Below are 115,343 nucleotides of genomic sequence, written 5' to 3' on the forward strand. Positions count from 1 at the left end.
TTGGCTGTTGATTTTCGAGTAACTGTAAAATTATAGTGACACTTTTTGCATTTGTACCTTTGCACTCCTTTAATTTTACCATTTTTTACTTTTTCGCTACTTTTACACCTTGGACACTTCATGACTTTTTTGCTACAAAATTATGAAATCTATATTTAGTTAGCAAGTCCTAATTTTTTATTGTTTTCACAGGCAGATTCGTTTAAGTCAATGCCAATACCTTTCCATCCCATTTTAAGAAAAACACTTGAAACATAACCTTTTCCACTACCAATTTCTAAGAATTTTTTTTCAGAAAGAGATTTTGAATAGAATTCTAATCTTTCTCTTAAATATAAATTTTGCAATATATTTCCAGGAGGTAGATTTACATAACTCATTTTTCTAAGTTTAATAATTCCTTTATTACAAATTTTGGTCTACTTTTTACTTGCTCAAACATTTTTCCAATGTAAAGACCAATAATACCTAATGAGAACAAAACTGCTCCAAGTGTAAATAATAAAAGCATAAATAAACTTGGCCAACCTTTGGCATAGCCGTGAATAAAATAACTGATTAGCAAATAAATAATTCCAATGATAGAAAAAAATGAAATGATGAATCCAATATAGATATTAAACCGCAACAATTTATCGGATTGAAAAACAATGGCTACTAATGCGTGTTCGAATAATCTTTTAAAGTTATATGAACTTTTACCTGCTTTTCTTTCGTAGTGTTCTATTTCTATAAATGATTGTTTAAATCCTAACCACCTTAGTACTAAAAGATAATGAAATTGATAATCTCCAAATTGCAGAAAGGCATCTGCTACTTTTCTATTAATAATACTAAAAGATCCAACTTGTTGGCTAGTAAGTAATCGCTTATCGTCTATGAGGTAATTGTAAATAAATGAAAAAATTTTGGTCATTACATTTTTCCACCAGGCATGTGCCCTTTTTTGTTTAAGAGTAAAAACAATATCATTCCCTTCCTGCAATTTTTTTACCAGGTCAGGGATATATTTAGGGTCCTCTTGAAGGTCGCAATCCATTACAATTATTGCATCTCCTCTTGAGTGTTTTATTCCGCACAAGATAGCAGGATGTTGTCCAAAATTTCTGCTTAAACTAATGCCTATTATTTTGGGATTTTCTTTGCATAATTTTTGGATAATGTCCCAACTATTATCAGGAGAGTCATCATTTACATAAATAATTTCATAATCATTAGTGATTTTACTTAATTCATCAATTAACTTTTGAGTAAGGAGCTGAATAGTTTCTTGAGATTTATATACTGGTATAACTACACTGATTTTCATAAATTATTTAGTAGTATATTTAAGAAATTGCTTACTATTTTTTCCTTCATTTAATAGTAAATCAATAATACTTACTTTATGTTCAAAAGGTGGATGTAATTGTGCATATTCTTTGTAGCCGCTGTAATCTAACCAATGCACTTTGATATTATGTTTTTCAAAAAGAGTAATATCCAAATAAGATTGAGCGGCTGGTCCTGAATAATAATCTGTAGCATTGGCAAGTTGGCATATTTCAATTAATCGTAAATTTCTATCTTCGCTTTGATATGGATATTCATATGAAAATTTCATTGGTGTATGAATATCAAGGTATTTACAAATTTCGGACAAAAATAAATAATTTATTTCAGACAAGTATACAAAATTTTTTGCTTTTTGATAAATGTTTTCTAAAAACGGAAATACTTCTTTAAAGTGTTGTGCTTTGGCATAATTTAATTTTATTGCTTTAAGATGATCGTCTGCCCAGTTTTTATCACTAATCTTGGTTTCTTTAATTTTTTGAAAATATTTTCCTTTTACTTCTACAGGAATTGTAAGCCACTGCAAGCCCTGATAAGTTTTAATTAAATTTCTGTTACGCCAATCTCTGCGAGTATATTGAACATCATCATATAATATAAATTCATCAACTAATGCAATACTGTCAAAATAACCTTTCCATGGAATATAATTCGACTGCGTGATAATTACTTTTTTTCTTGTTGGGCTCATATTAAATTTGAGGTAAAGCTTACTTTAAATATAATGGCACAGAGAGTTCAAATGTAAAACCACTGCATAAATTAGCTCCTGATATAAATAGTTTATAAAGATACATCCGTAAATTTATGTCAAAAATGTAACAAAAAGAAGAATATTATGTGGCTTACCTTTATTACTAACTGCATAGGGTTCATAACGGCAGTGGTTCTCATTGTGGTATCTGGTTTTGTGCTTCTTAAACTATTCAAAATCAAAACTGGGCTTGCTCTTCTTTCCTATCCCTCTATCTTGATTTACCTACTCACCGGTATCCTTGCGTGGGTCACTGCAACCAGCATCTTTCTTACACGTGGCAAAACCATTTTTCTTTTTGTTATACCTGTCATAGCTCTCTATCTCTTCTTATTTCGGAAAAGTAAACATACAGAAGAGCAACCTATTTTCAACTCAATCTCTCCAAGTCCAGCTTTACAGCTTTTGAAGCTTGCCCTTCTGCTCCTTGGTATCTATACTTTTTTTTTCGTAATCTCGTATGACTTTCAAAATAATGCTTGGCAAATAGTGCATGGCGATTACCTATATTATGCCAAGGTAGCATGGCATATAGGGAAGCATGGTGTAGAATCGGCGGTCTTTCTCCCACCAGAAGTAACAACTAACCCCCCTCTGTTTCCCTATCACTACATAGAGCTTTGGTTAACTTATATTTTCTATACTCTCGGTATAGCATCCACCACCTATGTAAGCCTCTTATTGATAGTATATCCTTTGTTTTTGTTTAGCATAGTTATCGCCATTGCTTCCTTGTTAATGTTCAATAGGGGGCGTTTCCCCTTGATTCAAGCCTTATTACTCTCTTCGCTTACAGGCATATACATCCCTATATATAAACATGTTCATATTTTTCGATACATTGACACCTTTTTCATAAACCCATGGTCTTATTTCAAAATATCTATTCCATTCTTGTTTTTAGCCTCCTACCTCGTCATCAGCTTCATTCCAAGATTTAAAACATATAAATACCTCCCTCTTTTACTGCTTCCATTGGGTTATACCACTATTTTTCCGGCTTGGTGCATAGCTTCAGCAGGATTACTACTCTATTTATGGCTTAGGAAAAAACACACCAAGTTCTGGGCATTCCTATTTTGCTTTGTCGTCTGCACAGCAAGTATTCTACTGTTTTATACATTCACAGCCACAGAAGTCATGCAAGCTACTCAAAGTGGTATTGGTCGATTGCTTACCTTATCTGGTCTACGCTTATCATTCAACATCACAATCGGAAGCTTTTTACAATTAGGATTACTGTATGCCCCTTGGCTTGTTTGTATCTTCTTTCTGTGGAAAGAAAGTAGAAAAGTGTATAGTGTGCAATATCTCTTATGGCAAGAGCCAATTACTTACTTTATTGCATCAATAATAAGTGGTGTTTTGGCATGGGGAATTTTGCAGACTCAGGTCGATACGGTTCAATTTATAACAAACTTCGGTGTACCAGCAAGTGCACTACTCATCATACTGTTACTTACCAAATTGTTGCCCAATACAAAAAATCACATAGTAAAAGGCGGTATACTTCTCTTAGTTTTATTCTCCTTTGTAATCCCCCCTATTCGACACTTTACATACTCATTCAACTACCCACATCATGCCGTAGCAAAGCTAAAAGATTTTAGTAAAATCACTGCATGGTACCTACCCATAAAAGGAAGTGACTCTTTTTTTTCCCTTAACGGGCTTTCTTGCATTTCTTGTAACCATCCTATCCTATACTATCCAGAGTTTTACAGCATCCAAATATATCCTGTTGATATTGAATCAATCCCCTCTAACGACCCTCACTACGAAGACAAAAAACGCCTACTTAAAAACAGAGCATTTGAGTACTACATTCGCTCGCTTAAGAGCAAAGGCAAGTACACCTCCATAGAAGATGCCCAACGCTCCCTTATCCGTGAATTTGGCATTGAGCTGATAATCACGCGCTCAGATATTTACTTACCTCCGCACCTGCAAGCACTTGTTAAAGATTCCTTAGAAGAAAAAGGATTCAAATACATGATTTTAAAGAAAAGCGAGAACTAATTCCCTACCTTTCCCTTTTCTTCAACTGCTCTTTCAAGGCAAAGAGCTCGTCGCGCAAAGCTGCTGCCTGTATGAAGTTCAAGTCTTTGGCAGCAGCTTCCATGGCTGCCTGTACCTCTTTGATACGCGCTTTCAGTGCTGCAACATCCATGGCGTCGTAGGCTTGTGTCGGCTCGGCTACCTGCTTGCTTTCACTCTGCATTACTTTATAGCCTTTACTTTCCTTGCCTTGCCCCACCAAGCGGCTGCGCTCCAAAATGGCTTCTTTGGACTTGAGCACTGTCTTCGGCACAATACCATGCCTACGATTGTAGACTTCCTGCTTGGCTCGCCGACGGTTGGTTTCATCAATGGCTTTTTGCATTGACTTTGTGATATGGTCAGCATACATCAGCACTCGCCCGTTGGCATTGCGGGCAGCCCGTCCGATGGTCTGAATCAGCGAACGCTCATCACGCAAGAAGCCTTCCTTATCGGCATCCATGATAGCCACTAAGGATACCTCTGGCAAATCCAAGCCTTCACGCAGCAGGTTTACCCCTACCAGTACATCGAACTGACCCAGACGCAAATCGCGCAGTACTTCTACACGCTCGAGCGCATCCAACTCCGAGTGGATATAACGTGCCCGTATGCCTATTTTGTCCAGATAACGACTCAACTCTTCTGCCATACGCTTGGTGAGCGTCGTTATCATCACTCGCTCACCTTTGGCGGTGGTTGCAGCAATTTCGTCCAGTAAATCGTCAATTTGGTTCAAGGTGGGGCGCACTTCTATGAGGGGGTCTAACAAGCCCGTAGGGCGTACCACCTGCTCCACCACAGCCCCCCCTGACATCTCCAACTCATAGCTTGCGGGCGTCGCACTCATAAATATGACTTGATGAATCAGAGACTCGAACTCTTCGAAACGCAGCGGGCGGTTGTCCAAGGCTGCCGGCAAACGAAAGCCATGCTCTACCAATGACAGTTTGCGCGCACGGTCTCCGTTATACATGCCCCGTATTTGCGGGATGGTTACATGGCTCTCGTCTATCACCATAAGATAATCATCTGGGAAATAATCGAGCAAACAGAAAGGTCGCTGCCCCGGTTGCCGGCGGTCAAAGTAGCGTGAATAATTCTCTATACCAGAGCAATAGCCCAATTCGGCAATCATTTCAAGGTCAAAGAGAGTGCGTTCTTTCAAGCGGCGCGCCTCTTCGCTTTTACCTTCTTTTTCAAAAAAAGCCACCTGCTTTTCCAAGTCCTCTTCTATTTCGCGCATGGCTATGTCCAACACTCCCTTACCGGTAATAAACAGGTTGGCTGGAAAGATACGGATATAATCTTCATTGCTGATTTTTTTTCCCGAATCAGGTTCTATACGACTAATTTCATCAATTTCATCATCAAAGAAACTGATGCGATATGCCCAATCGGCATAGGCAGGAAACACATCTACTGTGTCGCCTTTTACGCGGAAGCTGCCATGCACAAAATCACCTTCGGTGCGGTGATACATGATATCGACCAGCGAGAAGAGAAAATCTCGCATGTTGCACTGCTGCCCGCGTTTCAGATGAATGGTGCTGCGCGCAAACTCATCGGGATTGCCCATGCCGTAAATGCACGATACCGACGCCACGACTATCACGTCGTTGCGCCCCGACAGTAAAGCCGAAGTAGCACGCAACCGCAGTTTTTCTATTTCTTCGTTGATAGCTAATTCTTTTTCTATGTAGGTATCGGTGGTGGCTATGTATGCCTCTGGCTGGTAATAGTCATAGTAGGAAATGAAATACTCTACGGCATTATTTGGGAAAAACTGCTTGAACTCGCCGTAAAGCTGCGCTGCCAATGTTTTATTGTGACTGATAATCAAAGTGGGCTTATTGAGTTGGGCAATCACATTGGCAATGGTAAATGTTTTGCCCGAGCCAGTTACACCCAGCAGCGTTTGTGCCTTTTCGCCCCGACGGATGCCTTCCACCAGCTGACGGATAGCTTGTGGCTGGTCGCCTGTAGGCTGAAAAGGAGCTTTTAGTTCAAATTGACTCATAATGAAGTGAGGTTCAGTTGCTTGTGTTGATTTACCGCTTTTAACAACAAAATAAAGGGGCTTTAAATTCCTCCCTCCGGCGAGGCACGGTTCTTTTCAAGAGACCGAAGAAAGGTGGAGAATGAAAACAGGCGTCTGCCTTTTGCAAGACAGACGCCCGCTGAGGAGCCGGTCAAGCCAGCATTAAGCATCGATATTAGCATATTTGGCATTGCGCTCTATAAATTCGCGCCGAGGCGCCACGTCATCCCCCATTAAGATAGAGAAGAGGTGGTCGGCTTCGGCAGCCGATTCAATGGTTACCTGTTTTAATTTGCGTGTTTCTGGGTTCATGGTCGTTTCCCAAAGCTGCTCGGGATTCATCTCACCCAACCCCTTGTAGCGCTGTACGCTCACCGACTCATCGTTGCCCCCGCCCAGCTCTTGCAGTGCCTGCTTACGCTCTTCTTCTGTCCAGCAATAGATTGTCTGTTTTCCTTTTTTCACCAAATACAAAGGCGGCTGCGCTATATACACATATCCTTTTTCAATCAACTCGCGCATATAACGGAAAAAGAGCGTCAGGATGAGAGTGCGTATGTGGCTACCATCCACGTCGGCGTCAGTCATGATAATGATTTTATGATAACGCAGCTTGCTCAGGTCTAAAGCCTTAGCGTCTTCTTCTCCCTCTTCGTTGCGCACGCCCCAGCTTACGCCCAAGGCACGCAAGATATGCTGTATTTCTTCGTTGGCATAAATTTTATATTCCTGCGCCTTCTCTACATTGAGAATCTTACCTTTCAGCGGCAGGATGGCTTGAAAGTTACGGTCGCGTGCCTGCTTGGCAGAGCCCCCTGCCGAGTCGCCCTCTACCAGATAGATTTCACACAAAGCAGGGTCTTTTTCTGAGCAGTCAGCCAGTTTGCCGGGCAACGAGTTACTTCCCAAAACGCTTTTGCGCTGCACCTGCTCACGTGCTTTGCGCGCTGCATGACGGGCTTCGGCAGCCAGTATCACTTTATCGATGATGGCACGTGCCACTTTAGGGTTTTCTTCCAAGTAGTAGCCCAGCGCTTCGCTCACGCAGGTATCTACTGCCCCTCGCACTTCGGAATTGCCCAGTTTGGTTTTGGTTTGCCCTTCGAACAAAGGTTCGGCTACTTTCACCGAAATCACGGCGGTAAGTCCTTCTCGGAAGTCATCCCCGCTGATTTCTACTTTTACCTTTTCAAGCAATCCTTCTTTTTCGGCATATGCCTTCAGGGTGCGGGTCAGGGCGCTGCGGAAACCTGCCACGTGGGTCCCCCCCTCTATGGTGTTGATGTTATTCACATAAGAAGCCACATTCTCTTGGTAGGACTTGTTATAGACAAAGGCTACCTCCACGGGCACAGCGTTTTTTTCACCCTCTATGTAAATCACTTCCGGGATGATGGCTTCGCGGTCAACGTCCAAATATTCTACAAACTCAATCAAGCCACCTTCGGAAAAGAATTCCTCCCTCATGGGCTGCCCGTCTTCTTCTTTCTGCCGCAAATCTGTCAGCGTCAGACGTATGCCCTTATTCAGGAAAGAAAGCTCACGCAGACGCCCGGCTATGGTGTCATAGTTGTAAACAAGCTCTTTGAATATCTGCGGGTCCGGTTTGAAGTGTACCGTAGTGCCTGTACGGTTGGTGGTGCCTATCACTTCTACCGGATGAAGCGGTATGCCTCTTTCATAAGACTGCTTAAATATCTTGCCTTCGCGATACACGGTTACTTCCAGCCACTCCGACAGGGCATTCACGCAAGACACCCCCACCCCATGCAAACCGCCGGACACTTTGTAAGAGCCTTTATCGAACTTACCGCCGGCATGCAGCACGGTCATCACTATTTCCAGGGCAGAACGCCCTTCTTTGGGGTGTATATCCGTAGGGATACCCCGCCCGTTGTCCGACACTTCCACCGAATTGTCTTCATGCACAATCACATCGACCTGCGTACAGTAACCTGCTAACGCCTCATCGATGGAGTTGTCAACCACCTCCCAAACAAGATGGTGCAAGCCTCTAACGCCCACATCGCCAATATACATACCGGGGCGCTTGCGCACGGCTTCCAAACCTTCCAGTACTTGAATGCTCGCTGCTGAATAATCCGATAAAACGCTTTTTTGTTGCTGTTCTTGGTTCATACTTTTTTTGTCTAAAACCATTAAAATCCATTATCCTCTCTTCGCTACGAAAAGACAGTTTATTTATGTAAAGATACGAAAAAAATGGGGATTTTGAAAGATTTTTCAATGATTAAATGACTGATGCAAGGAAAAAAGATGCTGCCTATTTTTTTGTATTTTTTCGTGAAGTAATCGCATCTTTTCGCCAGAAGCAGTAAGCTCTCCGGTCTTTGCCAACCAGCAGTCACATAGCCTGTAGGCAATGCCAGTAAGACGCGCCAGCTGCACCCAGCTCACATAAGGCTGAATACTTCCCATCTCTATTTGATGCAGTAGGTCATCTACCAGCTCACCTATCTCATCGCCCAATACATACAAATGCTCTTCCCAAGAAACTGCCTGCACGCAAATGTTCAGCAGATTCAAAGTGCGACTTACCACAGCATAGTCATGGCGCCCAAAGTGATAAATTTGGTCAAAAGCTTGGTTTACAATTTGGTCAAAAGTAACACTGCGGACATACAGGGGCTCGGAACGATAACGGTTGATTTGTCTGGTAGGCATGCGATACTCGGTAAGTGACAGCACCAACTGCCCCAAATAATCCAAGCAATTGATAGCAGTGGTAGGGTCATTCACTGCTGGCGATATTGCCCGCACGGCGATATCGACTATCTGACGGATACCGAAATGGATGTCTTGACGAAAACTACGAAACTGCCCAACCGAATAGCAGCTTTGCAAAAAACGAACGGTCTTTCTGCTCATGTGTTGCCGCTCCATTTCGCTGAGCTCTTCGCTCAAACGAAAACGGAAGATGGGAGCACCAGCAGTTAAGAAGGCGCCTACACTCCTGCTTTGCTCTATGAATACAATTTGCGGATGGCGACGCAGCCACTTCCTTATACGCTCATAATCAACCTCTTGTATATAACCAAAGCGGATGCTTTTCACATATTCATCGGCAGTGGATATTTCCGGCGAATCTACTCTTTCCATCTGCTCCCACTCCTTGGCTTCTTCTGCAACCACATCCAAGGTATGAAGAGCTATTTTGCGAATGATGTGTGCGGCATTGATATTTTGGGCGATGGTCAAAATAAAATGAGGCAACAGCACTGCAAGCAATATAATAGCCCCGTAAACGGCTACATTAGCCCATACCGTAGCTTCATAACTCAAAGGGATATGGGATGGCGAGGGTGCTAACACCCAAAATTTGATAACCAAACAAAAGATTATCCAGCTCAAGAAGCTTCCCAAGGTAATTTGCGTATATAAATCTTGCGAAAGCAAATGACGGATGACTCGAGGTGAAAACTGCGTAGAAGTAAGCTGCAAAGCCACAATAGTAATAGAATAAGTAGTAACTACGATACCCGCCAACAAACCAATGAGCAGGTTCATGATGTCGTGGAATGTCTGAACAGTGGCATAAATCAGGAAAGTACCATGCAGCATGTAAACAGCCACTGCTGCCACGCCTGCCAGCAGAAAAATCATAAGGAAAGAGGGTCCTTTCAGTAAAAGAAGTGCCTCCCTTCTCAACTCTCTGTATTTCAAAGACATAAAGCAGGTATTTTATTATCTAATAGCCTATGCAGCAAAACAGGGCAGAGTACAATTTAGTCAAAAAAACTTGCACTGGAAAGAAAAGCCCCTGTTATTGTAGTGAAATAGAGCCATCTCTTTATCAGAGAAGGCTCCGTTTTCCTTTGCTAAAAACGACTGTTAAAAAAATCATGCCATAAGGCTTCATAAGCAAGCGCCCGACGACGCAGACGCTCGTGCTCGGCAGTGGGCTCAGCGGCTTGCCATTTACCTGTAGGCTGCCGATGTAAATACACTGTTTTTTGTTGCCGTATGTCGACAACCGCTTTATCACGGTCAAAAGCAGTGGTGCCAGCGTTCAAGGCAAAGAAATGGCGAGTACGTGTAGTATCGAAAAGGTTCTCACCTAAACTCCAATAATCAGCATCTGCCAGTGCCAGCGGAAAAATGGTAGCAAAAATATCTTTGTGTGAAGCAGGTACCCGCACATCTACTGCATGTTTGGGGCGGTAATCTTCCGGTATATAAAAGATGATGGGCACACTTCGCTTCGCCATCAGGCGGCTGTCATCATAAGGGATAACCATCAAGTTATTGTGGTCACCGGTAATCACCACAATCGTACGCTTGCCAGCTTCGCTTTCTTTAAGTCGCTTCAGAAACAGCCCCAACTGATGAGCCGCATACTGATAGTTGTAAAAGCTGCGCTGCGCCATGTCTGGCTCGGTGAGCATCACGCGGCGAATAGAATCGGGGATGCTGACCGGCAAAGGGTCGTAGGTAGAAGGCAAACGGAAGGGGGTGTGGTTGGTTGTAGTCAACAAAAAGAAAAACTTGGGTTTTTCTGGTGCTTCCTGCAATTTTTCAAGTGTGTAATCAAACAGGAATTCATCATATACCCCCCAATCATTTTCTTCGGCTTGCGGATAGCGCTTGCGCAACAAAGAACGCCCTACCTGAAAATCGAAATATTGGTATGGCAGGAATTCCTCCAAGTTTTGCCAAGCCAGCTTGCCACTGGTCAAAAAGCCTGTTAAGTACCCTTTCTGTTTGAAAGGATACGCTACCGAGCTTTCGAAAGAAGTGCGCCGGTGGCGCGACTGCGTAATGGGATGCAAGGGACTATTGAGCAGCAGCTCCTCCACAGTGGGTATGGTACCGTTTTGTGCCGAAGTGGTATTCAGAAATACATACATTTCGGGCAACAAGTCGGCGAGGCACCCCAAAGTATTGCACTGTTGGCTATGCATACGCAGATAATCGGTGCCCATGCTCTCCATGATAACAAACACCACATTGGGCGGATGGGCAGCCAAGAAATCGTTGGGTGGGGTTTTCTTGTGCAGGTCTTCGTGCCCCAACGCTTCCAGCGCTTCTTTTTTGTTTGCAAAGCCATACAATCTCCACACCGACGGTTTAGGTTCAAACAAGTCGTTGCGCTCCTTAAATGCTTCTTTGAAAGTAAAAAAAGCATTAGGTGTCAAGTAATTTACAAAAGTGTTGTCAGAAATAGAAGCATCATCGATGAGCAAGGGAAACTCGGTAAAAGAGCCTCGCAAAGCCACAAAATACAAAGCGTGCCACAGCAACAGGCATAAAACCATAATACCTTTTGAAAGCTGCCATGGAAGCAGTGCCGGACGCCCAAACCAAACGCGAAGCAGTTGGCGCAGCCCCAAAGTAAGCAGCAGCCATATGCCTAAAAATAAGCCTGGTGAGTGGTCAGACCATATCGAACGCAATATATTGACCGTGTCGTCTTCAAAAAAAGCAAAAACAAACACATTCAAATGACTCTGAAAGTAGGTATAATACTCTTGGTCAATGAGTAAAACCAACATCGCCACTGAAAGAATAAAAGTAGCATAGTAATACTGAAAGCGACGGATAGGAAGCTCCCATGCCTCCCCTTTCACCCAATAAAACCAAGAACTCAGCAAAATGGGCAAGAACATGTAAGCAATCACCAGTAAATCATAGCGAGCACCCACCACAAAAGCCCAAACGATGTCTTTTTCATATCCCTGCAGGTTTTGTCCAAAACGCCACAGCAACGCCAAACGAGCAAGAGCAAACAAAAACAAAGCTAAAGCAAGCAATTTCAGCAAGCGCTTTTGGCTTCCCCAAAAAAGCCATGCTGCCTTGTGTTTTTGTTTCACAGCATCCATTAACACTCTTGTTTTCATATGTTTACAATTTCTTAACACCAACAACCAAAGAAAAAGGGCAAGCTCATTTGGTATGAGTGCCCTCACTGGATTACAAGATACTTGTTTGCAACTTAATAGCGATGGTTCTCAATGTGTACCTCGATGGGCACCACCCGGTCTTCGTGCCCAACAAAGAAGCGAGTTTCTATGCTGCTGCGCAGGCGCATATACTCCCGAAACTTTTCCGAGTAACCAAAGCGCTCTTCAATAGCTTCTTCAAAGACGCCGCGAATACCCAAAATCAATTCGCATATTTCGCGCACGGCATTGTCTTTACCTTCGTGCCCGGTGATGTACTCGCAATAATTGTGCTTTCTGACGTAGTCATTGAAGAGAATCGCTGCAGTACAACGCACCAAAAAGCGCAAGCCTACACGCTTTGCCAAGGTGATATCTGCAATGTCGTCGAAGGTCATGGCTACTTCGTGGTCCTGAATGCCGTACTCTTTCTCGAGGTGTTCGAGTGCCAAGGCTTTGTGGTGAAACTTGTAATACACCACATCGAAATGCTCTCGCTTTGCCAGATGGAAAGCCGAGTGATTTTCTTGCCCGGTGATGATGCCCACTTTGGGTATCTTACCAGTTTGCAGGTAATAGCCGAAACGGAGCATATTCAAGCCCATCGAATCGACTTCGGCATAGAGGCTTGTTGCTCCCTTTCCCTTTTCGCCGGCATTGAACACACCATCCCAGTCGAAGAGGAAAATACGGGTGCTGTCGAGCCGCTCCCGCAGTTCTTGCGGCGGAACGCAAAACTCTCCACCAATACTACGGAAGCGGTCGGTGATTAGGCTTGTCAACATGTTTATACAAAGATATTTAGTTGCAACAGGTCTTGCACATCCAGCATGCCGACGAGCTTACCTTGGTCGGTAACCACCAAGTTATCCACGGACTTTTGACGCAACAACTCCACGGCTTCATGCAAGAGTGCTCCGGCTTCTATGGTCAGCGGTTTGCGCCACTCAAACTCATTCATCCTTTTTTGCAGGATGTCTTTACCATTTTCACGCAAGCGGCGGCGCAGGTCACCATCGGTAAAGATGCCCACAATTTCTCCCTTGTCATTCACCACGGTTACAGCACCAAAGCCCGACTCCGTCATTTGAATGGTAGCATCGAGCACGCTTTGATCTAAACGCACAACTGGGTTATAGGGCTTTATTACATCTTTCACACACATGGTCATGAGCTTGGTATGCTCAAAGAACTGCTGCGTGCCCAGCGTAGTGAAGTTGTTTTCAGTGAGCATCTTCATCACCTTCCAAGGCACCGTACAGGTGTGTACGCCTATATTGATGGCGTTGCGCACATGCTCAGGATGACGCACCGAAGAGAACATAATCTTTGACGGATAGCCATAGTAGTTTACAGCTTTCACGCACTGCTCTACCAACGCCAGCGCATCATGCCCTTGGTCTTGCAGGCGCCCCACCAGAGGACACACATAGGTAGCCCCCGCAGCCATTGCCATATAAGCTTGCTGCAAGGTATATACCAAATGTACGTTCACTTTGTATCCTTGGTCGGTCAGGCGTTTGCATGCCTTCACCCCTTCCAAAGAAACTGGTATTTTGAAAACGGTTTTTTCCTTGTCTAAGCCCAAACCAATAAGACGCTCGGCTTCTTTCACGATTTCGTCGGCGGTCTCGCCCAATGCCTCTATTTGTAAGATGGGCACCATCTTCGACAGTTTGATGATGGTGGCGTCGATGTCGCGAATCCCTTCGCGGTGCATAAAGGTAGGCGTGGTGGTAAGACCAGTCAGGAAACCCAACTTGAAGGCTTCCTCAATTTCCTGCATATTGGCAGAATCAAGATACAATTCCATAGGCTTTTATTACTTTGTTTCTGTTTGTTCTGAAAAGACAGGTCTGTATTTTACTTCCAAGTTGTGAATTTCAATCAAGGGTTTCAAAAACTCTTCGAGGTCAAAAACGCACATTTGGCTTGCCGCATCACAGAGGGCTTCTGCGGGATTGGGGTGCGTTTCAATGAAAACGCCATCTACTCCGGCAGCCACTCCGGCGCGGGCAATGGTAGGTAAAAACTCACGGGCGCCTCCGCGCGGGTCAGCACTCGGGATGCCATACTTGCGGATGGAGTGGGTGATGTCAAACACTACGGGGTAGCCTGTTTGGTTGAGATGGTAGAAACTACGGGGGTCTACTATCAAGTCGTTGTAGCCGAAGGTATATCCGCGCTCGGTCAATATAATTTGGTCATTGCCGGCATCTACCGCTTTTTGCACCGGCTTTATCATATTTTCGGGTGCAAGGAACTGCCCGTGCTTGATGTTGATGACTTTGCCCGTCTTAGCAACGGTTACCATCAAGTCGGTTTGCATGCACAGATATGCCGGTATTTGAATGACATCCAACACTTCGGCTGCAGCCGCCACTTGCGAAGGGTAGTGCACATCGGAGAGCACCGGAAACCCAAAAGTATCTTTTATCTTCTGCAGGATGCGCAAGCCCTCTTCTAAACCGGGACCGGTATAATACTTCAGAGAACTGCGGTTGTCTTTTTGAAAAGAAGACTTATAGATGACCGGAATACCGAGCCGCTCGGAAATCTCTTTCAGCTTCTGGGCAGTCTGCATCATGATACTCTCATCCTCAATCACACAAGGACCTGAGATAAGGAACAATTGCTCGCTGCCACAAGCAATATCACCTACTTGAACAATTCGTTTTTTCATTGTTTACAGAGCAGTTAAATTCGGTGCAATTTAGAAATTTTTCATCAATCAGACACTTCCTGTACTTGTTCTACCTTTTTTTTACTGATAGAATACGGAATTCGATACGGCGGTTTTGTGCTCGGTTCTCATCAGAGGTATTGGGCACTGCCGGTTGAGTTTCTCCATAGCCTTTATAGCGCAAGCGCTGCGGCTCTATGCCTTCGGCTACCAGATAGTCGTACACTGCCTTTGCCCGCTGCAACGACAGTTGCATGTTGCTCTTTTCGTCGCCTATGTCGTCGGTATGCCCGGCAATTTCTCCTATCACCTCAGGATTTTGCTGCATAAACTCCACCACTTTACGCAATTCAGCTTTCGACTCTTCGCGCAGGGTATATTTCCCATAGTCAAAAAAGACATTCGACATCACGAATTTGGCACCTTCCGTAATAGGTTCTAACATAATATCCAGCGTTAAGGGGCGCAGGGTATCGTTGATTTCCTTGAGCCGGAAGGGTATGCTTTTCATCAAATAGCCCGGCTTGTTTGCTTCCAACGCATAATCGGCGCCCTCGCTGAGCACAATGAGGTACTCGCCTGTGAGGGTATCGGACCACACTTTCGCCACCAAACTGTCTTCCTGCACATTATACAGCTCAATTTTTACCTTCAGAGGCTGCAAGGTTTGTGCATCGCGCACCACGCCTTTTACATAAGCCGTTTGCTCTTGGGGAACAAGCTGCGGGGGCATATCGAAATACATAAGTACGGCTGAGAGCTGCTGGCGTCCTTCCCATTTTTCCTGTGCATAGTAGCCCTTCTTGCCGTCGGCAGTTACAAATAGCGACACCTGCGACTGATGGTCATTGAGCGGGTAGCCCAAGTTGACCGGTTCACTCCATCGCCCACGGTACCAGTCGCTATAATAGAGGTCGAAGTCGCCCATACCGATATGCCCGTTAGAAGCAAAAAACAGACGTTTGCCGTTGGCATACAGGAAAGGCGACACCTCGTCGGCATAAGTATTTATGGGTGCCCCCAAATTCACTGCCGGCAACCAACGACCGTCTTCATCGCGGGTAGTCATATAAATATCGCGCTCGCCCATACCACCGGGGCGGTCTGACACAAAGAAGAGCGTACGCCCATCGGGCGATAAGGTAGGCTGCGACTCCCACGAAGAACTGTTGACATTGGCACCCAAGTTGACAGGGGTAGTCCATTCATTGCCATAACGGTAGGAAACAAAAAGGTCGCAGCTGCCATAGCCTCGCCGCGACTGACAGGAAGTAAAAACTAAGACGGTGCCATCGGCAGAGATGGCACAGGTGCCTTCGCTTGCCGCCGTATTGATAACCGGCGACAAAAGCTGTGGCTCGCCCCAAGTGCCATCTTCTTGGCGGTAGCTTATGAATATGTCTTCGTCGCGTCCTTTCTCTTTTCTGCGTGCTGTGAAGATGAGCATTTCCTCATCGGCAGTAAGCACGGGGAAATATTGTAGATAATCTTCGCGATTGACCTTACCGGGCAGTGGCTTGGGCGCAAAGGGCAATGGTTTCTGCATGGCTTCCATAGCAAACTCTGCCGAAGCCACCACTCGCTCTGCATCCTTAGTAAAGTTGTTACGTTCGGGGTGAAAGCTCAAAAAACGCAAAGCATACTCTTTGGCTTCGGCGTAGCGCCCTTGCTTCAAATATTCGATAGCCAGAGTATAGTAAGCGCCCACCACCTTGAGGCTTTTGGGGGCTGCTTTCACGGCTGCCTCATAGTGTTCCAGCGCTTTGGACAAATAACCAAACAGTTGGAAGTTATGAGCCAGAGACATATGAGCCTCCACAAAAGCGGAGTCTTTTTTCACGGCTTGCAGCAGCAAGTTCATGCCCGTTTCGTAGTCGCGCTGACGAAAGCTCGCACTTGCCTGCTCATAGAGTCTTATGGCTTTCTTGTTCTTAGTTGAGTATTGTTGGGCATAGCCCAAGAAGGGGACAGTCAACAACAGCAAGCTTACAATCAAAATCAATCGACGCATAGACTTTCTTTATGGGATGTTCATGTATTTATGAGTCTGTAACGAAATACGCCAACGGGGGTTGGCTTTTACATACTCTATGATAGAAGGAAGAAGGCGTTGGGCACGGCTCCACTCGGGCTGTAGAAACAAAAGACAGTTGTCCGGCACTTTCAAGGCATATTCTTCTGCCCAAGCAAAATCGCTCTTATGATACACCACTACTTTCAGTTCATCTGCCTGCTGGCAAACACTTTCGTGGGGGCGTTTAAACTTTTTCGGGGAGAGGCAAATCCAATCCCATATACCGGAAAGTGGATAGGCGCCCGATGTTTCGAGGTGCAGGCGGAAGCCTGCTTCTCTCCAATAGTTGCACCATTCATCCAAAGCATACATCAAAGGCTCGCCGCCGGTGGTTACCAGCAAGCGCGCCGGATGGCGCCGGGCTTCTTCGATGAGCGCTGTCACGGGTAAGTGGGGATAGCCCTCAGTATGCCACGACTCCTTGACATCACACCAGACACAGCCCACATCACAGCCGGCAAGACGTACAAAATAGGCAGCATGCCCTTGATAAGCGCCTTCGCCCTGCAGCGTATAGAAATGCTCCATCACTGGCAACAGTGGCACCTCCGCCTGTTTCCAATGATGTTTTTGGTTTTCTTGCCTATCTATCATAGGTCCGTCCTCAAAGGTCCAAGCTCGCAAAGATACGCAGGTTTACCTCTAATACTTTTAAAACGACACTTTTTCTTTAATACTCAGCAGGTAGAGCTGTTGCCCTTCGGCTTCAAAAGCGGCTCTTGCTTGCTGCTTGTCAATACGAATGGGCTCGAAGGTATCGTAATGCATGCCTATGGAGTATTTGGCTTTCAGCCAGCGAGCAGCAATGGCAGCGTCGGCAGCATCCATGGTGTAGTGCCCACCTATGGGCAGGAAAGCTACATCTATATCATAACGTTCTCCGAAATACTGCATATCGAAAAACAGCCCAGTATCACCGGCAAAGTAAAGGGTGCCTTCCGGCGTTTGCAGTATGAAGCCTGCTGCTACACCACCATAGGAGCCATCGGGCATGCTGCTACTGTGGGCTGCAGGCACTAAGGTAAGTTTACCGAAGTCGAACTGTGCACTGCCTCCTATATTCATGGAAGTTACCCGCTTCACACCTTTTTGAGCAAACCAGCGGCTCACTTCAAAAACACCTACCAGCTCTGCCTCGCAATACTGATACACGCTCATCACCTCTGCCACGTGGTCTTGATGCCCATGCGATACCAACATGTAATCGCAACGCAAATCTTGCATGCTCACTTTGTCGGCAGCCAGCGGGTTGCCCCACACAAAAGGGTCAAAAAGGATTTTGCAGTTGTTTACTTCTACCAAAACACAAGAGTGCCCTAAATATTGTATAGTCATGGCTTTTTAAAAAAGTTTAATGACAATTCTTTCTGCAATTGTTTGGCTTGCAGAGCCACCTGCTCTGCTTCTTCACCAAGATAATAGAATTCCTGATAATAGAGAATGTCAAGCAAAGTATTAGGACTTTCTTCCACGTGTATGTACATGGCTTTTTCTAGGAAACTATTGAGCTGAAAATAACGCACAGCAGCAATATGATAGAGTTTTTTCAAGGGGTCGTAGGCAACTACCCAAAAATTTTCATCTTTATCAACCCCCAGATAGAAGAAAGCAAAATCGCGCACAAAGTTAAGCGACTGAAACAAAACAGATTCACCGCTCAACGGTATTTGCAGGTAGCCTAAATAAGCCAATGGGTAAGAGAAAGCGTCGTAGAATACGGCATGACGCTCCAACTGCTCACGCAACAGGTGGTGCTTTGAACGAATTGCTGCTGCCAGTGTGTGCTCTCGCATCGAAGGGTCAAAGGGCACCCAATGGCGATTCCAGTCGTAAACTTCGGCTTGCCCTAAACGCAGCTTGTAATCAAACAACGGATGGGCATCCAAAATATAGCCCGGATAATAGTATTGTATTTGATGTTGCCGTGCCCACTCTATTTCCAACAGCATAGTATATATTCCCAAGCTGTAGCGGCTATATGCCGGGTCGAAGAACCCTAAGATGCTTGCTATGGCACGCATGCCTACATCGAAGTAACTGACCGCCACAACGCGCCGTCCATCATAGACGGTTACCTCCATGGTGTTGAAAGGACTGTACTCATGGAAACTACCTGCCATAAAAGCATCTAAAGTAGGCACCACCATGCCCTTGAAGCGCTTGATGTGCTCTTTATACATGCAGCGACGGCGCTTAGTAATACGCGCTGGGCGCACTTCGTGCCGAAAAAGGCGATGATTACGCCGCATCAGCTTGCGTAGCCGTTTGGGGTATTCATAGTCGCGCAGGTTGTAACGTATGTTGATGGTTTCGAGCAGCTCGCCTTCTACACACAGCACATTAGAGCGTAGCATCATGCGGCTACTACGGAACCATCCCTCCTCCAAGTAGTTGTCCAACCACAGACTATCGGCAAACTCGGGAACTTCTATGTCGAAAAATATATTTTGAATCATATTTCATTTTCAATGAATTGCACACTGTTTTAATTACAAACGACAAGACAAAGTTAAAAATTTCATACCCATTGCTTGCACAGAAAATAAGCTTGTACTAAATTTGCATCAGCAAATGGGGAATTAGCTCAGCTGGCTAGAGCGCTACGCTGGCAGCGTAGAGGTCACCGGTTCGAGTCCGGTATTCTCCACCAAGGGCACCTAAAAAGGTGCCTTTTATTTTTTATTATCCTTGTAATGCCTGCCCTGCTTGAGCCCCCTTTCAGTCTTGGGAGCAAGGCTGTTCCAGCTGCATAATGCTTTTTTCTTTCGCGGGCTGCTCTATTTCTTTCGGTAGGGCTTGTCGAGCGCTGTGCTTGCCGTGATGGCTTTGCGCAGGCAGGTACAAAAAGCATTTTCACTGGCATTTGAATGAAGCTTCGATGCGCACACTGTCCCATGCAGTTGCTTGAAACGCCCCCTGTGCCAAAGTGCCCTTATGTTTTCCCTTATGTCTTTTAGCTACCCCATCGCTGTAGCATCGCTTGCAGGAATGCCCAACGCGCTTGCCAGCCGACGGGCGCTTGTGGGTTTGTCTTGAGTTCTATTGCCAAGCAAAGCATCTGCCACTGCAATAGCTTGGGCAACACCTCGCCAGCCTCTTCGCTGCTGCGGAGCTGCTGTTCAAGTGTTGCCTTCATTTCCAGCAGGCTGTCGAGTGGTGGCAAAGAGGTGCGCCATGCCTCAGCATCTTGTTGCATGCGCAAAGCAGTGGCTTGCCGTAGATTTTCTTCTTCTTTTTCTTCACAGACTTGAAACTCTTCACCTAAGGTTTGCGCTAAAAGCTGCTCTACTTCATGCCCATGCCATTGCGCCTGACGTATGAAGTCTGTAATGCGCTTATCGACACGTATGCAAGTCGGGGGTATGTCGCTTTTGAGACGCAAGCCCTCAAGCGAACGACAACGGCTCAGCGCCACATATACCTGCCCATGAGCAAAAGCACGGTGCAGCTCGGCATACACCTTTTCAAAGGTCATGCCTTGACTTTTGTGCACGGTGATAGCCCACGCCAAGCGCAGAGGATATTGCACGAAACGTCCTACTACTTCGGTCTCCACACTTACGGGCATGCCCTTAGTTCGTTGTGTTTTGTAACGTATATTTTCCCACTCTTCACGCTCTACAACGATTTCTTTGCTTTTTTCCGGCACTTCCACTAGTATTTCATCTTCATCGATGGCACGCACAATACCCACTTCACCATTGTAGTAATCTTTGCTCCAGTTGTTTTTGGTAAACATCACTTGCGCCCCTTCTTTAAGCGATAATTCCTTTTCAACCGGATACATAGAAGGCGGAAAATCCCCTTCTACAATAGCTTCAAAGGTATGCTGCTTGCCTTTCAGGCTGTGCAGGTTGTTGCGATTGATAGCGTCGGCTTGGCGGTTGTGGGTGCAAAGCATCACATAGCCGCTGTTCGGCTCTGGGTGGAAGTGCGGGTCTATACGCGAACGCAGCAGGGCTTTATCATCGGGCGTGAGTGCATTTTCACGCAGGCGGTTCAGCAAATCCAAAAAGCGCTGGTCTTCCTGCCTATAGACCTTCTGCAGTTCTATGCAAATGGGGCGGTAGTTTTCACGAAAAACACGCGCTTGGAAAAAGTAGAAATTGGGCTCATAATAAGACTCTAACAGTTTGCTTTCTTCTTCACGCACCACTGGTGGTAACTGATAGAGGTCGCCAATCCACAAAACAGGCAACCCTCCGAAAGGCATCAGGGGCATTGCGCGCGCGGCACGCAAAATGCGGTCCATCACATCGACCAAGTCGCAACGCAGCATAGACACTTCGTCGATAACGAGCAGTTCGAGGCTTCGCAACAACTGCACAAATTCTTCTTGCATGCGAAAGGTCTCTTCTACTTTGGAAAAAGAAAGGCGTGGGTCGTCGGGCAAAAAAAGCTCTTTGTAGTCTATTCTGAAAAACGAATGGATGGTTTGTCCACCTGCCCGCACGGCAGCAATGCCCGTAGGTGCCAGCACCACCATTTTTTTGGACAAGTGCTCACGCAGGTAATGCAAAAAAGTGGTTTTGCCAGTGCCTGCTTTGCCGGTCAAAAACAAGGACTGCGTGGTGTGTTTTAGTAGGTCGAAAGCCAAACGAAACTCCTTGTTCTTGTCAATAGCTGGTAATGGTACCGATGCCATAAGCTCTTAGGGTTTGCTTTGCGCCACACTGTCCACAATCAGATAGTCGTCGGAATCAAGGTGTACGGGAAACTTTTGCCGGAAGTCATCGAGTGCAGCCTTTGTGAGGGTTACACGAAGGATGCTTTCTTCTTCGCCGGCTTGTGCCAGCACTTGCCCCTTGAAATCATACACTGCCGAATGTCCGGGATAAAAAACTCCGTTGGGGTCTATGCCGCTGCGATTCACCCCTGCCACATAAGCGGCATTCTCTATGGCTCTTGCTGCCAGCAAGGTATTCCAAGCGCCAATGCGCGGTTGGGGCCAGTTGGCAACATATATGGCAAGGTCATACATAGCATTCCGATTGTAAGACCACACCGGGAAACGTAAATCATAGCAGATGAAAGGTGCAATGCGCCAGCCTTTCAGGTTGAATATAGGCAGGAAGCTGCCCGGCGTATATACCTCGTGCTCGCCTGCCATACGAAACAAGTGACGTTTGTCGTAATGCAGTACTTCCCCATCGGGCGTAGCCCACAACAAGCGGTTATAGTACCGTTTTTGTTCTTTGACGATGATGCTTCCGGCAATGACGGCACCAGTATGGGCAGCCATCAAGCGCATCCAGCGGCAGGTATGGAAATTCATAGGCTCGGCATAGGTAGGCGCTTCCATGGTGAATCCTGTGGTAAACATCTCGGGAAGCAACACCACATCGGCGCCTTCGACTTGCCGCAGTTGCTCTTCTATATGCGCCCGGTTGGCATCGGGGCTGTGCCAGTGCAAGTTCAACTGCAGCAAAGTTAGGTGCAGGGTATCAGACATAGTTTTTTTGCTTTCGGAAAAAAGAAAGGTAAGCAATTCCGGAAAAAGAAGAAAGCCAAGAAGCAAATAAATGCCCCTTTGCAGGGTGTTTATTCTGTGTATTTTTCTTTTTCGACGCAAGGTCGCACGAGCGACCGCCCCGGCGTTTAACGCCATTTACTCTAAGCTGGCGCCGAATCAGCCGGGCGGCTTTCTACCTTCAACACTTCTTTGATGTAGCGAATGCTGGCTTTCAAACTCTGCAGATTGTCATCTATGATGGTAACATGCCCCATCTTACGTCCGGGCTTGGTTTCAGCCTTACCATAGAGATGAACATACACCCCTTTGCGAGCAAGCGCACGTTTAAGCCCTCGATAATAGACAGCCCCCTGGTGCCCTGCTTCGCCCAGCAAGTTTACCATAGCCGCCGGACAACGGCTGTCGGGACACCCCAAGGGCATGCCCGTGATGGCACGCAAATGCTGCTCGTATTGCGACGTATAGTTGGCTTCAATGGTATGATGCCCGCTGTTGTGAGGGCGTGGTGCTACTTCATTGACCCAAAGACTACCGTCACGGTTCAAGAACATCTCTACAGCCAAGATGCCCACCATCTGGAATGCCTCTATAAGACGGCAGGCAATGGCTTGGGCTTCGGCAGCTTGGGCATTAGTGATTTGTGCTGGCGACAGCAAATAATCCACCAAGTTAAGTTGCGGGTCGAAGACCATCTCTACTGGCGGAAATGCCCGCACTTCACCCGCTTCATTGCGTGCCACAATCACCGATATTTCTTTTTCGATATCGGCAGCTTTTTCAAGCAAAGAGGGGGCTTCAAAAGCATGTACGAAGTCTTTGGCAGTACGCATGAGCAGGACGCCGCGCCCGTCATACCCTCCTTTGCCCACCTTCATAAATGCCGGCAGAAAGCCCTCGTGCTTGTAGAGCTCTTGGGGGTAGTCAATCAACACAAAGGGGGCAGTAGGTATTTGGTGCTCTTCAAAGAATTGCTTTTGGCGCCGCTTGTCCTGAATGGTTTCAATCACTTCGGGCTGTGGATACACTTTTACGCCTTCGGCTTGCAGGCGTTTAAGCGCCGCTACATTTACGTTTTCTATTTCGATGGTGAGCACCTCCACCTGCTTACCGAAAGCATAGACGGCAGCTTCGTCCTGCAGGTTGCCCGTTTTGAAATATGGCGTAGCTGCCGCACAGGGTGCCTGCGGGTCGGGGTCAAGTACATGCAGTTCCACCGGGTAGTTGAAGGCTGCCTGCAGCAGCATGCGTCCGAGTTGTCCGCCACCTAAGATACCTATTTTCATGATTGCAGTGCCTAAATTTCTTATGGTTAAAAAAAGAGAGTGCTACTCAAAGCTAAATGGTGTGTCGAAATCATGTCGATACCTACGGCTGTCATTATCTTACGAAATGTAAGTGTATTTTGTCATTTGAATCCAAGGCAAGTTGTTATGACAAACCGAGCTTAAGCGTGGTGAGAAATATAAACTTCATTGTGCCAAGCGTTAAGAAACAAAATAGGTCTCTTTTGCGCGGGGAATAAGAAGAAAGGCGCGAATGAATAAAGCTTCCTCTGCTTTTCAGTTTGCCCTTCTAAAAAAAGAAAGCGCCTTAGGGCGCTTTCTACATGCTAATATACTAAGCCTTCGTCTTGACAAAATAACGCTTAAGCCACGTTTCGGCTGCGGGCACACACCCCCACGCTGCCTTGACCGCTGCCTCGTGGCGATATACCGGGCTTTCGGCAGTGAGGCGCCCTGCGGCAATGGCTTCTTTGAGAGCAGACAGAGGCAATGACTCGATGCTGCCAGCGTTGCGAAAATAGACCTGCCCACGCTCGAGGAAAGCCAAGCCATGGCGCTGCGCCAATTGGCGTATAAAACCTACCTGTGCATCGATAGAACAACCCGAAGGAGGCTCATGATTGGGGTCAACGGCAACAAGCAAGAAATAATCATCCACCACGACGGCTGCCGCGCGCAGCGGCTTGCCATGGGCACGCCATCCCTGCAAGAATGCTTCCACCTCCTCGAGGATGGTTTGCTGCTCTTGCCCACTAAGGCGACGCCCCGCTGGATATACCCAAAGGTGGGCATCGTCAGGCATATGTTGCCATGAAGTCGTCATACGGTCGTTTTCTCTTCTTCTTGCGCTTGTTTCAATGCCTTGGTGCTTTCTACGGCAATAGCCGTCTTTTCAAAGACCACCTTAGTGCCTTTGCCATCGATATCGAGGGTTACGGTAGCATCGCCCACTTCTGCTATTTTACCATGGATGCCGCCTATGGTAACTACCTTCATGCCTTTCTTTAAGCTTGCCAAAAAGTTCTTTTGTTCTTTGGCACGCTTTTGCTGCGGGCGAATCATGAAAAAATAGAAAACGAGGAAAATAACCCCGAAGAAAATAAGATTAAACATCACACCACCACCTTGCGAGGGGGCAGCTTTTTGCTGAAGTAATACGAAAAGAATGCTTTGTAACATGGTTTTATTGCTTTTTTTTGAAAATTACTTTTTACGAGGTCCTTGAACATCGATGACTGTGTTTCCGGTACCCTCTACAAAAGTTTTGATGGTTACTTGCGATATTTCGGGCTTGGTGTTGGCAGTAATGGTTACTTGCTTGGTTTGCTGCCCTACTTTGCCCTTACTGTTGAACTGTACTACAATTTCGCCATTACCTCCGGGGGGTATGGGTTCTTTGGTCCAAGTGGGCACGGTACAGCCACAAGGCGCCGTAGCGTTTTGTATGACCAATGGCGCATTGCCTGTGTTTTTGAATTTAAATACGTGCTCCACCACATCACCTTCTTTGATAGTGCCGAAATCATATTCTGTTTCTTCGAAGGTGATGACAGGCAAGGCTTCTTGGCTGTCGCCTGTATCGTTTGCAGCCGATGTTTCCTGCTTCGTGTCTTGTTGCGCAGCTTCCTTTTCTCCGGAAGAAGCTTCGTTGCAAGCCCACAAGCCTGCAAGCAAGCACAACAATAAGCTTAGTTTTTTCATAGTACTGTTTTGATTTGTTGTTTTACTTCTCAATTAACTCCATTTGCTTTATAACGTTCCGAGCAAACTCCATAGTACTTGCTTTGCCGCCCAAGTCAGCAGTGCACAGTTCTTTCTTTGCCAGAGTGCGGTCAATGGCAGCGCTTAGAGTCTTTGCCAATGACTCTTCGCCTATGTGTTCAAGCATCATGACCGACGAACGCAGAATGGCAGTGGGGTTGGCAATACCCTTGCCCGCAATATCGGGGGCAGTGCCATGTACGGCTTCAAAAATAGCGATATCGTCGCCTATGTTGGCACCCGCTACGACACCCAAACCGCCAACCAATCCGGCGCACAGGTCAGAGAGTATGTCGCCAAAGAGGTTAGAAGTAACTATGACATCGAACTGCTCGGGGCGCAGCACCAGCTGCATCGCCATATTGTCTATGATTTTATCGTTCCACTCAATGCCCGGGTACTCTTTGCTGATGGTCTCGGCTGCTTGAAGCATCAAGGCGCCCGATTGCTTCAATATGTTTGCTTTATGCACTACGGTTACCAATTTGCGCCCGCGCTGCTTGGCATACTCGAAAGCAGCACGCACGATGCGCATACATCCTTTTTTGGTGATGCGGCTCACCGAATCAGCTATTTCAAGGCGCTCATCGTAATAGTTCAGACCTGCATACAGCCCTTCGGTGTTTTCTCGAAAGATGACCAAGTCCACATTGTCGAACTTGCTGTTCAAGCCGGGGGTGCTTTTGCAAGGGCGCACATTGGCGTACAGGTCAAACATCTGACGCAAGGTTACGTTGATGCTGCGAAAGCCTTTGCCTACGGGCGTGGTGATGGGTCCTTTCAGTGCCACTTTGTTGCGCTGAATAGATGCGAGCAAAGCTGAGGGTATCAATTCGCTAGTTTCTTTGAGGGCAGTTTCACCGGCAGGATACTCTTCCCACTTGACAGGTGCACCCATTTCATTAAAAACAAACTTCACCGCTTCAATGATTTCAGGACCGATGCCGTCGCCGGGTATTAAAGTGATGGTTTTCATAGGACAGGTTTTTAATACAGAAGGGACAGGGGAAAAAAGCTGAATACTACTTAGTTTTTTGAATCTGCTCTATGAGAGCTTCTACTTCGCCCAAGAGGCGTTCGGCTTTTTCTTTAGTTTCACTCACTAACTGTTCATTCTTTATTTTGGCTTGACTGACTACTCTTTCTCCACTCTTGAGACGATGAATCAGCTGCTCCAAGCTTTCCTTGGCTTTACGCAGCTTATAAGAAAGCATGCGACGTACTTCCTTGCCTTCGGCGGGGGCATAGAGCAAAGCAATGGTAGCGCCGGCTACGGCTCCAAGAACCAGCCCCAGCAAGAAATGGTCATTGGATTTGTGTTTTTGTTCAGAGTACATAGGATTATGCTGTGTTTTGGGTTCGTTACTGATTATCGATAAGTCCGCGCCCACTCTTGCGTATCTGTCCTTCGGCTTGCAAGGTGGCAGCGATGCTATCGAGCAGACCGTTTACGAATTTACGACTTTTCGGCGAACTATAGTGTTTTGCCAGCTCCACAAATTCATTGATGGTTACTTTTACGGGTATTTGCGGGCAATATTTCATTTCTACGATAGCCATTTGCAAGAGGGTTTTATCGACCAGCAGTAGGCGGTTCAGCTCCCAGCCTTTCAAATGGCGGTCAATGATACGTAGGTTCTCTTCTTCTTCCTCGATGGTTTTGTTGTAGAGGGTCAGGATAAAGTTCTCGTCTTCTTCCCAATTGAGCGACAAATCCAAAAGGCGGAATTCATCCGGACGGTCGGGGACTACCGATTTGAGGGTTTTCAATACCATGCTACGCAGTGCCGAGCGGTTTTCGACCCATTTCAGATCGCGCTCTTCAAAGAAAGTGTACATGAAAGGTTCTTCCTCTACGACTTGCCCTTCTTCTTCCCACACATGCGTGGCGCGCGGAAAAATGTGCTGCCGCACGATGTAGTCTAAAATATTGTAGTCGTCTTCAAATGAAGCTTGGGGCAGTTCGCGGTAAGCAATATAAGTGGGGTCATTGCGCAAATAGTCGCGATACAAGGTCTTGACCACCTCTTGGTCTTCTTGCCAAGAGATATAATGACGTTTCAGCGCTTCTTGAAGGTCTTGGTTATTCTGTAGGAAGCGTATGATTTGATTGTCTGCCAGCTTGTAGTGCGCCGCTACTTTCACTTGGGTGGGGTCGAGCGGCTTTCGGTCGCGTTCGGCAGCTACCAACTTTGCCAACTCAATCAAAAGTGCTAATACGGACAAATAGCGTTCATACAAGCCTTCCACTTCCTCGATAAGTAAACGGCGGAAATGGCGTTTGTCGCGTTCCAAATTTTGTTCGTAGAGGCGAATGGCTTGCTGCACCGCCACTTGCACTTCTTCCGATATCTCATTGCCCGCTTCAATGACCCTGGTCTTGTGCGCTTGTTCAAAAGCACGCAAGGCAATTTGTGTATTGCGTTTGAGGGTCTCGTAGTCGGGCGGTGTCATCGAGTTCAGGTCTGGTTGAAAGTAGTTGCGTATGTGCTCCTCTGCCACATAATAATCAGAAGAGCGGCTTTGAAAATAGGCATACAGTGCCTGCATGACCTTCACTCGCAGTAATCGTCTATTCAGCATAAAAGTCGGGGTTCGCTAAGTTTTGTATGGCAGTGCAAAGCTACACAAAAAAAGCGAAAGGAAGTCCGCTCTGGCAATATATATCGCTTATCCTTTGCTGGATTGGCTTTGTTTCTACCATCCTTTCCGGCTTGCACGGTTTGCTTCTCATGACAAAGGCATTCACTTGCCAGCACAAGACGCCTTGATGGTGAATGGCTTCCTTTTGTTTCACTTTAAGCGCTCGGTGAGCAATAAAGTCAGGCGGTCTTTATCCAAGCGCAACACCCATAAATAGAGGTTTCCTCCCTCTTTTATCTTCAATTTCTTTTTCACCTGCTCCACGCTCAAAGGCACATGGCGCAGCAAAATGTGGGCTTTGCCCTCGGGCAACACACGGGCAAGCGCTTTGCGCTCGAAGGGCACATTTGCCAAAAAACGAAAAGCGCGTCCGGGGAAGTTTTCTTTGTAATGTATCGAGGTAAAAAGGTGTATGTCTGGGTGCAATTGTTCGCAATCATACTTTGCGGCAAGGTAATCCCATGCCATCGTTTTCATAAGTGCGGGCGCGGGTTCGTACAGGAAAGTCTGCGGCGCAGAAGCAATCGCAGGCGGTTTTCTTTCGGCAGCTATTTCATGAATCTCATGATGTTTTTCATGCAAGGTTACGGCATAGCGGCGGGGTTTCGGTGGGGTAGTTGCTGCCAAGTCGAGCCAAGCAAGTACTTCTTTACATTCTTGTGGGGTGCCCACCACCCACACATCTTGCAAGTAAGGCGCAAGCTGTTGCTCCAGCAGGCTCAGGTCTAACATGGGCGACAGCTTTAACAGCAAAAAACGGCTTTTTTGCTTCAGGAGTGGCAAAAGACGCAGCACATCGGGGCTGCAGTCTTGCAGCGCCCACACCCTACGATGCGCCGCCCGCCGTGCCGGGTCCAGATAAATGAGCGTATAATTTTCTGTAGTTTGCTGCAAGAAATCTTCTGCCCCAGCACAAAAGGTATGCAGCTGCTGCCTACCCAGTTCACAAAAATTGTGGGTTGCCAATGCACAAAGCTCTGCCTGCTGTTCTACATAATGCCAGCGCTCAAAAATAGCAGACAAATAGAAAGAATCGACGCCCAGCCCTCCGGTCAGCTCTGCCCCCCATCCTCCTTTTAATCCATAGTGCTTTTCTACCAAAAAGCGCTTAAAAGCAGCTGTCTGCTCCGAAGAAGCCTGTTCGAGACTTAACAAAGGGGGCAACAGCAGGCGCGTCGATGCCGCCCAAGTGGGCAGCTTATCGGCTACACGCCGATGCCGTTCTATCTGCTGCGCTACCGCCTGCACAGGTAAACCGGGATAGTGCTCTGCACGATGACTCAGGACAAAAGGGTCGTCATGGATATGAGCTTTCCAAAAAGCCTGCGTATCGGGGTGCAACAGGCACTCGATGAGGGCTTGCGTCTCTTTCATGCTTGTTGTGGAATGTATCGTAATATACTCAGGCTTTCGAGACGGAATACCTCTTGGGCTACTGCTTGCAGTTGCTCGGCAGTGATAGCGTCTATCTCTTCAAAAAGCTTGGGCAATGGGTCTATATGTCCATAATCCAAGATGGTTTTGCCCATCATCAACATCAAGTTCAAGTTATTTTCTTCTGCCATTGCTAACTGTCCTTTCAATTGGTTTTTCGCCTGCTTGAGTTGGCGCATGCCCAAAGGCTGCTCACACAGACGCTGCATCTCCTGCACAATAAGCTTTTCAGCTTTAAGCAGGTGCTTGGCATCTATGGCAAAGAAGATGCCCCACAAGCCCGTATCGCTCATGGGGGTATAAGACGCCTCTACCCCATAGACATAGCCGTAACGCTCGCGCAGCAACATATTGAGGCGTGAGCTCATTGCCGGTCCTCCCAATATGTTGTTCAGCAAAAAGAAAGGCAGACGGTGCGGGTGGTGCATAGAATACGCAGGGCGTCCCATGGCGCAATGCGCCTGACTAATCGGTAGAGATTTGTCTTCCTGCCGGGGGCTGTACAATTGTTCGGTAAAAGGCAAGCGGCGTTGAGGCAAGCGGCGCGGGGATATGCCTGCCACCAAGCGCTCTACTTTTGACAACACCTTTTCGAAAGGCAAACCGCCTATAGAAGCTATCACGATGCGGTCGGTGCTAAGATGGGTATCTATGAATTCCTTGAAATCGCGGCGGCTGAAGCTGCGTACGCTCTCTTCTGTACCCAAGATATTGTAGCCCAAAGGGTGATTGCCAAAGACCAAGGTGTCGAAGTCGTCCTGAATGGCTTCTTCGGGTGAGTCCTTGTACATGGCAATTTCTTCAAGAATAACCCCCTTCTCCCGCTCGATTTGCTTTTCAGGAAAAACAGAATCAAAAGTAATGTCTGTGAGCAGGTCCACCGCCTGCACGTAGTAGTCATTCAAGACCGAAGCATAAAAGCATATTTTCTCTTTGGTCGTATAGGCATTCAATTCTCCCCCTACAGCTTCCAGACGGTTGAGGATATGATAAGCTCGACGGCGGCGGGTGCCCTTGAAAGCCATGTGCTCCCAAAAGTGCGCCAAGCCTTGTTGGTGAGGGGCTTCGTCGCGACTGCCTATATCCAGCACATAACCTATATGAGATACTTGGCTAAAAGGCAGGTGTTTGTGAATAAAACGGATGCCATTGGAAAAAGTATGCAATTGGTATTGCGCATCCATCCCCGCTTCCCTTGACATAACTTTTTGTAATTGCATGGTGCGTTCTATGGCTTTTTGTTTTTGTAAACAAAAAAAGCCATGCAAAGGTCGCAAGTTTTCGGCTAAGAAAAAACAGGCGGCTGGTGGTCAGTAGTAGGAAGCGAAAAGCTGCACAAAATAAGTATAACCGTGCAAGCGGTACACGGCTATGGCTGTATGCGTAAAATCCCCTTCGATATTTTCGCGATGCCCAGGGCTTGCAAGCCAAGAGGCTACCGCTTCATTGGCAAGATGCGGGATGCTGTTTTCAAGATAAGCCACATTTTCTGCCATCGATTTAATAGTTCGTCTGCGGGATACCATACGCACCCGGTGTTCAAAACCATCGTGCCCAAAGGCGGTCTTTCCTTCTGCCATATTGCGGGCATGGGCATGTGCTTGTTCATACAAAACAGCATCATTTTGAAGTGCCGGTTTGCCTAAGCTGGCGCGATGGGCATTCACTCGACGCAGCACCTCCTGCTCTATGGTATTCTCCGGAGATGAGTCGGCTTGCGATTGGGCGGAAAGTACAAGTAGGCAAGCCCATAATGAAAAAAGAATTGTTTTCATCACAGATGTTGAGGTTTAAGTAAGTGTTAAGCCTGCTTCCTTCCTCGCAAAGAATACGCCAAAAGGCATCTGCTGCTCCAAAAAAATGCCAATATTTATGGACTCACCTTAACAAAAATGTGTGTGAAGTAGTAACACCCGTCTTCGGACTTTGCTACTGCCAAGCCGCAGTGAGTATAGTCGCCCAACATGTTTCTATTATGCCCACTGCTGTTGCGCCATTGTTCAAAGGCGGTTTGTGCGGGGTCGCGGCTGTAGGTAGAAGCCACGTTTTCGGCAGCAGCTCCAGCCCCATCCAACTCGGCGCGGATGCGTTCCACGCGGGCGCTGAATCCGTCGTGTCCAAAAGGCACCTTGCCTTCTGCCATATTGGTACTGTGCTGATATGCCTCAGCATAAATCACCGCGTGCGTTTGCAAAGGGTCCTTGCCATTTTGAATGCGGTACTCATTGATAAGTTGCAAGGTCTTTTGCTCAATATCGAAGTAAGGACTTTGCGGGGCAGTACCTTCATTTTTGCAATCCAAAAAACAAAAGCAGACTACTAAGCCCCAAAACATCCACTGTTTTTTTCTCATATTCGCTTATCTTTTATGCAGCTCGTAATATGGGAACATACGAAGAAAAAACACAGAAAGATGCCTTGTGCATCTGCTGCCAGCATAAAATAGTTTTAGGCATCTTGTTTTCAACATCAAGGTTTGTGAACTTTTCTTCTGCTCTTTTCAAGAAAGTTTTCCAAGAAAAAGAAAGCTCCTCAGTAGGCTAAAAGATATGGCTTATGAAAAAAACATGGCTGCTTTTGCTTGTCCTATTCGGTGTATTGCCTTCCGGACAGGCTCAATATTTCGGTAAGAACAAAGTGCGCTATACGCCTTTTGATTTTCGTGTGTTGCTGTCGCCTCATTTTGAGCTATATCACTACTTGAAAGACAGCAGCCGGGCAGCAGAATTTCTCCAGTCTGCCGAACAGTGGTATGCCATTCACCAAGCGGTTTTTGCCGACACCTTTCACCAACCCAATCCTATCATTCTTTACAATCACCACGGCGACTTTCAACAGACAGGCGCTATCTCGGGATTGATAGACGTAGGCACTGGCGGGGTTACCGAAGGGCTGAAAAACCGGGTGGTCATGCCGCTGATGTTCACCCGGCAAGAAACAGAACACGTATTGGGGCATGAGTTAGTACATGCCTTTCAGTATCATATACTCAAAAACGAAGACAACCTGTCATTGCAGAGCATTCAAAACCTGCCCCTTTGGATGGTAGAAGGCTTAGCAGAATATCTGTCTATCGGGCGTATAGACCCGCATACCGCCCTCTGGATGCGCGACACTTATATGCATGATTACTTCCCTACTTTGGACGACCTCGACCGCAAACCCCACATTTACTTCCCCTACCGTTATGGGCAAAGCTTTTGGGCATTGCTCGCTGGCTTGTGGGGCGATGAAATCATACGTCCCTTTTTTGTGTACACGGCACGTTATGGTTTAGATGCTGCCCTGAAGGATTTGTTAAGCACCGACCGGCAAGCATTCAGTAAGTTGTGGAAAGAATATTACCATGAATATTACGCCTCTATCGGATTGAAACAGGGACAAAAACCTGTGGGAGATACGCTTTTGCGCGACAAACACCCGGGCAAAATGCAGTTGTCGCCCTCACTTAGCCCCGACGGGCGCTACTTGGCTTACCTCTCCGAGCGGGATTTATTTAGCATAGACTTGTTTCTGGTGGATATGCAAAGCGGGCGAGTGGTGCGGCGCCTCCTCTCTACTGACAAAGAAGGGCATATCGATGCACTCAGTTATTTGGAAACCGCAGGCAGCTGGTCGCCCGACGGGCAACAACTGGCTTTCGTCGCATATATCAAAGGCAAGCCCCAGCCTATAATCATAGATGTGCAAAGCGGAAAAATAAAAACACGTATTGCGCTACAAGAAGTGGAAGCCGCAAACCATCCGGCATGGTCGCCCGACGGGCGCTTTTTGGCTTTATCGGGTTTGCGGCAAGGGCAATCCGATTTGTATGTATATGACCTACAAAACAAAGAGCTACGCCAGCTGACTCATGACGCTGCTGCACAGATACAACCGGCGTGGTCACCCGACGGGCGGCTGCTCGTCTTTGCCACCGACGCTGTGGCACTACAAAAAGGCTATGCCAAAGCGAATTTGAACATAGGCATCTACGATGTGGAAAGCGGCAAAATCCACCAACTCGACTTCTTTGCGGGTGCCGACAACCTCAACCCTCTTTTTACTCCCGACGGGCGCAGCATCTTGTTTCTTTCTGACCGCGATGGCTTCCGCAATCTTTATCGCTACCACATCGCCAGCGGACGCATAGAGCAGCTCACCCACCTGCCTACGGGCATTACAGGGGTTACAGCTCTTTCTCCTGCCATTACCATAGATAGCCAAGGGCAGCTGGTTTATATTTACTACGAAAATAAAAGCTACCGGCTGTATCGTGCTCACCTGAGCGACTTCACTGCCCAAGAGGTGAGCCCTTCGGCAGTAGACCTGACCGCCGCTACGCTGGCACCTGTTTTCATCAACAAAAGCAAGATAGTCAACCGGCTCATTGCCCGCTTAGCGGTGGCTTTGCCTGCCGATAGCCTACATGCTCAACCGCTGCGGCGGCGGTTTCAGCTCGGCTATATAGGCAATACAGGCATAGGTATCGGCACAAGCCGCTGGGGCACTGGCATTGCAGGTGGTGTGGTGATGTTGTTCAGCGATATTTTGGGCGACCATCAGCTTTTCGCCTCGCTGGGCTTGAATGGCACCCTATTGGATGCCGGGGCATCTGTTTTTTACCTCAACCAAAGGCGCCGGCTCAACTGGGGCGTGCAAATATCGCATATTCCCTACCGCTTCGGCAATGTGGGCATCTTTGCCGACACGCTGGCAGTAGTGGTAAACGGGCAGAAGAGCCTACTGCCTGTCGATGTGGTGCAGTATGATTTAGGACGCCTGTTTGAAGAAAAAATAGGCGGTCTGCTGGCTTATCCCCTCTCGCGTAGCCTACGCTGGGAAGCAGGTATCAGCTATGCACGCTATCATTACAACCTCCAACGCTTCAAAACTTACTATTACTTCGGGCAAGCAATTGCACAATCGAAAGAGCAAGTAAAGACACCGCCGGGCTTTCAGCTATACAGCGGCTATTTGGCTTATGTGGGCGATAATAGCTTTTACGGATTGGCATCGCCGGCACGCGGCTGGCGTTATCGCTTCGAGTGGGGGTTCAATGCTGGTGAGTTTGAGTATCAAAGTGCCTTGCTCGACTACCGCCGTTATTGGTTTGTGCGCCCCTTCACTTTTGCCATACGGGCATACCATTTAGGGCGTTACGGGGGTAATAGCCAAAGCATCACCCCGCTTTATTTGGGCTTCCCGGGCTTGGTGCGCGGCTATGACAACATCGCTTATCAAAATTACCTGTCGGGCAGCAGCAACTACGCCGCTTCCATAGACAACCTGTATGGCAGCCGCCTAGCGGTATTCAATGCCGAATGGCGCATTCCTCTGCTGGGTCCTCGCTCCTACGCTTTGCTGGGCTCCAATTTCCTGCCGGCTGAGTTGAATCTCTTCTTTGACGGAGGCATGGCATGGAACGAAGGCAGCCGCTGGACAATAGATGAAAAGGAAGCAAGTCAAAAGAGAGCACGGGTACCCGTATGGAGTACGGGCATCAGCATACGCTTTGCCTTGTTCGGACAAATTGTGCTGGAGCCCTACTATGCCTTTGCCCTTCAACGCAACGACATCACGGGTACCTTCGGTTTTAATTTGCTTCCTGCATGGTAGATACCATTTGCTTTGCGTACCTTTGTAGGTCTTGAAAACGCTGAGGAAATTCATGAGTATGGAGTTAATGAACAAGTATCCTTTTTCGGTGGTGTATGAAGACAACCACCTGATTATTGTCAATAAACCCGCCGGCATGCTGGTGCAAGGCGACCACACCGGCGACACCCCTCTTTCTGAATATGTAAAGGCTTATATCAAAGAGAAATATGAGAAGCCGGGCAATGTGTTTTTAGGTACCATTCACCGCATAGACCGCCCAGTAAGCGGATTGGTGATGTTTGCCCGCACCTCCAAAACCTTAGAACGCATGAACGAGATGCTGCGCAAACATAAAATTCAAAAAAAATACTGGGCGGTAGTACGCCAGCGCCCACCTAAAAAATACGGACGGCTGGTCAACTGGCTGGTCAAAGACAGCGAAAAGAATCAAGTGACGGTTTATGACTATCCGCGCAACGACGCCCAAAAAGCCGAAACAAGCTACCGCATCGTAGGCAAGCTGAATCACTATTACTTGTTGGAAGTAGAACCCCACACCGGGCGTCCTCATCAAATACGAGCACAACTGGCACATATGGGTTGCCCCATCCGCGGCGATGTCAAATATGGCTATCCTAAACCCAACGAAGACCAATGCATCAACTTGCATGCGCGCCGCTTGTATTTCATCCATCCCGTACGCAAAACCCCTTTGGTGTGCGTAGCCGCTGTTCCTCCACAAGCTTTCTGGGAAGAATTTCTTACCTTAGATGACGAAAAAGTAAAGCCGGAACATTTGGATTTTCGCTATGAAGGATAACAACGGCAGGCAAGCATCGTGGCTCCAGCGCCTACAAAGGCGCTGGGGCTTGCAAAGCAGTGCCCAAGTGTGGGTAATACTGCTGGTGTTTGCCTGCACAGGCACCACAGCGGTATACATCAAAAAGCCACTTTTTTCCTTGCTGGGCATCGATGCCGACACACCTTGGTATTGGCGCACCTTCTGGTGGCTGCTCATTGTGTTGCCTGCCTATCAAGTGCTGCTGCTCTTCTATGGGTTTCTTTTCGGGCAGTTTCATTTTTTTTATAACTTCGAGAAACGTCTCTTTGCGCGCCTGCTGGGCTGCAAAAAAAAGCCCTCGACTAAGTCTGAAGAAAAAGAACCTTCCACATGAGCGAAGCCAAACCGCCCCTTGTCAGCATCATCACCGTGTGCTACAATGCCGCCGATGCGCTCACGCATACTTTGGAAAGTGTAGCCCAACAAACTTATCCGCACATTCAACACGTCATCGTAGATGGCGCCTCTACAGACCATACCCCCGAAGTAATAAAGCGCTTTCCCCATGTCTGTTTTTACAGTGAGCCAGACGAGGGCATTTACGATGCTATGAACAAAGGACTAAGCTATGCTTATGGGGATTATGTGCTGTTTCTGAACGCAGGCGACACGCTTCATGCCCCCGACACCTTGCAAAAGATATTTGAGCAGTTACCAGAAGGCGATGTTTACTACGGCGATGTCATGATGGTAGATGCATGGTATCGTCCCTTAGGGCTGCGCAGTGAAATCACCCCTCATAAGTTGCCTGCGAACCTTCACTGGAAGAGCCTGCGCTTTGGCATGCTTGTCTCGCATCAAGCTTTCATTGTGCGGCGCAGCATTGCCCCACATTACGACCTTAGCCATCCCTACAGTAGTGATATAGATTGGGTGATTCGCTGCCTCAAGCGGGCACGTAAAGTGGTGCATACCCAACAGATAATTGCCCACTTCCAAATCGGTGGCTTTTCCTACAAGAACCGCCTGCCCTCGCTCATCGACCGCTTTAAGGTATTTCGCAAACACTATGGTTTGCTGCCCACCATAGGCGCACACATTTATATTGCCTTGCGGGCTGCCCTGTTCAGACTGCGAAAAGGAAAGTATTAAATCCTCAGTAATAAGCCATGTAGCTACCTCAATATTTTCACACACGCCAGCGGATAACAACAGGTAGTGTGCCCGTTTCCTGAAAAAGTTTTCAATAATTGGAAAAGTCTTTCAGTTAATTTATCGCAAAAACTGAATATTTATCCTTCTGATTTTAGACCTTTGGATATTTCTATTAACATCCATTCGTTAAACTGGCAGCAAGTCTAATGAATAAGTATCCTCAAAACAACAAGCCACTCACCGTATTGAATGCCTCTGCCGGTTCCGGCAAAACCTACAATCTGGCGCTTTATTTTTTGAGTTACCTGCTCAAAGAGAGCGAAGGCGAAAAAAAGTCGCCGCTTTATTTCCGCCATATACTGGCAATCACCTTCACCAACAAGGCAACCCGCGAAATACGAGAACGTATTATCAAGTTTTTGCGTCTGCTGGCACACCCCCGCACCAGTAAAGAAAAAAAGGAAGCCCAAGAAATAAAAGAGCACCTGAAGAGGTTAATCTTCCAAATACAAGGAAACGATAACGACCCCGAACTGCCTGCCAAAATATACCACAAGCTGCTGCATCATCTGGATGAACTGCACATAAGCACCATCGATAGTTTCATTAACCGCTTGGGCAAAGCCGCCGCTTTCGACCTTATGTTGCCTACCGGCTATGAGGTTACTACTGCCGCGCACGAGTCGCTCGACCAAGTGATAGATTACCTTATGTTGCAAATACGCGACATAGAAGACGAAACACAGCCCGAAGCTCGCCAATGGATGAGCATAGTAGAAGAGCTCAAAGAGTTTATCAGGGAGCAGGCGCTTGCCGGCGACATGAGCTGGTCAAAGCTGCTACAGGGCGAAAAGCTCAAGGAAGCAGGCAAAGAGCTTTTCGACAGTCATACGCTCGACATGGTCGAAGAAAGCCGGCGCCAGCTTATGGAAGGGCTACCTGAACCCACTTTAAGCGCGCTGTTTCAAAGGCTGAAAGAGCAACGAAACGAAGCACAGCAAAAACTAAAAGAAACCATAAAAAAATACCACAAGCACTTTCAAGATAAGCAAAATGAAATTGAAGAGTTGATACAGAGCGAAGGCATCGACCCCGCAGAAGACCTTGCCGCACGAGCAAGCAAGAACAGCTGCAATGCAAGCAAAGGGTTCAAGACGCTAAAAGAGTTTTCGCACAGTCTAAATCTTCTCAATCAAAAGACAGACACCATCCCATGGCATGAAGTTGAAAAAGAGCTGGACGATTTAATGAAATTTCCTTCCTTAGCCGAGTATTTTGACCTCGACAAGGAATGGACAAAAGCCAAAAAAAGTACATTAAGCCAACAGACGAAGCAAAAAATAGCCCGACTTACAAAGGAAATAGAACAGCTTCATGCCACAACGCAAGCCCAACTGCTTTTTCAATTGAGTGTCATACACACCACGCAAAAGTTGTTCATCTACTTCCTCATGCACAGGCTACTTGAAACCACGCTTTCTAAAAACAGCAAACTTTATTTGGGCTGGCTTTCGCTGAAATTATCCCGCTACTTGACTACCAACCCCGAATGCCCTCCACAGATATATGAGCAGCTGGGTAGCTTCTATAAGCATTTTCTTATCGACGAGTTTCAAGATACCTCCGTCACACAGTGGCGCATTCTTTACCCTTTTCTGGCTGAAAGCACCTCGCAGGGGCTGGAAAGCCTGATTGTAGGCGACCCCAAGCAGTCTATCTATGAGTGGCGGGGCGGTGAGTCGCAACTCTTGGTAACGCTTGCCCAAGCCGGCGAAACCACAGCCGACGCTACTGCGCCTCAAAAGCTTGAAGAGCTGAGCCGACAGATGCTCCACTATCTGGGATTTGAAGAAAAACATTTGCCCGAAGTGCGGGCGTTCATGCAAAGAATTAAGACTGAAGTGCTGGGGAAAAACTTCCGGAGTGCCCGCCGCATCGTGGAGTTCAATAATGAAGTGTTTCACCAAACAATAGGAGAAAAAGACAAAACCCATAGCAAAACAGGTACGGGCAACCCTTTCATAGCAGCAGTGTATGGCACCAAAGGGCAAGCCCCTCACCAAAGCAACGAAGCGGGCTTGGTTGCTTTTTGCTGGCTATCTGGTTCTAAAAAATACTTAGAGACCGCACAGAAAGTGATACGCAAGCACATCAGGGAGTGGGCTGGCGGAGAAGATAATTACAAGGGCGTGGCTATACTATGCCGCAAAAACGACGAGGTCAATGCAATCGTGCAGGCACTCACCTCACACACCGAAGAGAATACACAAGAAACTGCCTCGCCTGTGCCGGCTTATGCTCCCGGCTCGCTGACCATTGACCATGCCCATGCAGTCAATTTCCTTGTGGCTTTCCTTAAAAGCCTGGCGCAACCCTCCAACCGCTTGGCAAAAGCAGAAGCTCGCTTCTTCTATTATCTTTACCGCAGAGCCCTCAATCAAGAAGATGGGCAGCAACAGCCAAGCGAACGCATAGAACACAAGACCCTGCAAGAGATGTTCAGCGAAGTACCCGAAGGCTTTGACTGGGACTATTATCGTAACATGTACCAAATCGACATCGCTTTTGAACAACTCAACGGCAAGAACATTTACGATATCGTATTAGAAGTAATCGACGGTTTCGGCTTGTTGGAGCTACCCAACGAACAAGCCTACGTATTCCGCTTTTTGGAAGAAGTGCACCAGTTCGTGCATACCGAAGGGCAGCAGTTGCATGCTTTCGTAAAATACTGGGACAAGCTCAGCGAAGTGCCAGCTTTGCAAGACAGGCGCAGCAATGCCGTGCAGGTAATGACCATCCATAAGTCCAAAGGGCTCGAGTTCCCGGTAAGCATACTGCTGCCCAACTGGCAGCTCATCGACGCCAAAAGAAAACATACCATACGACTCAAAACAAAAAACTCGCCGCTCCCCTACCTGCTTTTAACCCTGAGCACAAATAAGTTCAATACCCTTAAAAACTATGAAGCACAGCTGCAAACAGAGTGCCCAGAAAACGAATGGTTGAAAGCCGTCAACAAAGCGTATGACACCCTCATTCAAAGGGAACTTCTTGCACAACTCAACATACTGTATGTGGCATCTACCCGACCCCAACACAGAGCCTATTTTATGCTGCCCTTGCAAGGCAAGCAAGACAGCAACAATAAAATTGAACGAATACACGATTTTCTACCTGAACTAAGTGCAACCCATCAAGACAGCGGCGAAGTCCATACTACAGAGGGGATAATCTCGTACACCATCGCTTACGTTAAAGGCAATCCAGAAGAGCCCTTGCCCAAAGAAGAGGTAGGCAAAGCCACACAAGACATAAAAACCTTTGAATTCAAGCCGGAAGTTTAAAGAAAAGCATCGGGCAGCAGCCCTTTCCACACAAAACGCCAAGGCAGCAAAGCATCTTCGCCGGCATAGTCAATGCCTATGCGCGGCGTGGCTTCAAGCGCTCGAGACGGTGGCACAATGCCCCTGTCTTCGAGCCACAGCAAACGCCCGGCAGTCAAGTCGTGGGCGTTGTGATGAAGGTTTATGCCCAGGGCTTGGGTGAGGGTGCCCGGACCAGCAATCAGGCGGGGCGTCAGGCGCTGGTGTTTCCGGCGTCGCAACATATGTTCTACTCCTTCAAGAGGCAGCCCCGCACGAATCAGTACGGCATCGGCTTTTTCCTTTTGGTTGGTTACCACATTAAACAAACGATGGATGCCGTAGCATAAATACACATAGGCATGCCCTCCAGCACCAAACATCACTTCGGTGCGCGGGGTGCGTCGGTTACCAAAAGCATGACAGGCGCGGTCGGTAGCGCCACAATAAGCCTCTGCCTCTGTGATGACAACGGCAGTGCGACATCCTTCTATTTCTGACACAATCACTTTGCCTATGAGCTCACGAGCAATCTCCACCACATCGACGCGCTCGTAAAAATCTCTGTCCAAAATCATGGGCAAGCGCAATTTCCTTGCAAAAATAAAACAAAGCGCCTTCTCGATTCGGCAAAGTGGCATGTGCTGCTCTACACAACGAAAGTACGCAAAGCAAAAGAAGGCAGAGTGGCAAGAACAGCTATTCGGCTTGCTCTCCAAAGGCTTCTATTAGGCGCAGCTTGGTTTCCTCGAGCTTTTGGCGGCTATTCGCCGACAAAGCCGAGTTCTGACTGTGTCGGTTCAGATATTCCATAGCCGCTTCGTAAGTGATGTAACGATAGTCTTGAGCTGCTTCTGGTTGCACCGGATATGCCTTTTTCACACGTTCTAGGTCTTCATCTTTGAAAACCACCACTTTGATGTCGTAAGCTTTGCCTTCCTCTTCGCTCTCTTCCCATTGATACCATTCGTTGCCCAATAAGGTATAGGCAAGGTATTTTGGACCAAAGTCCTCGTAATTAAGCACTACGGCACGCAGCGGTTGTTTGCTTTGTTTTCGACAAGCGGGCAGGCAAACAGCTGCCCACAGCACGAATAAGAACAGGGCGGTACGTTTCATAAGCTTTTTTGCTGAATTTGTGCAAAAAAGTTTAAACAAGCAAGCAGAATTTGTTTACTGCCCACCCAAAGGTAGATTGACTCCTATGCTGAAAAACAGCAGGTCGGCACGGGAATTCTTTTTGTTGGCTTGGGTGCGCACCACACCTATGTCATCTGCCGATACATTGTTTGGGTTATAAGAAGAAGGACTTTTCTTAAAATCTACACTCCACCCCCTGGTGTCGTTCGAGTCGTAATAGCTGACCTCACCACTCATCAGATACAAAGCACGCAACTCAAGATTGGCACTGCCCAAAGAGATGAGCAAGCCGCCCCCACCACCATAGCTCCATGCAAAATCGCTGGCTTGATTCTTGGCTGTAATCAGACGGTCAGCGTTGCTGTTACTGCCCTGATTGTTGCCTCTCGAATAGCGCCCGTCAATCGAATCGTCGTAGATTTTGGTGCGTGTGTAAATATATTTAAAGCCGCCCATGAAGTCTATATAAGGGCGCACATAAGGAATAGGCGCTATAAAGCGACTAATTAAGTGGGTGTGAAAAATGTTATTATTGACCACAATACGCAAGGGCATGTTGATTTGGTCAATGGTTATCCTGTTGCCGTTGTTGTCATAAGCGACCAATTCGGCAGTAAAGGTTTCTCTTTGTTCGTTTCGCCCATAAAGCGAATACCCCACATCCAGCCCTATTTGAACAAATTCGCTACCACCAATACCTCCCATGCCGTAAATATTAAAACCGATGCCTACGGCATCCGTATTTTCTGCAAACTCACCTGTAGGCACAGCTACCTGAAGACCCCCTCCCAAATATTGGGCATGCATGCCAACAACAGGCAGCAAAAGCATGAAGTAGAAAAGAATCGTACGCATAACTTTTTTCTTAGCTACTCCACTTTGGTTATTCAATAAAAATGCCACTGCCAGCAAATACCGCGTACTCTCTTTGAATTTTTCAACACATGAAACAAGCCACTCATCAAGAAGTTACTTCTTTTTGCTGCTTTTTTTTCAAAGCCGGTGTAAGCACCACATTCAGTATTACCCCAGCTAACACAAGCAGCATGCCTGCCAGCGTTTGCCATGTAAAAGTTTCGTGAAAGAACACATAACCCAAGCCCAAGGCATAAACGATGCCGATATAACTAGCAGCTGCCACTTTCGCCGCTGACTCTGCCTGATAGGCTTTGGTCATGAGCACCTGAGCCCATTGGGTAAGCACTCCTATCGCCAACAGCCAAAGCCAGTCGTAACCTTGCGGCATCACCCAATCAAAAAACAACCAAACAATAGTCAAAGGCACCGTTACCAAAGGAAAATAAAGGACGATGACTACGGGATGCTCGCTCCCTTTCAAATAGCGGATACAGTTGTAGGCGCAGCCGGCACAAAAAGCAGACAACACCCCCATGCTCACATCGAGCCAGCCAATACGCCAGTCAAACGATTTCATGACAAGGATACCAGCAAATGAAAGTAGCATAAAAGCAAACTGCAAGGGTAAAAGACGCTCTTTGAGCACCACAGCTGCCATCAGTGCAGTAAATATAGGTGCAATGAAATGCAAAACAGCGGCACTTGCTAAAGGAATGCGCTGCAAAAGCATGAAAAACAAAAGCAAAGCAATGGCACCAAACAGACCACGAAGCACCAGCACTTTGCGGTTGTTGCCCAAAATAGGCACGCTGGCACGCCGCAGTGCCCACACGCTCATCAGCAAAGTAACCACAGAACGGAAAAAAACAATTTCAATGGCAGGAATGTGAGGTAGCCTCTTTACGCATAGGTTCATGAGCGCAAACAAGAAGCTGGCGGCAAACATCCACTTTATTCCTCTACTTATTATTGGCATCGTGCATGAGGTTGAAGATTGGCAAACTGCCCACTTACGATTGTTTCAACATGCGCAAGCGGTCTAACAGCTGGTCTATGTACAAACGGAAATCTGCGTCTTTTTCGCGTAGTTCGCTGATGTTTTGCACAGCGTGAATAACCGTGCTATGGTCACGCCCGCCAAAGTGGTAACCAATCGACTTTAAAGAAAAGTTGGTATATTCTTTACACAAATACATAGCTATCTGACGAGGTACTACGATTTCTTTCTTTCTGGATTTCGATTTCAGCGCTTCCACACTTAAGCCAAAATAGCGCGCTACCTCTTCCATGATGGTGTCTATACCCACTTCTATGTCTTCATGCGGCAATTCATCTTGTTTTTGCACCACACGCTGCACCACTTCTTTCGCCAGTGCCATGTCTATGGGGCGACGATTCAAAGAAGAATGAGCCATCAAAGACACAATAACCCCTTCCAACTCACGTATGTTGCTGTCTATAGTGTTGGCTAAATATTCAATGACCTCAGCGTCTAAGCTGATGCCTTCATTTTGCAGTTTTCGCTGAATGATGGCAAGGCGAGTTTCAAAGTCGGGCTGCTGCAGGTCGGCAGTCAAGCCCCATTTAAAACGTGACAATAGGCGGTCTTGTAAGCCCTTGAGCTCACGGGGTGGGCGGTCGCTGGTCATGACTATCTGCTTACCTTTTTGGTGCAGATGATTGAAAACATGGAAGAAGAGCTCTTGGGTCTTTTCCTTGCCCGCAAGGAATTGCACGTCATCGATAATCAACACATCGATGAGCAGGTAAAAGTTGGTCAAAAACTGCAAGTTGTTGTTTTTGAGCTCCTCTATAAACTGACTCGTAAACTTCTCGGAAGAGACATAGACAACTATTTTCTCTTCCTGCGTTTTGCGTATATAATTACCGATGGCTTGCACCAAATGGGTTTTACCCAACCCCACACCGCCGTATATCATCAAAGGGTTGAAAGAAGTAACCCCGGGTTTTTGAGCAACAGCAAAAGCTGCTGAGCGTGCCAATCGATTGCAATCACCCTCTACGAAGTTTTCGAAAGTATAGTGTGAGTTTAGCTCGGTTTCTTCAAGCAGTGCCCTGTATTCATCCGGTATCTTCTTTGCTTTGCGTTTAGGTCGCAGCGAAGCACTTCCCCCTTCTTGTTCTCTGACGGGGGCAGTCTGTTTTTCCTGCAGCTTTCCTCTGTCTCCATTGTTGGCTTTAGCAGTGGATATATTCATGGCTAAGGGGTGATGCGAAGCGTCGCCTCTATCTACTATTACCGAGTAATCGAGGCGCCCCCCTTTGCCAAGGACCTGCACTATAGCCTTGCGCAAAGCATGTACATAGTGCTCTTCTATCCACTCATAGAAAAAAAGGCTGGGGACCTGAATCGTAAGCGTGTTGCCCTCCAGATGCAATGGCACGATAGGCGAAAACCATGTCTTAAATTGTTCATCATCCACCTCTTGGCGGATAACCTTAAGACACTGGTTCCATATCGTTGTTGCATCACGAATACTCATATAATCATAAGGGCTATGCTTAATACTTGGGATAAACATAAGCAGAATGCAAAAAGGGCTGCAAAGTTGACAAAAAAAGGGCAAATCCCCAACCTTTCCGGATTACACACGCGCCGTATGCACAGGCAAAGCGCGGGCTGAAAGCATGCGTTTTTTTCCTTCTTCTATCAGAAGGTCGATACGTCCCAAACGCACTCCTGCCCATCCTACCTGATGAATAATGGTGTGATTGCCATCGGCATGATGCATCACATAAGGCTCCTGCATGAAGGTGTGGGTATGCCCTCCCAAAATGATATCAATACCGGGCACTTTGCTTGCCAATAGCACATCCGATATTTTTCCGTCGGTATACGAGAAGCCCAAGTGCGAAAGACAGACAATCAATTCACACTTTTCATCTTTGCGCAAGGTCTTGACCATTTCGTGTGCCACACCCACGGGGTCTAAGTAGCGGGTTTTTCCATAAAGTCGCTCATTGACCAAGTTCTGAAGTTCTATGCCTATGCCAAAGACACCTATGCGCACGCCGCCCCGCTCAAATACCTGATAAGGTTTGGTTTTACCGTGCAAAGGGGTACGGCTGAAATCATAATTGGCAATAAGGAAGGGAAAGTGGGCGTGCGGCATCATCTTCAGCAGCCCTTCCAAGCCGTTATCAAAATCATGATTGCCCAGTGTAGCCGCATCATAGCCCATTTCGCTCATGAGCTTGAACTCCAGTTCTCCCCCAAAGAAATTGAAGTAGGGCGTTCCTTGAAAGATGTCGCCACTATCGAGCAGCAGCACATGTGGATTCTCGCCGCGTATTTGTTTGATGAGCGTCGCCCGGCGTGCCATGCCTCCTTCGCCAGCATGTTGTGGCGCCGACAGTGGAAACGGCTCTATGCGCGAATGCATGTCGTTGGTATGCAGAATGGTGAGGTGTACCGCCTGCCGACGTGCTGCCAACAACTCAAAAGGGGCTACTGCCGCCACCCCGCCCGCAATAAGCGCTTGCTTTAGAAAGGTTCGTCTGTTCATTGTGCACTCTTCTTGCTGATGGTCAATACCTTATTTGCATGTACGCTCAAGCGTCGCTTGAGGTTAAGGGCTACAAAGATAATGAACTCTGTGTGTACTGTGGCAGCCTTATTGTTCAATCAGCACAAAGGCAGCCCAAAAATAGGGGTGCGGATAGCGCTGCCGTAATTCCAATTGGGCTTTTTTGAAGGCAGACGGTGGCACTTCACCTCGCATCAGATAATCGTAGAAGCGGCTCATGAGCTGCTGTGTGGCTGCATCATCGACCCGCCAAAGGCTCATGACCAGATAATTTGCCCCCGAAAGCAAGAAAGCACGCTGCAAGCCATAGACGCCCTCGCCATTTTGCACTTTGCCCAAGCCTGTTTCACAAGCCGACAATACCACCAGCTGCGTCTGTGATAAATCCAACTGGGTAGCTTCATAAGCGGTCAGCACTCCGTCATCGCGGCGTCCTTCGCGGTATCCGTTGAAGTAGTCGGTCACGCCGGCAAGCACCAAGCCGGAACGCAGCATGGGGTCTATGGGCTCCTCCTCAAGCGCTTCGCGACTGATGAAGCGCTCTGTCTGCACTTTGTCTTTGGGGGAAGGGATGAAGAAACCATGAGTAGCAATATGCAGTATGCCCGGCTTATGGACGGTCTTAATATGCTCTTCCCGAGCCTCTGCTCCTTTGAATACCTTCACTTTCCAAGAGGCTTTTTGCAGTAGCTCTGCAATCTGATTCACCTCTACCTCTGTACCGGGCAGAGGCAAAAAGCGTGCCCCCGCAAGCCAGTAATCTTCTTGATTTTCCATATCGACTACCGCCGCTTCACTTTTAAGCGAAGCGTTGATTTGATAGGTCGGATTGCCTATTAGCACTGCTTCTTTTTTCACTTGCATTTGCTCGCCGGCGCCTATCAAATATTTGGTATTGGAAACCCACACCAGCTCTATCTCATCGACTACATACCGGTTTTGCTCCGTATCATACAAAGCATAAGGATTGATTTGATAGTAGGCGCCATCGGCAGAGAAGTAAAGACGGCGTACTCCTTGCAAGTGCTGCTGTATAGGCGCCCACATCACCTCATAGCTTCGTCGGTCAGGAAGTTTAAACTTCACGGCATTGCGGTAATAGTTCACGTGGCGCTCTATGTTCTTTCCATCGGTAAGCACAAACCAAGTGGGCGTATTCGCTTGCGGACGTGCTATCAAGCCGATGTAGTATATGCTATCGGGTTGAGGCTCAATGCGTATGAGCTCCAAAGCTGCTTCACCGGGCTTCAACACTGCCGTCAAGGCATGAAAATCGTACTGCTGCTCGCGGCTGTTTGCGGCAAACTGAGCCGAGTGCTGCGAGAGTATTTTTTCTAAACGATTGGCTTCCTGCTCGAGGGATTTCACATCTACTCCCCGCGCTTGGGCAACATGCAATCCTTCTGTGTAAATATCGGCAATCAATTCACGCAGTTTTTGCCAGCGACGGTAAGTCTCTTTCAGGTTTTCGTCTGTGGTGTTTTCTATGAAAAGTTGCATGCGTCCGGCAGTGCTCAACAAAATGCCTTTCAGCTGCATTTGCAGGTTATAGGCTTTCACCAACAAGCGGTGGCTCAATGCAGCATCTATCTTTTGGGCGGCATGTTTTACCACAAAGAAGAAGAAGTTTTCATAAAAAGGACGGTATTTGTAGTAAAATGAGCGCTTTTCTTTTTCGCTCAGCCCAGGGAATATATTTTTTATGAAATTGCCCAGCACGTCCACACTTTGCTCGTAATACAGGGCTGCCTGCGCATAGTTCTTTTGTTCGTCATACAAAATGGCAAGGTTGTTAAGTGTAGTGATATAGTCTGGATGCTGCTTACCCACGGTCTCTTCTAATGCCCGAAGCGCCTCGGTATAGTAACGCAAAGCGTCGGTGGATTTACCTACTGCTTCCAATAAAATAGCCAAATTGTTAGCGGAAGCGGCTGTTGCCGGATGTAGCTTGCCATAGAGCGTCAGACGGGCATCGTAGGCTTTTTTCAAAAGGTCAATGGCTTCCTGTAGCTTGTTTTGTTTTTTATAAAGGTTTGCAAGGCGCTCCGAAACCCCAATGTATTCGGGGCTGTATTCGCCTTTGGCGCGCAACATGCCCAGTGCCTGCTGGTATAGTTTCTGTGCTTCGGTATAGTTACCCACCTGCTCATGATAAGCTGCCAGGGCATTGAGTGCCAGGGCATAGTCGGGGTGTTGCGGTCCTGCGATGCGCTCCCGCAACATCAAACTTTGTTGCAAGAGCTTAATAGATTCATTGGCGCGCCCCATTTTATTGAGGGTTTTAGCCAAGAAATAAAGTACATCGGCATAGTCTGGTATTTCCTTAGCCCCTTGCTGCTCATACAATGTGCGTGCCTTGTTCAGAAACTCTTCGGCTTCCACGTAACTACCCATCAGATAGTTAGTTACCCCCAAGTGCAAGTAGGTTTCGCCTACTGCCAAATGCTCCTCCCCGAATAGACGCTGACGAGCACTAAGATTCTGAAGCAGGATTTGCTCAGCTACATCGTAATATCCCATATTTTGCAGCAAAAGCGCATAGGCTTCACTCAGGTCTAGATAAAAAGGATGCACCTCACCCAAAGTTGTGGCTGCCTCCGTCATAGCTTCCACGTAAAGCTCTTGGGCAAATCCATACAAACCTCGGTTGGCATAAGCAGCCGCTAAGTTGCGCACTGCTGCAATGTAGGCAAGCTCACCAACCGCAAAGTTCTTTTTGTAAATATCTATTGCCTGGCGGTAATAATCTTCTGCTCTTTTGTAGTCGCCAATTTCGTAAAGTAGGTTGGCAAAGCTCGACAATGCATCTGCATATGCCCGGGCTTCTGTCCCTAACAGTTGGACTAAAGCGGGCAACAAACGCTCGTACTCTTTTTCTGCCTCGCGATACTTTCTGGCAAGCATTAGTGTGCGCGCGTAGTCGGCAGCTGTCAGCCAATAAGCGAGCGTTGGCGTTCCGTGAATACGCTTCCAGCTGTCCATAGCTACCTTGTACTTATCCGCTGCCGCCTCGTAATCTTGCATCCCTTTTTCCAAAATTTCTCCCCATAAGCAATAAATGCGCGCATACAGAGGTTCTTGTTGTGCTTTGTTTTTATTCATCAGCTGCACAGCTTCATGAACATGTTCCATAGCATCTACCCAAAGCTCCAAAGCGCGCTCCACTTGCACTCGGTTATACAGCAGCGTAAGGCGCTCTTGCCATGTAGCACTCCCTTGCGTAAGCGACTCCATTTTGTCTAAATATGCCAGTGCTTGGGTATATTCCTGACGGGCAGTCGCCAACATAGCCCGCGCCTGATAATAATCAGGCAGCAAACGGGGCACCGCCTCTACACGCCCCTGTACCGTGCGCAATTGCTGCTCTGCTTTTGCATAATTGGCACTTTTTACGTAGAGGCGAGCCAAAGCGACAGAGGCAGCCACTGCTTCAATACTGCCCATATCTGCCATAAGAAGCAGATTTTCCAAGTGCTCAATGGCTTTGGCTGTCTGCCCTTCTTCCTCATCGATGAGTGCCAAATCTAAAAGCGCTTGGCGCTGCAGGTCGTTGGCTTTGCCTGCTTGTGCCAACTGCATTCCTTGTTGCAAAAGCGGTTTGGCATCCGTATAATTGCCTTGCTCCACGAGCAAATGCCCTTTGCCTATCAACACATAGGCATATTCGGGGCGCGCGGTCAGTTGTGCCTGACGAAATAGGGTATCAGCTTGGGCAAAGTAAGAGGCTGCTTCGTCCCATGCCGCACGGCGAATAGCCAGCTGCCCTAAATACGACAAGGCAAGCGGATAATAAATAGTTTGTTGTGTTTGTTGTTTACTCAACTGCACTACCTCTTTATAGATGCTTTCGGCTTCTGTGTGCCTGTCTTGCGCCACATACAAAGCCGCCAGCTGAAAAGCGGTAGAGAAATAAGCCGTCATATCTTGTTTTTTTCGCAGTGCCATCGAAGCCTTGAACATCTCTTCGGCATCGGGCAAACGCTGCGCCCTCATATAAATGACTGCCATGTTTTGATATAGCGCTGCCAGTTGTTCCGGTTTGCTCTGCAGTGCCTGCCCAGCCATCACACGCAGGCTATCGGCAAAGTGTGCTGCCTGCCGGACATCTCCCGCCTTATAAGCGGCAATCATGGATTCATACAAGCGAGGAAAATCTTGCTGCGCCTTTGCTGGCAGGGCAAAAAGCAAAGAAAGCAAAGGGAACAAGTACAAATATTTTTTCATAGAATTAGCAAGCACACAAAGCATAATGATTACCGTCTTTTTGTTATATTTACCCTAAATATAAACATAGCGTACGTTTTATACTCAAGCATACCCTATGAAAACACAGATACGGTTGCTGTTTTTATTTTTTTCTTGGATTCCACACATACTTTTTGCCCAAAAGATAGACTTGCGGGAGGAGCAGATTGTAGTTAACCGCAAGGAGGGAAAGGTTATTTTGCCCTATACCTTAGAAAATGGTCCACTCATTTATGAGTTTGATACAGAACTATATTATTCCCACGACGGTGGTAAAACGTTTCAAGGTCCTTTGAAAAGGGTAAGCGGTCATATAGGGAAACGCGTACTTGCCGGCGATAAGCGCGTCATATGGCATTACGAAAAAGAAGCCCCTGACTTTGACGGCAAGAACATACAATTTAAAATAAAAGCCCGATACGAACCCAGCGTATTGAACCTGAGAAACGAAGGCGCAGCGCTTTACTCGCTGGTAGTGCCCGGCTTGGGCAATCCCAAAGTACGCTATTACAAGGGGTGGAAGTGGAAATACCGCTGGGTGGTTACCACTCTTTTAGCCTATGGCACAGCCGGCGCTGCCATCTGGCAGTACAATACAGCCCAAGCTTCCTATAATGATTACTTGCAAGCTGACCTCCCCGACCAAGCCATTTCTCTCTACGACAAAGCCAACCAACAGCTGCTGCTTGCCAGTGGGCTGGCAGCCGTAAGTGCCGCCATTTGGGGAGGCGACGTGGTGCGTGTCTTCTTCCGTGGACTATACAACCGTAAGGACAAACACCATCTCAAAAAACTTAACGAAAAAATGGATATAGAAGCGGGCATTGTACCACAGGCTACCTCCCAGCAACAACTTGTGCCATCATTACGCCTCACTTTTCGGTTTTAACTCTTCGTCCTGAACAAAGTCATACAGAAAATGAAAAAGCTTTTGTATATTTTTCTTTGTGCAAGCACCAACTTCATGAGTATAAAAAGCTATGCCCAAATACTTGAAGATATTTCTCCGGTTATTCAGGATTTAGGCATCAGTACCTTCTCTACCGAGTTCATTATTCAAGATAAAGAACTGGGCTCGCCCGTAGAAGCTCGCATAGAAGTACGCGACGTAATAGCAAGTCAAACGATTGCAGTTCAAAAAGCTACGGGGGGTAGCCTATCCTTAGACCTCCCGGTCAAAAAACTATACAATATACGTATTTCCGAGCCAAAGTTTGAAGACACCACCATTACGATTGACGCCAAACGCCTCGATACCTTCCAGTTGGTTTACCGTATTCCGCTCACGCCAAAGAAAGTAGAGTACGAAATCAATATTCAAGATATTGCTTCGGGCGAAGGTCTTAACTTCGGCGTGGTACTTACCAACCGCAACCGCAACGAAATCATAGAGCTTAGCCCCGAAGACGCTCAAGACGGTCGTTACTTGGTCAAATTGCGTGAAGGCGACGAGTATGAAATAGAAGTAAAAAACCCCAACAGCTACCTTTTCTATGCACGAAAGTTTGTGGCTTTGGCTACCAAAGATTTGCAACAGGCAGAAGCCAAGTCCAAATTCGAGATAAAAATGACGGGCTTAAAATTAGGTGCCAAAATACCACTTCGTAACATCACCTTTGATTACAATAGCTGGGAATTGAACGAAGATGCCAAACGTGAAATAGACCGTATATATAAGTTGTTGAAAGAAAACCCCACAGTTATCGTTGAAATTGCCGGACACACCGACGACCGCGGCTCAGCGGCTTACAATCTTACACTCTCGCAGAAGCGCGCCAATGCCGTAAAAGAGTATTTGCTGCAGAAAGGCATGCCGCCTAACCGGTTTGTTACTAAAGGGTATGGTGAGTCGCAACCTATCGCCGACAATAAAACGGAGGAAGGGCGTGCCAAAAACCGGCGTTTTGAATTGATAGTGCTTAGCATGTGATACGGTCAAGCACTCACAAGCCACATGCCTTGTAACAATACATTGCCCACATGGCGACCATGCCTGTCCCGTATCCGCCCATGAGCTGCAGGTGCGTGTGGGCTCCGAGTTCCAAACGGGCGGCGTAAACCCAGCCGCTTGCCCAAATAGAGGCAATCAAGGGAAGTAGCCATGCCGTATGCTGTGTGTGATAAGCCAAAACAGCAAAAAAAGTGGTAGCCCCGCCCAATGCCAAAGTATGCAGGCTTATCTTGGAAAACTCATTGAGCAAGAAAGCCAACAGCAAGCTAAGCGCCACGCCCGCCGGCAAGGCTTGCAGACGCACGTCCAGCTCCCATAAGTGCATAGCCCAAGCCGAAAAAATATATACTGCCAACAAGCAAAGTAGAGGCAAACGCCGTTCCCGGGCTTGTTCCATCTCCCATGTTGTAATGATGCCTGCTTGTTTAAAGATAAATAATAAAACGGCAGGTAGCAGCAGCCAGCAAATAGCTGACAGTTTCAAAAGCCATGCCGGCAATTGTTTGCTCCATAAAAAAAACGAAGAAGCATAAAAATGCAGCACTACGAAAAATATCAGCCAAGGCACCCACAAAGGATGAAAAAGCACCGACAGTATCCAAGCCCAGCCGGGGCGTTTCATACGACAATTACAGTTCTTTGCGCAAACGTGCCACAGGAATTCCCAGCTGCTCGCGGTACTTGGCTACTGTACGGCGTGCTATATTGTAACCTCGCTCTTTGAGCAGTTGCTCAAGTTTTTCGTCGGAGTAAGGGGCGCTTTTATCTTCACTGTCCACCAACTCTTTCAACACATGCTTGACCTCGCGACTGCTGGCTTCACCCCCATCTTTAGTTTCTATACCTTCCGAGAAGAAGTATTTCAGAGGGTAAATGCCAAAGTCGGTTTGCACTGTTTTGCTGCTTGCCACGCGCGAGACCGTTGAGATGTCCATGCCTATTTTATCGGCAATATCTTTCAAAATCATGGGTTTTAGCTTCGACTCGTCGCCTTCTAAGAAGAACTCTTTTTGATGTTCTACAATAGCGTTCATGGTACGCAGCAGGGTATCTTGCCGCTGTTTGATGGCATCGATGAACCACTTGGCAGAGTCAAGTTTTTGTTTTACAAACGAAATGGTCTCTTTCAGCTTTTTGTCTTTTTTGTCGCTGCTTTCGTATTGCCGCAACATCTCGGCATACACACGGTTGATGCGCAGTTCTGGGGCATTTTTTGAGTTCAGGCTTACCTCGAGTTGTCCGTTACGGTTTTTTACAATAAAATCTGGAATGATGTACTGGTTGCGTACAAAAGAATTCCCCGACACCTCGCCCGGCTTAGGGTTTAGCTTGGTAATCAAGTGGACGGCTTCACGCAGCGCTTCATCGCTAAGATGCAACTTGCTTTGTATCTTATCGTAGTGTTTCTTTTTGAACTCGTTGAAACATTTGCGCAATATCAACAGCGCGTTGTGTACGTGCTGTTGTTCTTCTTCGGTAAGAAACTCTTCCTCCAGCTTACGTTCCAATTGAATCATTAGACACTCTTTCAGGTCACGAGCTGCAATGCCGGGCGGGTCGCAGCGTTGTACCTTTTTGAGCACCTCTTCTACTTCCTGCTCTGTCGCTGCCACATTTTGCGTAAGCATGAGGTCATAACACAAGCCCTTTAAGTCGCGTCGCAAGTAACCGTCGCCATCGAGACTGCCGATAATTTGCCGAGCTATGATTTGTTGTTTTTCGTTCAAATTTAAGAAGCCTATCTGACGCTCAAGGCTTTCGAGCAAGGATACACTGCTGACTATAGGTATCTCTTTGTCGTTATCATCATCATCTGGCGAATAGTTCAAGTAATCTGAACTATATCCGTTTTTCACGTCCTCATGCTCGAGATACTCTTCTATGCTGATTTCTTCCTGCACATCTTCCAACTCTTCGGATGTATAGTCTTCTTCTTCTTTCGCCTCGAAATTGTAAGGGTCTTCTTCTGGGCTGCCCTCTTCAAGCAGTGGATTGGATGCCAACTCTTCCTGCACTCTTGCCTCCAGCTCTACACTGGGGATTTGCAACAGTTTGATGTATTGTATCTGTTGAGGCGAAAGCTTCTGCGTCTGTATCTGTTTCAGGTCTAACTTTTGCATATCCCTGCTTCTGTTTAGGATTGAAGTAGTTAAAGTTAAAAAAAAATGTGGATACTTCCTGCAGAAAGCTCCACATTTTTCAGTAAAAGGCACGTTTTTTGCTCACTTCATTCTACCAACAGCAGGTCTATAGTACGGGCTGTCAAGCTGGTAGATTTCACTTTGACCTTCACTTTGTCGCCAAAGGCAATGATACGCTTGGTTTTACGCCCTATCAAACGGTAGTTTTCTTGGTCGAGCTCGTAATAGTCTCCTTGTAGGTCGCTCATAGCCACCCGCCCCTCGCACTTGGTTTGCACAATTTCTGCATATACTCCGTGTTCGGTTACTCCCGTCACAATAGCGTCGAAAACCTCACCGATACGATTCTGCATAAATTCCACCTGCTTGTATTTAATAGAAGCGCGTTCTGCCTCTTCGGCACGGCGCTCCATTTCGGAAGCATGCTCGCAATACGACTCATATTCTTCCTTGTTTACCGATTGTCCATTGTGTAAATAGTGCCACAGCAGGCGATGTACCATCATGTCGGGATAACGACGAATGGGGGAAGTAAAATGGGTATAATGGTCAAAAGCCAAGCCAAAGTGTCCCAAAGGCTCAGTGGTGTATTTTGCTTTCGACATGGTGCGAATAGCCAAGGATTCAATAAAGTTTTGCTCTGGTTTCCCCTCTACGGCTTCGGTTAGCGCATTATAGGATTGGGCTAAGCGCCGCGGGTCGCTGGTATCGAGCTTATATCCAAACTTGGCAATAAACTTAGCAAAGGTTTCGAGGCGGTCTTCGACCGGCGGTTCGTGTACCCGATACACCATAGTCAAACGTGGCTCTTTCTTTTTCAGATGATAGACAAATTCTGCTACCTTGCGGTTGGCAAGCAGCATCCATTCTTCTATCATCTTGTGTGCATCTTTGCGTATTTTGGGTATTACCTCCAGCGGGGTGCCGTCTTGTGCCAGACGGAAGCGAACTTCCACAGTCTCGAAGCTAATGGCACCATGGTCGAAACGACGTTTACGCAGTATTTTTGCCAAGCGGTTGAGTGTGCGTATCTTTCCGGCAAAGTCCCCTTTGCCTGTTTCGATGCGCTCTTGTGCTTCTTCGTAGGTAAAGCGGCGCTGCGAATGAATAATAGTTCTGCCAAACCAGCTGTTCAGTACGCGGGCATTTTCGTCTACTTCAAACACTGCCGAAAAGGTAAGGCGGTCTTCATGCGGACGTAAAGAACACAGGTCATTGGAAAGACGCTCGGGCAACATGGGCACCACCCGGTCTACCAAATACACGGAAGTTGCGCGCTGGAAAGCTTCTTTATCCAAAATAGAGCCGGGTTTCACGTAATAGGTTACGTCGGCAATGTGCACGCCTACTTCCCAGTTTCCGTTCTCCAGCTTGCGAATCGAAAGGGCATCGTCAAAGTCTTTAGCATCTTCGGGGTCTATGGTAAAAGTAGGGACGCCACGAAAATCGCGCCGTCGTGCAATTTCAGCTTTCGGTATTTGGGTAGGTATCTTTTCAGCTGCCTGCTCTACCTTCTTAGGAAATTCGTAAGGCAAATTATACTCTGCCATAATGGCATGCATTTCGGTATTGTGTTCACCGGCTTTACCCAAGATGCTCACGACCTTTCCTACGGGTTTTTTGCCATTCTTGGGCCACTTCACTATCTCCACTATCACTTTGTCGTCAGTTTGAGCCCCGTGTAGCGATTCTTTCGGCACAAAGATGTCCATGTAATAACGACGGCTGTCGGGCTCCACAAAAGCAAACTCGCCGGAACGGTCTATGGTCAAGCGCCCAACGATGCGATTGTGCTTTCGCTCTATGATTTCCAATACTTTGCCTTCGGGGTTCAATCCTTTCTCTGAATCAAAATAAGCGACTTTCACCACATCGCCATCAAAGGCAGTATTCAGGTCTTCGACTGACACCCACACGTCGGGAAGAGCAGGGTCTTTGGGTACTACAAAAGCATAGTAAGGGCTGGATTGCTCTACTACTCCCACAAGCACATTCTGACGCTCAAGCGCCGAGCGCATACGCCCATCGGATGTAAAATACAGCTGTCCTTCATCCAGCAGTTCTTCGACTGCCTGCTCCACTGCCCGTTTGCTTTTTTTACCTTCGACATGCAGCTTACGCATGATGGTGCGTATGGAATAGCCATGTTTCAAGGGCTCTTCCATCACTTTTAGTATCTGCTCTTTTAGTTGATTTATCGCCAATGCATCTTTGTTTTTTCTGTTGTGCTTGGTAACAAGCTTTGCTTTTATTTTTTTCTTCTTTTTTGTCATAGTCGTTTAGTCATTGATTTCGTTCATTTAAAACACAAAGAAAAAAAGGGAAAGACACTCCCCGACGCAACAAGAAGCTGCCGGGCAGTTCACTTTTTCTTTGCTTACGAAAAGACGCAGCTTGTTTATTTTACTCATCCTACCTCATTTTCATGGGGCTTAAGAGGTAATACAGGCGCGACTGCTGCGAATCGCAGCCCTCTCTTCAAGCTTCTTCCTAATAGCAATAATGTCGCCTTTGGGTATGGCATCCAAAAGTGCCTGGGTGTAAGGATGCGAAGGATTTTCAAAAATCTGTCGACTATCTCCTATTTCAATAATCTTGCCATCTTTCATGACCATCACTCGGTCGGCAATAAAGCGGATGACGGCAAGGTCGTGGGAAATGAAAATAGAAGAGAAATGATATTGCTCTTTCAGCTCATTGATAAGATTCAGTACTTCGGCTTGTACCGATACATCTAAGGCAGACACCGATTCGTCGAAAATAATAAACTGGGGGTCGGTAGCCAAAGCCCGTGCAATGCAAATGCGCTGGCGTTGCCCTCCCGAAAACTCGTGAGGGTAGCGGTGAAAAACATGACGGGGGTCCAAGCCCACATCTTCCAAGAGCTTGAAGGCACGCTCTTTTTGCTCTTTAGAGCTTCCATATAGTTTAAACAAGCGCATGGGCTCTGTGAGTATTTCTCCTATGCTCATGCGCGGATTGAGCGAAGCAAAAGGGTCTTGGAAGACAATCTGTATATAACGCCGCAGCGAACGCATGGAGCGCTCACTCAATGCAAAAATGTCATGGTACTGTATGCTTCCATCGCCAGCACGCACACCAAACTCCACTCGCCCACTGTCGGCTTCCAAAAGGCGTAAAATCAGGCGACTTAAAGTAGATTTGCCACTTCCCGACTCACCCACCAAGCCAACAGTTTCGCCTCTAAACACTTCGAAACTCACATTATCAACGGCAAAGAAGCGTTCCTTGCGCCTTTTGTTTTTCTTTTTCATCCAAAAGACTTTGCTTAGACCTTCCACCTTGAGCACAGGCATTGACGGTTCAGGTTGCCTGCTTTGCGACGACTCCTCTTCAATGTCTATCATCGAAAAAATGGTTTCGCCAATGCCTATGTTGTCCACCTTTTTGGCTTTTACATTGCCTCGCGCATCCACTTCAATGAAATCCGAAATGGTGGGCAAGCGCTTGAGGTATGCAACAGAGGTATCCAGAAAACTCAAATCCACCCGTGGACGGCAAGAGAAAAGTCCTCTCGTATAAGGGTCTTTCGGGTTGTCGAAGATAGTAAGCACATCTGCCAGCTCGCGCTGCTTGCCTTGATACATCACCATCACGCGGTCCGACATCTCGGCAACTACCCCCAAGTCATGGCTGATAAACAACACCGATATGCCGTCTCGGCAAGTCAACTCTTGAAAAATATCGAGAATGGCTCGTTGAGTACTCACATCTAAGGCAGTGGTAGGCTCATCGGCGATGATAAGCTCCGGGTCGCAAGCCAAAGCCATAGCAATCATCACCCGCTGTTTCTGCCCCCCGGACAACTGATGCGGGAAAGAGTGATAGATTTTTTCGAGTTGCGCCATGGCGGCTTCGTCGCTGTCGCCTTCATCGCGGCTGTCCAGATGCACATCCCGGAACTTGCGAAACACCAGTTGGCGAGCCTCTTCCTTGCTCAACTCAGGACGATGCAAGCGAATAGCTTCCATTACCTGTGCTCCGCAGGTCATCACGGGGTTGAGCGAAGTCATCGGTTCCTGAAAAACCATAGCAATCTCCCCCCCTCGAATCGAGCGCATTTGTTTTGGTGGCAGACTCAGCAAATTCACCCACCCTAAGCTATTGGAATTGAACCATATCTCACCGCTCAATTTGGCATTGGATGCCAGCAAGCCCATAATAGCCAATGAGGTTACCGACTTGCCCGAACCCGACTCGCCTACTATGCTTAAAGTGGTTCCTTTCTCCAAATCGAACGACACGTTGTCAACAGCCAGAAAACTCCCTTTCTCAGAAGTAAACTCCACGCGAAGGTTCTTTACTGAAAGTAAAAGGTTTGAGCCTTTATCCATAATGTGCACAAAATTACGTAATGCATGTAGCGTAAATTTCAGAATTTGTATCCAAATCATCAAAACCAATAGCCACAGCTACAGCCTTGTGGTGTGATGGTTGAATTAGGGAAATAAAAAAACAAGCGCAAAAAGTGTATCTACTTTTCTGCCTGTTTCTTCTTTTTGGGTCTGCCACGTTTTTGCATAGGCTCACGCACAAGGTCCATAGTCATAGCATTCCAAAGCTCCTGGTAAGGAATGATTTCCCACTCGCCAAAATAGTCTCCTTCCAGTTTGCTTTGCCGTTCCGAAAGCTGTTTTTGGGTATATCTTCCTTTACTGCGGCTACTTTTCTGTTTGAAGTCATTGTCGAGCATGATTTTAAGCGCCCGGAAAAAAAGACGGGTGCGCGGCGAAATATTCGCACGCAGATTTTGGTTGGTATATTTTTGCAATAGAGCGACCCGCTCTTGCACTGCTTCGTAGTCTTGCACACGCACCGCATAGGCTATTTGCAAAATTAAAAGTGGCAGGTGAAAAGTCAACTGATGGCGGTCATAATCAGGTAAGCGTTTATAGTAAGTTTCTACGTCAAAGAGGTGTTGCAGGCGTTTGTCGTTGGTGATATATGCCAGATAAGCTGCCATCAATTCCCACATACGCTTGCTTTCTTGAGGCAGCTGCTGCATATATTCGTTGTTGAAGGCGGCGTAAATCAACCTTTCTGCCTCTTGGTAGTTGCCAGCAAAGCAAGCCAAACGAAAATAAACCGCATGAAAATCGAACCAGCTTTCGGAAGCAGAGGGGAACAAGGGGGCATAGCGTTTGGCAAGGCTCAATCCCTCTTCGATGCGAAAGACATGCAAACATGCCTCCAATTCCAAAGTGCGGTGATGCCACAGGTCGAAACGGGATGAAAATATAGTGTATTGGCTTTGTATGGCATCCACCTCCTTTAAAAACTCAAGCATACTTTCATATTCGCCTTTGTAACTGTAGATAGCTACTTGCAGTCTATAGTAAAGCTCAAATACGTTGTAATTACCCGTTTGCTCCCATATGCTGCGCAGGGAAGCTGCTATGCCCCGGGCTTCCTCCATGAAATGTATGCGTGAGAAATAAGACTTACCTAAAGTAGCCATTGCTAAGCGATAGGCATCTTGCGCTTCCTCTTCTATGTTTTGTTGCTCCCGTAAGCGCTCAATCAAGGATTGCATCTGACGATAAGCAGGAAAGTTTTGCTCCTTTACATAGTAGTCTATCAAAAGGTTAGCTATTAGGTAGGCTATATTCGTAAAAGCATTTTCTTCTGCCTGCAACAATGCCTTGCGCAACATCTTCTCTCCCATCTTGGCATAGCCCTCTTCCATAAGTATGCGGGCTTTAAGAAAGTTTTCCCACAATAAGAGTTCATTCTTCCAATGAAATTTCACTCTTATTTTCTCCAGGTCAATAAAGTATAGATGGTTGAGAAGCTTTTGTTTTAACCGATATTTTAGAGATTTGTACCTAACATCTTTATCGTCGGTGCCATACATTTTGGCAGCAGCTTCGGCATCACTTTGAAAGTAACCCTCTTTAATTTGTAATAAAAGCTCTTCTTCTTTATTTTTCCTTTCAAAGTTCAGCAAGGGCAAATTCTGCAAGGTTTTATTTTCTACAATCTCATAGAGCTTTATAATGTCTTTCATGTTCAGGTTTTTTTACTAAATTTTTGCTAAAAGAGAACTATCCGACAAAGATACAAGAATACTTTCAATTGTAACAAGCAAAGCAGTTTTTTGTTTCTATTTTTATTTTTTATTTTCCACTTTTGGCACTGCCCCATAAACTCTTGGCTTCATATATCAATGTATATTTTGTAATATTGCAGCGTCGTACCGAGTGTACAACACTGTTAAGTTTCACTTATCAAACCTAAGCGTTGCCATGTCAAATAAACTAAAAGTAGCCATCAACGGCTTTGGGCGCATCGGGCGTCTGTCGTTCCGTGCCATGCTGCAAAAAGAGCACATAGCGGTTGTAGCCATCAATGACCTTACGGATAGCGCCACCCTAGCGCACCTGCTGAAATATGATTCTGTGCACGGGCAGTTCCCCGGTACAGTAGAAGCCCACGCCGAAGGTATCGTTGTCAACGGCACCCTTATTAAAGTGTATGCCGAAAAAGACCCTGCCAAGTTACCTTGGGGCGAGCTGGGTATCGACGTAGTGCTGGAATCTACTGGTCGCTTTCTGGACTACGAAAGTGCGTATGCTCACATCGCTGCCGGAGCCAAGCGCGTCATTCTTTCAGCACCTACCAAGTCGCCCGACAAAGTGCCTACCGTAGTATTGGGCGTAAACGACAACCTACTTACTGGCGACGAACTGATTGTATCGAACGCTTCTTGCACTACCAACTGCTTGGCACCCATGGCTAAAGTGCTTGATGAAGTGTTTGGCATCGAAAGTGGTTACATGACCACTGTGCATGCTTATACTGCCGACCAGAACCTGCAAGATGCACCGCACAAAGACCTGCGCCGTGCACGTGCTGCTGCTTACTCTATTGTGCCTACCAGCACCGGCGCTGCTAAAGCCGTAGGCTTGGTATTGCCTCACCTGAAAGGCAAGCTGGATGGCATTGCCATGCGGGTACCCATTCCTGATGGCTCGGTAACCGACCTGACTGTAGTATTGAAAAAAGATGCCAACAAAGAAAGCATCAATAAAGCAATGAAAGATGCAGCCGAAGGTGCACTGAAAGGCATCTTGGCATATACCGAAGACCCTATCGTTTCCATAGACATTGTAGGCAACCCGCACTCTTGCATCTTCGATGCCGAACTGACCAGCGTAAACGGTCGCCTGGCGAAAGTGGTAGGTTGGTACGACAACGAATTTGGCTACTCCAACCGTATCGCTGACCTCATCGAAAAAGTGGGACTGTTGATGCGCAATAAAGTCAGTGCCTAAACCATAAGCAATACATAGATGCTCGAAGAAGCCCCCTTGTAGAAATCTGCAAGGGGGCTCTTTTTTCAAAATATCCTTTTTTAAAACCACCCAAAATCATTGCAAATAATTGAAATACAAAAATATTTGCTAATGCGCATAAAAGGTTTACATATTATAGACAAACACTTACCTTTGTAATTAGTAAACCAAAGCACATTAGAGAATCCCATGGAGACCTTTTCTTATGTAGCCAATGCACATGGCAACTACCTCGATTCTTTGTATCAGGCATACAAGCAGGACCCACAGTCGGTTGACACCAGCTGGCAACGCTTTTTCGAGGGCTTTGAATTTGCCCTGCAATATCATAGTAACGGCATGGCAAGCACCGACACCGAAAGCGTGCTTAGCAGCAAGGAGCTCAATGTGTATCAGCTGATTCATGCTTACAGAAGCCGGGGGCATCTTAAAGCCAAAACCAACCCGATAAGGGAACGCAAAGACCGACGCGCCATTCTGGAACTCGAATACTTTAACCTTAGCGAAGAAGACCTCGACAAAGAGTTCAACATAGGAGCAGAAATAGGCATCGGGCGTGCCAAGCTACGTGACATCATTGCCGCTCTACAAAAAATATACACTTCAAGCATCGGATTTGAGTACATGTACATCCGCGAACCAGAAATTCTAAAGTGGTTCAAAGAAAAAATAGAATACGAATCCATTCACTTCAACCCCGATATAGAATACAAAAAGCGCATCCTTCAGAAGCTAAACGAAGCCGTCGTATTCGAAAACTTCTTACATACAAAATACCTCGGACAAAAACGCTTCTCGCTGGAAGGGGGCGAAACTACCATCCCCGCACTCGATGCCATCATCAACCGTTTGGCTGACTTGGATGCCAAGGAAATCATTATCGGGATGGCACACCGCGGACGCCTGAATGTGCTTGCCAACATCATGGGCAAAACCTATGAACAGATATTCAGCGAATTTGAAGGGGCTGTTATCCCCGATTCTACTATGGGCGACGGCGACGTGAAGTATCACATGGGCTTTGCCAGCCAAATCAAAACACCTTCAGGCAAAGAGGTAAACCTGCGTTTGGCGCCCAACCCCTCGCACCTCGAAGCCGTAGACCCCGTAGTGGAAGGATATGCGCGTGCACAAATCGACGAGGAGTTTTTTGATAAAAAATATGTCGTGCCGGTGCTCATCCATGGCGATGCAGCCATAGCCGGGCAAGGCATTGTTTACGAAGTAGTACAGATGTCTCAATTGGAGGGCTTCACTACTGGAGGCACTATCCACTTTGTCATCAACAACCAAGTAGGTTTTACCACTGACTTCGACGATGCGCGCTCAAGCATTTACTGCACCGATGTAGCCAAGATAATCGATGCCCCTGTGTTGCACGTCAACGGCGACGACCCCGAAGCCGTAGTATTCTGTGCACAGATTGCTGCCGAATTCCGCCAAAAGTTCCATCGCGACATCTTCATCGACATGGTGTGCTACCGCCGCCATGGGCACAACGAAACCGATGAACCCAAATTCACCCAACCCAAGCTCTACAACCTCATTGCCAAGCACCCCAACCCCCGCGAAGTGTATATAGAAAAGCTCAAGCAGCAAGGCAGCTTGGATGCCAAGCTGGCAGAGCAGATGGAAGAAGAGTTCAAGAAACTACTCAACGACCGCTTCAATGAAGTAAAACAAAAACCGCTGCCCTACACTTACCTCCAGCTCGAAAAAGACTGGATGAAGCTGCGCAAAGCCACAGAACAAGACTTCGAACAGTCGCCTGAAACCGGAGTTTCGCCCGAGGTAGTAGAAAAAGTGGGCAAAGCGCTCTGCACTGTTCCGGAAGGCTTTAAACCCTTGAAGCAAATCAAGAAGCTGCTTGCCGACCGAGAACAGATGTTCTTCAAAGACAAAGTGCTGGACTGGGCTTCTGCCGAACTATTGGCTTATGGCTCTATTCTTTTAGAGGAAAAAATCGTGCGCATTACCGGACAGGATGTGCGCCGCGGTACTTTCTCGCATCGCCATGCCGTGCTTTACGACTCACAAACCAATGAACCCTACTTCAGCCTCAATCACATCACCCCCGACCAAAAGCAGCATTTGCGCATCTACAACTCTTTGTTGTCTGAATATGGCGTTTTAGGCTTTGAGTTCGGGTATTCTATGGCAAACCCCAATGCTCTGGTTATCTGGGAAGCTCAATTCGGCGACTTCGCCAATGGTGCCCAAGTCATGATAGACCAGTTCATTTCTGCTACCGAAAGTAAGTGGCAGCAAATGAATGGTGTGGTGATGCTGTTGCCCCATGGCTATGAAGGACAGGGACCGGAGCACTCCTCTGCCCGTCTCGAGCGTTTCCTGCAACTCTGTGCCGAGTTGAATATGGTGGTATGCAACATTACCAAAGCAGCCAACTTCTTCCATGTGTTGCGCCGTCAGCTGGCTTGGGACTTCCGCAAGCCCTTGGTCATCATGACACCCAAGTCATTGCTGCGCCGCCAAGAGGTAGCCTCACCTATAGAAGATTTCATCCAAGGGCGCTTCCTTGAGGTGCTGGATGACCCCTATGCCGACCCCAAAAAGGTAAAGACCGTGCTCTTGTGCAGTGGCAAGATAGCCCTTGACCTACAAGCCTATCAGCATGAGCATGAACGTGAAGATGTGGCTATCGTGCGCTTAGAGCAACTCTATCCGTTCCCGCATAAGCAGTTGGAAGCCGTGCTCGCCAAATATCCCAAGGCTCAACTGCGTTGGGTGCAGGAAGAGCCCCGCAATATGGGTGCCTACACCTACATCATCACCAATTACAAGCCCATGGAAGGCATCACCCGCAAAGCCAGTGCCTCACCGGCAACGGGTTACTACAAAGTGCATTTGAAAGAGCAACAAGAAATCGTGGAGAAAGCCTTTGCTCCGCTAAAATAGCCGGCTCTTAATCGCTGCCTGTGGAACTTACGACCCACGGGCAGCGTCTTTCTTTTTCTTAACAAACAATGAAACAGCATACTTTACCATAAAAAAGCAAAACCATGAGCATGATTGAGCAAAAAATCCCCACTCTTGGTGAATCCATCACAGAAGTAACCATCGGAAAATGGCATAAAAAAAACGGTGATTTCGTAAAAGCCGACGAAGTCATCTGCGAAGTGGAATCAGACAAAGCCTCATTCGAGGTAGTAGCCCAAACTTCTGGTGTACTTCATATCGTTGCCCAAGAAGGTGAAACCGTACCGGTGGGCGCTGTCATTTGCAAAATAGACCCGCAAGGCAGCCAAGACCATAAGCCAGCAAATACAACAACCAAAGAAGCTCCTACCAGTAAAGGACCTCAACCTTCTGGGCAAGTAGTAGAAATGAAAGTGCAGCCTTTGGGTGAATCTATCAATGAAGTAGTATTGGGCAACTGGCTCAAAGAAGACGGCGCTTTTGTACAAACCGATGAAATCATTGCCGAAATAGAGTCAGACAAAGCCACCTTTGAGCTGCCTGCCGAAGCCAGCGGCATCTTGCGTCATATGGCAAAAGCAGGCGACACCCTGCAAGTAGGCGACTTGATTTGCAAAATAGAAGTTGTGGAGGGGGTACCTCAGAACCAAGAGAGCGCCTCCGCACCCACACCGCACGAAAGTAGCGAACAAGGAAACGACTACGCCAAAGGGCACCCCTCTCCTGCCGCCAAGAAAATACTGGACGAAAAAGGCATCCCTTATGAGCAAGTAAAAGGCAGCGGTCCGGGCGGACGCATCACCAAAGAAGATGCACTCAAAGCAGAAAAGAAAACAGACAGCAAACCAGACAGCAAACCAGCAACACCTACCAAGCAAACTCAAGAACCAAGCCCTGCCCCAACAACCACCGGTAGCCGTCATGAGCGCCGTCAACGTATGTCTTCGCTGCGCAAAACCATAGCCCGCCGCTTGGTTGCTGTAAAGAACGAAACAGCCATGCTCACCACCTTCAATGAGGTGAACATGCAGGCTATCATGGACTTACGCAAGCAATACAAAGACAAGTTTAAAGAAAAATACGGCGTAGGTTTGGGCTTTATGTCCTTCTTCACCAAGGCTTGCTGCATTGCCCTGCAAGAATGGCCCGCCGTGAATGCCCGTATCGATGGAGATGAAATCGTATACCACGACTATTGCGACATATCGATTGCTGTTTCTACCGACCGTGGTTTGGTGGTACCCGTCATCCGCAACGCCGAACAAATGACTTTTGATGAAATAGAGAAAGAAATCATACGTTTAGCAAACAAGGCGCGCGAAGGTAAATTGAGCATAGAAGAAATGCAAGGCGGTACCTTTACTATCACCAACGGAGGCGTTTTCGGCTCCATGCTGTCAACGCCTATCATCAACGCACCGCAGTCAGCTATTTTGGGAATGCACAATATTGTAGAACGTCCTATTGCCGTAAACGGCGAAGTCAAAATAGCACCCGTGATGTATGTGGCACTTTCCTACGACCACCGTATCATCGATGGGCGTGAATCGGTAAGCTTCTTGTACAGAGTCAAAGAATTGCTCGAGAACCCCGAACGTATGCTTATCGGTGTATAACGCTCTGTTATCACACATATTTTAATTAAAAATTACACTTTACAAGTCGATTTTTTCAAATTTTTATAGCTTCGTGTTTCCTAAAAGAGAAGCAGCTAACTGCTTCTCTTCCTTTTGTTTATCTTTGTAACAAGGACTTATTAAACGGACAGATGGGACTATGTCGGTAGGACAAAAAAACGCACAGCTGAAAAGTAAGCTCAAAGAAATTTTTGGTTATAATCAATTCCGCGGCAACCAAGAGCAAATCATCGAAAACCTCTTGGCAGGTAAGCATACTTTTGTGATTATGCCCACGGGTGCTGGCAAATCGCTCTGCTATCAACTGCCGGCTGTCATCATGCAAGGGACGGCTCTGGTCATTTCGCCACTCATTGCCCTGATGAAAAATCAAGTGGACCAACTGAATGCGGTAGGCGTAGAAGCCCATTTTTTAAACTCTACCCTTTCCAAGTCGGAAATACAGCAGGTAAGAGAGAGCGTACTAGCTGGCAGCACCAAACTACTGTATGTAGCCCCCGAATCGCTCGGAAAAGAAGAGAATCTCGACCTGTTTAAGCAAGCCAAAATATCATTTGTTGCTGTAGATGAAGCGCACTGTATTTCGGAATGGGGGCACGATTTTCGCCCAGAATACCGTAAGATAAGAAGTGTGATAGACCAAATCGGCGAGCTACCCATCATAGCGCTCACCGCCACGGCAACCCCCAAAGTCCAACAAGACATCATAAAGAATCTGGGCATTGAAGACGCCACAGTGTTTAAATCCTCTTTCAATCGTCCCAACCTGTACTATGAGGTACGCCCCAAAATAGAAAGCGAAAAACAGCTTATCCGTTTCATAAAGAAACACAAAGGCAAGTCGGGTATTGTTTATTGCCTCAGCCGGAAAACAGTAGAAGAAATTGCAGAGCTGCTCAACGTCAACGACATCAAAGCCCTTCCCTATCATGCCGGTTTGGACGCCGACGTGCGCATGCGCAACCAAGATGCTTTTCTCAATGAAGAGGTAGATGTGATTGTAGCGACCATCGCTTTCGGCATGGGTATCGATAAGCCCGATGTGCGCTTTGTCGTTCACTACGATACCCCCAAATCGTTGGAAGGCTACTACCAAGAAACCGGACGCGCAGGACGCGACGGGCTAGAAGGGCATTGCCTCTTGCTTTACAGCTACGACGACATTCAAAAACTTGACAAGTTCAATAAAGACAAACCCGTAACTGAGCGCGACAACGCTAAGTATCTGCTTGCAGAAATGGCTGATTATGCCGAATCGGGTCTATGCCGCCGCCGGCAGTTACTTCATTATTTTGGTGAGTACTACGAAGAAGACAACTGTGAAATGTGTGATAACTGTACCAATCCCACACCACAATTCAAAGTAGATAAAGAAGTACAGTGGGCTCTGGAAGCTGTGGAAGCTACCGGCGAGCGTTTTGGCATTGACCACCTCATCGACGTACTCATGGAACAGCCCAACGACTATATCAAAAGCTATGAGCACAACAAACTACCCATATATGGCAAAGGTAAGAAGTATAGCGAGAAATTTTGGCGTTCTCTTTACCGCCAAATCCTCATTATGGGCTTTCTCAGCAAAGAGATAGTAGAACAACAGGTCATCTTTAAACTCACTGAAAAAGGCAAGGATTTTATTGCTCATCCCTATATAGTTACCCTGCACGAAGACCACGACTACTCGAAAACTACACTGGAGGAGCTCGAAAAACAGGAAAGCAGCGTAGCCACCCAAACTAAAGCTTATGATGAGGTGCTCTATGACCTACTGCGCAACCTGCGCAAACGGATTGCCAAAGAAAAAGGGCTGCCTCCTTATGTCATCTTTCAAGATATATCTCTCGAAGAGATGGCTACCACCTACCCCACTACCGAGCAAGAACTTGAACAAATCAATGGTGTGGGACGTGGCAAAGTCATCAAATTTGGACGCCCCTTCTTGGAAGCCATACGCAATTATGTAGAAGAGCACGACATAGAAACTGCCAGCGAGGTAGTCGTAAAATCGACCCCTTCCCGCTCTAAAACCAAGATTTACATCATCCAGCAGATAGACCGTAAGATAGACCTCGAGGAAATCGCCGACAGTCTGGATATGGAATTCAGCGAACTGCTCGACGAAATAGAAAGCATCTGTTACTCAGGTGTGCGGCTCAACCTCGATTACTATATCAACCAACTGTTGGAACCCGAACGTCAGGAAGAAATCTATGACTTCTTCCGCAGCAGCGAAACCGACAGTATAGACGAAGCCTTCGAAGACGCCTTAGCTGAGTTCGAAGATGAATATACCGAAGAAGAGCTACGGCTCATGCGCATCAAATTTATTTCGGAATTAGGTAACTAAACGCATTCTAAAGGAGCGCCTTGCTGCGCTCTTTTGTTTTTCATATAAAGCAAATCTTATAGACACTTATCCCTATGTGTGGAATAGCATTCGTTCGCCTCAGAAAGCCCTACGAGTATTACCTTGAAAAGTATGGTACGCCTCTCTATGGCTTGAACAAACTTTACTGGATGATGGAGAAACAGCGTAACCGCGGGCAAGACGGCGCCGGTGTGGCAGTCGTCAAGCTGGACGTGCCCCCCGGTTACCGCTATATCAGCCGCTATCGCTCCATAGACCCCAACCCTACCGAGAAGATATTTAAGAAAATATACAAGCGTATTCAAAAAGCGCTGGAAGGCTACGAAGAATACGCGCTCAATGCCCAATGGCTGAAGCAGTATGTACCTTTTACGGGCGAAGTTCTACTCGGGCACCTGCGCTATGGCACGCACGGTGTGAATGCTCTCGAAAACTGCCACCCTCAATTGCGACAAAACAATTGGCGCAGCCGCAACCTTATCCTTGCCGGCAACTTCAATATGACCAATGTAGAAGAGCTGTTCAATAAGCTCATTTCTTTGGGACAGCATCCCAAAGAAAAAATAGATACCGTCACCGTGCTAGAAAAAATAGGGCATTTTCTTGACGAAGAAAACGAGCGCATTTACCGGGAATACAAAGGGCAGTACAACAAACAAGAAATGAGCCGCATCATAGAAGAAAACATAGATTTGCAACGCGTGCTTCAGCGTGCCTGCAAAGACTTCGACGGTGGCTATGCCATTGCAGGCATTACCGGGTATGGTGCCTCCTTTATTGCCCGTGACCCCAACGGCATACGCCCTGCTTATTTCTATGCCAACGAAGAGGTCATAGCTGTGGCATCGGAGCGCCCTGCCATTCAGCAGGCATTTGGTATTCGTTATGACGAGATAGAAGAAATTAAACCGGCTCATGCACTCATCATTTCAAAAGATGGGCGCTTTGAGCAAAAACCCTTCATTGCTCCCCAACCGCTGGCATCCTGTAGCTTTGAACGCATTTACTTTTCACGCGGCAACGACCCCGACATTTACCGTGAGCGCAAGCAGTTGGGCATGCAGCTGGTCCCCAAAATACTGGAAAAGATAAACTACAACTTAGAGGAAACCATCTTTTCCTATGTGCCCAACAGTGCAGAGAGTGCCTTCCTGGGCATGATAGAAGGCATCGAACGCCGGCTGTCGCAGGCGCGCATCGAGGCAGTCAAAAAGCAAGATATCGAGCAGCTTCAAAAGCTAGAGACTCAATACGCCCGCGTAGAAAAACTGGTGATAAAAGACGCCAAACTACGCACCTTCATTGCCGATGACCACAGCCGCAATGAATTTGTAAGCAGTGCCTACGATACTACTTTAGGTATTGTTCGCCCTGGTATCGACACCCTCGTGGTAATGGATGATTCTATAGTGCGGGGTACTACCTTAGAAAAAAGCCTCTTGCGCATACTCGACAAACACGAACCCAAGCACATCATTATTGTGTCGTCGGCGCCGCAAATACGCTTTCCTGACTGCTACGGCATAGATATGTCACGCTTTGGAGAGTTTGTTGCTTTTCGTGCCGTGTGGGCACTTCTGCATGAACGTAACATGGAAAACCTCTTGGAAGAGGTATATCACCAATGTAAAAAGGCTATCGCACAAGGGGGCAACCATGAAAACTACGTAAAACAGCTTTATGCACCGTTTAGCGACGAGGAAATATCGGATAAAATAGCAGAGATTATACGCCCTGCCTCCATGAAAGCCCGCCTGTCGGTAGTTTATCAAAGCGTGGAGGGACTACACCATGCATGCCCCCACCATCCGGGCGATTGGTATTTTACGGGCAATTACCCCACACCCGGAGGCAACATGGTAGCCAACCGGGCACTGGTCAACTACATGGAAGGCAAACTGGAGCGAGCTTACTAACAAACACTGTTGTGGAGGCTCCAATACAACAAAAAGGGATGCTCGATGGCATCCTTTTTTTGTCTTATGAAGTAGCATTCTATTGTTTCGGTTTTTCTTCTTTACCTCGGGCAATTAGAGAGAAAAATCTTTTTCTTCTTTTAAATGCTTTTTCTGAGCTTTCTCACTCGCTTCGCTCGTTCGGGATGGTATGCCATGCGAGGTTTGAAATGACAGATGGCATCCACACAATTTTGGCAAGAGACTTGTTTTTGAAGCAGGGCTACCTCTTATTTTTGGGCACTTTCCCGCATGATTTCTTTTTGATGACGAGCTACAAAGTCCACTTTAGCTGACCGGAAAGCTTCCACTTCAGGAGCCAATTCAATGGCTTTATTGTAGCAACGCAAAGCATCGGCAAACAAGCCTTTGTCTTCAAAATAGGCAGCTTTCAAGAGGTAATCAACGGCGGTTTCTACCGACTCGTTGCCCAACTCTTGGCTTACTTCCTCATAGAGCTTATCGCCGGGAGCAAGCAAACGCAACGAGTACATAGAAGCCCCTCCCAGACTTGCTGAATTTTCCTTGCTATCTTTGCTATCTTTCTCTATGGGCGTAATAGTCATCATGAAAGGCTCGTCTTGGAAAAGACCCAGCTCTTCACGCAAGCCCTCTTCCCGCAAGAACGAAAGATCTATTTCACCTTTATCTCCCTCAATCACAAAGACTTTCAAAGCATTACTACTTTCTGACTCTGCATCGAAGAGTGTTTTTATCTCTACCTTATAGCCTTTGTATTTAGTTTTAGCATCGGTAGCAAACAGTTCCAGATAAAGCTTGGGTTCATAAAGCACTACTGCCTCGGGCAGCACGGCGGCTACTTTACCCAACAAAGCACGCTGCACCGACCCGGTGATGTCCATATAACGGCGATGGTTGGTATTGATGTCTTGCTTTTCGGCTTTTGCCATCTCACCCACCACATAGTTTACATACTTGCTGGTGGTGCTGCTTTGGCTTTTACCGACTTTGGCACTCAGCTCTGCAATGGAGTAAGTGCCCGGCGATTTGATTTCGATGGTTTTACCAGACTTATGCACCAAACCCAAATAGCTGGCAGTACCTACCACCACTTCGTCCTTGCGCGACAACTGCACTCCAGCCCATAAACGGCTGTTGGAATTTGCTTTGTGTACTTGCCCATGTGAAGCTACCACTTTAAACTCGTAGTCCTGTGCGTGTACAAGCGAAGTAGCCAAAAACAAGGCACTCAAGATAAGATACTTAAATGGTTTCATGGCTTTTTTGGTTTTAATTTTCTGAATATCAAGGATTTATACTAAGTAATAAAGAAAGGTTAGCGTTTTCTTTGTTTAAAATTCAGTTTCAAAATTCGTGCCTAAGTGAAGCTGTTGTCAATCGCTATTTGAAGAACTCAGCTCCAAATCGACTTTCTTCAGACGTTTACGCTTATTGAAACCTTCCACCAGCTTGCTCACAATTCCGTAGTAAATCTCTACAATGTTTGCCGACAAAACAACTCCCAAGAACGCCAGTCCCCAGTCTACCTTCATAGAAAACTTATCAAATACGATGATAATCATGTAAAGCAAGAAAAGCACCAGCAGAGTCTGAATCAGCAAGCTAAGTCCGTCATACCAGAAGTCCACGGTGTGATAAAGCGCAGCAAAGAGCATCACTGCAAAGAAGAGAATGAAAGTGCCTATACTCAAATTCAACCATGTGGGCATTTCTTCGACATATTCTTCATGCAAAATCATCGATAAGATATTGGCATGCACCACCACCCCATACATATCTCTTTCTGCCCTGCCTATGTAATTGGGATTCATAGGCGTATAAAATTTGTCTAATGGCGACACCTCATTCAAGGTACTACCCATAAAACCTAAGAGCACTGCCTTGTTACGGAAAATACTTTGTAATGCAGCTTGTGCACCCTCATCGCCTTGCATGGCGGCATCATGCATCTCGAAAAGCTGAGGCCAATCTACTACTGTGAATTTCTGAAAATTGCCTCTGAAATGAATGTATTCTACTTCTTTGTTCCGCTCAAGGAAGCGTTTGGCTTTTTCAGGCGCTATAAACTCAGCCATCTTCACAGCAAAGGCGATATGCTCTTTTCCGTCTTTAGTAACCTCTTTAGGTGCGAAAGAACGGCAGGTCTCCAAACCACCTGCCAAGTCTGAAATGAGGGCATTTTCGCGAGTAGCAGGCGTAATCAAATTGGCAAAAGCACCCACAGCATGCTGCATAAAGAAAGGGTGTGAGGTAATAAGCGTATCAAAAGGCACGAGCTCACCGGATTTAATCTTTTTTGATGAGGTTTCAGGCTTATAATCTACCTTAGTTACTAGAACTGTATTGGGCGTTTGTGCCAACGCTTCGGCAAGCAGGGTATCGCCGGGCTCGCCCCGCAGATGCGAAAAAAAGGCATCTATACCTATCACTTTGGGCGAAAACTTTCCAATAATGCGCAATTGCTCGGCAATGCCTTCTCTTGGCAGGTTGCCTATGTTGACCAATACGATGTTGGTATCGGCTTCAATATCGACCCCACGAATGCGGGAATAATAGATGTCAGTAATATCAAAATCGTCGAGCGTCTGTTCTATCGGGTTAAAGGCGTCAAAATCAAAAGGGATATTCACAACGCCTATGATGACTAAAACGGTAAAAACCGCTATAAAGAATGTGTCTCTCAACAAAAGTTTGAATTTACGCATGGCTCTGTTAAGTTTATGGCTGCATCGAAGAAAGGTATTAAATTTAGCAGAATCTTTTTTAAAATCCAGCTTCTCTTGCCATTTAAGCCTATAAAACTTCATGAAACGCAGATTAAACATAGAAGAATATGCCGAAGGAGTACTTGCCGGCAACCGCATCATACTGAGCAAAGCCATCACATTGGTAGAAAGCCGTCGCCCCCAAGACCGTGCGCTGGCAGTGCAGTTGCTCGAGCGTTTACTACCTCACACCGGCAGCAGCTACCGTATAGGCATCACGGGCGTGCCCGGTGTAGGCAAAAGTACTTTCATTGAAGCCTTTGGGCTATACCTTATTGAACAGGGGCATCGCCCCGCCGTATTGGCAATAGACCCCAGCAGTCCCAAAACCAAAGGCAGCATTTTAGGGGATAAAACACGCATGGAGCGCCTTTCCCTGTGCCCCGAGGCTTTTATACGCCCTTCGGCATCGGGGCGCTCATTGGGCGGAGTAGCGCATGCCACGCACGAAGCTATGCTATTGTGCGAAGCTGCTGGCTTCGACGTGGTCATCATAGAGACCGTGGGAGTGGGGCAATCAGAGGTGCTTGTCAAGAGCATGGTCGATTTCTTTTTGCTGCTGATGCTTGCCGGAGCAGGCGATGAGCTGCAGGGCATCAAAAAAGGGATTATGGAGATGGCAGACGCCTTGGTCATCAACAAAGCCGACGGCGATAATATAAAAGCTGCCGAACAAGCCAAGCATGCCTATGAAAATGCCTTACATCTGTTTCGTGCGCCTGAAAACGGCTGGTTTCCGCCTGTGCTCACCTGCTCGGCGCTCTACAACAAGGGAATAAAACGCATATGGGATACTTTGCTGCAGTTCCGTGAGCAAACACAGCAAAACGGTTTTTGGGAGAAAAATCGCCAAAATCAGCGCCTTGAATGGCTACGCTTTGCCTTGCAGGAACAGCTGCTTGAAGCTTTCTATGCCCACGAAGAGGTAAAAAACAAATTACCCGATATAGAAGCCGCTGTATTGCACAACAAACTCTTACCACAGCATGCTGCCCGCCTATTGATTGAGCTGTTTTTGAATCAACAAACCGAAGTCTGACGCATTGTTTTAGGATGCTGCATTTAATCATTAGATTTGCAGCCAAACGAAGCAGCCCATGGAAGACGTTATCTTAGTCAGCGCACAGCTTGTGCTCCCCGGTCATCCCTTGCACCTGCAAAGAAAATATTTACATTTACGCTCCGGCGTATTGCTTGCCATTTCAGATACTCCCTTGTCAGTAGATAACGCCCTGTATGTCGAGTCGCCCAACCTCAAAGTATCTTGGGGATGGTTCGACCTGCGTGCCTATTTTCCCGACCCCGGCTTTGAGCAAAAAGAAACCCTCATGAGCGGACGGCGCGCAGCTGCCGCTGGGGGCTTCACCGAAGTAGCTCTTTTGCCCAACACACAACCCGTAGTGGACGACAAGGACACGCTGCGCTATTTGCAAAGCGACAATCCCCATGAGTTGGTGCAGTTGCACCCCATAGCTGCCGTCACCAAAAAGGCAGAAGGCAAAGAGTTCAGCGAGATGATAGACCTGCACCGGCATGGTGCCCTTGCCTTTTCCGACGGTCTGCATCCCATACAAGACAGCGACTTGGTGCTCAAAACACTTCTTTATCTGCAACCTTTCAACGGGCTGCTCATCCAGCGCCCCGAAGACACCCATATCACCCGCTTTGGCATCATGAACGAAGGCACTACGGCAGTACTCTTGGGGCTAAAAGGCATGCCTGCCTTGGCAGAACACCTGATGATTCAGCGCGATTTGGCACTGCTCGAATACGCAGGCGGACGCATCCATTTCTCCTGCATTTCTTCTGCCCAATCGGTAGAGTTGATACGGCAAGCCAAAGCCCGCGGTCTGGCAGTAACTGCCGATGTGGCAGCCCCCTACCTGCTTTTTGACGAAACAGCACTCCATAACTTCGATACTGTTTTCAAACTAAACCCACCTTTACGCACTGCAGAGGACCGCGCCGCCCTATGGCAAGGGCTCCGCGACGGCACTCTCGACGCCATCGTTTCAGACCATCAGCCCCACGAAATAGAAGCCAAACAGCTGGAGCTTGACTTGGCTGCTTTCGGCATGAGTAGTATAGAGACCGTCTTTGCCATGAGCACCATGGAAAGCAAGCTGCCTACGGAATTGGTTATTGAAAAGCTCAGTGTAACTCCCCGCAAGATTGTGGGTATATCTTTGCCTCCTTTTGAAGTAAACCAAGCCGCCAATCTTACTATCTTTGACGATAGCATGGAATGGACCTTTGAAAAAAGCCGTTCTCTTTCCCCCGCTCACCCCTTACTGGGGCAGCGCCTGAAAGGCAAAGTGTTGGGCGTAGTCAATAACCAAAAAATGGAATGGTTCCTATGAAACATCCCTTCTTCCGAACATTGAAATATGGCATACTCTTGGGCTGTGGTGTATATACCTTGTTCTGGATTTTACTTGTGCTTATTTACGACAACCCAATAGACAGCACTCCCAAAGCCATGGATGTTCTCTTGTTTATTGGCATCAGTGTTGGCACCACCATTTACTATAAATTACGAGTCGCCGGAGGACAGCTCTCCTTCTCAGAAGGCTTGGTAATGCTCACGCTCACCTACTATAGCTTAGTGGTTACGCAAACGCTCTTGCTATACATGACGCTGAAGCTTTCTCCCGACTTGCTAGATACGGTCAAGCAAGCACGTCTGGCAGCGCTGGAAGCCGAAAAGGAAAGTTGGCTTAAACGGCTGAAAACTCCCAATGATTTCGAGATACTCAAACAACAAGTGCGTATGCTGACAACAGCTGTCATCTTATGGCAAGAAACCGGCTTCCGTCTGCTTGTGGGCTTCATCGTCTCGATAGTAGGTGCTACCGGCTTACGTTCATGAACTTGTTTTTTGTGTGCAACCGGCTTTTTAGCTCCCTCCTGTCCAAGTAGCAAGATGGTTCATCGAAACGGTACTACTGACACCGTCAGATGAAACTTTTCTTTGCAGGCTTTTCTTCTTTTTCATTTCGAATGCAAGCGCAAAACCGAATACTTCCTGTAGCTTGCAGCAGCAAGCTTAAAATTTCTCATTACACTTCGACCCCGTTTGAAATGATAGCTGGGGTCAATATGATTTTGGCAAGAAGTTCATCTTTGAGCCAGCTCCCTTCACTGCAAGCTACTTGGCGTAATTATTGCCTTAGCTATACCGCCGTGCTGCCTCTTTAATAGAAGAAAGGGCACAGAATATCAAATTCTGTTTGTATATTTGCAGCCAATATCCTTTCTGAAGACATCAAAAAGCGGTGAAAAGACCCGACTACATCCAAAAAGAAACCATCCTTCGCCTTATAGACTTAGCAATACAGGAAGATGTCGGCGAAGGCGACCACTCTACCTTAGCTTCCGTACCGGCAGATGCCCAAAAGGAAGCTATTTTAGTAATGAAAACCGCTGGTGTAATTGCCGGTGTGGAGCTTGCCGACTGGATTTTTCATCGTATCGACCCTCAACTGCAAGTGAAAGCCCACGCACAAGATGGCGACTACGTAAAGAGGGGCGATGTAGTGATGCAGGTAAGTGGCGCGGCGCGTTCTATATTGCAAGCCGAGCGGCTGGTGCTCAACTGCATGCAGCGCATGAGCGGCATTGCTACCAAAACCCGTTATCTGGTGTCGTTGATAAAAGACACAGGTGCTACCTTGCTCGATACTCGTAAAACCACCCCCAATTTCCGCCTCTTCGAAAAATGGGCTGTGTATATTGGCGGCGGGCAAAACCACCGCATGGGGCTCTACGACATGATGATGCTCAAAGACAATCATATAGATTATGCCGGCGGCATACGCCAAGCTCTTGTGGCTGCCGACGCCTACCGTCAAAAACTGGGCAAGCCCATCCAAATAGAAATAGAGACTCGCAACCTCGAAGAGGTCAAAGAGGTATTGGCAGTCGGCATTGCCGACATCATCATGCTTGACAACATGTCCACTGAACAAATGCGCCAAGCTGTGCAGCTCATCAACGGGCGCATGAAAGTAGAAGCTTCCGGCAACATCAACGAGCAGACCATACGGGCAGTAGCCGAATGTGGCGTAGATTACATTTCAGTAGGCAGCCTCACGCACTCCTATCAAAGTTTAGACATCAGTTTAAAAGCAGTAAAGTAAAAACGCTTTATGATAGTAAAAACGAAAAAGTACCAATTAGACCCCAAAGAATTTCGGCGTCTGGGCATGCGGCGTATCCTGCGCACTCAATGGTGGTTACCGGCTTCTATATTTGCTGGCATCATCGTGCTGAACCTACTGCTCAACCTTGTTTATCCTAACCTATGGATTTACTTCTTGGCTCCTTTGGGCGTGTTGCTGTGGTGGCTGTTCTGGTATGCGCAGTTCACAGGCATCCCCTACATGGAACAAAATAAACCTATGTTTGAGCGCCTAAGCTATGAAATCAGCAGCCAACACATTCTCATCAAAAAGAACCCAAAAGAAGGCATGGTGCTCAAGTGGGACATGATAAAAGGCGCAGAAAAACTCAAAGACGGCTACCTGCTGCTCATGGGCAAAGTCCAATTCCTGTGGTTTCCTTTTTCGGTGTTTCAGTCAGAAAAAGACATCAAGTTCGTGGAAGTGTTGCTGAAGCGCAAAGAGCTTTTGCGAGAGAAAAGGCATCCAGAAACCGTCAGTGCAAAATAATTTATTCCTTTCCTTCGGGAAAGGATTTTTTTTATATCTACGCTTAAAGACTCCCCCAAAAAACAAAACAAAGCAATGCCAAAACGCAACGACATCAAATCCGTCCTGATTATTGGCTCTGGTCCCATCGTCATAGGGCAAGCCTGCGAATTTGACTACTCGGGCTCACAAGCAGCCCGCTCGCTGCGCGAAGAGGGCATCGAGGTGATTCTCATCAACTCCAACCCCGCCACCATCATGACCGACCCTGTGACGGCAGACCATGTGTATCTGCTCCCCCTCGAAAAAGACTCTATCGTTCATATCCTCGAACGGCACAAGATAGACGCCGTGCTCCCCACGATGGGAGGGCAAACAGCCCTCAATTTGGCAATGAAATGCCATAAGCTGGGCATCTGGGAAAAATATGGCGTAGAGATGATAGGCGTAAACACCGACGCCATAGAAACCACCGAAAACCGCGAAGCCTTCCGTAAACGTATGATTGAGTTGGGCGTGCATGTGTGTCAAGGGGAAACCGCCGACTCTTTCCTCAAAGGCAAAGAGATAGCCCAAAAGATAGGCTTTCCTTTGGTCATTCGCCCCTCTTACACCTTAGGCGGCAGCGGTGGCGGTTTTGTAAGCAACCCCGAAGAGTTCAACGAAGCCCTGACCCGCGGCTTGAAAGCCTCGCCCACGCATGAGGTGCTCATAGAACAAAGCATCTGGGGATGGAAAGAGTATGAGTTAGAACTGCTACGCGACAACAACGGCAATGTCATCATCATCTGCTCCATAGAAAACTTTGACCCTATGGGCGTACACACCGGCGATTCTATCACTGTGGCGCCGGCAATGACCCTTTCCGACAAAGTGTATCAAGAGATGCGCGACCAAGCCATCAAGGTCATGAACGGCATCGGTCATTTTGCCGGGGGATGCAACATACAGTTTGCTGTGAACCCTGCCACCGATGAGCTCATATGCATAGAAGTGAACCCACGGGTGTCGCGTTCCTCAGCACTGGCAAGTAAAGCCACCGGTTACCCCATTGCTAAGGTAGCTGCCAAGCTGGCAATAGGCTACAACTTAGATGAGCTCAAAAACCAAATCACCAAAACCACTTCGGCATACTTTGAACCTGCCATCGACTACGTGATTGTCAAAATCCCTCGCTGGAATTTTGAGAAGTTCCAAGGCTCAAAAGACAGCCTCGGCTTACAGATGAAATCGGTGGGCGAAGCCATGGGCATAGGACGCAACTTTCAAGAAGCCTTGCAGAAAGCCTGTCAGTCGCTCGAAATCAAGCGAAACGGTTTGGGCGCCGACGGCAAGGAACTCACCGACCAACAAGCCATCCTTCACAGCCTTGCAAACCCCAACTCCAAGCGCCTGTTCCATATTTATGATGCCTTCAAACTGGGCATCCCTTTTAAGACCATACAGAAGCTCACCAAGATAGACCCTTGGTTCTTGCATCAGATAGAAGAGCTGGTGCAACTGGAAAAAGAAATACAGCGCTACGAACTGCACAACATACCGCGCAAACTGCTGCTCGAAGCTAAAAAGCGCGGTTATGCCGACCGTCAGATAGCCCATTTGCTGCGCTGCCTCGAGAGCGAAGTGTACAAACGCCGTAAAGAGCTGGGCATCGAACGACAGTTCAAGTTGGTGGACACCTGCGCCGCCGAATTTGAAGCCCAAACCCCCTACTATTACTCCACTTTTGCCGAGACTCCCGAAGGCAGCCAAGAGCTGCGTCAAGAGGTGAACGAATCGAAGGTAAGCAAGCGCAAGAAGGTGGTCATACTGGGCTCAGGACCCAACCGCATTGGGCAAGGTATTGAGTTTGACTATTGTTGTGTACATGGTGTGCTTGCTGCCAAAGAATGTGGTTACGAAACCATCATGATTAACTGTAACCCCGAAACGGTTTCTACCGACTTCGACGTAGCCGACAAACTCTACTTTGAACCCGTCTTCTGGGAACACATCTACGACATCATTCAGCACGAAAAGCCGGAGGGCGTCATTGTACAGCTGGGTGGACAGACAGCACTCAAATTGGCTGAAAAACTCAACCGCTATGGCATCCCCATTTTGGGTACTTCTTATGAATCGCTTGATTTGGCAGAGGACCGCGGCAAATTCTCCGAGCTGCTTCGTTCGCTCAACATACCCTACCCTAAATTTGGGGTAGTAGAAGATGCCAACCAAGCGGCTGAATTAGCCAAAGAGCTGGATTTCCCCTTGCTGGTGCGCCCATCTTATGTGTTAGGCGGACAAAGCATGAAGATTGTCATCAACGAAGAAGAACTTGAGCAGCATGTGGTCGATATTCTCAATGAAATTCCTAATAACCGCATCTTGCTTGACCATTTCTTAGAAGGCGCTATCGAAGCCGAAGCCGACGCTATCTGCGACGGCGAGGAGGTTTATATTATTGGCATCATGGAACACATAGAGCCTGCCGGTATCCACTCTGGCGACTCCAATGCCGTGCTGCCTGCCTTCTCGCTGGGTCCGTTGGTGATTGAGCAAATAGAGCTTTACACAAAAAAAATAGCTTTGGCACTCAATACTGTGGGGCTTATCAACATACAGTTTGCCATCAAAGACAACAAAGTGTATGTGATAGAAGCAAATCCACGAGCCTCGCGCACGGTGCCCTTCATTTGCAAAGCATACCAAGAGCCGTATGTCAACTACGCTACCAAAATCATGTTGGGCGAGAAGCGAATCAAAGACTTCACATTCAATCCGAAAAGAAAAGGCTATGCCATCAAGATGCCGGTCTTCTCGTTTGAGAAGTTTCCGAACGTAAACAAAGAGTTGGGACCAGAAATGAAATCTACCGGTGAAGCCATCTACTTCATCGAAAACCTGCAGGATGAAGTGTTTCAGCGCCTTTATGAAGAACGCAATCTTTATTTGAGCCGCTAAACACACACAGACAGACGCCTCCCCGGTCAAGGGAGGCTGTTTTTTTGATGTCCAGAACAAGGCGATAAAGTGGCTAACTGCCAACATTCCACCGTCTACTCAGTTTTTCGCCTCTTTTTTAAGTTGAATTGAATGCCTATGGCAGCATGCTGGGTCGTGATACATGGGATTGCACTGTCTCTTGGCAGATGCTGTGCTGCATAAATTTTTTGGGCAGAACCTGTAGGTGAATAAAAAAATGGGGGGGCTGCCTACGGCAGCCCCCCCACCCCATTACAGTTACTCTCTATTTTCGCCTTACTTTACTTCTTCAAAGTCCACATCGGTTACGTCGTCGGCACCGCTTGTTTTCTTTTGTTGGTCAGCAGCGCCATTTTGCTGCGGTCCACCTTGATACATTTCAGTAGAAGCAGCTTGCCATGTTTGATTTAGCTTAGCTAAGGCAGCATCGATGGCAGCCACGTCTTTTTGCTCATAAGCCGAACGCAACTCTTGCAAAGCCGCATTGATTTTGCTTTTATTCGCCTCCGATAACTTATCCCCAAACTCTTTCAATTGCTTTTCGGTTTGGTAAATCATAGCGTCGGCGGCGTTCATCTTCTCGATGCGTTCTTTTTCGCGACGGTCGGCTTCGGCATTCATTTCAGCTTCGCGCTTCATGCGCTCGATTTCTTGTTGCGTCAAGCCACTCGAAGCCTCGATGCGTATTTTTTGTTCTTTGCCGGTTGCTTTGTCTTTTGCCGATACATGCAAGATGCCGTCGGCGTCCACGTCGAAGGTAACTTCTATTTGAGGCACACCACGCGGTGCAGGCGGAATGCCGTCCAGGTGGAAGCGTCCGATGGTTTTGTTGTCTTTTGCCAGCGGGCGCTCGCCTTGCAGCACGTGAATTTCCACCGAAGTCTGGTTATCGGATGCTGTGGAGAATATCTCTGTTTTCTTAGTAGGGATGGTCGTACCGGCTTCAATCAGCTTGGTGAACACGCCCCCTACTGTTTCGATACCCAAAGACAAAGGTATTACGTCCAACAGCAGTACATCTTTCACTTCGCCAGTAAGCACACCACCCTGAATAGCAGCCCCTACAGCTACCACTTCATCGGGGTTCACGCCTTTGCTCGGCTTTTTGCCAAAGAACTTCTCTACTACTTCTTGTATTTTAGGAATACGGGTAGAACCACCTACCAATATCACCTCGTCGATGTCGGAAGGCTTTAAGCCGGCTTGCTGGAGCGCCAAGCGGCAAGGCTCCATGGTTTTCTCGATGAGGTCATCAATCAGCTGCTCAAACTTGGCACGAGTAAGCGTGCGAATCAGGTTTTGCGGCTGGTTGTTGATGATGGTTATATAGGGCAGGTTGATTTCGGCTTGGGTCGAAGACGAAAGCTCAATTTTGGCATTTTCGGCAGCTTCTTTCAGGCGTTGCAATGCCATGGCATCTTTGCGCAAGTCCACGCCCGGATGTTCTTTCATGAACTCCTCTGCCAACCAGTCGATGATACGCTGGTCGAAGTCTTCACCACCCAAGTGGGTATCACCATTAGTGGCTTTTACTTCAAATACGCCATCGCCCATTTCTAGGATAGAGATGTCGAAGGTACCGCCGCCAAGGTCATAGACGGCAACGGTCATCTCTTTGCCTTTTTTGTCCAGCCCGTAAGCCAAAGCAGCGGCAGTAGGCTCGTTGATGATGCGACGCACTTTCAAACCGGCAATTTCACCAGCTTCTTTGGTAGCCTGACGCTCGGCGTCGTTGAAGTAGGCAGGTACGGTAATAACCGCCTCAGTTACTTCTTGTCCCAAGTAGTCTTCTGCTATTTGCTTCATTTTTTGCAGAATCATAGCAGAGATTTCTTGGGGGGTATAGGTGCGGTCGTCGATTTTCACGCGGGGTGTATCGTTCGGACCCTGCACCACTTCATAGGGCACGCGCTTCACCTCATCCAATACCTCGGAGTAGCGTTTACCCATAAAACGCTTGATACCGGTAATGGTACGTTTTGGGTTGGTGATGGCTTGCCGTTTGGCAGGTGCTCCTACTTTGCGTTCTCCGCTGTCAAGAAATGCCACTACCGAAGGGGTAGTGCGCTTGCCTTCGTCATTTATGATTACTACAGGCTCGTTGCCCTCCATTACAGCTACGCAAGAGTTGGTAGTACCTAAGTCAATGCCAATAATTTTTCCCATAGTTGTTTCCTCCTTTTGTGTGTTTTTTTATTGCTTTGCCTTTCAATTTGAGCAATGAATATGCCAGGCTCAAAAAGCTGCCATTTTGGCACTTTACCTTTCGTTTATGGCAGAAGTTGATTTGAGTTTGTGCCAAAAAATAACGTATCTTTGAGTATAGAATCGTAGCCTATGCCATTTCATTATTACGTGTATGCCCTTGGCTTGTTGTTGTTGAGTGCCTGCGTAGAGCTGCCTGTAGTATGCAGCGGTGCCATAGAACAGCAGTTGCGTTTGCAATTTCAGCGCTTGCTTGTCTTGCAAGACATTCAGGGACGCGATTCTTTGGCAGTTCAAGACACTGCTCTTGTCATACGTCAGATAAGCATAGAACAAAGCGACAGTTTGTTTTATGTACAGGATACTACAAGCACGGCACGCCTTCCGTTGCATCCGCAGCGCGACACTTTGCTCTACAGCATAGACATAGAAGGCATGGGACTACGCAAGCTGCAGGTGCGCTATCGTCGTATTGCCGAGCTGGTGTCGCCCGAATGTGGCGTGAAGATGAACTACAATGAGTTATCAGTCCTTCAAAATGACTTCGATTCTGCTTATGTCAGCCAAGATGCCAATAAAAACTTTGTTATACGGCTTTTCATCCGAGCAAATTAAATTTGCTTACCTTGTCTTACTTTTGGTGGTGCTGCTGCCCGACAGTGGCATGACACAAAGTCGGGGGCTGTCGTTAGGTATAGATTTGTTTGGTGCCCTCCGTGGGCAGCTACCCGGCAGTCAAATACAGCGATACGAAGGAGTGGCAGAGTATCACAATAAAGCAGCATGGGTAGCTTACGCAGAGCTTGGCTCTGAGCAGTTCCTCTCGAAACAAGACGAGCAGTCGTTGGGACAATACGACGCCCAAGGAAGTTATGGCAGGCTGGGAGTTGCCTATAATCTGCTGAAAAGTACACTTTCTTCGGGCGAAATGCTGCGCGTAGGCATAGGACATGCACGCTCTTTTACCACAGAGCAGCTGCAAAGTACTTTAGTAAGCCCGGTGTTTGGTAATAACGCTCTGCGCCTTGCTCAGCAAACGGAAGCCCAATGGTGGGAACTCAGCTTGGCGCTGCGTGCACGTGCCTGGCGCTTCCTGATGCTGGGTTTCACTGCGCGTTATCAGGTGGCTTTGAAGGTAAAAGAAGCAGATAGCTTCTCTAACTATTATGTGGCAGGCTATGGGCGCGCAGACAAAAACCGCTTCGGGTTTGCTTATCAGCTGCTGTTTCACCTACCATTCAAGAAGCCATAAGTTTGGTATCATTTTGGCACATACGCTAAATAAAAAAACTTCATTCACGCATTATGAAAAGACAAATGCTGTTCATTTTGTGTATGCTTGGCAGTCTGCTTGCCGCTGCCCAAAGCAATTATGAGTTCAAGGTCATTGCTTCTTACGGAAACAACCAAAAAGACCCCACCGGCGAACGACTGTGGGCAGGCTCCGAGCTGCATGCCCAAGACCGCATTGTAGTGGCTATAGGCGGTTATCTTGCTCTAATGCACAAAAACGGGCATACCCTTGAACTCAAAAAACCCGGAACTTATGTTGTAGCCAATTTGAGCCAGCAAGTGCCTGCAGGCGCCCAAAACACCACCCAAAAATACTTTAGACAGGTGGTATCGGAAGTAAAGAAGGTAGAACAAGAAGACCTGCGCACTGCCCATAGAAAATACATGGCAATTACAGGGGCAGTACAGCGCCGTGGGGCTGTCAAGTTAAAAGTTTTAGTGCCTGTAACAGAGCCAGTAATCGTAGCTGAACCCAACGAAGTGTTGATTGCCTGGATGCGCCCCGACAAAGTAGTGCGCTACACCTACCAAATCACGGTAATGAATATGAACCCCGAAAAAGAAGAGGTAGTAGCCACCTACAGCACCCAAGATACAACGCTTACACTAGACTTAAACAAACTCACGCCCTATAAAGACGAGGAAGGCTTTGTGGTTAAGATAACGACAGAAGAAAACCCACAAATCATTGCCGACGAGTTTTATGTGGGCAAGGAAGAAAACCAAGAGCGCCTGAAGGCAATACAAACAGCGCTTGCCGGCATGAATGACGACGGCAGCGCCTTAAGTGCCTTCCTTCGCGCAAGCATCTACAAAGAGCATGGTTTTGTGGCGGATGCCATCAAGTACTATATGAAAGCCATTGAACGAGCCCCCGAAGTAGATTTGTTTCGTCTGGCGCTGATAGATTACTTGGCTGAAAATAAAATCGCTTTCCAAAAAGCTGAGTAAGTACTTAAGTAGCATTGGCTTGATGCTAAAAATCAAAAGGGTGGCTTAACTACGCCACCCTTTTTTGTTGTTATCATCTGTCTTTGTTCTGTCCGTTTCTTCATCAAGAGGCAGTTCCTTCTTCTTTTTTAGAAGCCGATACTTTTTCCTGTGCATGATGTATCCAAGCTGCCACTTCTTCCTGTGAAGGATTGGCGACCTCTACCTTCATCTTTTTCCGCAAGCCACACACATCGTTGTGCAGCTTATTCACCGAAGCTTCAGCCAACTGTTCTAAGGTCATGATGCCGGCTTTCTGCAAAACAGGAATCAGGGCTTCCGGCACTCCTACCGACAAGTAATCTTCTTTGGTAGCATATTGAATGCGCTTTTCGGGGCGCATATGTGGGAAGAGAATCACCTCTTGGATAGAGTGCGAGTTGGTCATTATCATGCTCAGACGGTCGATACCAATACCCAAACCTGCCGTGGGCGGCATGCCAAACTCCAAAGCACGCAGAAAGTCCTCATCCAAGACCATGGCTTCGTCATCGCCGCGTTTGCCCAACTCCAACTGTTCTTCGAAGCGCTTGCGCTGGTCTATGGGGTCATTCAGCTCGGTGAATGAATTACATACTTCTTTTCCGTTGCAAATCAGCTCGAAGCGCTCTACCAAGCCGGGTTTGCTGCGGTGTTTTTTCGCCAAAGGCGACATCTCAATGGGATAGTCCATGATAAAGGTGGGTTGAATCAAGAAAGGCTCGCACTTCTCACCGAATATTTCATCGATGATTTTGCCTTTGCCCATGGTGTCGTCCACTTCCACCCCCAGCTTTTCGGCAGTTGCACGCAATTGCTGCTCATCCATTTCCGAAATATCAATGCCAGTAAAATGCTCAATGGCTTCATACATAGTAAAGCGCTTCCACGGACGTGCAAAGTCGATGACATGTTCTCCTACCTGCACTTTGGTGTCGCCATGCAGCTCAATAGCTATTTTTTCTATGAGCTCTTCCACCAAATCCATCATCCAATAGTAATCTTTATAGGCTACATATAATTCCACTTGCGTGAATTCGGGGTTGTGGAAGCGACTCATCCCCTCGTTACGGAAGTCTTTTGAAAATTCATAGACACCGTCGAAGCCTCCCACAATCAGGCGTTTGAGGTAGAGCTCATTGGCAATGCGCAGGTAGAGGGTCATGTCCAGCGCATTGTGATGGGTTTTGAAGGGGCGCGCACTGGCACCTCCATAAATGGGCTGCAAGATGGGAGTTTCTACTTCAAGGTATCCTTTGGAATTGAAGTATTCCCGCATGACGTTCACCAATTTGGTGCGCTTACGGAAGATGTCCCGCACATGCGGGTTGACAATCAAATCCACGTAGCGCATGCGGTAACGTTGCTCGGGGTCGGTAAAGGCGTCATAGGTTTTTACATTGCCTTGCTCGTCGCGCACTTCTTTCACTATAGGCAAGGGACGCAAAGACTTAGCCAGCAGTTTGAAGCTTTTTACGTGAATGGATATTTCCCCTGTCTGCGTTGTAAATACATACCCCTGTACCCCGATGATGTCGCCAATATCGAGCAGTTTCTTGAATACCGTGTTATACAATGTTTTATCCTCACCGGGGCATATTTCATCGCGGTTCACATATATCTGAATGCGCCCGGTGGAGTCTTGCAATTCGGCAAAAGAAGCTTTTCCCATGATGCGGAAGCTCATGATGCGCCCCGCAAGACTCACATTTTTATAGTCGGTCTTTCGCTTCTCGTAGTTTTGTTTTATATCCTCTACTACTACGTTCACCGGAAAAGGCTCTGCCGGATAAGGGTCTATGCCCAGTTTTTTGAGCTCTTCAAGCTTTTGACGGCGTAAAATCTCCTGTTCGCTTAGTACTTGCATATCATCGAAAAGTTTATGATTTCAAAGGGTTACAAAGATAAAAATTAAGTGTATTCAGTGCCATGAGGTATTTCTTTTATACCTTTGCATTATGCCATTCAGGTCATAACCCAAAATGCTTATGATGAAATATTTACTCTTTGCCTTGGGGCTTTGTTTGTGCTGCACGGGCTGTATGGATGCAGAACCGCCCAATAAAATATTCATCACGGGGGATTATAGCGGCTCGCTGGATTACTTGTGGAGTGAAGAACGCAATGGCAACATTCCGCAGATGCGGGCGGCTTCTTATCCCGACTCCGCCAGCATCACTTATCCTGCCTTTTATTTTGTTATCAGTAGCGAGCGGGCTATTTTATACGTACGTACCGAAGAAAACAAAGCTTTGGACTATTATTATGCAGTGAATCCAAGCTTTGAATATGCCCCAAACAGGCTACAGCTGAAAGATTTGAAAATGATTTTTGGCACGGGGCTTATCAATAATGAAATACAAAACCCCGACGACAGCCGCAGCGTGCTGCTCAATGGAAAGCTAAAACGCCCATGAATCATTTCATAGTCAGCATCTTTCAATTCATATTGCTCATGAGTAGCTCTCACGAAAAGTATAACCCAAATTGCGGCAAGCTGCACATAGAAATCACCAATCTGCGCAACCAGCAGGGGCATGTGTTGGTGAGTCTTTTTGCCGAAGAGGGTAAAAAAGGATTCCCCGAAGAAGCGGCACAAGCCTATCGCAAAGCCAAAGTGCCTATAGAGAACTTAAAGGCGGTCGTGGATTTTGAAAATCTGCCCTATGGCACCTATGCCGTAGCCGTAATGCACGACGAGAACGATAACGGCAAGATGGATAAAAACTTTTTGGGAGTTCCCATCGAAGGCTTTGCTTTTTCGAACAATGTGCGCCCGGTGTTTGGTGCACCTTCGTTTCAAAAAGCTGCCTTTGAACTCAACCGCAGCAGCAAAAGTCTTTTGATTAAGATGCTTTATTTTTAGAACATAAGCAGGCATTTCTGCAAAACAAAACTTATCACTTCGAACGGAGCGTAAGCGCAGTGTAAAAAGTCTTATTAAAGCAAGGCACGAAAGCAGTAGATTGCTCACCAAAAGTCGAAATAACGAAAGGCGGGATTCGAAACGACAAAAAAGAGTGCGTTCGAAAGGAAAAGAGAATATAAACGGAAATGCAGAATGCACTCAGCAGTATTCTCTCTGCAAAAAGGCATACAGAAACGAATCGCAAAGCAAAAAAGAGATAGAGCAGTTAGAAAAAGTAAAGGAGGCACATAAAGTGCCCCCTTTACCAACAAACATTAGCCATGAAATTATACCAAACTCAGACTACTTTTTTCCTTGTTCTTTTCCTTTCTCCATTTGCTCTTTCAGATTAGAAAGCTCTTCCAAATCACCCAATGTCACTTTGTTTTCTTCTTTTTTGTTGAGCTTTTCTTCTACCACTTTGTCTTCGGGAGTATAGGTTTTCACATGAGAAAGGACAATGCGGCGCTCACCCTTTGAGAGCTCAAGCACAACGAAGTCGAGCTTATCTCCTTCTTTGGGCAGTGAGCCGTCTTCTTTGGTCAATTCGCGTTTGGGGCAGAAGCCTTCCACATTTTCTTCGAGCTCTACTACTGCGCCTTTCTCGTTTACGTTCACCACCTTGCCTTTGTGTGTGCTGCCTACGGCATAGCGCTCTTCAATGGCATTCCACGGGTCGGGCTGCAGCTGCTTGTGTCCGAGAGCGATGCGACGGTTTTCAAGGTCGAATTCTAATACTTTCACTTCGAGCTCTTCCCCTACTTGGATAAACTCAGAAGGGTGTTTGATTTTTTGAGTCCAAGATAGGTCCGATACGTGTACCAAACCATCGATGCCTTCTTCCAGCTCCAAGAAGAGCCCATAGTTGGTCATGTTGCGCACAATACCTTTGTGCACGGTACCTACGGCATACTTGGTGGGGATTTCGGGGCGAGTCCAAGGATCTTCGGTCAGCTGTTTGATACCCAGAGACATTTTGCGCTCTTCGCGGTCCAGAGTGAGCACTACGGCTTCCACCTCGTCGCCTACTTTCAGGAAGTCTTGTGGGTTGCGCAGGTGCTGCGACCACGACATTTCCGATACGTGAATCAATCCTTCTACGCCGGGCATGATTTCGAGGAATGCGCCGTAGTCAGCTACATTCACAATCTTACCTTTCACACGCGAACCTACTTGGATATCTTCAGGCAGCGAATCCCACGGATGCGGGGTCAGCTGCTTCATGCCCAAAGAGATGCGCTTTTTTTCCTCGTCGAAGTCCAACACAACCACTTTTACCTTCTGGTCGAGTTCGAGCAACTCAGAAGGATGGCTGATGCGACCCCAAGAGATGTCGGTGATGTGCAACAGACCATCTACCCCACCCAGGTCGATGAACACCCCGAAGTTGGTCATGTTTTTGATAACCCCTTCGAGTACCTGACCACGCTCCAAGTTGTTGAGGATTTGCTGACGCTGCTCTTCGAGATCTTTTTCAATGAGTACTTTATGCGATACTACTACGTTATCGTTCGAGTAGTTTACTTTTACTACTTTCAGTTCCATTTTCTTGCCCACGAAAGCATCGAAGTCGCGGATAGGCTTCACGTCTATTTGAGAACCGGGCAAGAAACACTCAATGCCGTAGAGGTCAATGACCAAACCACCTTTGGTACGGCGCTTCACTATACCTTCTACTACCAAGTCGTTTTCGTAAGCTTCCGAGATTTTCTCCCAAGCGCGTACCAACTTGGCTTTTTTGCGCGACAACTGCACCTGCCCGTTTTGGTCTTCTGCCTTCTCCACATATACCTCCACTTGGTCGCCGGGTTTCAAATCGGGCATGTCGCGGAATTCAGTCAAAGGCACCAAGCCATCGGACTTGAAGCCTATGTTGATAACTACGTCACGGTCGGTGATGCTTACTACCGTACCGGTTACCACTTCTTTTTCGTTGATTTGGCTGAGCGACTGCTCATAAAGCTTCGCCAACTCCTCTTCTTTGGCTCCCGAGAAGGTTGCGTCGGCGAATTTCTTTTTGTTCTCGAGTTCTTCCCAGTTAAAATTTTCGATTGGTTGATTACTCATACAGGTTCTTTTTGCCTCCTTTCTTTAAAATTTTTGAAGAAAAGGGTTTTAAAGGTGAAACATAAATTTGAAACGCAAAGATAAGCCGCTCATTTTAAATAAACAAGTAAAAGACATGGAAATTACAGGCTCATTTCGTTGGACTGTTTCCAGCGAGCACTTCACCCTCTCTGCAACGAGCAAGCAAGCCCTCAAGCCTTGGGCTGTCTGCCAAAGCGCCAATAGCGAGCGAGGTGGTAGGTTATTCCCAGCATAAGTGTAAGTAGCAAGGGCATGTAAAGGTTGAATGCCTGCCAGAAGGTACGCTCCTCCTGCACGCGGTCTTTGTTCAAATAACGCAAGCGCACCTCTTTGTTACGCGCCAAAATAAGCTGTTTGTCGTCGAGCATATAATGCAGCAAGTTCACCACAAAACGCTTGTTGTCGAAAGTGATGCCAGTATTGCGGTCATACCCTAAAGGTAGCACTTGTTTTTTTTGCCAATTGACCTCATTACGTATCAAGTCGCCGTCGGCGCATACAAACATACGCGTAGGCTTTTGGCTTTCGGCAATGAAGGTTTTGGCGCGGGGGTCCGAAGGCAGAATACGATTTTGGTACAAAGAACGGAAGCGCCCTTCTAAAAGGTAGGCTACGGTGCGTGCCCCATCGTTAAATAAGTCAGGGTCGGGGTCTAGCCTTGCTTCGTTGTAGTGAATGACAAAGGGAATATCAAGCACTTTAGTTTTGGGCGAGCTGGCAATCAACGGCACTTTTTTTACGCCTTCGGCTTTCACCGTATCTAAGGTGCACACATAACGCCCCAAAATAGCATTCAGGTTTTTGGTAACAGGGTGCGGAAAGAAGTTGTAAAATATGGGATAATAACGCCAAGGCAGAAATTCCATTTGGGGTTTTCCTGCCATCTGCCCTATGATAAGCCCTAAGACGCCGCAATTCAGGTCTTCAATCAACTCGTAGTTATAGCGGATGCCATAGCGAAAAAGCAGGTCAATCAGTTGGTGGTCATAAGCTAAAGATACAGCCCCCTGAGGCGTATTGATGCTATCTTCACGCACTTCTACAGCATCCAAAAAGAAAAGCACCCTCCCCCCCTTCATCACATATTGGTCAATCAGGTATTTCTCTTCTTCAGAAAAGGCAGTTTGTGGCTTGGCTATGATGAGGGCATCGAGGGTGTCGAGCGATACTTCCTGCAAACGGATGCCATAAATTTGAAAGAAACGAGACAGGCTTTGGTTCAGGTCGTCCACCTCGGGCGGAGTTAGCTCTCGGTGTCCGTAGATATAGGCTATCTTTTTCTTTTTTTTGAGCGTAAGCTGATATATAGCCGATGCAAATTCATACTCCATATTCTCAATGGAGTGGTTGATGATTTCTTGCGGTCTTGCTAAAGTTGCCCGCTGGTCGCCTTGAAGCAGTGAAAGAGAAGTGTATTTGTTGCCATAAGAAACGATGGCACCGGGAAACAAAAGCTTTTCTACCCGCTTGCCCTCCTCTCTTACAAACACATTGGTGGGTAGCACCCCGTGTGCTGCCAGATATTGGATGAGCGAGTCTCTCGCTTCGGCAGGCTCTACACTTTGTGGGTCAATGAAACGATACTGAATGTTGCTGCCGCCATAAACGCGAAACTCTTCGAGCAGCTCTTCGATAGAACGACGCAGGCGACGAAAATCGGCAGGCAGGTCATCGCCATGCAAATACACTTGGATAAAAACAGGACCTTCCAGCTCTTTCAACAACGCCTGGGTTTGCGGCGCAATCGAGTAGCGTTTGTCTTCGGTGAGGTCAATGCGTATCACAAAGTATTGTGCCAGCAGATTGAGTGCTACAATGGCTGCTATACCTATAAAAAAAGTACGCAAGGCACGCATACGCTTTTGAGACCTCTTCATAAACGTTTCTGGGATTTTATGGGTTATGCACAAAGTAAAGCAGAAATTCGTAATTTTGCACAATCTTTATCTTGACCGCCGGAGACCATGAAACGAGTGGCACTTTACACCTTGGGTTGCAAGCTCAACTTTTCGGAGAGCTCAACCATAGCAAGGCAGTTCGAGCAGAAAGGCTACAAGGTAGTACCCTTCACCGACCAGCCCGATATTTTCATTATCAATACCTGCTCGGTAACCGACCATGCCGACCGCAAATGCCAGAAGGTGGTCAAACAGGCATTGAAAATATCGCCAAACGCATTCATTGCCATTATAGGGTGCTATGCGCAGCTCAAACCACAAGAGATAGCCCGCATCGAAGGAGTAGATGCGGTATTGGGGGCTGCCGAAAAATTCCGCCTGTTGGAGCTTGTAGATACCTTCGAAAAGAAACCCCAAGCCGAAATATATGCCTCGCCCATAGAAGAGGTAAAGAACCATTTTGAACATGCCTATTCTTACGGCGACCGCACCCGCACTTTTTTGAAAGTGCAGGACGGCTGCAATTACAACTGTAGCTTTTGCACCATTCCTATGGCAAGGGGCAAAAGCCGCAGCCCACGCATTGCCGACCTCGTGGAAGAAGCAAAGCGCATTGCCCAAACCGATGCACGCGAAGTGGTGCTTACCGGCGTGAACATTGGTGATTTTGGTATCATAGACGGGCGCCGACAAGAGCACTTCATCGACCTGATAAAAGCCCTGGACGAAGTAGAGGGTATCGGGCGTTACCGTATCTCGTCCATAGAGCCCAATTTGCTTACCGAAGAGATAATAGCCTTCGTAGCCCACTCGAAGCGTTTTGCCCCACATTTCCATATACCCTTGCAATCGGGCAGCAACAAGATACTGAAACGCATGTACCGGCGCTATCAACGCGAATTGTATGCCGAACGGGTAGCTACCATACGCCGTTACATGCCTCATGCCTGTATAGGGGTAGATGTGATTGTGGGCTTCCCCGGCGAGAACGAAGAAGACTTTTTGGATACTTACCGCTTTCTGAACGAGTTGGAGGTAAGCTATTTGCATGTATTCCCTTATTCGGAGCGCGCCAATACGCCTGCTGCTTCTATGCCCGGACGCCTGCCCGAGCGTGAGCGCAAGCGTCGCGCCGATATGTTGCGTATCCTTTCGGAAAAGAAACGTCGCCATTTCTATGAACAACAGTTAGGCAAAGAAGCTACGGTGCTCTTTGAAGAGGAAGTAAAAGATGGCAAAATGTTCGGCTTCACCGAACACTATGTGCGCGTGGAAGCCGACTACGACCCTCTACTCGTCAATGAATTTGTGCCCGTTACACTTGCCCGCATCAATGCGCAAGGTCATGTGGAAGTAGAAATGCCCGTGCAGGCTCTCTCTCACTAACCCTTGCCAGCCCTGTTTTTCAAAAATTACCCTTTTCTCTTTTATGACCAACGAGCTGATTCTCTTTGTTGCTTCCCTGATTGTAGGGGTCATCAACACTTTAGCGGGCAGCGGCAGCCTTATCATGCTGCCTTTGCTTATGTGGATGGGTTTGCCTGCCCCCCTTGCCAACGGCACCAACCGGGTAGCCGTTGCCATACAATCGATGGTAGGTTTGTGGCAATACGGCAAAAACTACGAAATCAACTACCGCGAAGCGCTATGGATACTAGCACCCACGCTTATCGGTTCAATTGCAGGAGCTTATATAGCCACTATAGTATCGGCAAAAGTAATAGAGAGCGCCATCGGTATCTTCATTCTGTTCATGCTGGTACTTACACTGCTCAACCCTAAGCGCTGGATGCGCGAACAAGAGGAACGAGAGCAAATCTACAAACACCCGGGGTGGCAGCTGCTGCTTTTTGCCATCGGTATCTATGCCGGTTTCATACAAGTAGGCTCGGGCATTTTTCTTATCATTGTGATGGTCATGGGTTTAAAATTTAACCTAAGGCGTGCCAATGCCTACAAACTGGTAACTATGGCAGCGTTTGGCTTGCCGGTGTTGCTTGTTTTTGCCTTTCAAGGGCAAGTGCATTGGCACTATGGCAGCATCAGCGCTGCTGGTCAAATGATAGGCGCCGTTGCTGGCGCCCGTTTTGCCACCCGCTACCCCAAAGCCAACCAATGGATTTACGGCTTGGTAGTGGTCATGCTTATTGCTGTGCTGGTGCATTATTACGAGCTGTATCGCTGGGTGCTCCCAGCTCATTGAGCATCACCTCTATGGCATCATACACCATTTGCAGCTCAGCAGGGGCAATCACATAAGGGGGCAGTATGTACACCACATTGCCCAAAGGGCGTAGCAGAATCCCCTTGTCCAGAAAATAGGTATAGAGGTGATGGCGCGCTTCGTTGAAGTAATGTGTCTGCTGTGTGGTTTCTATCTCCAAGGCAAAGATGGTGCCCATGCAACGAACTTGCCGCACCCGCCTGTGCTCACGGATGTGCGCTTCGAAGTCTAAATGTGCTTGTGCAATAGCAGCGATACGGCTCAGACACTGGGGCTGCAACAACAAATCCAAGCTGGCATTGGCTGCAGCACAAGCCAAAGGGTTGGCAGTAAACGAATGCCCATGAAAGAAGGTTTTCATAATGTCTTCTTGTCGGAAGGGCTCCACGATGCGGTCTGTGCAGGCGGTTACGCCCAAAGCCATGGTGCCGCCGGTCAAACCCTTCGACAAACAGATGATGTCGGGCTTATGCAGGCAGTATTCGGAAGCAAAAAGGCGCCCCGTGCGCCCAAAGCCAGTCATCACTTCATCGGCAATGCAAATGATGTCGTATTTTTGTGCTATGTGCAGCAATTGGTCTAAGATTTCGGCACTGTACATGCGCATGCCCGAAGCTCCTTGCACCAAAGGCTCATAGATAAAAGCAGCCACTTCACCACTTTGAGCCAACTGCTCGAAGCGGCTCAGGAGGGTTGCTACTTGCCCGCAAGCAGCGGGGCTAAGGCGTTTGCCAGCGCAGCACGAAGGATGATAGCAGGCAGGGAAAGGTAAAAACTCCACTTCAAACAAATAGTCATCGAAGGGGGCATTAAAGGGGCTGCGCTCCCCCACCGACATGGCACCGAAAGTATCGCCATGATAAGCGCCGTCGAGTGCTACAATTTTTTTCTTATGGTGCACTCCTGCATTGTACCAATACTGCATTGCCATTTTCAAGGCTACTTCCACCGCTGTGGAACCATTGTCAGAGTAAAAAACTTTGCTGAAGCCATTGGGCAGTATTTGCAACAAACGCTCTGCCAAGCGCACCGCCGGTTCATGGGTAAAGCCGGCAAAAATCACATGCTCGAGCGTACGTGCCTGCTTGACAACAGCATCGGCAATGTAGGGATGACTATGCCCATGCAAATTGACCCACCAGGAAGAAATGGCGTCTAATATCTTACGCCCGTCTTCGGTATAAAGCCATACGCCTTCGGCACGCACCAATGGTAGCGGTTCGGGGCTGCCTTTCAAAGGCGTAAAGGGGTGCCATATACTTCGTTTATCTCTCTCCAATAAGCTCATATGCATTCTTTCTGAATTCCTCAGCATAGCGCCGAATGCAAGCTCTATCGATTTTTGTTTCGGGTAAGATGTGCAGCAATTTTTTATAGCCCGTGTGGTGCAAGATGATGTCTTCGCTCTGTGGGTTAGGTTCTCCGTTGAAGATAATACCCAAGACAGGCACACGGCGTGCCTTCAGTGCTTCGTAGCTAAGCAAGGTATGATTGATACTACCCAAATATAGATTGGAAACCAAGACCACAGGCACCGCCAGACGCAAGGCTATGTCAATGACAAAGTGTTGACGGTTGAGCGGCACCAGCACGCCCCCCGCTCCTTCTATGACCAGTGGCTTAGTAGTTTGGGGGCGTGTGATGTTTTCCAGACGTATCTCCACGCCTTCGGCAGCTGCCGAAGCATGTGGCGATGCCGGCATTTGCAATTCATAAGCCGAAGGCATGACCTCAAAAGCCGGATGCGAGACCAAAGCAGCAACGCAATCGGCATCGCGAGGCAATCCCGATTGCACAGGCTTCCAGTAGGCAGCTCCTAAAGCCTGTGCTATGATAGCACTCGCGACTGTCTTTCCGCTGTCCGTTCCTATAGCCGTTACAAAGATGTCTTGTTGTTCCATGAATAAAAGCACTCAAATAGTGTATTTACCTCATCCAAAGTATTGAAAGCATGCAAACAGATGCGTAGGCGTTCTTTTCCTTCGGGCACGGTAGGTGCCAACACTGCACGCACATCCAAGCCCTGTTGCTGCAGATGGTGCGCCAATGCCCGAGTACGTTGGTTTCCTCCTACTTCTACAATCTGTATAGGCGAGTGGGTGTGCCAAAAATGCAGGTCTGTGAGCGCCTGTGCTTGCTGTAGCTTTTGGCGATAATGATGCACCAGCTGCCACAAACGTTCTTGCAGGGCGGGGGGCGTTGCCGCAAGCTTATTAAAAGCAGCCTCTATGTAAGCAAAGCTGTGCAAAGGTAAGGCAGTTGTATAGATGAAAGCACGCGCAAAGTTCAGCAGATAATCAATAAGCAGACGACTGCCTGCTACACAAGCCCCATGCCCTCCGATAGCCTTGCCAAAGGTGTACACGCGTGCCATCAAAGCGGGATGCTGGTGCAAACCTTCGGCGTGCAAGATGCCCTCGCCCCGCTTCCCCCACAAACCAGTACTGTGCGCTTCATCTACAATCATAGATGCTCCATATTGCTCACATAAATCCAGCATTTCTTTCAAGGGGGCAAGGTCGCCGTCCATAGAATACACACTTTCAACCACTACAAAACAATTGCCTCGCGCTTTTTGCAGACGCCGCTCCAAATCGTTCAGGTCGTTATGGCGAAAATAGAAATGCTCGGCAAAGCTCAGGCGCGCCCCCTCACGCAGGCTGGCATGAATCAACTCATCACAGAGAATGGTATCGCCCCTTTGGGGGATGGTAGCCAGAAGAGCCGTATTTGCCTGATATCCCGAATTGAATACCAAGCAGGCTTCGGCATCAAAAATAGATGCCAATTTGTCTTCTACTTCACACATGTAAGCATGTGTGCCACTAAGCAGGCGCGAGCCGGTAGCACCGCCCCGAAAAGGGCGCAGCTCCATTACCTTGGCATGGGCTTGCTCCAAAAGCTGGGCATCCCGTGCTAAACCCAAATAGTCGTTAGAAGAGAAATCAACCATTCCTTCTGCTACAGGCGCTATAGTGCGCAAGCTATGCGCTTGGCGCCGCCGCTCCAGAGCAGTCTGTAAGGTGGCTTGCCATGAAGTTGTTTTTTCTGCCATATGTGTGCAAATATAGAAAAGTGCGGTTGAAAAGTAGCGACAAGAAGTCTTTTAAAAGACCAATGCTTTCGGTTGCTTGATGTGATGAGATTTCTACTCTCACTGCGTAAGTTTCAGAACAACAAGCTTTTTGCGCACTTTGTACAGTGAGAGGGCACGTTTGTGTAGTTGTCAAACGACAAGGGAGGTTCCACTGTCTGGTTCAATGCCAAGGCACGGCAGGAAGAAACCGAGCAAGAACGCTCCTGATGTATTCGCTGGGATATGTGTTTGATATCCAAAAATAAGTGGAACGTACCGGATTCGAACCGGTGACCTCCGCCCTGTCAAGACGGCGCTCTAAACCAGCTGAGCTAACGTTCCATAACAGTTGGCTGTAAAAATATAAAAAGTTCCCCAAACGAGCAACAGCTACACACGTGTAGCAGCATTTTCAAAAAAACAGCAAGCCTTTGTTTGTGTTTAGCTTCTTTTATCTTTCCTTCGTTTTTCACTTCATGTTCAGCAATTTAAAAGAAAAGAAATGAAGCAGGGGCAAGTGTTATTGAAAAAACAAAGTAGCCTCCTTCCTGTATGCATGCCCCCAAATCATCGTTTATGGGAGGGGGCTTTTTTGTTTGCCAGCCCCTTCCAATTTTTCACGTAAACGCTCCTCTCTGCTCTTCTTGGGCACAGCAGGTTCCGCATCGGGTAAGGGGTCTGGGGCGTCGGGCGTAGCCGAACGGTTGGGTTCGCGATTCAAGACCGTGGTGCGCGTGGGGCGTAGGTGTTCGAGCCAACGAAAGCCGGGCAGACGCTTGTCGGGCTCTTGTAAGAGTTGCGGCGGTATCATCTTGCCGTTGATGTTGCCTTCTAAGCGGATGCGTTTGAGCTTTCCTTCTTCAAAAAAAGCCTTCAAGGCGGCGGCTTCAGCATAATACATCCCGACGAGGCTTGTATCGCCCTCAAGCTGGAAAAAGATAATTTCGGTATTTCCATCTACTTCTACCCGCTCCATGCTGCCGTCTTTAAAATAAGCATCCATACGACGCCCCTTCACTTGGTTGTAGTTGCCAAGGCTGTCGCGCGAAGCAGAGAAACAATTGCTACGCAGTTCCATCTTATAGGGCTTATTGTTTTTGAGCAGCAAACGGATAGAATCGGCAAGGACTTGGTTGCCCTCATTCCACAGAACGGGGGAACGATAAAAGTAAATTGCCGAATCGCTGAAATTATACACCAAAGAATCGCAGACGGCTTGGATGTCGCTGCGGTAGATTTTGATGTTGTGAAACGCCAAGATTTTATGCTGCTGTGTGTTGTCGGGCTCTTCTGTTTGCTTCACCCCTATTTTTCGATTGTAAGAAATGAGCGTGTCGGCACTGATGAAAAGCGTATCGCCCGAGGATATGTTGCGTATGTAAGCATTTTGGTAGATATGGGTTAGCCCTTTCTTTCCCCAAAAAAAACCGATGTCGCCATTGACAAAGATGCTGTCTTTTTTGGTATATACTTCGGCATTGCCTTTGGCAAAGCCTTCTTTTTTCAGGTCATCGAAATAGAGGCTGTCGCCTTTGAGTATGTATTCCTTGTTTTCAGCGCGAGCACGCCCAGAAAAACGCGATATCTTGGTTTGGGTTTCGTAAATCCCCTTTTCGGCATAGAGCGAGCCATCGTTCGAATATACATGGGTAGGACCAAAGAAATAAGCCACCTTAGATACGGTATTGTACTGCAGGGTGTCGGACTCGATGCGGTAGGTGTCGCCTTCACGGCGGCTCAACACACGCACCGAATCTTTAAAAAAGAAAAAGCGGGCGTTGGCATCATACGAGCCGGAACGGCTATAGAGGCGGTTTTGGGCATCACGAATTTGCCCGCCGTTGTAATAATAACCAATCTTTGAATTGAGGTTGTAATCAAGGAAATCGGTATTGAGCGTCATTTGTGGGTCGCGCAGCACCACTGCTTGGCGTGCTTGCAACAAACGACTATTGCCGTCATAAATCAGGTGGCGGCAGGTGAGTGTGATGGTGTCGTTTTGCACCACACGCACCTCGCCAAAGGCTTCGACTATGTTCTTTTCTTCGAACTTATAGGCAGAATCGCACCACAGCAGCACTTCGTTTTGGCGGAAACGTATGCCCCGCCCGATAAGCTTGATGAGCTGCGTGCTGTCGGTACGCAGCGACACGAGCTTGTCGGCACCGCCCAAAAGCTCTACCTTACCCCCTTTTTCATAGGTAACTGTATCGTAAGGCAGTTTTTCATAACGCAGCGTGTCTTTTTCAATCACCTGCAAGCGACGGTTTTTGAGCAGCGAGCGCTTGTCTTTTTGCGCTTGGGCTGTCGACAACCCCCAAAACAGGCAAAGAAAAAAGCAAACAAAGAGGTATCTATTCATTCTCTTCTCTTGATAACTTGCTTACAGCCTTTTGATAGCTCCGGGCATTGCGCAAATGTTCTTCATAGCTTTTGGCAAACAGATGATAGCCCGAAAAATCATCTTTGGCACAAAAATACAAATAGTCGTGTAGCTCGTAATTCAACACTGCCTCGATAGCCTGCGGTGTAGGAATACCAATAGGACCGGGTGGTAACCCTTTGTATTTGTAAGTATTGTAGGGCGAATCCACTGCAAGATGCTTTTTTAAGACGCGCCGCATGGAATAATCGCCTACGGCGTACATTATGGTGGGGTCTGCCTGCAAAAACATATTACGGCGCAAACGATTGACATACACGCCTGCAATACGGGGCATCTCGTCCATTTTGCTGCTTTCTGCCTGCACTATCGATGCCAAAGTCATCACTTCGTGCGGCGTCATGCCTATGGCTTTTGCCTTTTGGCGGCGTTCTTCATTCCAAAAATGGCGGTACTCTTGCAACATGCGCTTTATGAGCTGGGGAGCCGACACATCCCAATACACCTCATAAGTATTGGGCAAAAAAATGCACCAGTAGGAAGTAGAATCCAAGCCTTCACGCCGCAAGGTATCTTGCCATTGCTGCATAGCTTGCTCTATGTCTTGAGCGGTTATCATCAGCTGCTTGTCGAGCAGGGGTAAAATGTTGTCTATCTTACGTAAGGGAGGAATAAGCAAATTTATAGGCTCTTGCTTGCCGGAGAGAAGCATATACAATAGTTCTTTGTTGCTCATATCGGGATGCAGCTTGTAGCGTCCCGTCTTAACTTTTTGCTGATAGCCCATCAACTTTGCCAAAAAGGCAAACGACAGCTTGTCTTCCAATGCCTTGTGGCGTTCGAGCGAATCGAGCACGGTTTGGAAGGTAGCACCTGCCGGTATATAGAGATAAACCACCGAACGGCTTATCTTACCATTATGGGTGTTTAGTACATTGGGGGCATTGAGCATTTGGTAGCCGTAAAAAGAAAAGGTAGAAAGAAAAATCATGGCAGTTACAAACACCACGACTTTGGTACGTGTCATTCTCATGGTTTTCGCTTTAAAAAGAGCTTTGTTCTTTCCGCTTTGCAATTTACGTTAAAAATAAGATTCCAAGACGCGGGTCTTGCTGCTTGTAGGCTTTTCGTATCATTTATTTGTGTTATTTTCGCTTGAAAACAAGAACAAAGCCCTATGTCAGTAGTTGTAGAGCATTTGAGTAAGTTGTATGGCGCGCAACGTGCCGTAGATGATATTTCATTTGAAGCACAAAGCGGGCAAATCGTGGGTTTTTTAGGACCCAACGGCGCAGGAAAGTCCACTACCATGAAAATCATTTGTGGTTATTTGACGCCCAATGCGGGCAGTGCCAAGGTGTGCGGCTACGACGTGCGCACCCACAGCATAGAGGTACGACGCCGCATAGGCTACCTTCCCGAACACAACCCGCTCTATACTGATATGTACGTGAAGGAGTTTTTGCGCTTCACCGGGCACATTCATGGCATCAGGGGCAGGACACTGCGCCACCGCATCGAGGAGATGATAAGCCTCTGCGGACTGGAACGCGAACAGCATAAAAAGATAGGGGCGCTGTCGAAAGGTTATCGCCAACGGGTAGGTTTAGCTCAAGCGCTCATGCACGACCCGCCCGTGCTCATCCTCGATGAGCCCACTTCGGGCTTGGACCCCAACCAAATCACCGAAATCAGACAGGTAATCAAAGAAGCCGCTACCAATAAAACCATTATTTTTTCTACCCATATTTTACAAGAGGTAGAGATGCTCTGCGACCGTGTACTCATCATCAACCGTGGGCGGTTGGTTGCCGATGCCCCCATTGCCCAGTTGCGCCGCATGGCACAGCAGCAGGTGTTACGTGTGGAGTTTGGGCATGCCGTGGAAAGCACTCGCCTGAAAAACCTGCCCGGCGTGCAAACGGTAGAGCAAGAATCGGCTTGGGTCTATCGTATCAGCTGCCACGACAGCGACATTTTGCGTCCGGCACTGCTTGCCCTCATTCAGCAAGAAGCATGGAATATGCTTAGTCTTCAAAACGAAAACAACCGCTTGGAAGACATCTTCCGCCAACTCACCCAAAACAGCAAGGAAGCGAATTAAAAAAACACCAATACTATGCTCACTATTTTTCTGCGTGAAATAAGCGCTTTTCTCAACAGCCTAATAGCCTATATCGTCATGGCGGCTTTCCTTACTGCCATGGGCTTGTTGCTTTGGGTTTTTCCCGATACCAACGTACTGGACTATGGCTTTGCCGACATGAGCACTTTTTTTTATTTTGCCCCCTATGTATTCATGTTTTTGATTCCGGCTATCACCATGCGCTCCTTTGCCGAAGAGAAACGCAACGGTACTATAGAACTTCTGCTTACCAAGCCCTTGCGCGAATGGGAAATTATTTTGGGTAAGTTTTTTGCCGCATGGGCGTTGGTGCTGCTTACCCTGCTGCCCACATGGGTGTATTACTACAGTCTGGATGTGTTGGGCACCGTACCTATTCGCTCGCCACAGGGCGAAGTGCTGCTCTCCGAAAACATAGATTCTGCTGGTATCTTTGCTTCGTACGTAGGTTTGCTGTTGCTGGGCGGCGTCTTTTGTGCCATCGGGCTGCTGGGCTCTTCCCTAAGCCGCGACCAAATCACAGCCTTCGTCATTGGTGTCTTTCTTTGTTTTACGCTCTTTATCGGCTTCTCTTCGATTGCCAAAATACGCGAAACCGCCGACTGGGCATTTTATATTATGCAACTGGGCATTGATTATCATTACTACGGCATGAGCAAAGGACTCATAGACCTGCGCAGTGCGGTGTATCTGTTGTCGGTAGCGACACTCATGCTGCTTTTCACCAAACTAATCATAAACAGCAGAAAATGGTAAACGACAGCTCGAAACATGTAGAGTCTCAATTACATCGAAGCGAGGGCAGCCAATGGCGCAATTATATTGCCGAGTTCGTATATGGCGGCATTGACGGCAGCATCACTACCTTTGCAGTAGTTGCCGGGGCTGCTGGCGCACACCTCGACAGCCCGATAGTGATTATCTTAGGCTTGGCTAACCTGATTGCCGACGGTTTCTCCATGTCGGTAGGTGCCTATCTGGCTGCCAAAACAGAGCAAGAAGAGTACAAAAAACACGAAAGCATAGAGTATTGGGAAATAGAACATCTACCGGAGCGAGAAAAGGAAGAAGTGCGCGAAATATATCGCCAAAAGGGCTTCGAAGAACCACTCTTGAGTCAAGTAGTAGAGGTCATCACAGCAAACAAAAAGCGTTGGGTAGATGTGATGATGAAAGAAGAGTTGGGTATGGTCAAAGATGAACGCTCACCCTTTGCATTGGGGCTTTCTACTTTCATCGCTTTTCTGCTGGTGGGGTCTATTCCGTTGCTGGTGTATTTATGGGACTGGCTGGTAGGCGACACTTCCCTCCCACTCTTTCCTGTATCGTGCGTGGCTACGGGGATAGCTTTTGTGGTGGTGGGTTATATGAAAGCCTATGTAAACCACAGCTCCAAGCTCAAAGCAATTGCCGAAACCTTATTGCTGGGCACTTCGGCAGCTGTTTTGTCCTATATAGTGGGGCATTATCTGGAAAAGTGGTTGGCTTAAGCTTGAAAAAACTATACTGCTCTCTTCGTGCTGCATGGCATTTCAAGTGTAGGCAAGCAAGCTTTATTTATTTGCAAAAGGCGGGTAGTGCCTGCGCTCACTTATGCTTCGCTTGCACAAAAAGCTATGAACTTCTTGCAACGAAGCAAAAGAGAAAAGAAGCTGCGTTCAATCATCAATAAAAAAGGCGGGTTGCTTGCCCGCCTTTTATTGTTGGGTGGTGTTGTGTCTGTTAGAAGTACTTGGCGCGATAATCCTTCACTTCATAGATTTTACGCAGCGCTTGGTCTATAAAGAAGGCGACAGAACCTTTTTGACGCTCTGCCACTTGCTTCTTGTACTGCGAATAGTCGGCTATTTCGGCGGCGTCTTGCCTGTTTACCAGTTGCATGACAAACACACCAGATTCGGCAGCAAAAGGCTCGGTGCGGTCGCCGGCTTTTTTCAAACCGAAAGCACGCCCCACTGCCGAGGGGTTGAAGCCGGTGATTCCTATAGAAATGGCATTCAAAGCCACGGTAGCTGTGTTTACAGTTATATTGCCGTAGGCAGTGGCTATTTCATTCAGTGTTTTAGATGCTGCCTTGAGTTCCTTCATTTTATTGAGGATATACTCGCCTTTCTTTTCTTTGGTTACCTCGGCGGTCAATATGTCGCGGTAGTAGTTGATGTCCAATTTGTCTTGGCTGTAACGCTCGGTTACGATGGCTACCACTACCTTGTTTTCTTCGGGCAATTCAAAGAGCGACGGGGATTTGCCTACGGGGGTTTCTTCTTTGAAAGCCCAACGAATCATCTCGCGCGCATTGTTCACACCAGCAATAGCACGGGCAGAGGGCGTCAAGCGCGCGGCAGTCTGCAATACCAAAGTGGGGCTTTCTTCCACTTTTTTACGGAAATCCTGCACGTTGCTCACTTCCGATAAGAATATTTGTGCTTTCTCATAAGCCTCATTGTATGCCCCTTGCCCAGGAGACAAGGTACGGTCAACGGTGGCAATCTTGTACTTTTTGTTGGTTTTGGGGTGAGTAATCTTTACGATATGATAGCCAAACTCCGTTTCTACCAAAGAAGGCAACAAACCGGGTTTATCGGCAGCAAAGACTGCTTTTTCGAAGGGCTCCACCATGACATTACGTCCAAACCAGCCTAAGTCGCCCCCTTTGGCGGCAGTACCATCGCTGCCATAGATGCGCGCCATCTTGGCAAAGTCTTCACCTGCTTTCAGTTTTTGCAGCACTTCTTCGGCACGACGCTTGGCATCGGCTTTATCCTCGGCTTTGTCGCTGACGGGGCGGAAAAGAATATGAGCAGCACGCACATATTCCACACTGTCTTCTTTCACGTCAATCACCTTCACCAGCATATAGCGGTTGTCTTGCAAGAAAGGACCATAAATACCGCCTTTCATAAGCGGACGCTCTTCGGAAAACACACCGTCAGGAATTGCATTGGGCGAATACCAGCCATATTGCGCTTGGGTGTCGCTTTCGCGCATCACCAACAAAGAATCGTCTTTGGCTACTGCCAAGGTTTTTGCCAATTCGCGCAGCTCTTGTTGCAATGCCAAAGAGTCTTCACGCGAAGGCTTTACCTCAAAAACCACGTATTCGAGCGACACAGCATCTTCGGCGGGGAAACGCTCACGGTATTGATTCACGTAGCGCTCAAGGTCGGCATCGGTTACTTTCACCACTGAGTCAGGCAAAGAAGTATAGGGCACAAATACGTAGTTCACTTCTACCCGACTGTTTTGTGCTTCATACTCACGCTTGCCTTCCCAAGTGGTGGCATACACCGAGTATTGCATCATGTTGCGGTACTTGGTCTGCAGACGGTCTTGTTTGAGGCTTTCTTCGAAATTGCGCCACTGGGCTGCCATCTGTGGGCTTTGCTTTACAAACTGCAAGTACTGCTCCACCAACTGGCGGCTAAACTTGCCGGTGCTGTCGCGAAAGGAAGCCAACACCTGCGGATGCAAGAAGAGAGAGTCTCCCATAAACATGGCACGCAGCTCTTCTTTGCCTACGCCCAAACCCAGCTTTTCGATTTCGGGCAGATATACTTTCTCAAAAACAATCATCTGCCATGCTTGTTCACGCAGCATTTGCATGGTCTGCTCATCGGGCTGGCGCCCCGCCTGCATGACAAAGTTGGCTTTGAGGGGTTCCAAATAACGGTTAAATTCAGTGTAGGTAATCTCTTTACCGTCTATTTCGCCTACTACGGGGTCGTTGCCCCCTCGAAAACCTCCGGACTGTAAAATGTCGCCGCCAACCAAAAACAAGGCAAGCCCTAAAGCTATGAGAATAATGGCGACGCCGGCACGTTGTCTAATCTTGCTAATTATAGCCATACGTTTTTTGTTTATGCCAAAATGAGATTGCAAAAAAAACACATTCACCAAGAAAAACCAAATTTGAATTGGCTTTCTAAAAAAGCCTGCAAAGGAATTGTAAGGCAGTGTTTCTTTTGCTAATTTACAGGAAAATTACAAGGCATGGACATCCGTTTTTATTGGGAACAATACAACAGCAATCGCCCGCATGAGGTAAGCGAAGCCACCTTCCGCAGTTTGTGCCTGCTTTATCCGGTGGTGTATGTGCTTACTGCCGACGGCAAACTCGACTTAGTAGAGCGGCATTTCTTGAAACAGATGGAGAAAAGCAGCGACTCCGGCAACGACCTGCTGCACTTGGAAGTACTGCATATAGCACAAAACCGCGATGCCTATCGTCCTCTCTTTGTAGATGCGCTGCATGACTTACTACAAAAAGGCGACATCAAAGCCGACACAATTTTTCACTCCATGTTGCTGGCAGCGCGCTGCAGTTACAACGACTGGAAAAACAACGCTATTTATGCACAATACCCTGCATGGGCAGAAGTGCCCGTGAAGCTGCTGGCTGTATTTCTGCAGGCATCTGAAGAGAAAAGTAGCCTTTCAGAGGCAGAAAAACAAGCCATCGTGGAAATGATGGAAGCCCTCACCGGCGATGCCACTCCCTATGCGCAAGAAATAGAAGCGGCTGACTTATGAGCCCTCCCAAAAGCGTTGCTATTGTAGGTTGTGGCTGGTTGGGCGAAGCCCTTGCTGTCCATTGCCTGAAACAAGGCGTGGAGCAAGTAAAAGGCAGCAGCCGACACAGCGAACGCGCAAGCCAGCTGCAGCAACAAGGCATAGACACTCAAGTAATAGACCTGCCTGCTTCTCGTAGCCATGATTTGCAACAGTTCTTAGCTGCCGATGTATGCGTATTTAGCCTTTCGCCAAGCACCCCCGGCTATATCGAGGCACTGACACAAACATGCATGCACCTTCCTACTGGAGCGCGCCTTATCCTACTGAGTGCTACCTCTGTATATCCTGACTGCAACAACGAAGTGGACGAAGACACCTTCATAGATGCCCACAACACAAATAACCCCACACAATGGCAAGCCGAGAGGCTGGTACAAAGGCTGGTCTCTTCTGCCTTGATTGTGCGCTTGGGCGGACTCATGGGGTACAACCGTTTTCTGCTGAAGTATTTCCTGAACAAAGAAAGCATCACGGGCGCCGACACCCCCGTAAACCACATTCACCGCGACGACGCAGTGCATATTCTTTTCCGACTTATGGCAAGTGATGTTGAAAAAGGCACTTTCAATGCGGTAGCCCCTATGCATCCACTCAAGAAAGAGGTGCTGGAAGCACAAGCCCGGCGGCTGGGCATCACCTTGCCGCCACAAGTGGCTCCATACAAGCAAGCATTCAAAAAAGTGATTCCCAAGCGTCTTTTGCAAACGCTTGACTATCAGTTTATCTACCCCAACCCCACAGACTTTCCCTTTGACCTGCCCTAAAAAAGCCCGCTGCTTCTTTTGCAGGAAATGTATTTTTTCCTACCTTTGCATCGCTACGCAGTCGGCTCCTGCCGAATCCCCCAGGGTTGGAATATACAGCAAGGGTAAGGTGGTTGAGCGGCTGGCGTAGCTTTTTTGTTCCACCCCTTTGAAATACGCCTCTCCCCTGTTACTACTCCTATCAGTGCGGCACGAACCACCGGCGCAGCTTTTCATTCTGAAAGACGCACCACAAAGAGCCATCTCAAACAAAGCATGGGCTTGCCGTTTTAAAGCTTACGAAATGCAGGCTGTCATTTCGAAGCGAAGGCAGTGAGATGAGCAATCTCATCAAGCCAAGCTATAAAGAAACAAAAGCAACTGCTCGCCATCGCTCGAAATGAAAAAAGAGGCAGTGGAGATGAAAATGAAGGGCTTGAAATGGCAAAGTGGAAAAAGATTAAGCGGCAATGGATGAGGTATTTTGCCAAAAAATAATGTACTAACATTAAAAAAATCACACAAAACACTTGGCTCGTTTTTTTTTTTTTTTTTTACACTTGCAACGTTCAATGCATGTGGCGCCTTTGCTGTACAGCCATCAACGAACAAACCCTAAGCCGGCAAGGGGAGGTTGTTTATGTTCCACTTAAAAATTGCAAAAGTCATGAAAAAATTTCTCGTAGTATCACTTATTACCACAGCCATGGCAGGCGTTTTTGCATTCTATGCTCAAAATGCTGTTGCGCAAGCATCACCTAATAATTTATACTTGCTTGAAGAATTGAGCAATGGGAGATAAGATGTAGTAGAGAGGGTGGTAACTGTGCTGGTGTAGTCGTGATAGTAGCACCAAAAGACCCATGGTGGAAGAAGATAATCAAGATACTCTTCTAAGTAATCAAGTAAGTAATCAGGTAAGTAATTAAGTCTTTGTCATGCCGCTCTCCCTTGCCGGGGGAGTGGCTGTTTTGGTTATTTAATTTTTCAATCTTGTTTAATTCAAAAGCCCTACTACCATGAAAATTTTCTACCCTCTATTAGCACTTGGACTTTGGCTACTGCTTCAATCCTGCGATTCAAAACAAGAGGCGCTCACAGATGCCTCTTCCTCTACCTTGACCTTGACCTTGACCCTCAGCGACACCATTTACCTACCCCTCGATGAGTCAACCAGCCTTTCTAATAGATTAGGCAGCACACCGTTTTATCTGCCCGAAGAAGATAAAACATACTTCATACACACGCCAACAAGCAAAAACACCATTCAAGTCTATGACATTGAAAAAGCATCGCTTGCTTTGGAAATCCCTTATCAAGTAACAGGACCCGACGGCATCAAAATGCCCGCTTATTATACCCCCATTGCCAAAGACTCTTTTTTCATTGGTAACCACTTAACCAATACTTACGCACTCATCAACAAAGAAGGCAAAGTACTCAAACGCTTTCGATGGCAAGACAAACAGCGCATCGACCCTTTTTTTGCAGGGATTAGGCATAAGCAACAGCTCATTTTTCTATTATCCCCAGACTACCATACACTATACCAATTCAACTACACCAATAGCGCCCCGCTAAAGTACGACTCCCTACTACTCACCTTAGACTTACGCACAGGTGAACGAAAAAAGTATTTCACTTGGCCCAAGAAATACCAAAAATATAACTTTCTGCATACCGATTCTAATAATAGCATATGCCGAGGTCCCGGCGACACCCTCGTGCTTAGCCTCGCAGCTTCCCATGAACTCTACCTCTTCGACCTGAACCACCTCGAAGCCGGACCCATTGGCACCGTCATGGCAAAAAGCTCAATGGTCAAACTGACTCCCATGCCTAAAGGCATGAATCCTGTCGATGCAAGTTATGAATCATCTATGTACGGTCGTATTATATACGACCCTTACCGTAAACTTTACTACCGAATAGGTTACACCCTACCCATCAAGGGTAAAATGCTTAAAAGTGTAATCCCTGGATTGCAACGACCCAAAAAAGATGTGGTAGTCCTTACCTTAGACAGCCATTTCAATGTGATAGGCGAAGACCGTATTGACGGCGCTCTCATCTTCATGGGATTTGTTACACCACAGGGGCTCGTTTTCAAGGAAAATTATGTCAACCAAGAAACCGCACCCCAAGATGCTTTCCGCTTCTTTGTCTTCACACCCAAAAAGAAAGAGTAAATCCTATGCGGTGGTTGATATAAAGGCGATAGGCAATAAAAAGCAGTACAAGGCATATCTAACCAAATTAGGTTCGAAGTATGTAAAATCAACATCAAATCGTGAGACGAGGCTCTGGATGGAATTAAAAATCCGTCTGCATTCAAACGGCTGTAATCACTACAAAAGCACAGGTTTTCTGTATCTGCTCAATACTTCAAAATAAAAACCGCAGAACAAGATGCAAGTGCCTTCAAAAATCCATACCGCTTTTACACTATGCTTGCTTTTCTTTGCTACGGCATGCAATCAAGAAAGCGAAAGTACGCCATGGATAAACTACATTGAAAAAACGGCTGGCATCAGTGCCATTCCTTACGATACCGTGCTGGTCATTCCTGCCATGGGCTGCCACGGCTATTTGGAAATCATAGGCAACTATTTGAAAGAGCATGGCTGTCGAGGCAATACCTTGTACATAGCCTATGCCATCACCGAAAGGGAAGCAGCCATGTATTTTCAAAGGTATGTGCCAAACATCGACCGAAAATGCCAAATAGCTACAAACAATGTACCGCCACAAGGTCTCACGGTACCTATGGTGCTTGTCTTCGAAGAGGGCAAGCCTGTCGCGCAATTTGAGTTTACTCAAAAGAAAACACACTTTTGGAGCAGCGAATAAAACGCCCAAAATGCTTAAATTTGCATAAAACCAATGTATCATTACATTCAAAACCAATGAAAGTAAAAGTACTCCATCTGCTTATTGGGGGTGTGCTGATGCAGACAAGCGGCGGCTGCAGCCAAAGCAAAAGTGAGGCAGAGACCACGAAGCCCGCAAGCAACATACAGGTGGAAGCCTCTGCTCTCGCTGCCACTCCCGTAACCATCGCCCTCGCTCAACAAAAAACCTTCGTCTTCCGGATACGTCTGCAGGGTAAGATTAAAGCTGCCAATATGGCAGAGCTACGCTTCAAAAACAGTGGCTACTTAGCAAATGTTTTGGTGCGTAATGGGCAAGCTGTAACAAAAAACGCGCTGTTGGCACAACTTGCCGATGACGAATGGCAGCTCACCCTGCGCAGTGCCGAAGCAAGGCGCGCCAAAGCTTATGAAGACTATATCAAAGAGCTGGTCGATTATGGAGGCGACCCGCGTGCCCCCCATGGTGGCATCGACTCCCTGCTTCACGAACGCATACGTACACGCACCGGCTTACGCACTGCCGAGATAGAGGTAGCCCAAGCCAAACTTGCCTTGCACAATGCACGCCTCTATAGCCCCTTTGCCGGCGTGGTGGCAGACCTCAAACAAACAGGTACGGGCAACTACATCACAAGCAGCGAGGTCTTTTGCCGACTCTACGACCCCTCTACCCTCTACTTGGAAGCCGAAGTGCCCGAAAGCGAAGCGGCATACCTGCGTCCCGGGCTTTACGCCCGCGTGATGCCTCTTTCCACACCGGAGCGGCACTACAGCGCCCGTCTCGGTGAAATCAATCCCTTGGTGAACGAACGGGGCATGCTGCAATTGCGGCTGCACTTACCCCAAGCGCAAGCACTGCTGCCCGGCATGCATGCGGAAGCTATCTTGGAGGTACCCTCACACACCACCCTCTGCATACCCAAAGAAGCGGTGGTAGTCCGTAGCGGCAAAAAGGTAGTCTTTACCCTTAGCAACGACGGCTTAGCCGAGTGGCATTATGTGCAAACCGGTGCCGAAAACGACCGAGAAATAGAAATTACCGAAGGTCTGCAACCCGGTCAGTGGGTCATCGTGTCGAACAATCTGCAGCTGGACAACGAGTCGCCTGTAAGCGTGCAGGACACCCTGCGTGTAGAGCCATAACAAAACGCTTCCGCCATGTTCAAATATCTCTTTCAACGCCCCGTGGCGGTGCTGATGGTCAGTGCTGTTGTCGTCATTTTCAGCATCGTAGCATTCTTGCAGTTGCCTGTTTCGCTGCTGCCCGACATCGACGTAACCCGCATGATAGTCAAAGTGCAGTATCCCGGGGCTTCGCCTCAAGAGGTAGAGCAACAGGTGTTGCGCTTGCTGCGCGAAAGTATGCTTACGCTTCAACATCTGAAAGAAGTGGAAAGCCAAGCCGAAGAAGAAGGGGGGCGCCTACTGCTTTTTTTTGACTACGGCACCAACATGGACCTTGCCTTCATTGAAGCCAATGAGGTGATTGACCGCCTGAGCAGCCGGCTGCCACGTCAGCTGCCACGCCCGCAGGTCATACGACTCAACACCAACGACGTACCTATAGCCCGCCTGCAAGTTACGCACAAAAAAGAAGCGGCGACACAGCCCACTCAGTTGTCAGAAATGGCAGAGAAGGTGCTGAAAAAACGCATTGAAGCCCTGCCCGGCGTGGCGCTGGTCGATGTGAACGGCTTGTACCGCCGCAGTTTGTGGATATTTCCCAAAAAAGAAAAGCTCGCAGCCCACCGCATCGACGAGCGTCTGCTCATAGAAAGCATCCAAGAAAACAACAGCGAGTTGACCGCCATTTCCATTCGCGACGGCAACTACCGCTATTACCTGCGCATTGGAGCCCCGCTACAAGACATAGAGAGCCTGCGGCGCTTGCCTGTGCGCATAGATGCGCAACGCTCCGTGCCTTTGGGCGAAGTGGCGCAGGTTGTGGACTCGGTGGAAACCCCCAAGGGCTTTCATCTCTTCCAACTGAAAGAAGGGGTAGTCATCAACATACACAAGCAAAGCAGTGCCCGCATGCCCTTGGTGATGCAAAGCCTCGACACCCTCATGCAAGAGCTGCGGCACGATTATCCTGCCTTGAACTTTGCCCTCACGCAGTCGCAGTATGAGGTGCTGGACATGAGCATTTCCAACCTAAAAAACGACCTGCTGTTTGGAGGCATCGGGGCATTTGTGGTGTTGCTGCTTTTCATTGGCAACTACCGCGTGCCTTTCCTCATAGGCGTGGTGCTGCCTACTTCCCTCATCATGAGCTTCTCGGTCTTTTATCTGTTCGGTGTGTCGCTGAATGTCATATCGCTGGCAGGGCTTACCCTTGGCTTGGGCATGACCATAGACAACGCCATCATCATCTTCGAGCACATAGGCAAGATGCGCAAAGCAGGCATGCCTCTACTCGAGAGCTGCGTGAAGGGAACTGCCGAAATGGTGCCGCCTTTGGTAAGTTCGGCACTCACCACGCAAGCTGTCTTCATCCCTTTGGTGTTTCTGGATGGACTCAGCGGTGCCCTCAGCTACGACCAAGCGGTAGCAGTGGGTGCCATCCTGCTCACTTCGCTGCTGGTGTCGTTCTTCTTGCTGCCACTGCTTTATTTGCTGCTTTTCCGCAACAGCAAGCAGCTGCCACGCGAAGACAACCGGCTTTATCTTTGGGCACTCAAAGGCTATAAAAAACTTTACTATTGGTGTCTTGCCCGGCGACAGCTGGTGTTTCCTGCCCTGCTTCTGTTGGGAATAGCAGGCTTGGGCATCGCCTTTTTTCTGCCTATAGAGGGCATGCCCACCCTCAAGCGCAAAGACATGAGCCTGCAGGTGGAGTGGCATGAGCCCATCTCGCCCCAAGAAAACAAGCGTCGCATAGAAAGTTTATTGCGGCAGTTTTCAAAACACTACACCCTCAGCGAAAGCGACATAGGGCAAACGCAATACATGCTGCAAACAGCCAATGCCACAGGACAACAGGCAGACATTTATTTCCTCTTTGACAGCTACCAAGAACGCAAGCAATTCGAGCAATTGATTGCCAACTATTTCAGCAGGCACTACCCCACTGCCTCGGTGCGGCTGAGCGAAGCACCCAATATTTTCGATATGATATTCCGTCCAGAAAAACCCTATTGGAGTGCTCGCTTCCGCTCTATACGCAGCATGGAAACAGTACCCCTGCAGCAACTGCGCCCTATTGCCGACAGCCTGCGCTCGCTCTTCCCCCAAGCAACATGGCAAGCAGATGCCGGCATGAAGGAGCGCACCCTCGTCTCTGTGGAAGTGCAGCAAACAGCGCTGCAGCGCTACGGCGTGAGTTATGAAATGCTGTTGCAGACCCTCAAATCCACCTTTTCGGAAAACACTGTCGATTATTTGCACAACTACGACGAAGCGGTGCCCATTGTAGTGGCATACCGCGGCAATGACTTCTACGAAAAGCTGCACAACCGCTATGTAGTCATAGACAGTCTGCAACGCTACCCCCTCTCTTTGTTTGTGAAGGTAAACACCGACGAGACCCACCGCAGCCTCACCGCCGACCGTGCCGGCATTTATCATGCCCTACACGCCACCAGCGCACTGCCTGTAGAAGCCGCCGAAAGCGCCGCTACCCACTTGGCACATAGCCACCGCTTGCGGGTCGATTTCAGTGGGCAACACTACGACGACCGGCAAAACATCAAAAACATGTTCTTTATTCTTGCCGTCTCTATTCTGCTGCTCTATTTCATCTTGGGCATAGAGTTTGAGTCGTTGCGCCAACCGCTGATTGTCATCTTCACCCTGCCACTTGGCTTTACGGGCAGTTTCCTGCTTTTATGGCTGGCAGGCGAAAGCCTCAATGTGATGGCTGCCATTGGTTTGGTGGTGATGCTGGGCATCATAGACAACGAGTCCATCTTGAAGATAGATGCCATCAACCGGCTGCGGCGTTCCATGCCCTTGGATGAAGCCATAGCCAAAGCCGGCGAAATCACTTTCAAACCTATATTCATGACCTCGTTGACCAATATTTTGGCACTGACGCCTTTCTTGTTCGACAGCAGCATGGCGGGCGACCTGCAGCGTCCTTTTGTGCTGGCTATTATCGGTGGTTTGAGTATTGGCAGCTTTACTTCGCTCTTCTTTGTGCCCCTGATGTATCGCGCACTAACTGCCAACAAAAGCAAAGCAAAGCAAAAATCTGCTATTTGATTGACAAAAAACAGTTGCCGATGAGCTCCTTCCGTTTGGTGTTTGTATTCGTAGTATTGGCGCTGTTGGCGTTGCTCAGCCTGCCCAAGTTGAGCGTAAAATACATGCCTTCCTTGCGCAAACCCACCCTGTATATAGTCTACCGCCTGCCGGAAGCCCCGCCCGAAGTGGTAGAGCAAAAAATTACCGCACCGCTTGAAAATATGCTTTCTGGCATCGGCGAGGTGGAAAAAATGACGTCGATATCGTACTACAACGGTGGCAGCATCAGCCTGTATTTCAACGAAGATGCTGACCTTGACTTCAAGCGCTTCGAAGTGAGCAATGTCATACGGCAACTGTATCCCCAACTGCCCCCCAACGCCAGTTACCCTGAAGTATACCCTTCGGTAAGCGAAGAAGACGAAAAAGAAAGCCCTTTGCTGGTCTATTCAGTATATGCCCCCTTTGCCCCTGCGTTCATACAAAAGACAATAGAAGAGCAGCTCAAACTGCCCCTTTCGTCTATCAGGGAAATAGAGCGCATAGAGATTGCCGGGGCACGTTCCTTGCAATTGACCGTGGAGTATGATGCCCAGCGTCTGCTTGCCTACGGTCTGAGCGTAAGCGACCTGCAAAGACACCTGCGGCGTTTCTTCGAGCGGCAATTCATAGGGGTTTATGAAAGTCCCCGCCAAGAACGCTTTTATATGGAACTGCAAGCCCCGCCTCAGGCGCTGCACGAGATAGAAAACAGTGAGCTGCGTCCCGGCGTACGCTTTGGTTATTTTGCGCGCCTCTACAGAGAAGAAGAGGAGGCACGCCGTTATTTCCGTATCAATGGTAAAAACGCCGTGCGCCTGCTGGTATATGCGCGCCCAGACGTAAACACACTCATACTTGCCGAAAAGGTGCGCACTCGCATAGACACGCTGTCGAAGCGTTTGACCCAAGGCTTTCAGGTGGTACTCGAAGATGACCGCACCGAAAAGATGCGCGAGGAGCTACAAAAGATTTACCACCGCACTGGCTTGTCGGTAGCCATT

At 47.6% G+C, this 115,343-nt stretch carries 89 protein-coding genes and 2 tRNA genes (1 of these 91 running past the window's edge); 38 read left to right on the forward strand and 53 right to left on the reverse strand.

The annotated features are described in order from the left end of the window. From FHS56_RS05395 to FHS56_RS05410, 4 genes are all read right to left on the reverse strand, one after another. Positions 1 to 122 (reverse strand): IS1 family transposase (locus FHS56_RS05395; protein WP_166918884.1); only part of this gene is annotated, 122 nt, incomplete at its 3' end. A 33-nt stretch (positions 123 to 155) separates the two neighbouring features. After that, positions 156 to 380 (reverse strand): hypothetical protein, encoded by a 225-nt coding sequence (locus FHS56_RS05400; RefSeq protein WP_166918885.1) that lies wholly within the window; start codon positions 378 to 380, stop codon positions 156 to 158. After that, positions 377 to 1,309, reverse strand: a complete 933-nt coding sequence (locus FHS56_RS05405; protein WP_166918886.1) for a glycosyltransferase family 2 protein — start codon at positions 1,307 to 1,309, stop codon at positions 377 to 379. Before FHS56_RS05405 ends, FHS56_RS05400 begins: the two co-directional genes overlap by 4 nt. A gap of 3 nt (positions 1,310 to 1,312) precedes the next feature. After that, complete coding sequence (locus tag FHS56_RS05410; RefSeq protein WP_166918887.1) at positions 1,313 to 2,026, reverse strand: WbqC family protein; 714 nt, start codon at positions 2,024 to 2,026, stop codon at positions 1,313 to 1,315. Between the two features lie 147 nt (positions 2,027 to 2,173). Here FHS56_RS05410 and FHS56_RS05415 point away from each other — a divergent pair, with 147 nt between their 5' ends. After that, on the forward strand, positions 2,174 to 4,108 hold the full coding sequence (locus FHS56_RS05415) for a hypothetical protein (protein WP_166918888.1): 1,935 nt from the start codon (positions 2,174 to 2,176) through the stop codon (positions 4,106 to 4,108). Positions 4,109 to 4,112: 4 nt separating this feature from the next. Here FHS56_RS05415 and uvrB read toward each other — a convergent pair whose 3' ends face one another. The 11 genes from uvrB to FHS56_RS05470 all read right to left on the reverse strand — a co-directional run bounded on the left by uvrB (position 4,113) and on the right by FHS56_RS05470 (position 19,283). After that, positions 4,113 to 6,149 (reverse strand): excinuclease ABC subunit UvrB, encoded by a 2,037-nt coding sequence (gene uvrB, locus FHS56_RS05420; RefSeq protein WP_208409644.1) that lies wholly within the window; start codon positions 6,147 to 6,149, stop codon positions 4,113 to 4,115. 183 nt (positions 6,150 to 6,332) lie between these two features. Continuing rightward, positions 6,333 to 8,309 (reverse strand): DNA topoisomerase (ATP-hydrolyzing) subunit B, encoded by a 1,977-nt coding sequence (gene gyrB, locus FHS56_RS05425; protein WP_166918889.1) that lies wholly within the window; start codon positions 8,307 to 8,309, stop codon positions 6,333 to 6,335. Positions 8,310 to 8,414: 105 nt separating this feature from the next. After that, the gene (locus FHS56_RS05430; protein WP_166918890.1) at positions 8,415 to 9,860 is read right to left on the reverse strand and encodes a DUF2254 domain-containing protein; all 1,446 of its coding nucleotides are present in this window, start codon (positions 9,858 to 9,860) and stop codon (positions 8,415 to 8,417) included. Positions 9,861 to 10,009: 149 nt separating this feature from the next. Next, positions 10,010 to 12,028: an LTA synthase family protein gene (locus FHS56_RS05435; protein ID WP_166918891.1), complete on the reverse strand. Its 2,019-nt coding sequence runs from the start codon at positions 12,026 to 12,028 to the stop codon at positions 10,010 to 10,012. Between the two features lie 95 nt (positions 12,029 to 12,123). Further along, complete coding sequence (locus FHS56_RS05440) at positions 12,124 to 12,855, reverse strand: phosphatase (RefSeq protein ID WP_166918892.1); 732 nt, start codon at positions 12,853 to 12,855, stop codon at positions 12,124 to 12,126. A gap of 2 nt (positions 12,856 to 12,857) precedes the next feature. Further along, entirely contained in the window at positions 12,858 to 13,883 is a 1,026-nt protein-coding gene (locus FHS56_RS05445; protein ID WP_166918893.1) for a transaldolase family protein, read from the reverse strand. 9 nt (positions 13,884 to 13,892) lie between these two features. Continuing rightward, positions 13,893 to 14,753, reverse strand: a complete 861-nt coding sequence (gene kdsA / locus FHS56_RS05450; RefSeq protein ID WP_166918894.1) for a 3-deoxy-8-phosphooctulonate synthase — start codon at positions 14,751 to 14,753, stop codon at positions 13,893 to 13,895. A 70-nt stretch (positions 14,754 to 14,823) separates the two neighbouring features. Further along, positions 14,824 to 16,764: an OmpA family protein gene (locus FHS56_RS05455; protein ID WP_166918895.1), complete on the reverse strand. Its 1,941-nt coding sequence runs from the start codon at positions 16,762 to 16,764 to the stop codon at positions 14,824 to 14,826. 9 nt (positions 16,765 to 16,773) lie between these two features. Then, positions 16,774 to 17,451, reverse strand: a complete 678-nt coding sequence (locus tag FHS56_RS05460; protein ID WP_317165656.1) for a 7-carboxy-7-deazaguanine synthase QueE — start codon at positions 17,449 to 17,451, stop codon at positions 16,774 to 16,776. A 27-nt stretch (positions 17,452 to 17,478) separates the two neighbouring features. After that, positions 17,479 to 18,162 (reverse strand): metal-dependent hydrolase, encoded by a 684-nt coding sequence (locus FHS56_RS05465; RefSeq protein ID WP_166918896.1) that lies wholly within the window; start codon positions 18,160 to 18,162, stop codon positions 17,479 to 17,481. Next, entirely contained in the window at positions 18,159 to 19,283 is a 1,125-nt protein-coding gene (locus FHS56_RS05470; protein ID WP_166918897.1) for a GNAT family N-acetyltransferase, read from the reverse strand. The genes FHS56_RS05465 and FHS56_RS05470 overlap by 4 nt, the downstream gene beginning before the upstream one ends. Positions 19,284 to 19,400: 117 nt before the next feature. Between FHS56_RS05470 and FHS56_RS05475 the strand changes: the two genes are divergently transcribed. Then, positions 19,401 to 19,477: transfer RNA gene (locus FHS56_RS05475), tRNA-Ala, on the forward strand. Between the two features lie 303 nt (positions 19,478 to 19,780). Here FHS56_RS05475 and FHS56_RS05480 read toward each other — a convergent pair. The 13 genes from FHS56_RS05480 to FHS56_RS05540 form a co-directional block, all read right to left on the reverse strand. Then, entirely contained in the window at positions 19,781 to 21,472 is a 1,692-nt protein-coding gene (locus FHS56_RS05480; RefSeq protein ID WP_166918898.1) for an ATP-dependent DNA helicase, read from the reverse strand. 6 nt (positions 21,473 to 21,478) lie between these two features. Next, on the reverse strand, positions 21,479 to 22,279 hold the full coding sequence (locus FHS56_RS05485; protein ID WP_166918899.1) for an amidohydrolase: 801 nt from the start codon (positions 22,277 to 22,279) through the stop codon (positions 21,479 to 21,481). 161 nt (positions 22,280 to 22,440) lie between these two features. After that, on the reverse strand, positions 22,441 to 23,583 hold the full coding sequence (locus FHS56_RS05490; RefSeq protein ID WP_166918900.1) for a 5-(carboxyamino)imidazole ribonucleotide synthase: 1,143 nt from the start codon (positions 23,581 to 23,583) through the stop codon (positions 22,441 to 22,443). A 334-nt stretch (positions 23,584 to 23,917) separates the two neighbouring features. Continuing rightward, complete coding sequence (locus FHS56_RS05495) at positions 23,918 to 24,406, reverse strand: hypothetical protein (protein WP_166918901.1); 489 nt, start codon at positions 24,404 to 24,406, stop codon at positions 23,918 to 23,920. Continuing rightward, positions 24,403 to 24,762: a preprotein translocase subunit YajC gene (yajC, locus tag FHS56_RS05500; RefSeq protein WP_166918902.1), complete on the reverse strand. Its 360-nt coding sequence runs from the start codon at positions 24,760 to 24,762 to the stop codon at positions 24,403 to 24,405. Before yajC ends, FHS56_RS05495 begins: the two co-directional genes overlap by 4 nt. 24 nt (positions 24,763 to 24,786) lie before the next feature. After that, positions 24,787 to 25,284, reverse strand: a complete 498-nt coding sequence (locus FHS56_RS05505; protein ID WP_166918903.1) for a DUF1573 domain-containing protein — start codon at positions 25,282 to 25,284, stop codon at positions 24,787 to 24,789. 22 nt (positions 25,285 to 25,306) lie between these two features. After that, positions 25,307 to 26,320 (reverse strand): isocitrate/isopropylmalate dehydrogenase family protein, encoded by a 1,014-nt coding sequence (locus FHS56_RS05510; RefSeq protein WP_166918904.1) that lies wholly within the window; start codon positions 26,318 to 26,320, stop codon positions 25,307 to 25,309. Between the two features lie 46 nt (positions 26,321 to 26,366). Next, a complete protein-coding gene (locus tag FHS56_RS05515) occupies positions 26,367 to 26,681 on the reverse strand; it encodes a YtxH domain-containing protein (RefSeq protein ID WP_166918905.1) in 315 nt (104 codons plus the stop codon). Positions 26,682 to 26,706: 25 nt separating this feature from the next. Next, positions 26,707 to 27,927: a transcription antitermination factor NusB gene (nusB, locus tag FHS56_RS05520; protein WP_166918906.1), complete on the reverse strand. Its 1,221-nt coding sequence runs from the start codon at positions 27,925 to 27,927 to the stop codon at positions 26,707 to 26,709. 210 nt (positions 27,928 to 28,137) lie between these two features. Beyond that, on the reverse strand, positions 28,138 to 29,361 hold the full coding sequence (locus tag FHS56_RS05525) for a THUMP-like domain-containing protein (RefSeq protein ID WP_166918907.1): 1,224 nt from the start codon (positions 29,359 to 29,361) through the stop codon (positions 28,138 to 28,140). Next, positions 29,358 to 30,623 carry a M16 family metallopeptidase gene (locus FHS56_RS05530; RefSeq protein WP_243844164.1) on the reverse strand — a complete coding sequence of 422 codons (1,266 nt, stop codon included), beginning with the start codon at positions 30,621 to 30,623 and terminating at the stop codon, positions 29,358 to 29,360. Before FHS56_RS05530 ends, FHS56_RS05525 begins: the two co-directional genes overlap by 4 nt. Positions 30,624 to 30,731: 108 nt before the next feature. Continuing rightward, positions 30,732 to 31,196, reverse strand: coding sequence for a CAP domain-containing protein (locus FHS56_RS05535; RefSeq protein WP_166918908.1), 465 nt, complete (start codon positions 31,194 to 31,196; stop codon positions 30,732 to 30,734). Between the two features lie 95 nt (positions 31,197 to 31,291). Beyond that, a complete protein-coding gene (locus FHS56_RS05540; RefSeq protein WP_166918909.1) occupies positions 31,292 to 31,774 on the reverse strand; it encodes a CAP domain-containing protein in 483 nt (160 codons plus the stop codon). A gap of 203 nt (positions 31,775 to 31,977) precedes the next feature. On the opposite strand from FHS56_RS05540, the gene FHS56_RS05545 reads away from it, so the two are divergent. The 5 genes from FHS56_RS05545 (at position 31,978) to FHS56_RS05565 (ending at position 40,284) form a co-directional block, all read left to right on the forward strand. Further along, on the forward strand, positions 31,978 to 35,019 hold the full coding sequence (locus FHS56_RS05545; RefSeq protein WP_166918910.1) for an eIF2A-related protein: 3,042 nt from the start codon (positions 31,978 to 31,980) through the stop codon (positions 35,017 to 35,019). Positions 35,020 to 35,086: 67 nt separating this feature from the next. Beyond that, positions 35,087 to 35,821 carry an RluA family pseudouridine synthase gene (locus FHS56_RS05550; protein ID WP_166920134.1) on the forward strand — a complete coding sequence of 245 codons (735 nt, stop codon included), beginning with the start codon at positions 35,087 to 35,089 and terminating at the stop codon, positions 35,819 to 35,821. After that, positions 35,811 to 36,176, forward strand: a complete 366-nt coding sequence (locus FHS56_RS05555; RefSeq protein WP_166918911.1) for a DUF6787 family protein — start codon at positions 35,811 to 35,813, stop codon at positions 36,174 to 36,176. The genes FHS56_RS05550 and FHS56_RS05555 overlap by 11 nt, the downstream gene beginning before the upstream one ends. Further along, positions 36,173 to 36,934, forward strand: coding sequence for a glycosyltransferase family 2 protein (locus FHS56_RS05560; RefSeq protein ID WP_166918912.1), 762 nt, complete (start codon positions 36,173 to 36,175; stop codon positions 36,932 to 36,934). Before FHS56_RS05555 ends, FHS56_RS05560 begins: the two co-directional genes overlap by 4 nt. A 209-nt stretch (positions 36,935 to 37,143) precedes the next feature. Beyond that, a complete protein-coding gene (locus FHS56_RS05565; protein ID WP_166918913.1) occupies positions 37,144 to 40,284 on the forward strand; it encodes a UvrD-helicase domain-containing protein in 3,141 nt (1,046 codons plus the stop codon). On the opposite strand, the gene FHS56_RS05570 is transcribed toward FHS56_RS05565, so the two are convergent. The 7 genes from FHS56_RS05570 to FHS56_RS05600 form a co-directional block, all read right to left on the reverse strand. Further along, positions 40,281 to 40,880 (reverse strand): DNA-3-methyladenine glycosylase, encoded by a 600-nt coding sequence (locus FHS56_RS05570; RefSeq protein ID WP_166918914.1) that lies wholly within the window; start codon positions 40,878 to 40,880, stop codon positions 40,281 to 40,283. The genes FHS56_RS05565 and FHS56_RS05570 overlap by 4 nt on opposite strands. A 121-nt stretch (positions 40,881 to 41,001) precedes the next feature. After that, a complete protein-coding gene (locus FHS56_RS05575; RefSeq protein WP_166918915.1) occupies positions 41,002 to 41,421 on the reverse strand; it encodes a DUF3175 domain-containing protein in 420 nt (139 codons plus the stop codon). A 54-nt stretch (positions 41,422 to 41,475) separates the two neighbouring features. Next, entirely contained in the window at positions 41,476 to 42,297 is an 822-nt protein-coding gene (locus tag FHS56_RS05580) for a hypothetical protein (RefSeq protein ID WP_166918916.1), read from the reverse strand. A 106-nt stretch (positions 42,298 to 42,403) separates the two neighbouring features. Continuing rightward, entirely contained in the window at positions 42,404 to 43,276 is an 873-nt protein-coding gene (locus FHS56_RS05585) for a DMT family transporter (protein WP_243844165.1), read from the reverse strand. Between the two features lie 34 nt (positions 43,277 to 43,310). Then, positions 43,311 to 44,804 carry a chromosomal replication initiator protein DnaA gene (gene dnaA / locus FHS56_RS05590; RefSeq protein ID WP_166918917.1) on the reverse strand — a complete coding sequence of 498 codons (1,494 nt, stop codon included), beginning with the start codon at positions 44,802 to 44,804 and terminating at the stop codon, positions 43,311 to 43,313. A 102-nt stretch (positions 44,805 to 44,906) separates the two neighbouring features. Then, entirely contained in the window at positions 44,907 to 45,827 is a 921-nt protein-coding gene (locus FHS56_RS05595) for a bifunctional metallophosphatase/5'-nucleotidase (RefSeq protein ID WP_166918918.1), read from the reverse strand. Between the two features lie 108 nt (positions 45,828 to 45,935). Beyond that, positions 45,936 to 50,072, reverse strand: coding sequence for a CHAT domain-containing tetratricopeptide repeat protein (locus FHS56_RS05600; RefSeq protein WP_166918919.1), 4,137 nt, complete (start codon positions 50,070 to 50,072; stop codon positions 45,936 to 45,938). A 97-nt stretch (positions 50,073 to 50,169) separates the two neighbouring features. Between FHS56_RS05600 and FHS56_RS05605 the strand changes: the two genes are divergently transcribed. Next, positions 50,170 to 50,982 carry a hypothetical protein gene (locus FHS56_RS05605; RefSeq protein ID WP_166918920.1) on the forward strand — a complete coding sequence of 271 codons (813 nt, stop codon included), beginning with the start codon at positions 50,170 to 50,172 and terminating at the stop codon, positions 50,980 to 50,982. Between the two features lie 75 nt (positions 50,983 to 51,057). Then, a complete protein-coding gene (locus tag FHS56_RS05610) occupies positions 51,058 to 52,023 on the forward strand; it encodes an OmpA family protein (protein ID WP_166918921.1) in 966 nt (321 codons plus the stop codon). A gap of 13 nt (positions 52,024 to 52,036) precedes the next feature. Here the strand turns inward: FHS56_RS05610 and FHS56_RS05615 are convergent, their stop codons facing one another. From FHS56_RS05615 to FHS56_RS05635, 5 genes are all read right to left on the reverse strand, one after another. Further along, positions 52,037 to 52,666, reverse strand: a complete 630-nt coding sequence (locus tag FHS56_RS05615) for a hypothetical protein (protein ID WP_166918922.1) — start codon at positions 52,664 to 52,666, stop codon at positions 52,037 to 52,039. Between the two features lie 7 nt (positions 52,667 to 52,673). Then, entirely contained in the window at positions 52,674 to 54,164 is a 1,491-nt protein-coding gene (gene rpoN, locus FHS56_RS05620) for an RNA polymerase factor sigma-54 (protein WP_166918923.1), read from the reverse strand. Between the two features lie 107 nt (positions 54,165 to 54,271). Beyond that, entirely contained in the window at positions 54,272 to 56,389 is a 2,118-nt protein-coding gene (rnr, locus tag FHS56_RS05625; RefSeq protein WP_243844166.1) for a ribonuclease R, read from the reverse strand. A 228-nt stretch (positions 56,390 to 56,617) separates the two neighbouring features. Next, the gene (locus FHS56_RS05630; RefSeq protein ID WP_317165660.1) at positions 56,618 to 58,600 is read right to left on the reverse strand and encodes an ABC transporter ATP-binding protein; all 1,983 of its coding nucleotides are present in this window, start codon (positions 58,598 to 58,600) and stop codon (positions 56,618 to 56,620) included. Between the two features lie 80 nt (positions 58,601 to 58,680). After that, a complete protein-coding gene (locus tag FHS56_RS05635) occupies positions 58,681 to 60,213 on the reverse strand; it encodes a hypothetical protein (RefSeq protein WP_166918926.1) in 1,533 nt (510 codons plus the stop codon). 238 nt (positions 60,214 to 60,451) lie between these two features. On the opposite strand from FHS56_RS05635, the gene gap reads away from it, so the two are divergent. The 5 genes from gap to FHS56_RS05660 all read left to right on the forward strand — a co-directional run bounded on the left by gap (position 60,452) and on the right by FHS56_RS05660 (position 70,359). Then, positions 60,452 to 61,480 (forward strand): type I glyceraldehyde-3-phosphate dehydrogenase, encoded by a 1,029-nt coding sequence (gene gap, locus FHS56_RS05640; protein WP_166918927.1) that lies wholly within the window; start codon positions 60,452 to 60,454, stop codon positions 61,478 to 61,480. Between the two features lie 210 nt (positions 61,481 to 61,690). Next, positions 61,691 to 64,417: a 2-oxoglutarate dehydrogenase E1 component gene (locus tag FHS56_RS05645; protein WP_166918928.1), complete on the forward strand. Its 2,727-nt coding sequence runs from the start codon at positions 61,691 to 61,693 to the stop codon at positions 64,415 to 64,417. A 104-nt stretch (positions 64,418 to 64,521) separates the two neighbouring features. Further along, entirely contained in the window at positions 64,522 to 66,054 is a 1,533-nt protein-coding gene (gene odhB, locus FHS56_RS05650; protein WP_166918929.1) for a 2-oxoglutarate dehydrogenase complex dihydrolipoyllysine-residue succinyltransferase, read from the forward strand. A gap of 160 nt (positions 66,055 to 66,214) precedes the next feature. Beyond that, positions 66,215 to 68,422 carry a DNA helicase RecQ gene (gene recQ / locus FHS56_RS05655; protein WP_166918930.1) on the forward strand — a complete coding sequence of 736 codons (2,208 nt, stop codon included), beginning with the start codon at positions 66,215 to 66,217 and terminating at the stop codon, positions 68,420 to 68,422. 74 nt (positions 68,423 to 68,496) lie between these two features. Further along, positions 68,497 to 70,359, forward strand: coding sequence for an amidophosphoribosyltransferase (locus tag FHS56_RS05660; RefSeq protein WP_166918931.1), 1,863 nt, complete (start codon positions 68,497 to 68,499; stop codon positions 70,357 to 70,359). Positions 70,360 to 70,628: 269 nt separating this feature from the next. Here FHS56_RS05660 and FHS56_RS05665 read toward each other — a convergent pair whose 3' ends face one another. Beyond that, a complete protein-coding gene (locus FHS56_RS05665) occupies positions 70,629 to 71,636 on the reverse strand; it encodes a tetratricopeptide repeat protein (protein ID WP_166918932.1) in 1,008 nt (335 codons plus the stop codon). Positions 71,637 to 71,753: 117 nt separating this feature from the next. Continuing rightward, positions 71,754 to 73,085: a CHASE2 domain-containing protein gene (locus FHS56_RS05670; protein ID WP_166918933.1), complete on the reverse strand. Its 1,332-nt coding sequence runs from the start codon at positions 73,083 to 73,085 to the stop codon at positions 71,754 to 71,756. Between the two features lie 100 nt (positions 73,086 to 73,185). Here FHS56_RS05670 and meaB point away from each other — a divergent pair, with 100 nt between their 5' ends. The 6 genes from meaB (at position 73,186) to carB (ending at position 80,737) form a co-directional block, all read left to right on the forward strand. Further along, positions 73,186 to 74,184: a methylmalonyl Co-A mutase-associated GTPase MeaB gene (meaB, locus tag FHS56_RS05675; protein WP_166918934.1), complete on the forward strand. Its 999-nt coding sequence runs from the start codon at positions 73,186 to 73,188 to the stop codon at positions 74,182 to 74,184. A gap of 58 nt (positions 74,185 to 74,242) precedes the next feature. Further along, a complete protein-coding gene (locus FHS56_RS05680; protein WP_166918935.1) occupies positions 74,243 to 75,505 on the forward strand; it encodes a dihydroorotase in 1,263 nt (420 codons plus the stop codon). Further along, entirely contained in the window at positions 75,502 to 76,014 is a 513-nt protein-coding gene (locus tag FHS56_RS05685) for a DUF4199 domain-containing protein (RefSeq protein ID WP_166918936.1), read from the forward strand. The genes FHS56_RS05680 and FHS56_RS05685 overlap by 4 nt, the downstream gene beginning before the upstream one ends. A gap of 406 nt (positions 76,015 to 76,420) precedes the next feature. Continuing rightward, positions 76,421 to 77,284 carry a carboxylating nicotinate-nucleotide diphosphorylase gene (nadC, locus tag FHS56_RS05690; RefSeq protein ID WP_166918937.1) on the forward strand — a complete coding sequence of 288 codons (864 nt, stop codon included), beginning with the start codon at positions 76,421 to 76,423 and terminating at the stop codon, positions 77,282 to 77,284. A gap of 9 nt (positions 77,285 to 77,293) precedes the next feature. Continuing rightward, positions 77,294 to 77,815 (forward strand): YcxB family protein, encoded by a 522-nt coding sequence (locus FHS56_RS05695; protein WP_166918938.1) that lies wholly within the window; start codon positions 77,294 to 77,296, stop codon positions 77,813 to 77,815. Between the two features lie 75 nt (positions 77,816 to 77,890). Then, the gene (gene carB / locus FHS56_RS05700) at positions 77,891 to 80,737 is read left to right on the forward strand and encodes a carbamoyl-phosphate synthase large subunit (RefSeq protein ID WP_166918939.1); all 2,847 of its coding nucleotides are present in this window, start codon (positions 77,891 to 77,893) and stop codon (positions 80,735 to 80,737) included. 297 nt (positions 80,738 to 81,034) lie between these two features. Here the strand turns inward: carB and dnaK are convergent, their stop codons facing one another. After that, complete coding sequence (gene dnaK, locus FHS56_RS05705) at positions 81,035 to 82,924, reverse strand: molecular chaperone DnaK (protein WP_166918940.1); 1,890 nt, start codon at positions 82,922 to 82,924, stop codon at positions 81,035 to 81,037. Positions 82,925 to 83,095: 171 nt separating this feature from the next. Between dnaK and FHS56_RS05710 the strand changes: the two genes are divergently transcribed. Genes FHS56_RS05710 through FHS56_RS05720 form a run of 3 tightly spaced genes read left to right on the forward strand, consistent with a single transcriptional unit; the run spans position 83,096 to position 85,207 of the window. Continuing rightward, a complete protein-coding gene (locus FHS56_RS05710) occupies positions 83,096 to 83,578 on the forward strand; it encodes a hypothetical protein (protein WP_166918941.1) in 483 nt (160 codons plus the stop codon). Further along, entirely contained in the window at positions 83,547 to 84,215 is a 669-nt protein-coding gene (locus tag FHS56_RS05715) for a DUF6048 family protein (protein ID WP_166918942.1), read from the forward strand. Before FHS56_RS05710 ends, FHS56_RS05715 begins: the two co-directional genes overlap by 32 nt. 53 nt (positions 84,216 to 84,268) lie before the next feature. After that, a complete protein-coding gene (locus tag FHS56_RS05720) occupies positions 84,269 to 85,207 on the forward strand; it encodes a hypothetical protein (protein WP_166918943.1) in 939 nt (312 codons plus the stop codon). 103 nt (positions 85,208 to 85,310) lie between these two features. Here the strand turns inward: FHS56_RS05720 and lysS are convergent, their stop codons facing one another. Next, positions 85,311 to 87,092, reverse strand: coding sequence for a lysine--tRNA ligase (lysS, locus tag FHS56_RS05725; RefSeq protein WP_166918944.1), 1,782 nt, complete (start codon positions 87,090 to 87,092; stop codon positions 85,311 to 85,313). A 121-nt stretch (positions 87,093 to 87,213) separates the two neighbouring features. On the opposite strand from lysS, the gene FHS56_RS05730 reads away from it, so the two are divergent. Together FHS56_RS05730 and FHS56_RS05735 are read left to right on the forward strand one after the other, a co-directional pair. Beyond that, a complete protein-coding gene (locus FHS56_RS05730; protein WP_166918945.1) occupies positions 87,214 to 87,642 on the forward strand; it encodes a hypothetical protein in 429 nt (142 codons plus the stop codon). Then, the gene (locus FHS56_RS05735) at positions 87,639 to 88,091 is read left to right on the forward strand and encodes a DUF2141 domain-containing protein (protein ID WP_166918946.1); all 453 of its coding nucleotides are present in this window, start codon (positions 87,639 to 87,641) and stop codon (positions 88,089 to 88,091) included. The genes FHS56_RS05730 and FHS56_RS05735 overlap by 4 nt, the downstream gene beginning before the upstream one ends. A 345-nt stretch (positions 88,092 to 88,436) precedes the next feature. Here FHS56_RS05735 and rpsA read toward each other — a convergent pair whose 3' ends face one another. After that, positions 88,437 to 90,200, reverse strand: coding sequence for a 30S ribosomal protein S1 (rpsA, locus tag FHS56_RS05740; protein WP_166918947.1), 1,764 nt, complete (start codon positions 90,198 to 90,200; stop codon positions 88,437 to 88,439). Positions 90,201 to 90,391: 191 nt separating this feature from the next. After that, entirely contained in the window at positions 90,392 to 92,098 is a 1,707-nt protein-coding gene (gene gldG, locus FHS56_RS05745) for a gliding motility-associated ABC transporter substrate-binding protein GldG (RefSeq protein ID WP_166918948.1), read from the reverse strand. 87 nt (positions 92,099 to 92,185) lie between these two features. Here gldG and mtaB point away from each other — a divergent pair, with 87 nt between their 5' ends. Together mtaB and FHS56_RS05755 are read left to right on the forward strand one after the other, a co-directional pair. Beyond that, positions 92,186 to 93,505, forward strand: coding sequence for a tRNA (N(6)-L-threonylcarbamoyladenosine(37)-C(2))-methylthiotransferase MtaB (mtaB, locus tag FHS56_RS05750; protein WP_166918949.1), 1,320 nt, complete (start codon positions 92,186 to 92,188; stop codon positions 93,503 to 93,505). Between the two features lie 43 nt (positions 93,506 to 93,548). After that, complete coding sequence (locus FHS56_RS05755; RefSeq protein WP_166918950.1) at positions 93,549 to 94,322, forward strand: sulfite exporter TauE/SafE family protein; 774 nt, start codon at positions 93,549 to 93,551, stop codon at positions 94,320 to 94,322. Here the strand turns inward: FHS56_RS05755 and bioA are convergent. The 6 genes from bioA to mltG form a co-directional block, all read right to left on the reverse strand. Further along, entirely contained in the window at positions 94,264 to 95,631 is a 1,368-nt protein-coding gene (gene bioA, locus FHS56_RS05760) for an adenosylmethionine--8-amino-7-oxononanoate transaminase (protein WP_166918951.1), read from the reverse strand. The genes FHS56_RS05755 and bioA overlap by 59 nt on opposite strands. After that, positions 95,609 to 96,244 carry a dethiobiotin synthase gene (bioD, locus tag FHS56_RS05765; RefSeq protein WP_166918952.1) on the reverse strand — a complete coding sequence of 212 codons (636 nt, stop codon included), beginning with the start codon at positions 96,242 to 96,244 and terminating at the stop codon, positions 95,609 to 95,611. Before bioD ends, bioA begins: the two co-directional genes overlap by 23 nt. Next, positions 96,220 to 97,398 carry an aminotransferase class I/II-fold pyridoxal phosphate-dependent enzyme gene (locus tag FHS56_RS05770; RefSeq protein ID WP_166918953.1) on the reverse strand — a complete coding sequence of 393 codons (1,179 nt, stop codon included), beginning with the start codon at positions 97,396 to 97,398 and terminating at the stop codon, positions 96,220 to 96,222. The genes bioD and FHS56_RS05770 overlap by 25 nt, the downstream gene beginning before the upstream one ends. Positions 97,399 to 97,686: 288 nt before the next feature. Continuing rightward, positions 97,687 to 97,761: transfer RNA gene (locus FHS56_RS05775), tRNA-Val, on the reverse strand. A gap of 232 nt (positions 97,762 to 97,993) precedes the next feature. Next, positions 97,994 to 99,781: an OstA-like protein gene (locus FHS56_RS05780; protein ID WP_166918954.1), complete on the reverse strand. Its 1,788-nt coding sequence runs from the start codon at positions 99,779 to 99,781 to the stop codon at positions 97,994 to 97,996. Then, on the reverse strand, positions 99,774 to 100,835 hold the full coding sequence (gene mltG, locus FHS56_RS05785; protein ID WP_166918955.1) for an endolytic transglycosylase MltG: 1,062 nt from the start codon (positions 100,833 to 100,835) through the stop codon (positions 99,774 to 99,776). The genes FHS56_RS05780 and mltG overlap by 8 nt, the downstream gene beginning before the upstream one ends. A gap of 144 nt (positions 100,836 to 100,979) precedes the next feature. Between mltG and gldA the strand changes: the two genes are divergently transcribed. Genes gldA through FHS56_RS05800 form a run of 3 tightly spaced genes read left to right on the forward strand, consistent with a single transcriptional unit; the run spans position 100,980 to position 103,417 of the window. Next, on the forward strand, positions 100,980 to 101,906 hold the full coding sequence (gene gldA / locus FHS56_RS05790; RefSeq protein ID WP_166918956.1) for a gliding motility-associated ABC transporter ATP-binding subunit GldA: 927 nt from the start codon (positions 100,980 to 100,982) through the stop codon (positions 101,904 to 101,906). Between the two features lie 15 nt (positions 101,907 to 101,921). Beyond that, positions 101,922 to 102,683, forward strand: a complete 762-nt coding sequence (gene gldF, locus FHS56_RS05795) for a gliding motility-associated ABC transporter permease subunit GldF (protein WP_166918957.1) — start codon at positions 101,922 to 101,924, stop codon at positions 102,681 to 102,683. Further along, on the forward strand, positions 102,677 to 103,417 hold the full coding sequence (locus tag FHS56_RS05800; RefSeq protein ID WP_166918958.1) for a VIT1/CCC1 transporter family protein: 741 nt from the start codon (positions 102,677 to 102,679) through the stop codon (positions 103,415 to 103,417). Before gldF ends, FHS56_RS05800 begins: the two co-directional genes overlap by 7 nt. A gap of 232 nt (positions 103,418 to 103,649) precedes the next feature. On the opposite strand, the gene FHS56_RS05805 is transcribed toward FHS56_RS05800, so the two are convergent. Continuing rightward, positions 103,650 to 105,773 (reverse strand): peptidylprolyl isomerase, encoded by a 2,124-nt coding sequence (locus FHS56_RS05805; protein WP_166918959.1) that lies wholly within the window; start codon positions 105,771 to 105,773, stop codon positions 103,650 to 103,652. A 144-nt stretch (positions 105,774 to 105,917) separates the two neighbouring features. Here FHS56_RS05805 and FHS56_RS05810 point away from each other — a divergent pair, with 144 nt between their 5' ends. The 8 genes from FHS56_RS05810 to FHS56_RS05840 form a co-directional block, all read left to right on the forward strand. Continuing rightward, positions 105,918 to 106,457 (forward strand): hypothetical protein, encoded by a 540-nt coding sequence (locus FHS56_RS05810; protein WP_166918960.1) that lies wholly within the window; start codon positions 105,918 to 105,920, stop codon positions 106,455 to 106,457. Further along, positions 106,454 to 107,263 (forward strand): NAD(P)-binding domain-containing protein, encoded by an 810-nt coding sequence (locus FHS56_RS05815; RefSeq protein ID WP_166918961.1) that lies wholly within the window; start codon positions 106,454 to 106,456, stop codon positions 107,261 to 107,263. The genes FHS56_RS05810 and FHS56_RS05815 overlap by 4 nt, the downstream gene beginning before the upstream one ends. Positions 107,264 to 107,909: 646 nt before the next feature. Continuing rightward, positions 107,910 to 108,044 (forward strand): hypothetical protein, encoded by a 135-nt coding sequence (locus FHS56_RS11985; protein ID WP_262886444.1) that lies wholly within the window; start codon positions 107,910 to 107,912, stop codon positions 108,042 to 108,044. Positions 108,045 to 108,261: 217 nt separating this feature from the next. Then, a complete protein-coding gene (locus FHS56_RS05820) occupies positions 108,262 to 109,431 on the forward strand; it encodes a DUF4221 family protein (protein ID WP_166918962.1) in 1,170 nt (389 codons plus the stop codon). Positions 109,432 to 109,651: 220 nt separating this feature from the next. Next, positions 109,652 to 110,092, forward strand: coding sequence for a hypothetical protein (locus FHS56_RS05825; protein ID WP_166918963.1), 441 nt, complete (start codon positions 109,652 to 109,654; stop codon positions 110,090 to 110,092). Positions 110,093 to 110,148: 56 nt separating this feature from the next. Further along, positions 110,149 to 111,258 carry an efflux RND transporter periplasmic adaptor subunit gene (locus tag FHS56_RS05830; protein WP_166918964.1) on the forward strand — a complete coding sequence of 370 codons (1,110 nt, stop codon included), beginning with the start codon at positions 110,149 to 110,151 and terminating at the stop codon, positions 111,256 to 111,258. 15 nt (positions 111,259 to 111,273) lie between these two features. Then, positions 111,274 to 114,318: an efflux RND transporter permease subunit gene (locus FHS56_RS05835; protein ID WP_166918965.1), complete on the forward strand. Its 3,045-nt coding sequence runs from the start codon at positions 111,274 to 111,276 to the stop codon at positions 114,316 to 114,318. Positions 114,319 to 114,338: 20 nt separating this feature from the next. After that, positions 114,339 to 115,343, forward strand: partial view of an efflux RND transporter permease subunit gene (locus FHS56_RS05840; RefSeq protein ID WP_166918966.1) — the 5' portion only. The gene runs 2,100 nt beyond the window's last position; 1,005 of the gene's 3,105 nt are visible here — the first part of the coding sequence; its start codon is at positions 114,339 to 114,341; its stop codon lies off the right edge, out of view.

The organism is Thermonema lapsum (genome assembly GCF_011761635.1).
GTDB classification, from domain to species: Bacteria; Bacteroidota; Bacteroidia; order Cytophagales; family Thermonemataceae; genus Thermonema; species Thermonema lapsum.

Coding starts and splice junctions, on each gene's coding strand:
- dnaA (WP_166918917.1), bottom strand. CDS start 44,804: ATGAGTATTCGTGATGCAACAACGATATGGAACCAGTGTCTTAAGGTT.
- bioD (WP_166918952.1), bottom strand. CDS start 96,244: ATGGAACAACAAGACATCTTTGTAACGGCTATAGGAACGGACAGCGGA.
- FHS56_RS05570 (WP_166918914.1), bottom strand. CDS start 40,880: ATGATTTTGGACAGAGATTTTTACGAGCGCGTCGATGTGGTGGAGATT.
- FHS56_RS05735 (WP_166918946.1), top strand. CDS start 87,639: ATGAATCATTTCATAGTCAGCATCTTTCAATTCATATTGCTCATGAGT.
- FHS56_RS05515 (WP_166918905.1), bottom strand. CDS start 26,681: ATGTACTCTGAACAAAAACACAAATCCAATGACCATTTCTTGCTGGGG.
- kdsA (WP_166918894.1), bottom strand. CDS start 14,753: ATGAAAAAACGAATTGTTCAAGTAGGTGATATTGCTTGTGGCAGCGAG.
- FHS56_RS05430 (WP_166918890.1), bottom strand. CDS start 9,860: ATGTCTTTGAAATACAGAGAGTTGAGAAGGGAGGCACTTCTTTTACTG.
- FHS56_RS05755 (WP_166918950.1), top strand. CDS start 93,549: ATGACCAACGAGCTGATTCTCTTTGTTGCTTCCCTGATTGTAGGGGTC.
- FHS56_RS05835 (WP_166918965.1), top strand. CDS start 111,274: ATGTTCAAATATCTCTTTCAACGCCCCGTGGCGGTGCTGATGGTCAGT.
- gap (WP_166918927.1), top strand. CDS start 60,452: ATGTCAAATAAACTAAAAGTAGCCATCAACGGCTTTGGGCGCATCGGG.
- FHS56_RS05575 (WP_166918915.1), bottom strand. CDS start 41,421: ATGAAACGTACCGCCCTGTTCTTATTCGTGCTGTGGGCAGCTGTTTGC.
- FHS56_RS05810 (WP_166918960.1), top strand. CDS start 105,918: ATGGACATCCGTTTTTATTGGGAACAATACAACAGCAATCGCCCGCAT.
- recQ (WP_166918930.1), top strand. CDS start 66,215: ATGTCGGTAGGACAAAAAAACGCACAGCTGAAAAGTAAGCTCAAAGAA.
- FHS56_RS05635 (WP_166918926.1), bottom strand. CDS start 60,213: ATGAAAGACATTATAAAGCTCTATGAGATTGTAGAAAATAAAACCTTG.
- carB (WP_166918939.1), top strand. CDS start 77,891: ATGCCAAAACGCAACGACATCAAATCCGTCCTGATTATTGGCTCTGGT.
- meaB (WP_166918934.1), top strand. CDS start 73,186: ATGAAACGCAGATTAAACATAGAAGAATATGCCGAAGGAGTACTTGCC.
- FHS56_RS05555 (WP_166918911.1), top strand. CDS start 35,811: ATGAAGGATAACAACGGCAGGCAAGCATCGTGGCTCCAGCGCCTACAA.
- nusB (WP_166918906.1), bottom strand. CDS start 27,927: ATGCTGAATAGACGATTACTGCGAGTGAAGGTCATGCAGGCACTGTAT.
- FHS56_RS05595 (WP_166918918.1), bottom strand. CDS start 45,827: ATGAACAGACGAACCTTTCTAAAGCAAGCGCTTATTGCGGGCGGGGTG.
- FHS56_RS05680 (WP_166918935.1), top strand. CDS start 74,243: ATGGAAGACGTTATCTTAGTCAGCGCACAGCTTGTGCTCCCCGGTCAT.
- FHS56_RS05825 (WP_166918963.1), top strand. CDS start 109,652: ATGCAAGTGCCTTCAAAAATCCATACCGCTTTTACACTATGCTTGCTT.
- FHS56_RS05710 (WP_166918941.1), top strand. CDS start 83,096: ATGCCATTTCATTATTACGTGTATGCCCTTGGCTTGTTGTTGTTGAGT.
- FHS56_RS05610 (WP_166918921.1), top strand. CDS start 51,058: ATGAGTATAAAAAGCTATGCCCAAATACTTGAAGATATTTCTCCGGTT.
- FHS56_RS05470 (WP_166918897.1), bottom strand. CDS start 19,283: ATGATTCAAAATATATTTTTCGACATAGAAGTTCCCGAGTTTGCCGAT.
- FHS56_RS05490 (WP_166918900.1), bottom strand. CDS start 23,583: ATGAAAATAGGTATCTTAGGTGGCGGACAACTCGGACGCATGCTGCTG.
- FHS56_RS05435 (WP_166918891.1), bottom strand. CDS start 12,028: ATGAAAACAAGAGTGTTAATGGATGCTGTGAAACAAAAACACAAGGCA.
- FHS56_RS05830 (WP_166918964.1), top strand. CDS start 110,149: ATGAAAGTAAAAGTACTCCATCTGCTTATTGGGGGTGTGCTGATGCAG.
- FHS56_RS05505 (WP_166918903.1), bottom strand. CDS start 25,284: ATGAAAAAACTAAGCTTATTGTTGTGCTTGCTTGCAGGCTTGTGGGCT.
- FHS56_RS05800 (WP_166918958.1), top strand. CDS start 102,677: ATGGTAAACGACAGCTCGAAACATGTAGAGTCTCAATTACATCGAAGC.
- FHS56_RS05615 (WP_166918922.1), bottom strand. CDS start 52,666: ATGAAACGCCCCGGCTGGGCTTGGATACTGTCGGTGCTTTTTCATCCT.
- FHS56_RS05540 (WP_166918909.1), bottom strand. CDS start 31,774: ATGAGAAAAAAACAGTGGATGTTTTGGGGCTTAGTAGTCTGCTTTTGT.
- FHS56_RS05410 (WP_166918887.1), bottom strand. CDS start 2,026: ATGAGCCCAACAAGAAAAAAAGTAATTATCACGCAGTCGAATTATATT.
- FHS56_RS05415 (WP_166918888.1), top strand. CDS start 2,174: ATGTGGCTTACCTTTATTACTAACTGCATAGGGTTCATAACGGCAGTG.
- FHS56_RS05480 (WP_166918898.1), bottom strand. CDS start 21,472: ATGGCATCGGTACCATTACCAGCTATTGACAAGAACAAGGAGTTTCGT.
- FHS56_RS05400 (WP_166918885.1), bottom strand. CDS start 380: ATGAGTTATGTAAATCTACCTCCTGGAAATATATTGCAAAATTTATAT.
- FHS56_RS05605 (WP_166918920.1), top strand. CDS start 50,170: ATGAAAACACAGATACGGTTGCTGTTTTTATTTTTTTCTTGGATTCCA.
- FHS56_RS05560 (WP_166918912.1), top strand. CDS start 36,173: ATGAGCGAAGCCAAACCGCCCCTTGTCAGCATCATCACCGTGTGCTAC.
- FHS56_RS05565 (WP_166918913.1), top strand. CDS start 37,144: ATGAATAAGTATCCTCAAAACAACAAGCCACTCACCGTATTGAATGCC.
- FHS56_RS05815 (WP_166918961.1), top strand. CDS start 106,454: ATGAGCCCTCCCAAAAGCGTTGCTATTGTAGGTTGTGGCTGGTTGGGC.
- FHS56_RS05405 (WP_166918886.1), bottom strand. CDS start 1,309: ATGAAAATCAGTGTAGTTATACCAGTATATAAATCTCAAGAAACTATT.
- uvrB (WP_208409644.1), bottom strand. CDS start 6,149: ATGAGTCAATTTGAACTAAAAGCTCCTTTTCAGCCTACAGGCGACCAG.
- FHS56_RS05525 (WP_166918907.1), bottom strand. CDS start 29,361: ATGAAAGAGACGCAAGCCCTCATCGAGTGCCTGTTGCACCCCGATACG.
- FHS56_RS05770 (WP_166918953.1), bottom strand. CDS start 97,398: ATGGCAGAAAAAACAACTTCATGGCAAGCCACCTTACAGACTGCTCTG.
- FHS56_RS05600 (WP_166918919.1), bottom strand. CDS start 50,072: ATGAAAAAATATTTGTACTTGTTCCCTTTGCTTTCTTTGCTTTTTGCC.
- FHS56_RS05685 (WP_166918936.1), top strand. CDS start 75,502: ATGAAACATCCCTTCTTCCGAACATTGAAATATGGCATACTCTTGGGC.
- FHS56_RS05665 (WP_166918932.1), bottom strand. CDS start 71,636: ATGAAACCATTTAAGTATCTTATCTTGAGTGCCTTGTTTTTGGCTACT.
- FHS56_RS05660 (WP_166918931.1), top strand. CDS start 68,497: ATGTGTGGAATAGCATTCGTTCGCCTCAGAAAGCCCTACGAGTATTAC.
- mtaB (WP_166918949.1), top strand. CDS start 92,186: ATGAAACGAGTGGCACTTTACACCTTGGGTTGCAAGCTCAACTTTTCG.
- odhB (WP_166918929.1), top strand. CDS start 64,522: ATGAGCATGATTGAGCAAAAAATCCCCACTCTTGGTGAATCCATCACA.
- FHS56_RS05670 (WP_166918933.1), bottom strand. CDS start 73,085: ATGCGTAAATTCAAACTTTTGTTGAGAGACACATTCTTTATAGCGGTT.
- FHS56_RS05455 (WP_166918895.1), bottom strand. CDS start 16,764: ATGCGTCGATTGATTTTGATTGTAAGCTTGCTGTTGTTGACTGTCCCC.
- FHS56_RS05820 (WP_166918962.1), top strand. CDS start 108,262: ATGAAAATTTTCTACCCTCTATTAGCACTTGGACTTTGGCTACTGCTT.
- FHS56_RS05720 (WP_166918943.1), top strand. CDS start 84,269: ATGAAAAGACAAATGCTGTTCATTTTGTGTATGCTTGGCAGTCTGCTT.
- FHS56_RS05630 (WP_317165660.1), bottom strand. CDS start 58,600: ATGATTTGGATACAAATTCTGAAATTTACGCTACATGCATTACGTAAT.
- FHS56_RS05545 (WP_166918910.1), top strand. CDS start 31,978: ATGAAAAAAACATGGCTGCTTTTGCTTGTCCTATTCGGTGTATTGCCT.
- FHS56_RS05585 (WP_243844165.1), bottom strand. CDS start 43,276: ATGCCAATAATAAGTAGAGGAATAAAGTGGATGTTTGCCGCCAGCTTC.
- rpoN (WP_166918923.1), bottom strand. CDS start 54,164: ATGCAAAAGTTAGACCTGAAACAGATACAGACGCAGAAGCTTTCGCCT.
- dnaK (WP_166918940.1), bottom strand. CDS start 82,924: ATGGGAAAAATTATTGGCATTGACTTAGGTACTACCAACTCTTGCGTA.
- rpsA (WP_166918947.1), bottom strand. CDS start 90,200: ATGAGTAATCAACCAATCGAAAATTTTAACTGGGAAGAACTCGAGAAC.
- FHS56_RS05645 (WP_166918928.1), top strand. CDS start 61,691: ATGGAGACCTTTTCTTATGTAGCCAATGCACATGGCAACTACCTCGAT.
- gldF (WP_166918957.1), top strand. CDS start 101,922: ATGCTCACTATTTTTCTGCGTGAAATAAGCGCTTTTCTCAACAGCCTA.
- FHS56_RS05780 (WP_166918954.1), bottom strand. CDS start 99,781: ATGAATAGATACCTCTTTGTTTGCTTTTTTCTTTGCCTGTTTTGGGGG.
- FHS56_RS05495 (WP_166918901.1), bottom strand. CDS start 24,406: ATGACGACTTCATGGCAACATATGCCTGACGATGCCCACCTTTGGGTA.
- FHS56_RS05550 (WP_166920134.1), top strand. CDS start 35,087: ATGAACAAGTATCCTTTTTCGGTGGTGTATGAAGACAACCACCTGATT.
- gldA (WP_166918956.1), top strand. CDS start 100,980: ATGTCAGTAGTTGTAGAGCATTTGAGTAAGTTGTATGGCGCGCAACGT.
- yajC (WP_166918902.1), bottom strand. CDS start 24,762: ATGTTACAAAGCATTCTTTTCGTATTACTTCAGCAAAAAGCTGCCCCC.
- FHS56_RS05440 (WP_166918892.1), bottom strand. CDS start 12,855: ATGTTGACAAGCCTAATCACCGACCGCTTCCGTAGTATTGGTGGAGAG.
- FHS56_RS05580 (WP_166918916.1), bottom strand. CDS start 42,297: ATGCGTACGATTCTTTTCTACTTCATGCTTTTGCTGCCTGTTGTTGGC.
- lysS (WP_166918944.1), bottom strand. CDS start 87,092: ATGCAAGTACTAAGCGAACAGGAGATTTTACGCCGTCAAAAGCTTGAA.
- FHS56_RS11985 (WP_262886444.1), top strand. CDS start 107,910: ATGAAAAAATTTCTCGTAGTATCACTTATTACCACAGCCATGGCAGGC.
- FHS56_RS05510 (WP_166918904.1), bottom strand. CDS start 26,320: ATGAAAACCATCACTTTAATACCCGGCGACGGCATCGGTCCTGAAATC.
- FHS56_RS05695 (WP_166918938.1), top strand. CDS start 77,294: ATGATAGTAAAAACGAAAAAGTACCAATTAGACCCCAAAGAATTTCGG.
- FHS56_RS05530 (WP_243844164.1), bottom strand. CDS start 30,623: ATGTCAAGGGAAGCGGGGATGGATGCGCAATACCAATTGCATACTTTT.
- mltG (WP_166918955.1), bottom strand. CDS start 100,835: ATGAGAATGACACGTACCAAAGTCGTGGTGTTTGTAACTGCCATGATT.
- gyrB (WP_166918889.1), bottom strand. CDS start 8,309: ATGAACCAAGAACAGCAACAAAAAAGCGTTTTATCGGATTATTCAGCA.
- FHS56_RS05445 (WP_166918893.1), bottom strand. CDS start 13,883: ATGGAATTGTATCTTGATTCTGCCAATATGCAGGAAATTGAGGAAGCC.
- FHS56_RS05805 (WP_166918959.1), bottom strand. CDS start 105,773: ATGGCTATAATTAGCAAGATTAGACAACGTGCCGGCGTCGCCATTATT.
- FHS56_RS05485 (WP_166918899.1), bottom strand. CDS start 22,279: ATGTCTGATACCCTGCACCTAACTTTGCTGCAGTTGAACTTGCACTGG.
- FHS56_RS05465 (WP_166918896.1), bottom strand. CDS start 18,162: ATGACTATACAATATTTAGGGCACTCTTGTGTTTTGGTAGAAGTAAAC.
- gldG (WP_166918948.1), bottom strand. CDS start 92,098: ATGAAGAGGTCTCAAAAGCGTATGCGTGCCTTGCGTACTTTTTTTATA.
- FHS56_RS05535 (WP_166918908.1), bottom strand. CDS start 31,196: ATGAAAACAATTCTTTTTTCATTATGGGCTTGCCTACTTGTACTTTCC.
- FHS56_RS05730 (WP_166918945.1), top strand. CDS start 87,214: ATGATGAAATATTTACTCTTTGCCTTGGGGCTTTGTTTGTGCTGCACG.
- bioA (WP_166918951.1), bottom strand. CDS start 95,631: ATGAGCTTATTGGAGAGAGATAAACGAAGTATATGGCACCCCTTTACG.